General features: G+C 60.9%; 110 protein-coding genes, 2 tRNA genes and 8 pseudogenes (2 of these 120 running past the window's edge). 56 read left to right on the top strand and 64 right to left on the bottom strand.

Translation table 11 applies throughout. The features are described from left to right. Together AC0L39_RS11980 and AC0L39_RS11985 are read left to right on the top strand one after the other, a co-directional pair. A protein-coding gene (locus AC0L39_RS11980; protein ID WP_473258166.1) for a VOC family protein crosses the window boundary here: on the top strand, positions 1 to 229 show its 3' portion. 161 nt of this gene lie to the left of the window's left edge; the window shows 229 of its 390 coding nt (coding positions 162–390); the start codon falls outside the window, past its left edge; the stop codon is at positions 227 to 229. A gap of 188 nt (positions 230 to 417) precedes the next feature. After that, the gene (locus AC0L39_RS11985; protein ID WP_473258168.1) at positions 418 to 1,011 is read left to right on the top strand and encodes an extensin family protein; all 594 of its coding nucleotides are present in this window, start codon (positions 418 to 420) and stop codon (positions 1,009 to 1,011) included. Between the two features lie 129 nt (positions 1,012 to 1,140). On the opposite strand, the gene AC0L39_RS11990 is transcribed toward AC0L39_RS11985, so the two are convergent. The 7 genes and pseudogenes from AC0L39_RS11990 to AC0L39_RS12020 form a co-directional block, all read right to left on the bottom strand. Continuing rightward, positions 1,141 to 1,761 (bottom strand): response regulator transcription factor, encoded by a 621-nt coding sequence (locus AC0L39_RS11990; protein ID WP_473258170.1) that lies wholly within the window; start codon positions 1,759 to 1,761, stop codon positions 1,141 to 1,143. Positions 1,762 to 1,933: 172 nt separating this feature from the next. Further along, positions 1,934 to 2,684: pseudogene (locus AC0L39_RS11995) on the bottom strand (proteasome-type protease). A gap of 63 nt (positions 2,685 to 2,747) precedes the next feature. Continuing rightward, complete coding sequence (locus AC0L39_RS12000) at positions 2,748 to 3,569, bottom strand: transglutaminase family protein (protein WP_473258172.1); 822 nt, start codon at positions 3,567 to 3,569, stop codon at positions 2,748 to 2,750. Beyond that, on the bottom strand, positions 3,566 to 4,510 hold the full coding sequence (locus tag AC0L39_RS12005) for an alpha-E domain-containing protein (RefSeq protein ID WP_473258174.1): 945 nt from the start codon (positions 4,508 to 4,510) through the stop codon (positions 3,566 to 3,568). Before AC0L39_RS12005 ends, AC0L39_RS12000 begins: the two co-directional genes overlap by 4 nt. Next, entirely contained in the window at positions 4,510 to 5,949 is a 1,440-nt protein-coding gene (locus AC0L39_RS12010; protein WP_473258176.1) for a circularly permuted type 2 ATP-grasp protein, read from the bottom strand. The genes AC0L39_RS12005 and AC0L39_RS12010 overlap by 1 nt, the downstream gene beginning before the upstream one ends. Before the next feature lie 79 nt (positions 5,950 to 6,028). Beyond that, positions 6,029 to 6,811: an esterase/lipase family protein gene (locus tag AC0L39_RS12015; protein WP_473258178.1), complete on the bottom strand. Its 783-nt coding sequence runs from the start codon at positions 6,809 to 6,811 to the stop codon at positions 6,029 to 6,031. A gap of 86 nt (positions 6,812 to 6,897) precedes the next feature. Continuing rightward, positions 6,898 to 7,443: a DUF3617 domain-containing protein gene (locus tag AC0L39_RS12020; RefSeq protein WP_473258181.1), complete on the bottom strand. Its 546-nt coding sequence runs from the start codon at positions 7,441 to 7,443 to the stop codon at positions 6,898 to 6,900. Positions 7,444 to 7,587: 144 nt separating this feature from the next. On the opposite strand from AC0L39_RS12020, the gene uvrB reads away from it, so the two are divergent. Both uvrB and AC0L39_RS12030 read left to right on the top strand, forming a co-directional pair. Continuing rightward, a complete protein-coding gene (gene uvrB, locus AC0L39_RS12025) occupies positions 7,588 to 9,783 on the top strand; it encodes an excinuclease ABC subunit UvrB (protein WP_473262365.1) in 2,196 nt (731 codons plus the stop codon). Further along, complete coding sequence (locus tag AC0L39_RS12030) at positions 9,780 to 10,325, top strand: hypothetical protein (protein WP_473258184.1); 546 nt, start codon at positions 9,780 to 9,782, stop codon at positions 10,323 to 10,325. The genes uvrB and AC0L39_RS12030 overlap by 4 nt, the downstream gene beginning before the upstream one ends. Here the strand turns inward: AC0L39_RS12030 and AC0L39_RS12035 are convergent. Next, positions 10,246 to 12,348: a protein-disulfide reductase DsbD family protein gene (locus tag AC0L39_RS12035; protein ID WP_473258187.1), complete on the bottom strand. Its 2,103-nt coding sequence runs from the start codon at positions 12,346 to 12,348 to the stop codon at positions 10,246 to 10,248. The two genes, AC0L39_RS12030 and AC0L39_RS12035, sit on opposite strands and share 80 nt — an antisense overlap. A 79-nt stretch (positions 12,349 to 12,427) precedes the next feature. On the opposite strand from AC0L39_RS12035, the pseudogene AC0L39_RS12040 reads away from it, so the two are divergent. After that, positions 12,428 to 13,656, top strand: a pseudogene (locus tag AC0L39_RS12040) (FAD-dependent monooxygenase). Between the two features lie 6 nt (positions 13,657 to 13,662). On the opposite strand, the gene AC0L39_RS12045 reads toward AC0L39_RS12040, so the two are convergent. From AC0L39_RS12045 to hemC, 3 genes are read right to left on the bottom strand one after another with little or no spacing between them, the layout of a single operon-like run. Beyond that, entirely contained in the window at positions 13,663 to 14,601 is a 939-nt protein-coding gene (locus AC0L39_RS12045; RefSeq protein WP_473262367.1) for a hypothetical protein, read from the bottom strand. A gap of 57 nt (positions 14,602 to 14,658) precedes the next feature. Continuing rightward, the gene (locus AC0L39_RS12050) at positions 14,659 to 15,333 is read right to left on the bottom strand and encodes a uroporphyrinogen-III synthase (RefSeq protein ID WP_473258190.1); all 675 of its coding nucleotides are present in this window, start codon (positions 15,331 to 15,333) and stop codon (positions 14,659 to 14,661) included. Then, positions 15,330 to 16,220, bottom strand: coding sequence for a hydroxymethylbilane synthase (gene hemC / locus AC0L39_RS12055; RefSeq protein ID WP_473262369.1), 891 nt, complete (start codon positions 16,218 to 16,220; stop codon positions 15,330 to 15,332). Before hemC ends, AC0L39_RS12050 begins: the two co-directional genes overlap by 4 nt. Before the next feature lie 122 nt (positions 16,221 to 16,342). Between hemC and tsaD the strand changes: the two genes are divergently transcribed. The 11 genes and pseudogenes from tsaD (at position 16,343) to AC0L39_RS12110 (ending at position 29,912) form a co-directional block, all read left to right on the top strand. Continuing rightward, positions 16,343 to 17,389 carry a tRNA (adenosine(37)-N6)-threonylcarbamoyltransferase complex transferase subunit TsaD gene (gene tsaD / locus AC0L39_RS12060; protein ID WP_473258192.1) on the top strand — a complete coding sequence of 349 codons (1,047 nt, stop codon included), beginning with the start codon at positions 16,343 to 16,345 and terminating at the stop codon, positions 17,387 to 17,389. Further along, the gene (locus AC0L39_RS12065) at positions 17,386 to 18,381 is read left to right on the top strand and encodes an NAD(P)H-dependent glycerol-3-phosphate dehydrogenase (protein WP_473258194.1); all 996 of its coding nucleotides are present in this window, start codon (positions 17,386 to 17,388) and stop codon (positions 18,379 to 18,381) included. The genes tsaD and AC0L39_RS12065 overlap by 4 nt, the downstream gene beginning before the upstream one ends. Then, the gene (locus tag AC0L39_RS12070) at positions 18,378 to 19,925 is read left to right on the top strand and encodes a lipopolysaccharide biosynthesis protein (RefSeq protein WP_473258196.1); all 1,548 of its coding nucleotides are present in this window, start codon (positions 18,378 to 18,380) and stop codon (positions 19,923 to 19,925) included. Before AC0L39_RS12065 ends, AC0L39_RS12070 begins: the two co-directional genes overlap by 4 nt. Positions 19,926 to 20,040: 115 nt before the next feature. Continuing rightward, positions 20,041 to 21,696: a vWA domain-containing protein gene (locus AC0L39_RS12075; protein ID WP_473258197.1), complete on the top strand. Its 1,656-nt coding sequence runs from the start codon at positions 20,041 to 20,043 to the stop codon at positions 21,694 to 21,696. A 147-nt stretch (positions 21,697 to 21,843) separates the two neighbouring features. Further along, entirely contained in the window at positions 21,844 to 22,470 is a 627-nt protein-coding gene (locus tag AC0L39_RS12080) for a hypothetical protein (protein ID WP_473258199.1), read from the top strand. 77 nt (positions 22,471 to 22,547) lie between these two features. Beyond that, positions 22,548 to 22,904, top strand: coding sequence for a response regulator (locus AC0L39_RS12085; RefSeq protein WP_473258201.1), 357 nt, complete (start codon positions 22,548 to 22,550; stop codon positions 22,902 to 22,904). Between the two features lie 89 nt (positions 22,905 to 22,993). Next, entirely contained in the window at positions 22,994 to 24,931 is a 1,938-nt protein-coding gene (gene acs / locus AC0L39_RS12090) for an acetate--CoA ligase (protein WP_473258203.1), read from the top strand. Positions 24,932 to 24,950: 19 nt separating this feature from the next. Continuing rightward, the gene (locus AC0L39_RS12095; protein WP_473258204.1) at positions 24,951 to 26,894 is read left to right on the top strand and encodes a gamma-glutamyltransferase family protein; all 1,944 of its coding nucleotides are present in this window, start codon (positions 24,951 to 24,953) and stop codon (positions 26,892 to 26,894) included. Further along, positions 26,881 to 28,059: an acyl-CoA dehydrogenase gene (locus AC0L39_RS12100; protein ID WP_473258206.1), complete on the top strand. Its 1,179-nt coding sequence runs from the start codon at positions 26,881 to 26,883 to the stop codon at positions 28,057 to 28,059. Before AC0L39_RS12095 ends, AC0L39_RS12100 begins: the two co-directional genes overlap by 14 nt. A 179-nt stretch (positions 28,060 to 28,238) precedes the next feature. Continuing rightward, positions 28,239 to 28,874: a maleylacetoacetate isomerase gene (gene maiA / locus AC0L39_RS12105; RefSeq protein ID WP_473262371.1), complete on the top strand. Its 636-nt coding sequence runs from the start codon at positions 28,239 to 28,241 to the stop codon at positions 28,872 to 28,874. 26 nt (positions 28,875 to 28,900) lie between these two features. After that, positions 28,901 to 29,912 (top strand): annotated as a pseudogene (locus AC0L39_RS12110) (fumarylacetoacetate hydrolase family protein). On the opposite strand, the pseudogene AC0L39_RS12115 reads toward AC0L39_RS12110, so the two are convergent. Next, a pseudogene (locus AC0L39_RS12115) lies at positions 29,909 to 30,608 on the bottom strand (alternative oxidase). The pseudogenes AC0L39_RS12110 and AC0L39_RS12115 sit on opposite strands and share 4 nt — an antisense overlap. Positions 30,609 to 30,702: 94 nt before the next feature. Next, the gene (ald, locus tag AC0L39_RS12120) at positions 30,703 to 31,785 is read right to left on the bottom strand and encodes an alanine dehydrogenase (protein WP_473258208.1); all 1,083 of its coding nucleotides are present in this window, start codon (positions 31,783 to 31,785) and stop codon (positions 30,703 to 30,705) included. A 350-nt stretch (positions 31,786 to 32,135) separates the two neighbouring features. On the opposite strand from ald, the gene AC0L39_RS12125 reads away from it, so the two are divergent. After that, positions 32,136 to 33,536 carry an NAD-dependent succinate-semialdehyde dehydrogenase gene (locus tag AC0L39_RS12125; protein ID WP_473258209.1) on the top strand — a complete coding sequence of 467 codons (1,401 nt, stop codon included), beginning with the start codon at positions 32,136 to 32,138 and terminating at the stop codon, positions 33,534 to 33,536. A 6-nt stretch (positions 33,537 to 33,542) separates the two neighbouring features. Here AC0L39_RS12125 and AC0L39_RS12130 read toward each other — a convergent pair whose 3' ends face one another. The 4 genes from AC0L39_RS12130 to AC0L39_RS12145 form a co-directional block, all read right to left on the bottom strand. Then, positions 33,543 to 34,709 (bottom strand): alpha-hydroxy-acid oxidizing protein, encoded by a 1,167-nt coding sequence (locus tag AC0L39_RS12130; protein WP_473258211.1) that lies wholly within the window; start codon positions 34,707 to 34,709, stop codon positions 33,543 to 33,545. 79 nt (positions 34,710 to 34,788) lie between these two features. After that, positions 34,789 to 35,175 (bottom strand): thiol-disulfide oxidoreductase DCC family protein, encoded by a 387-nt coding sequence (locus tag AC0L39_RS12135; RefSeq protein WP_473258213.1) that lies wholly within the window; start codon positions 35,173 to 35,175, stop codon positions 34,789 to 34,791. Between the two features lie 93 nt (positions 35,176 to 35,268). Beyond that, positions 35,269 to 35,823 carry an asparagine synthase-related protein gene (locus tag AC0L39_RS12140; RefSeq protein ID WP_473258215.1) on the bottom strand — a complete coding sequence of 185 codons (555 nt, stop codon included), beginning with the start codon at positions 35,821 to 35,823 and terminating at the stop codon, positions 35,269 to 35,271. After that, positions 35,789 to 37,246 (bottom strand): asparagine synthetase B family protein, encoded by a 1,458-nt coding sequence (locus tag AC0L39_RS12145; protein ID WP_473258217.1) that lies wholly within the window; start codon positions 37,244 to 37,246, stop codon positions 35,789 to 35,791. The genes AC0L39_RS12140 and AC0L39_RS12145 overlap by 35 nt, the downstream gene beginning before the upstream one ends. A gap of 580 nt (positions 37,247 to 37,826) precedes the next feature. On the opposite strand from AC0L39_RS12145, the gene AC0L39_RS12150 reads away from it, so the two are divergent. Continuing rightward, positions 37,827 to 37,979: a hypothetical protein gene (locus AC0L39_RS12150; RefSeq protein ID WP_473258218.1), complete on the top strand. Its 153-nt coding sequence runs from the start codon at positions 37,827 to 37,829 to the stop codon at positions 37,977 to 37,979. Positions 37,980 to 38,094: 115 nt separating this feature from the next. On the opposite strand, the gene AC0L39_RS12155 is transcribed toward AC0L39_RS12150, so the two are convergent. The 3 genes from AC0L39_RS12155 to AC0L39_RS12165 are packed head-to-tail and all read right to left on the bottom strand — an operon-like array spanning position 38,095 to position 40,183. Beyond that, entirely contained in the window at positions 38,095 to 38,388 is a 294-nt protein-coding gene (locus AC0L39_RS12155; protein WP_473258220.1) for a PqqD family peptide modification chaperone, read from the bottom strand. 11 nt (positions 38,389 to 38,399) lie between these two features. Beyond that, positions 38,400 to 39,248 (bottom strand): sulfotransferase domain-containing protein, encoded by an 849-nt coding sequence (locus AC0L39_RS12160; protein ID WP_473258221.1) that lies wholly within the window; start codon positions 39,246 to 39,248, stop codon positions 38,400 to 38,402. Then, entirely contained in the window at positions 39,248 to 40,183 is a 936-nt protein-coding gene (locus AC0L39_RS12165; RefSeq protein WP_473258223.1) for a phosphoenolpyruvate carboxykinase (ATP), read from the bottom strand. Before AC0L39_RS12165 ends, AC0L39_RS12160 begins: the two co-directional genes overlap by 1 nt. Positions 40,184 to 40,318: 135 nt before the next feature. Here AC0L39_RS12165 and AC0L39_RS12170 point away from each other — a divergent pair, with 135 nt between their 5' ends. Next, positions 40,319 to 41,506, top strand: coding sequence for a nucleotidyltransferase family protein (locus tag AC0L39_RS12170; RefSeq protein WP_473258225.1), 1,188 nt, complete (start codon positions 40,319 to 40,321; stop codon positions 41,504 to 41,506). Between the two features lie 146 nt (positions 41,507 to 41,652). Here the strand turns inward: AC0L39_RS12170 and AC0L39_RS12175 are convergent, their stop codons facing one another. Next, positions 41,653 to 42,186 carry a hypothetical protein gene (locus AC0L39_RS12175; protein ID WP_473258227.1) on the bottom strand — a complete coding sequence of 178 codons (534 nt, stop codon included), beginning with the start codon at positions 42,184 to 42,186 and terminating at the stop codon, positions 41,653 to 41,655. A 172-nt stretch (positions 42,187 to 42,358) separates the two neighbouring features. Here AC0L39_RS12175 and AC0L39_RS12180 point away from each other — a divergent pair, with 172 nt between their 5' ends. Continuing rightward, positions 42,359 to 43,669, top strand: a complete 1,311-nt coding sequence (locus tag AC0L39_RS12180; protein WP_473258229.1) for a hypothetical protein — start codon at positions 42,359 to 42,361, stop codon at positions 43,667 to 43,669. Here the strand turns inward: AC0L39_RS12180 and AC0L39_RS12185 are convergent. Beyond that, complete coding sequence (locus AC0L39_RS12185; RefSeq protein WP_473258232.1) at positions 43,666 to 44,385, bottom strand: hypothetical protein; 720 nt, start codon at positions 44,383 to 44,385, stop codon at positions 43,666 to 43,668. The genes AC0L39_RS12180 and AC0L39_RS12185 overlap by 4 nt on opposite strands. Positions 44,386 to 44,968: 583 nt before the next feature. Here AC0L39_RS12185 and AC0L39_RS12190 point away from each other — a divergent pair. Beyond that, positions 44,969 to 45,649, top strand: coding sequence for a hypothetical protein (locus AC0L39_RS12190; RefSeq protein ID WP_473258233.1), 681 nt, complete (start codon positions 44,969 to 44,971; stop codon positions 45,647 to 45,649). A gap of 59 nt (positions 45,650 to 45,708) precedes the next feature. Here AC0L39_RS12190 and AC0L39_RS12195 read toward each other — a convergent pair. Further along, positions 45,709 to 45,798: transfer RNA gene (locus AC0L39_RS12195), tRNA-Ser, on the bottom strand. 183 nt (positions 45,799 to 45,981) lie between these two features. On the opposite strand from AC0L39_RS12195, the pseudogene hspQ reads away from it, so the two are divergent. After that, a pseudogene (hspQ, locus tag AC0L39_RS12200) lies at positions 45,982 to 46,363 on the top strand (heat shock protein HspQ). Positions 46,364 to 46,383: 20 nt separating this feature from the next. Here the strand turns inward: hspQ and AC0L39_RS12205 are convergent. Continuing rightward, positions 46,384 to 47,244 carry an ABC transporter permease gene (locus AC0L39_RS12205; protein WP_473262373.1) on the bottom strand — a complete coding sequence of 287 codons (861 nt, stop codon included), beginning with the start codon at positions 47,242 to 47,244 and terminating at the stop codon, positions 46,384 to 46,386. 115 nt (positions 47,245 to 47,359) lie between these two features. On the opposite strand from AC0L39_RS12205, the gene AC0L39_RS12210 reads away from it, so the two are divergent. From AC0L39_RS12210 to AC0L39_RS12220, 3 genes are read left to right on the top strand one after another with little or no spacing between them, the layout of a single operon-like run. Next, on the top strand, positions 47,360 to 48,121 hold the full coding sequence (locus tag AC0L39_RS12210) for a GcrA family cell cycle regulator (RefSeq protein WP_473258235.1): 762 nt from the start codon (positions 47,360 to 47,362) through the stop codon (positions 48,119 to 48,121). A 40-nt stretch (positions 48,122 to 48,161) separates the two neighbouring features. Continuing rightward, positions 48,162 to 48,686 (top strand): DUF1993 domain-containing protein, encoded by a 525-nt coding sequence (locus AC0L39_RS12215; RefSeq protein WP_473258236.1) that lies wholly within the window; start codon positions 48,162 to 48,164, stop codon positions 48,684 to 48,686. Position 48,687: 1 nt separating this feature from the next. Then, positions 48,688 to 49,647 (top strand): DUF481 domain-containing protein, encoded by a 960-nt coding sequence (locus tag AC0L39_RS12220; protein WP_473258238.1) that lies wholly within the window; start codon positions 48,688 to 48,690, stop codon positions 49,645 to 49,647. A gap of 22 nt (positions 49,648 to 49,669) precedes the next feature. Here AC0L39_RS12220 and AC0L39_RS12225 read toward each other — a convergent pair. The 6 genes and pseudogenes from AC0L39_RS12225 to AC0L39_RS12250 all read right to left on the bottom strand — a co-directional run bounded on the left by AC0L39_RS12225 (position 49,670) and on the right by AC0L39_RS12250 (position 56,945). Then, positions 49,670 to 50,355: pseudogene (locus AC0L39_RS12225) on the bottom strand (spermidine synthase family protein). 120 nt (positions 50,356 to 50,475) lie between these two features. Further along, the gene (locus AC0L39_RS12230; RefSeq protein ID WP_473258240.1) at positions 50,476 to 51,534 is read right to left on the bottom strand and encodes a class I SAM-dependent methyltransferase; all 1,059 of its coding nucleotides are present in this window, start codon (positions 51,532 to 51,534) and stop codon (positions 50,476 to 50,478) included. Between the two features lie 171 nt (positions 51,535 to 51,705). Further along, positions 51,706 to 53,992: pseudogene (pnp, locus tag AC0L39_RS12235) on the bottom strand (polyribonucleotide nucleotidyltransferase). A gap of 173 nt (positions 53,993 to 54,165) precedes the next feature. Next, positions 54,166 to 54,435 (bottom strand): 30S ribosomal protein S15, encoded by a 270-nt coding sequence (gene rpsO / locus AC0L39_RS12240; RefSeq protein ID WP_190786757.1) that lies wholly within the window; start codon positions 54,433 to 54,435, stop codon positions 54,166 to 54,168. 12 nt (positions 54,436 to 54,447) lie between these two features. Then, on the bottom strand, positions 54,448 to 55,449 hold the full coding sequence (gene truB / locus AC0L39_RS12245; protein WP_473258242.1) for a tRNA pseudouridine(55) synthase TruB: 1,002 nt from the start codon (positions 55,447 to 55,449) through the stop codon (positions 54,448 to 54,450). Continuing rightward, positions 55,446 to 56,945: an SLC5 family protein gene (locus AC0L39_RS12250; protein ID WP_473258244.1), complete on the bottom strand. Its 1,500-nt coding sequence runs from the start codon at positions 56,943 to 56,945 to the stop codon at positions 55,446 to 55,448. Before AC0L39_RS12250 ends, truB begins: the two co-directional genes overlap by 4 nt. An 82-nt stretch (positions 56,946 to 57,027) precedes the next feature. On the opposite strand from AC0L39_RS12250, the gene AC0L39_RS12255 reads away from it, so the two are divergent. Genes AC0L39_RS12255 through galK form a run of 3 tightly spaced genes read left to right on the top strand, consistent with a single transcriptional unit; the run spans position 57,028 to position 62,809 of the window. Next, the gene (locus AC0L39_RS12255) at positions 57,028 to 59,184 is read left to right on the top strand and encodes an alpha-galactosidase (protein WP_473258245.1); all 2,157 of its coding nucleotides are present in this window, start codon (positions 57,028 to 57,030) and stop codon (positions 59,182 to 59,184) included. Further along, positions 59,181 to 60,686 carry a glycerol-3-phosphate dehydrogenase gene (gene glpD / locus AC0L39_RS12260; protein ID WP_473258247.1) on the top strand — a complete coding sequence of 502 codons (1,506 nt, stop codon included), beginning with the start codon at positions 59,181 to 59,183 and terminating at the stop codon, positions 60,684 to 60,686. Before AC0L39_RS12255 ends, glpD begins: the two co-directional genes overlap by 4 nt. Further along, positions 60,683 to 62,809, top strand: coding sequence for a galactokinase (gene galK, locus AC0L39_RS12265; protein ID WP_473258249.1), 2,127 nt, complete (start codon positions 60,683 to 60,685; stop codon positions 62,807 to 62,809). The genes glpD and galK overlap by 4 nt, the downstream gene beginning before the upstream one ends. On the opposite strand, the gene AC0L39_RS12270 is transcribed toward galK, so the two are convergent. From AC0L39_RS12270 to AC0L39_RS12285, 4 genes are all read right to left on the bottom strand, one after another. Then, on the bottom strand, positions 62,806 to 62,970 hold the full coding sequence (locus tag AC0L39_RS12270; protein WP_473258252.1) for a hypothetical protein: 165 nt from the start codon (positions 62,968 to 62,970) through the stop codon (positions 62,806 to 62,808). The two genes, galK and AC0L39_RS12270, sit on opposite strands and share 4 nt — an antisense overlap. A gap of 17 nt (positions 62,971 to 62,987) precedes the next feature. Further along, positions 62,988 to 63,392 (bottom strand): site-2 protease family protein, encoded by a 405-nt coding sequence (locus tag AC0L39_RS12275; protein ID WP_473258254.1) that lies wholly within the window; start codon positions 63,390 to 63,392, stop codon positions 62,988 to 62,990. Positions 63,393 to 63,550: 158 nt separating this feature from the next. Then, on the bottom strand, positions 63,551 to 64,099 hold the full coding sequence (locus AC0L39_RS12280) for a GNAT family N-acetyltransferase (RefSeq protein ID WP_473258256.1): 549 nt from the start codon (positions 64,097 to 64,099) through the stop codon (positions 63,551 to 63,553). Then, on the bottom strand, positions 64,096 to 64,671 hold the full coding sequence (locus tag AC0L39_RS12285; protein WP_473258257.1) for a thymidine kinase: 576 nt from the start codon (positions 64,669 to 64,671) through the stop codon (positions 64,096 to 64,098). Before AC0L39_RS12285 ends, AC0L39_RS12280 begins: the two co-directional genes overlap by 4 nt. A gap of 151 nt (positions 64,672 to 64,822) precedes the next feature. Between AC0L39_RS12285 and AC0L39_RS12290 the strand changes: the two genes are divergently transcribed. Continuing rightward, positions 64,823 to 66,448: an AbgT family transporter gene (locus AC0L39_RS12290; RefSeq protein WP_473258259.1), complete on the top strand. Its 1,626-nt coding sequence runs from the start codon at positions 64,823 to 64,825 to the stop codon at positions 66,446 to 66,448. Between the two features lie 127 nt (positions 66,449 to 66,575). Next, complete coding sequence (locus tag AC0L39_RS12295) at positions 66,576 to 67,148, top strand: YceI family protein (protein ID WP_473258260.1); 573 nt, start codon at positions 66,576 to 66,578, stop codon at positions 67,146 to 67,148. Here AC0L39_RS12295 and rbfA read toward each other — a convergent pair. From rbfA to pspF, 11 genes and pseudogenes are all read right to left on the bottom strand, one after another. Then, positions 67,145 to 67,558 (bottom strand): 30S ribosome-binding factor RbfA, encoded by a 414-nt coding sequence (rbfA, locus tag AC0L39_RS12300; protein WP_473258263.1) that lies wholly within the window; start codon positions 67,556 to 67,558, stop codon positions 67,145 to 67,147. The genes AC0L39_RS12295 and rbfA overlap by 4 nt on opposite strands. Further along, the gene (locus AC0L39_RS12305; RefSeq protein ID WP_473258265.1) at positions 67,558 to 67,995 is read right to left on the bottom strand and encodes a PaaI family thioesterase; all 438 of its coding nucleotides are present in this window, start codon (positions 67,993 to 67,995) and stop codon (positions 67,558 to 67,560) included. The genes rbfA and AC0L39_RS12305 overlap by 1 nt, the downstream gene beginning before the upstream one ends. Positions 67,996 to 68,016: 21 nt before the next feature. Continuing rightward, positions 68,017 to 70,573, bottom strand: a pseudogene (gene infB / locus AC0L39_RS12310) (translation initiation factor IF-2). 17 nt (positions 70,574 to 70,590) lie between these two features. Beyond that, entirely contained in the window at positions 70,591 to 71,397 is an 807-nt protein-coding gene (locus AC0L39_RS12315; protein ID WP_473258267.1) for a DUF448 domain-containing protein, read from the bottom strand. Next, positions 71,378 to 73,033, bottom strand: coding sequence for a transcription termination factor NusA (gene nusA / locus AC0L39_RS12320; protein ID WP_473258269.1), 1,656 nt, complete (start codon positions 73,031 to 73,033; stop codon positions 71,378 to 71,380). The genes AC0L39_RS12315 and nusA overlap by 20 nt, the downstream gene beginning before the upstream one ends. Continuing rightward, positions 73,033 to 73,605 (bottom strand): ribosome maturation protein RimP, encoded by a 573-nt coding sequence (gene rimP / locus AC0L39_RS12325; RefSeq protein ID WP_473258271.1) that lies wholly within the window; start codon positions 73,603 to 73,605, stop codon positions 73,033 to 73,035. The genes nusA and rimP overlap by 1 nt, the downstream gene beginning before the upstream one ends. A gap of 184 nt (positions 73,606 to 73,789) precedes the next feature. Next, positions 73,790 to 74,335, bottom strand: coding sequence for a hypothetical protein (locus AC0L39_RS12330; protein ID WP_473258272.1), 546 nt, complete (start codon positions 74,333 to 74,335; stop codon positions 73,790 to 73,792). A 54-nt stretch (positions 74,336 to 74,389) separates the two neighbouring features. Then, positions 74,390 to 74,695, bottom strand: coding sequence for a hypothetical protein (locus AC0L39_RS12335; RefSeq protein ID WP_473258274.1), 306 nt, complete (start codon positions 74,693 to 74,695; stop codon positions 74,390 to 74,392). Positions 74,696 to 74,870: 175 nt separating this feature from the next. After that, positions 74,871 to 75,938 carry a S8 family serine peptidase gene (locus AC0L39_RS12340; protein ID WP_473258275.1) on the bottom strand — a complete coding sequence of 356 codons (1,068 nt, stop codon included), beginning with the start codon at positions 75,936 to 75,938 and terminating at the stop codon, positions 74,871 to 74,873. Positions 75,939 to 76,140: 202 nt separating this feature from the next. Then, positions 76,141 to 76,443 carry a hypothetical protein gene (locus AC0L39_RS12345; protein WP_473258277.1) on the bottom strand — a complete coding sequence of 101 codons (303 nt, stop codon included), beginning with the start codon at positions 76,441 to 76,443 and terminating at the stop codon, positions 76,141 to 76,143. Between the two features lie 69 nt (positions 76,444 to 76,512). Then, positions 76,513 to 77,568 carry a phage shock protein operon transcriptional activator gene (gene pspF / locus AC0L39_RS12350; protein WP_473258279.1) on the bottom strand — a complete coding sequence of 352 codons (1,056 nt, stop codon included), beginning with the start codon at positions 77,566 to 77,568 and terminating at the stop codon, positions 76,513 to 76,515. Positions 77,569 to 77,752: 184 nt separating this feature from the next. Here pspF and AC0L39_RS12355 point away from each other — a divergent pair, with 184 nt between their 5' ends. Genes AC0L39_RS12355 through AC0L39_RS12410 form a run of 12 tightly spaced genes read left to right on the top strand, consistent with a single transcriptional unit; the run spans position 77,753 to position 82,306 of the window. Next, positions 77,753 to 77,938: a hypothetical protein gene (locus AC0L39_RS12355; protein WP_473258280.1), complete on the top strand. Its 186-nt coding sequence runs from the start codon at positions 77,753 to 77,755 to the stop codon at positions 77,936 to 77,938. An 8-nt stretch (positions 77,939 to 77,946) separates the two neighbouring features. Then, positions 77,947 to 78,921 carry a phage shock protein PspA gene (pspA, locus tag AC0L39_RS12360; protein WP_473258282.1) on the top strand — a complete coding sequence of 325 codons (975 nt, stop codon included), beginning with the start codon at positions 77,947 to 77,949 and terminating at the stop codon, positions 78,919 to 78,921. Between the two features lie 3 nt (positions 78,922 to 78,924). Next, positions 78,925 to 79,230 (top strand): envelope stress response membrane protein PspB, encoded by a 306-nt coding sequence (gene pspB / locus AC0L39_RS12365; RefSeq protein ID WP_473258283.1) that lies wholly within the window; start codon positions 78,925 to 78,927, stop codon positions 79,228 to 79,230. Continuing rightward, positions 79,227 to 79,601, top strand: a complete 375-nt coding sequence (gene pspC / locus AC0L39_RS12370) for an envelope stress response membrane protein PspC (RefSeq protein ID WP_473258285.1) — start codon at positions 79,227 to 79,229, stop codon at positions 79,599 to 79,601. Before pspB ends, pspC begins: the two co-directional genes overlap by 4 nt. Before the next feature lie 28 nt (positions 79,602 to 79,629). Further along, positions 79,630 to 79,944 (top strand): hypothetical protein, encoded by a 315-nt coding sequence (locus tag AC0L39_RS12375; protein ID WP_473258287.1) that lies wholly within the window; start codon positions 79,630 to 79,632, stop codon positions 79,942 to 79,944. Further along, positions 79,941 to 80,306, top strand: coding sequence for a hypothetical protein (locus tag AC0L39_RS12380; RefSeq protein WP_473258289.1), 366 nt, complete (start codon positions 79,941 to 79,943; stop codon positions 80,304 to 80,306). Before AC0L39_RS12375 ends, AC0L39_RS12380 begins: the two co-directional genes overlap by 4 nt. Further along, positions 80,306 to 80,620, top strand: a complete 315-nt coding sequence (locus tag AC0L39_RS12385; protein ID WP_473258290.1) for a hypothetical protein — start codon at positions 80,306 to 80,308, stop codon at positions 80,618 to 80,620. Before AC0L39_RS12380 ends, AC0L39_RS12385 begins: the two co-directional genes overlap by 1 nt. Then, on the top strand, positions 80,620 to 80,892 hold the full coding sequence (locus AC0L39_RS12390; protein WP_473258292.1) for a hypothetical protein: 273 nt from the start codon (positions 80,620 to 80,622) through the stop codon (positions 80,890 to 80,892). Before AC0L39_RS12385 ends, AC0L39_RS12390 begins: the two co-directional genes overlap by 1 nt. Beyond that, positions 80,889 to 81,230, top strand: coding sequence for a hypothetical protein (locus AC0L39_RS12395; protein ID WP_473258294.1), 342 nt, complete (start codon positions 80,889 to 80,891; stop codon positions 81,228 to 81,230). Before AC0L39_RS12390 ends, AC0L39_RS12395 begins: the two co-directional genes overlap by 4 nt. Continuing rightward, positions 81,227 to 81,484 (top strand): hypothetical protein, encoded by a 258-nt coding sequence (locus AC0L39_RS12400; protein ID WP_473258296.1) that lies wholly within the window; start codon positions 81,227 to 81,229, stop codon positions 81,482 to 81,484. The genes AC0L39_RS12395 and AC0L39_RS12400 overlap by 4 nt, the downstream gene beginning before the upstream one ends. Before the next feature lie 54 nt (positions 81,485 to 81,538). Beyond that, on the top strand, positions 81,539 to 81,946 hold the full coding sequence (locus AC0L39_RS12405) for a SufE family protein (protein WP_473258298.1): 408 nt from the start codon (positions 81,539 to 81,541) through the stop codon (positions 81,944 to 81,946). A 12-nt stretch (positions 81,947 to 81,958) separates the two neighbouring features. Next, positions 81,959 to 82,306 (top strand): YbaN family protein, encoded by a 348-nt coding sequence (locus AC0L39_RS12410; RefSeq protein ID WP_473258300.1) that lies wholly within the window; start codon positions 81,959 to 81,961, stop codon positions 82,304 to 82,306. Between the two features lie 3 nt (positions 82,307 to 82,309). Here AC0L39_RS12410 and AC0L39_RS12415 read toward each other — a convergent pair whose 3' ends face one another. The 3 genes from AC0L39_RS12415 to AC0L39_RS12425 all read right to left on the bottom strand — a co-directional run bounded on the left by AC0L39_RS12415 (position 82,310) and on the right by AC0L39_RS12425 (position 84,098). Next, complete coding sequence (locus tag AC0L39_RS12415) at positions 82,310 to 82,810, bottom strand: sterol desaturase family protein (RefSeq protein ID WP_473258301.1); 501 nt, start codon at positions 82,808 to 82,810, stop codon at positions 82,310 to 82,312. Then, positions 82,807 to 83,592 carry a fatty acid desaturase gene (locus AC0L39_RS12420; protein ID WP_473258302.1) on the bottom strand — a complete coding sequence of 262 codons (786 nt, stop codon included), beginning with the start codon at positions 83,590 to 83,592 and terminating at the stop codon, positions 82,807 to 82,809. Before AC0L39_RS12420 ends, AC0L39_RS12415 begins: the two co-directional genes overlap by 4 nt. A 92-nt stretch (positions 83,593 to 83,684) precedes the next feature. Continuing rightward, on the bottom strand, positions 83,685 to 84,098 hold the full coding sequence (locus AC0L39_RS12425) for an acyl-CoA thioesterase (protein ID WP_473258304.1): 414 nt from the start codon (positions 84,096 to 84,098) through the stop codon (positions 83,685 to 83,687). A gap of 122 nt (positions 84,099 to 84,220) precedes the next feature. Between AC0L39_RS12425 and leuC the strand changes: the two genes are divergently transcribed. The 11 genes from leuC (at position 84,221) to AC0L39_RS12480 (ending at position 90,526) form a co-directional block, all read left to right on the top strand. Further along, entirely contained in the window at positions 84,221 to 85,651 is a 1,431-nt protein-coding gene (gene leuC, locus AC0L39_RS12430; RefSeq protein WP_473262374.1) for a 3-isopropylmalate dehydratase large subunit, read from the top strand. A gap of 69 nt (positions 85,652 to 85,720) precedes the next feature. Then, positions 85,721 to 85,927: an isopropylmalate isomerase gene (locus AC0L39_RS12435; RefSeq protein WP_473258306.1), complete on the top strand. Its 207-nt coding sequence runs from the start codon at positions 85,721 to 85,723 to the stop codon at positions 85,925 to 85,927. Positions 85,928 to 85,958: 31 nt separating this feature from the next. Further along, entirely contained in the window at positions 85,959 to 86,261 is a 303-nt protein-coding gene (locus AC0L39_RS12440) for a hypothetical protein (RefSeq protein WP_473258307.1), read from the top strand. Between the two features lie 23 nt (positions 86,262 to 86,284). Continuing rightward, positions 86,285 to 86,428, top strand: coding sequence for a hypothetical protein (locus AC0L39_RS12445; RefSeq protein ID WP_473262376.1), 144 nt, complete (start codon positions 86,285 to 86,287; stop codon positions 86,426 to 86,428). Next, positions 86,373 to 86,804, top strand: a complete 432-nt coding sequence (locus AC0L39_RS12450; protein WP_473258308.1) for an MBL fold metallo-hydrolase — start codon at positions 86,373 to 86,375, stop codon at positions 86,802 to 86,804. The genes AC0L39_RS12445 and AC0L39_RS12450 overlap by 56 nt, the downstream gene beginning before the upstream one ends. Further along, positions 86,804 to 87,403: a 3-isopropylmalate dehydratase small subunit gene (gene leuD / locus AC0L39_RS12455; protein ID WP_473258310.1), complete on the top strand. Its 600-nt coding sequence runs from the start codon at positions 86,804 to 86,806 to the stop codon at positions 87,401 to 87,403. The genes AC0L39_RS12450 and leuD overlap by 1 nt, the downstream gene beginning before the upstream one ends. A gap of 14 nt (positions 87,404 to 87,417) precedes the next feature. Then, positions 87,418 to 88,413, top strand: a complete 996-nt coding sequence (locus tag AC0L39_RS12460; RefSeq protein WP_473258312.1) for an NADPH:quinone oxidoreductase family protein — start codon at positions 87,418 to 87,420, stop codon at positions 88,411 to 88,413. 78 nt (positions 88,414 to 88,491) lie between these two features. Continuing rightward, entirely contained in the window at positions 88,492 to 88,815 is a 324-nt protein-coding gene (locus AC0L39_RS12465) for a DUF1476 domain-containing protein (protein WP_473258313.1), read from the top strand. Positions 88,816 to 88,818: 3 nt separating this feature from the next. After that, entirely contained in the window at positions 88,819 to 89,052 is a 234-nt protein-coding gene (locus AC0L39_RS12470) for a BolA/IbaG family iron-sulfur metabolism protein (protein ID WP_473258315.1), read from the top strand. Between the two features lie 40 nt (positions 89,053 to 89,092). Continuing rightward, positions 89,093 to 89,425 carry a Grx4 family monothiol glutaredoxin gene (gene grxD / locus AC0L39_RS12475; RefSeq protein ID WP_473258317.1) on the top strand — a complete coding sequence of 111 codons (333 nt, stop codon included), beginning with the start codon at positions 89,093 to 89,095 and terminating at the stop codon, positions 89,423 to 89,425. Positions 89,426 to 89,737: 312 nt separating this feature from the next. Beyond that, positions 89,738 to 90,526: an NUDIX hydrolase gene (locus AC0L39_RS12480; protein WP_473258320.1), complete on the top strand. Its 789-nt coding sequence runs from the start codon at positions 89,738 to 89,740 to the stop codon at positions 90,524 to 90,526. Between the two features lie 4 nt (positions 90,527 to 90,530). On the opposite strand, the gene AC0L39_RS12485 is transcribed toward AC0L39_RS12480, so the two are convergent. Together AC0L39_RS12485 and AC0L39_RS12490 are read right to left on the bottom strand one after the other, a co-directional pair. Continuing rightward, entirely contained in the window at positions 90,531 to 90,875 is a 345-nt protein-coding gene (locus AC0L39_RS12485; RefSeq protein ID WP_473258322.1) for a hypothetical protein, read from the bottom strand. A gap of 123 nt (positions 90,876 to 90,998) precedes the next feature. Beyond that, positions 90,999 to 91,075, bottom strand: a tRNA-Arg gene (locus AC0L39_RS12490). Positions 91,076 to 91,135: 60 nt separating this feature from the next. Between AC0L39_RS12490 and AC0L39_RS12495 the strand changes: the two genes are divergently transcribed. Further along, positions 91,136 to 91,999: a queuosine precursor transporter gene (locus tag AC0L39_RS12495; protein WP_473258324.1), complete on the top strand. Its 864-nt coding sequence runs from the start codon at positions 91,136 to 91,138 to the stop codon at positions 91,997 to 91,999. A gap of 3 nt (positions 92,000 to 92,002) precedes the next feature. On the opposite strand, the gene AC0L39_RS12500 is transcribed toward AC0L39_RS12495, so the two are convergent. From AC0L39_RS12500 to AC0L39_RS12550, 11 genes are all read right to left on the bottom strand, one after another. After that, positions 92,003 to 93,574, bottom strand: a complete 1,572-nt coding sequence (locus AC0L39_RS12500; protein WP_473258326.1) for a Ppx/GppA phosphatase family protein — start codon at positions 93,572 to 93,574, stop codon at positions 92,003 to 92,005. Further along, the gene (locus AC0L39_RS12505; RefSeq protein WP_473258327.1) at positions 93,571 to 95,778 is read right to left on the bottom strand and encodes an RNA degradosome polyphosphate kinase; all 2,208 of its coding nucleotides are present in this window, start codon (positions 95,776 to 95,778) and stop codon (positions 93,571 to 93,573) included. The genes AC0L39_RS12500 and AC0L39_RS12505 overlap by 4 nt, the downstream gene beginning before the upstream one ends. 142 nt (positions 95,779 to 95,920) lie before the next feature. Then, entirely contained in the window at positions 95,921 to 96,961 is a 1,041-nt protein-coding gene (gene virB11 / locus AC0L39_RS12510) for a P-type DNA transfer ATPase VirB11 (RefSeq protein WP_473258329.1), read from the bottom strand. A gap of 15 nt (positions 96,962 to 96,976) precedes the next feature. Beyond that, positions 96,977 to 98,107, bottom strand: coding sequence for a TrbI/VirB10 family protein (locus tag AC0L39_RS12515; RefSeq protein ID WP_473258331.1), 1,131 nt, complete (start codon positions 98,105 to 98,107; stop codon positions 96,977 to 96,979). Between the two features lie 37 nt (positions 98,108 to 98,144). Then, positions 98,145 to 99,026, bottom strand: coding sequence for a TrbG/VirB9 family P-type conjugative transfer protein (locus AC0L39_RS12520; protein ID WP_473258333.1), 882 nt, complete (start codon positions 99,024 to 99,026; stop codon positions 98,145 to 98,147). After that, the gene (locus tag AC0L39_RS12525; protein WP_473258335.1) at positions 98,956 to 100,143 is read right to left on the bottom strand and encodes a TrbL/VirB6 family protein; all 1,188 of its coding nucleotides are present in this window, start codon (positions 100,141 to 100,143) and stop codon (positions 98,956 to 98,958) included. The genes AC0L39_RS12520 and AC0L39_RS12525 overlap by 71 nt, the downstream gene beginning before the upstream one ends. Continuing rightward, on the bottom strand, positions 100,140 to 102,593 hold the full coding sequence (locus AC0L39_RS12530; RefSeq protein WP_473258337.1) for a VirB4 family type IV secretion/conjugal transfer ATPase: 2,454 nt from the start codon (positions 102,591 to 102,593) through the stop codon (positions 100,140 to 100,142). The genes AC0L39_RS12525 and AC0L39_RS12530 overlap by 4 nt, the downstream gene beginning before the upstream one ends. Before the next feature lie 42 nt (positions 102,594 to 102,635). Continuing rightward, positions 102,636 to 102,947, bottom strand: a complete 312-nt coding sequence (locus AC0L39_RS12535; protein WP_473258339.1) for a VirB3 family type IV secretion system protein — start codon at positions 102,945 to 102,947, stop codon at positions 102,636 to 102,638. Between the two features lie 10 nt (positions 102,948 to 102,957). Beyond that, entirely contained in the window at positions 102,958 to 103,269 is a 312-nt protein-coding gene (locus AC0L39_RS12540) for a TrbC/VirB2 family type IV secretion system protein (protein WP_473258341.1), read from the bottom strand. A 50-nt stretch (positions 103,270 to 103,319) separates the two neighbouring features. Next, positions 103,320 to 103,952 (bottom strand): lytic transglycosylase domain-containing protein, encoded by a 633-nt coding sequence (locus AC0L39_RS12545; RefSeq protein WP_473258343.1) that lies wholly within the window; start codon positions 103,950 to 103,952, stop codon positions 103,320 to 103,322. Between the two features lie 279 nt (positions 103,953 to 104,231). Next, positions 104,232 to 104,630 carry a tetratricopeptide repeat protein gene (locus tag AC0L39_RS12550; RefSeq protein ID WP_473258346.1) on the bottom strand — a complete coding sequence of 133 codons (399 nt, stop codon included), beginning with the start codon at positions 104,628 to 104,630 and terminating at the stop codon, positions 104,232 to 104,234. A gap of 327 nt (positions 104,631 to 104,957) precedes the next feature. On the opposite strand from AC0L39_RS12550, the gene AC0L39_RS12555 reads away from it, so the two are divergent. Further along, complete coding sequence (locus AC0L39_RS12555) at positions 104,958 to 106,517, top strand: hypothetical protein (RefSeq protein WP_473258348.1); 1,560 nt, start codon at positions 104,958 to 104,960, stop codon at positions 106,515 to 106,517. A gap of 253 nt (positions 106,518 to 106,770) precedes the next feature. Continuing rightward, on the top strand, positions 106,771 to 109,335 hold the full coding sequence (locus AC0L39_RS12560; protein ID WP_473258349.1) for a TonB-dependent receptor domain-containing protein: 2,565 nt from the start codon (positions 106,771 to 106,773) through the stop codon (positions 109,333 to 109,335). 49 nt (positions 109,336 to 109,384) lie between these two features. Here the strand turns inward: AC0L39_RS12560 and AC0L39_RS12565 are convergent, their stop codons facing one another. The 3 genes from AC0L39_RS12565 to AC0L39_RS12575 all read right to left on the bottom strand — a co-directional run. Beyond that, positions 109,385 to 110,410 (bottom strand): aldo/keto reductase, encoded by a 1,026-nt coding sequence (locus AC0L39_RS12565; protein ID WP_473258351.1) that lies wholly within the window; start codon positions 110,408 to 110,410, stop codon positions 109,385 to 109,387. 244 nt (positions 110,411 to 110,654) lie between these two features. Beyond that, positions 110,655 to 111,395 carry an SDR family NAD(P)-dependent oxidoreductase gene (locus AC0L39_RS12570; RefSeq protein ID WP_473258354.1) on the bottom strand — a complete coding sequence of 247 codons (741 nt, stop codon included), beginning with the start codon at positions 111,393 to 111,395 and terminating at the stop codon, positions 110,655 to 110,657. A 13-nt stretch (positions 111,396 to 111,408) separates the two neighbouring features. Then, positions 111,409 to 112,475, bottom strand: the 3' portion of a protein-coding gene (locus tag AC0L39_RS12575; RefSeq protein WP_473258356.1) for an acyl-CoA dehydrogenase family protein. It continues 76 nt past the right edge of the window; the window shows 1,067 of its 1,143 coding nt (coding positions 77–1,143); the start codon falls outside the window, past its right edge — the gene reads right to left on this strand; it ends in the stop codon at positions 111,409 to 111,411.

Genomic DNA, 112,475 nt, shown 5'->3' on the forward strand with positions numbered 1-112,475 from the left:
TTCGCTCATCAGCCATTTCGAGGACGACGAGTATATCAAGCCGGGAAAAGGCGGCTTCATGATCAATTTGCGCGTCCACGATCTCGACGGATTTTGCAAGGCGCTGAAAGCGAAGGGGGTCAAACTGCTCGGTTCAGCTGATGAAGGGTACGGCAAATTTGCCTGGATCCTCGATCCCAACGGCGTGAAGATCGAGCTGTGGGAACAGGTGGCTGAAGAGCTTCCCTGAATGCGGCTGCGCCCCGCGACCTTAGGCTTTCGTTAATCATGATCCGCCGATAGTCTGCAGCCATGATGCGCGTTGCCATCAACAGCTTGCCTTTTATGCGTCCCCTGGCCTTGCTCGCGGGTGCCTTGACGCTGGGAGCATGCGGCAGCCTCGTACCGCAAGGCGGCTCGCACAGGAGCACTGCCGATATGCCCGCTCAATCGCGGGTCTCTTCCGTGCCGCAGACCTTCACGCCTCGTGCCGGACAGACAGACTGTATTGCCGACCTCAATGCGGCGGGAGCGCGTTTCTCGGCTTTGCCCGACACCTACGCGGCGCCAGGCTGCAACAAGCTTGGCACGGTCCAGCTGTCCGCGCTGGCCGGGGACCGATCACGATTCGGCATCAGCAATATCGGACCTGTGCAGTGCCGCACCGCCGCCACGTTCAGCGCATGGGCGCGGTTCGGAATCGACCGCGCGGCGCGGCAGATTCTCGGCAGTCCGCTCGCCCGGATCGAGACGATGGGCAGCTATTCCTGCCGCAACATCTCCGGGTCAGAGCGCCGCTCTGCCCATGCGACTGCGGGAGCCATCGACGTCTCGGGCTTCGTGCTCGAGGACGGTCGCCGCATCACCCTGACTGCAGATTGGGACGGCGGCACTTCGGCTGAACGGCGGTTCCTGCGTGCCGTGCACCAGAGCGCCTGCAAGCGGTTCGGCACCGTACTCGGCCCCGATTACAACCGCGCGCACGAAGATCATTTTCATCTTGAGGGGACCGGCGCGAGGTTTTGCCGCTGACGTCGCCTGTCCTCGAAACCGATAAAGCGTAGCAGGCCGAAAAAAGCCGCCTCCGGCACGTGGGAGTGCCAGAGGCGTTAGGGTGGGCACCAGGTTAGCGACCATTCCGGACCCGTCAGTGAAGCCAGTTCAGGCGCGGATCCGCGGCTCCAGATTGGCTTCAAGCTTAAGGCGCACCGCCTCTGCGGCATGACTCGCACCCAGCTTGTTCATCATGTTGGCGCGGTGAATTTCGACCGTGCGCGGGCTGATGTCGAGTTCGCGCGCTATCACCTTGTTGCTGCTTCCCTCGGTGAGCCAGTCGAGCACTTCGCGCTCTCTGGCAGAAAGGTTCGAGATCCGGTCACGCGCTTCGATCATGCGGCGGCGCGCGGTGCCGAACACTTCGGCCTCCTTCTCGACCCGCGAAAGGCAGCGAGCGACCCGGTCAGCATCCAGCGGCAGCGACAGATAATCGAGCGCGCCTGCCTTGATCGCTTCGACGATGCGGCCCGGGCGGGGCTGGTCATCGACCGCAATGAGAGGCAGCCAGATACCAAGCCGGCTGAGGCGTTCGAGGATCATCGAGACGCCGCCTTCTTCCGGTGTATCGCGGGCGATGATAATCCCTTCGCGCGGCGGGTGGACGGCAAGCTCGGAGAGATCTCCGTACACCTCCGCGTGATGGCCAAGCGAGAACCCGACCCTCGACAGCTCGGCGCGGTGCCGGGACGAGGGATCGATGAAATGGAGAGAGGCTTTGCGTGACATGCGGATCGTGAAACCACGTATCCTTCGCTCATTCACGCCGGACATGAGCCATTTCGGACCAATTGCAAAGGGGGCGCAAAAGGAACCCCCTGAAACCGGGTAAAAATTCTCTCCGATATGAAGCTAAAAGTTAGTCAGGGCAGGGCAAGTTCTAGCCAGATCAACCGTTTACTTACTCCGAATTCGCATCAAAGCTGTAATTCGGCAGCGAGTGAAACGCTGATTTCAGCGCGTCGCCCCAGCTGGAGGAGATGGTCGAGAAGTACGGATCTTCAGCCGTTACGCGGTGCTGATGCGTGGGCGCAAACTCGTCCTTGCCGATCACCAGCAGGTCGAGCGGAAGGCCCACTGACAGATTCGCCTTGAGCGTCGAGATCGAACGATACCATCACCAGTTTGACGGCGTCCTCGAAACTCATGTCGCGGTCATACCCGCGAATGATGATCGGGCGCCCATACTTGGTCTCGCCAATCTGGAAGAATGGCGTGTCCCAGCTTGCCTCGATAAAATTGCCCTCGGGGTAGATCATGAACAGGCGTGGCTCCATGCCGTCGATCTGCCCCGCGACGATGATCGAGGCGGTGAAGCGCCCCTTCCCGCGGTCGCCATTGGCCTTCTGACGTTCCTCGATGGTTGCGCGCAGCAACTTGCCGATTTCGCTCACCACGCTGAACATGGTCGGACCGTTCAGCAGCGTCGTCTCGCGCTCGTCCGGTTCCTTGGTACGTTCCTCAAGCTTACTGACGACCGCCTGGGTTGTGGCGAGATTGCCCGCGGTCATGACCGCGATCATCCGCTCGCCCGGTACCTGCCAGTGGAACATCTTGCGAAATACCGAGATGTTGTCGACGCCCGAATTGGTGCGGGTATCGCTCATCAGGACAAGTCCCTTGTCGAGGATCATGCCGACACAATAAGTCATTTGCTTCTCTCCATAAGACAAGCCTCGCCTGCGGAATTCACACTCGCAGCGAGGCCGAATTCGTTATTGTTGCTGGTCTTGCTGCTGTTCGACCGAGATGTCGACCGTCAGACGGTCTTCGCTCGATCCAAAGCTGATGCCGGTGATCGGGGCTGCATCACGGTAATCGCGGCCCGTCGCGACGCGGACATAGCGCGGATCGGGGCTGATCCCGTTCGAGATATCGAACCCGACCCAGCCCAGCCCGTCGACATGCGCTTCGGCCCATGCATGGGAGGCTTCCTGATCGATCCGGTCGTTCATCATCAGATAGCCGCTGACATAGCGCGCCGGGATATCCGCCGCGCGCGCAGCCCCGATGAAGATATGCGCATGATCCTGACAGACGCCCTGCCCCGATCCGACCGATTCCTCCGCCGTGGTGGACACCTGCGTCGTGCCAGTCTGGTACGTGATCTGTTCGCGGATCCGGGCGGAAAGCGCGTGCAGGTAGTCGAGCTTCTGACCATCCACCGGCTCACCGAGATCGCGGATCAGCGCCTTGACCTTCGGCCCCGGTTTCGTGAGCCGGGTCTGGCCGAGGAAACTCCACAGCGGCAGATGGCCCGAATGCCGCCCGATGATGCCGCCTTCATCCTCTGTCTCGACAGTGCCGCTGCACGTGACGGTCACTTCGCTCACGCCCGGTTCGACCGAGACGAGCGTCACGGTGTTGAAATGCTGGTCGTCATATTCAAGCTCGGGATGAGCGTTTTCGTAGGTCATCTTCCAGTCGATGATCCGCTGTCCCTGCGTCTCCTTCGGAGTCAGCCTGAGCCGCTGGAGCGCGTGAACGACCGGCTCCCCGAACTGGTAGGTCGTGGTGTGACGGATCGATAGTTTCATGACTGGAACCGATAATCTTCGGCGATCGCCTGCGCGATTGCGGCGTTGTGCGCCATGTACTGGATGAGCGCTTCGTGCAGGCCCTGCTCGAGTATCTCGTCGACAGTGATGTCGTTGATATGCATGTCGGCGGCGCGCATCAGTTCGTTGCTGCTGCTTTCCTGGCCATGCAGCCGGGCAAGCGCCGCGAGGTGATCGCGCAGAGCGCTGCGGCAAAAAGTGAGGCTGCGCGGGAAACGTTCGTCGAGCACAAGAAACTCGACGATGCCGCGCGCGTCGATCTGGCCTGCATTCAGCCAGCTATAGGACTGCGCGCCCGCGACAGAGCGCAGCACCTGGTCCCACTGGCCCGAATCGAGGCTTGACCCGACATAGGAAAGCGAGGGCAACAGCAGGTAATATTTCATGTCGAGGATGCGCGCCGTGCTGTCGGCCCGCTCCACGAACGTGCCGGCACGGGCGAAGTGATACGCCTCCGACCGCAGCATCGACCCATCAAGGGCGCCGTGCACGCGCATCCCGGCGCGGCGGATAGTCCCCACCACATCGCCGATCGCACCCCGGCTGACCGGTCGCGACAATTGCTTGTCGAGCGTCATCCAGCTTTCGTTGACTGCTTCCCAGACATCGCTCGAAATCGTGGTCCGCGCGAGCCGTGCATTGGTGCGCACCTCTTCGAACATCTTATGGACGTTCGCCGGGTTCGACTTTTCGCGCAGCACGAAATTCCATGCCGTCATGCCATCATAGCTATCGTGCAAGGCCTCGTAATTGGCCTTCTGTCCGGTCGTGGAGATGACCGAGCGCCATTCCTCTTCGGCGGACTCGATGCCTTTGGTCAGCGACATGCGAAGGCCTGCATCGATCAGGCGCGCCGTGTTCTCGGCCCGCTCGAGATAGCGGAACATCCAGAACAATCCGTTTGCTGTGCGTCCTAACATCAGTCTTTCAGCACCCAGGTGTCCTTGGTGCCGCCCCCCTGGCTCGAATTGACGACCAGCGAGCCTTCTTTCAGCGCCACGCGGGTCAGCCCGCCCGGCGTGATGTCGATGCCGTCGGGCGAAACGAGCACGAACGGGCGCAGATCGACATGGCGCGGGGCAAGGCCCTTCTTGGTAAAGATCGGGCAGGTCGAAAGCGACAGCGTCGGCTGCGCGATGTAGTTTTCCGGATTATCCTCCAGCTTGGCGCGAAATTCCTTGAGTTCCTTCTTGGTCGCGGTTGGGCCGATCAGCATTCCGTAACCGCCCGAACCGTGCACTTCCTTGACCACCAGCTCTTCCAGATTGTCGAGCACGTGAGCAAGGCTGTCCGGATCGGCGCAGCGCCACGTCTCGACATTCGGCAGCAGCGGTTTCTCGCCGGTATAAAACTCGACGATTTCGGGCATGAAGGAATAGATCGCCTTGTCATCGCAAATCCCTGTGCCGGGCGCGTTGGCGATGGTGATCCCGCCTGAACGGTACACATCCATGATACCGGGCACGCCGAGCATACTGTCCGGATTGAAGCTGAGCGGATCGAGGAATTCGTCGTCGACCCGGCGATAGAGCACATCGAGCGGCTTGTACCCGCTGGTCGTGCGCATCTGCACGAGGCCGTTCACCACCCGCAAATCGCTGCCCTCGACAAGTTCCGCGCCCATCTGGTCGGCGAGGAATGCGTGCTCGAAATAGGCCGAGTTGTAGATGCCCGGCGTCAGCACCGCGACGGTCGGTTTCTTGCGCCCGCTTTCCTTGAAGGCAGGCGGCGCGCTCGCGGCGAGTGACCGGGCGAGGCGGCGCGGATAATTGGAAACACTTTCGACCTGGACCTGGCTGAACAGGTCGGGGAACATGCTCATCATCGTCTCGCGGTTCTCCAGCATGTAGGAGACACCGGACGGCGTGCGCGCATTGTCTTCCAGCACGAACCATTCATCGGGGCCGGTCCGCACGAGGTCGATCCCGACGATATGGGTGTAGATGCCGCCCGGCGGTGTGAAACCGACCATGTTGGGCAGCCACGCTTCGTTCTGGCGGAACAGCCGTTCGGGCACGCGGCCTGCTCGGATGATCTCCTGCCGGTGATAAAGGTCGTAAAGGAAGCTGTTGAGCGCCCGAACCCGCTGTTCGATCCCGCGGGTTAACCTGCGCCACTCGCCAGCGGTAATGATGCGCGGGACCATGTCGAACGGGATCAGGCGTTCCTCCGCCTCATCCTCGCCATAGACGTTGAAAGTGATGCCGGTGCGGCGGAAACTGTCATCGCAATCCGCGCTTTTCTGGCGCATCCACGCGGTTTCCTGTTCATCGTACCAGTCGCAATAACCGGTATAGGCAGCGCGCGTTTCTCCGCCTGCATCGAACATTTCGTCAAACTTATCGGATGGCGCGGCCATCGATCCCCCGGTCCGGTTGATGCGGTGGGAAGCAGCGTACCTGCTCCGGCGCAAAAAGAAAGCTCAGGAACCTAAAGGATCAGCAGCGTCGAAGTTCCGACAAAACCGCCTGAATTGCCTCGGGCGAGTAGGAAAAACCCATATGCGTGCACCGCAGAGCAATCGCGCGGTCGCGTTCGCCCGGATACCCCGCAGCGCTGCGCGGGGCGATGGCGCCGTCATTGGGGCTCCAGAGCGCAACGGTTTCGACCGGAGGCTTGGCCGCGACATCCGCTTCGATCGGCGGCTTGTCCACGCGGTGACCGGTCACGAACTGATAGAGCCGCCAGACATTGTTGGCGCGCGGAGAGCCGGAGAACGGCGTGCCCATCGTAATGACCTTGCTGACACAGTCGGGCCGCCGTTTGGCAAGCTCGCGCGCATACATCCCGCCAAGGCTCCACCCCAGCAGCACAACATCGCGGTCATAGCGCTCGCACACCTCGTCGAGCCGTTCGACCAGCCGGTCGAGCGTGGTGCTGCTCGGGCCCCAGTTCCAGCCCAGTTTCCAGCGCTTGGTCTTGTGGCCGGCGCGCTCGATCTGTTTCGCCATGTAGCGCATCTTGGACGCGCTAGTGGCAAAGCCGGGCAGGATCAGGACCGTTTGCGGATTATCGCACGGCTCCACGTCGATGCTGCGAAACGGGCGGCGCAGTGGCTCGGCGATATGCTGCAATTCGGCTGCCATGCGCCACAGCGTCGGGCGCGATACCGGTTCGGGATCAGGCTCTCGTGCGAGTTCGATCCGGCGCGCAAGCTCACTGTCGCCCAAGGGGAGCTTGGGCAATTTCGAAAAATCGGGAAATGGCGCGCGGGTTTGCATGGTTTTCCAATCCTACCTCACTGCTGTGAATGAGCAGTGAAGAAAGCGGTTCCGAGCGGCCCTGCGCGTCCCCGGTAACCGGACCTTCAGCCGTCGCATTCTCCGATGCGCTCCTGCACGAGGTTCATCTCGACGCGGGCATCGCCCAGGTCGCCCATCATGCCCTGCGAAACGACATTGAGCTTCGACTTGGTCGGGGATACCTCGCCGGTCATCGCGATATTCATTTCGCCCGAGCCCGCTTCGCTGCACGTCATTGCCATGTCGACATCGGTGCCGCTGATATCGAGCCGGCTGATCGTGCAGCTGTCATCCTGCCCTTCCTGAAGCGCCTCGCCAAAACCCTTGTCGGCCATCTCCGGCGTCAGGCAGAATTCGTAATTGTTGGTCATCGCAGAGCCCATCATTTCCTGCATCTGCGGAGGCGCGCCGGGGATGTCGGCACTCACGAAGGTCATCGACGCCTTGTACTTGCCCGGCAGCGGCTTGATCGTGTCGCCAGCCGCCGCAGCCGCCGCGCGCACTTCATCGCTGCTGACCGTGCCATCGCCATCGGTATCGGCATCGCCGCCAGGGCTCCCGCAACCGGCAAGGGCAAGCGCCGCAAGCGCGGGGGTAAATACGTGCTTCATCGAAAATCTCCGCGGAATGAAAGACCAACTGCGACCAATAATTGAACGCAACGCTACCCGCACACGGCAAGCCTCGCAATGGAGCTTCGCAATTAGCGCAGGCGCGCAATTGCGAAACGGCGCGTGCGGCCCCATATCACCGCCATGTCAGAACTCGTTATCCGCCGCGGGCTCGAAGAACCCGATACGACCGGCGATTTTACCCCGCACCGCCCCGACCGCCCGGAAAAATCGATGCCGGGCAAGAGGTTCGAGCTTGTCTCCGATTACAAACCGTCGGGCGACCAGCCCACCGCGATCAAGGAGCTGGTCGCGGGAGTGCGCGATGGCGAACAGACGCAGACGCTGCTCGGCGTAACCGGATCTGGCAAGACCTTCACGATGGCGAAGGTGATCGAGGAATTGCAGCGCCCTGCCCTCGTCCTTGCGCCCAACAAGATCCTCGCCGCGCAGCTTTATGGTGAGTTTAAGAGCTTCTTCCCGAAGAATGCGGTCGAGTATTTCGTATCCTACTACGATTACTACCAGCCCGAAGCGTACGTCCCGCGCTCCGATACCTATATCGAGAAGGAATCTTCCGTAAACGAGGCCATCGACCGGATGCGCCACTCGGCCACGCGCGCGCTGCTCGAACGCGATGACGTGATCATCGTCGCCTCTGTTTCGTGCCTTTACGGTATCGGATCGGTCGAGACCTATTCGGCGATGATCTTCGACATCAAGAAGGACCAGACCGTCGACCAGCGCGAGCTCATCCGCAAGCTGGTGGCGCTGCAATACAAACGCAATGACGCCGCCTTTGCGCGCGGCAATTTCCGGGTGCGCGGGGACAATCTGGAAATCTTCCCATCACACTATGAAGACATGGCGTGGCGCATCAGCTTCTTCGGCGACGAGATCGAGGAAATCAGCGAATTCGATCCGCTGACCGGCAAGAAAGGCGCCTCGCTGGAAACGGTGCGGGTGTATGCGAACTCGCACTATGTAACGCCCGGCCCGACCATGAAGCAGGCCACCGCCGCCATCAAGTTCGAGCTGGAAGAGCGGCTGAAGGAGCTGGAGGCCGAGGGCAAACTGCTCGAACACCAGCGGCTGGAACAGCGGACCAACTTCGATCTTGAAATGATCGCGGCAACCGGCTCTTGCGCGGGGATCGAGAATTATTCGCGCTTCCTGACAGGACGCCTGCCGGGTGAACCGCCGCCCACCCTGTTCGAATACCTGCCCGAAAACGCTCTGCTGTTCGTCGATGAAAGCCACCAGACCGTGCCGCAGATCGGTGCAATGTCGAAAGGCGACCACCGGCGCAAGATCACGCTCGCCGAATACGGTTTCCGCCTGCCTTCGTGCATCGACAACCGCCCGCTGCGGTTCAACGAATGGGATGCGATGCGCCCGCAAACCTTTGCCGTCAGCGCGACGCCCGGAAACTGGGAGATGGAACAAACCGGCGGCGTGTTTGCCGAGCAGGTCATCCGCCCCACCGGCCTGATCGACCCGCCCGTAGAAATTCGCCCGGTGGAGGATCAGGTGCAGGACTGCATCCAGGAATGCCTCGCCACCGCCAAGAAAGGCTACCGCACGCTTGTCACCACGCTGACCAAACGGATGGCGGAAGACCTCACCGAATTCATGCACGAAGCGGGCGTGAAAGTCCGCTACATGCACTCCGATGTCGAGACGCTCGAACGTATCGAGCTGATCCGCGACCTGCGCATGGGCGTTTACGATGTGCTGATCGGGATCAACCTCCTGCGCGAGGGCCTCGACATTCCCGAATGCGGGCTTGTGGCGATCCTCGATGCGGACAAGGAAGGCTTCCTGCGCTCCGAAACCTCGCTGGTCCAGACCATCGGACGCGCGGCCCGCAACGTCGATGGCAAGGTCATCCTCTACGCCGACCGGATCACCGGCAGCATGGAGCGCGCGATGGCCGAGACCGACCGCCGCCGCGAAAAGCAGAAGGCATACAACGAAGAACACGGCATCACGCCGACGACGATCAAGCGCGACATTGCCGACATCGTCGCGGACACAGCTTCGAAGGACGGCGTGACCGTCGACATCGGCGACGAGGAGGTCAACAACCTCGTCGGCCACAACCTGCGCGCCTATATCGAAGACCTCGAAAAACGGATGCGCGACGCCGCAGCGAACCTCGAATTCGAAGAAGCCGGACGCCTGCGCGACGAAATCCGTCGGCTTGAAAACGACGAGCTTGGCCTGCCTGACAGCGAGAAGAAAGCGCCCAAGGTCGGACGCTCCGACGCCGGCAGACCGGGCACACGCAAGACGCGCTATGGCAAGACACGATACAAGAAGATGGGCGGGAAGCCGTGAGGAAATTCGTTGTTCTTACGCTCCTCGCTCTCGCCGCGCGCAAACCGCCGCCGACCGATGCGCGGCTGGACCGGGAGAGGCCGGAGGCGGAGACTGCTTTTGCCTCCAAACCCTTACCGTCGCCCGATACCGAAGGTGCGGTGTGGGCTCGCTCATCGGAGGACGGGCGCATCATTTACGGTATTCCCGGAGAGCCCGCTCTTGTGGCGCTGCAATGCGCTCAGCGCGATGGCCTTTCCAATGCGCTGCGGATCACCCGGCTTGCCGCCGCCGATGAGGGCGCGGGCGCGCTGCTTGCGCTGATCGGCAATGGCGCAATCGGGCGGATCGCGGTCGATGCGACCGAGATTGGCGGTCGCAGCGTGTGGCAGGGCGAGCTTTCCGCCTCCGACACGGCGTGGGAGCCGCTTGCCGGGCCGCGTCAGATGACCGTGACCGTGCCGGGCGCGGGTATCGTCAGGATCAATTCGAGCGCGCTTCCGGGGCAGCTGCTTGACCGGTGTCGCTCGAATTCGCCCGCTGGATCAGCAAGTCCGGGGTGAGCACCTGCGGCAATTGCTCGGCCTCTGCGGCAGGGTCGTACCACAGGTAGAGCGGCACGCCCGCTGCGCCCTGCTCGGTCAGGAACATGGTGATTTCCTCGTCGCGCACGGTCCAGTCGCCAACCATCGTGATAATGCCCGCATCTTCGAATGCCTCGCGCACGGCCTCGCGCTCGATTGCGACGCTTTCATTGACCTTGCAGGTGACGCACCAATCGGCGGTGAACCACAGGAACACCGGCTTGCCCGAAGCGCGGGCCCCGGCGAGCGCTTCGTTGCTGAAGGCGACCGGCTGGTGGATCGATTCTGAAGGCTGCGATCCGGGCGCGCTATAGCTTGACGGGAGCGCGAATGCTCCGAAGATCAGGAACGGAGCGGCGACGAGGCCAAAGGCTGGCCACGCCATCTTGCCCGCCTTTTGCAGACGTCCGACTATCGCCAGCGCGAGCACGACGCCGAACAGCATCACCAGTGCAAACAGTCCAAATCCGCGCCCGCCGAGCTGCACGGTCAGCCACACCAGCACGAGCGCAGTCAGCCCCATCGGGATTGCCATGATCCGGCGAAACGTCTCCATCCACGGTCCCGGCCTGGGCAACTTGCTGCGAAGCGCGGGCACGAAGCCGATCAGGAGAAACGGCAAGGCCAGCCCTAGCCCCAGCATAGCGAACAGCAGCAGCGCAAGACCGGTGGGCAGCAGCAGCGCCGCTCCCAAGGCAGCCGCCATGAACGGACCGGTGCACGGCGTCGCGACAAAAGCGGCAAGCAGCCCCGTCGCAAACGCGCCGCCGGGCTTGCCAGCCCGCGTGATCGGCAGCGATGGCAGTTCGAACAGTCCTGCGAAATTCACCGTTATAATCGTCGCGAGCACGAGCAGGACTATCACGACACTCGGCTCCTGCAACTGGAACGCCCAGCCGACCTGCTCGCCCGCCGCGCGCAATGCCAGCATCAGCGCGCCGAGGCCAATACAGGCCAGCACCACGCCTGCGGTGTAGGCCAGCCCCTCTGATCGTGCCTGCGCTTCGCTCTCGCCAGCGCGCGCCAGTGAGAGCGCTTTCAGGCTCAGGATCGGGAACACGCACGGCATAATATTGAGGATCAGCCCGCCGACCAGCGCGCCGAGAATCAGCGTCCAAAGCGGCGGAGTGTCCGCGCCGATGGGTCCGGCGATCTTGATGCTGAGCTCGGGCACATCGCCGGGAGCAGCCTCGAACCGCACTCCTGCACCGTCGCCGAATGCGAGAATGCCTTCGAGCGCGCTCGCCTCTCCGGTGCCGAATTCATCGAGCGGGATTTCGGCGACGAGCATATCGCCCTCTCGCATGAAGGTCTGGACCGCGGCGTAGTCGACCAGCCGCTCGTTCGCGACAAAGACGTGCGGCTCGGACAGGTCCACCGCTTGCGGTAGCGGCACGGCGATGCGCAGGCGGCCACCGGTTATGTCAAACGTCCCGGGCGCATCCAGCAGCGGCGCGATCTCCGCTCGCCAGCGCGCGAAATCGCCGCCTTGTCCCGCGCGCAGCATCGCGTCCTGCGGCACGCACACACGGTCCGTGCAGGCGAGATATTCCACGAAGCCGCTCACATCGGGCAGGCCGTCCACCTCGGCATCAGCGGGCACCTGCACGGGTACCAGCACCGCGTAGACGCCTTCGTAAATGTGGTTCATCAGCCCGCTGATCAGCAGGCGGTCGGGCACCGGATACAGCGCCTCGCCCATCTCCCACCCATCGGGCAGGTCGAGCTTCAGCATCATGCCCTGCCCGGCATCACCCGGATTGGACCAGTATCCGTGCCATTCGGGCGCGCTGGGGGTAAAGCGCAGCGCGAGTATCCATTCCTCCCCCGCGACCGGCATGCCGTCGGCGACCAGCTGGACCGAGATATTGTCATCGCCGTAGCGCGCCTCGACCGGAATATCCTGTGCGGACGCCGGCACAGACAGAGGCACGGCAAGCAGCAGCATTGCAGCGCACGCAATACAGCGTGCAGCGAAAGTGCGCACCGCGAGTGGGAACATTCTTGCCTCGAACACGGCGAACCCTCTAGGCACTTGGATCAATCTTCGCAATTGGCGTGGCCATACGGATGCAAGCACGATGAACGACACTCGCGATCTCCTCATCCTCGGAGGAGGACTTGTCGGCATGACACTGGCGCTGGCGGCGGCGCGGCAGGGCATGTCCAGCCACGTGATCGACCGCGCCGACCCGGCGGACCTGACTGCCGAGGGCTTCGATGACCGCGCGACGGCGATCTCGACCGCCAGCTGGCACCTGTTCCGCAATATCGGCATCGCGCAGGGGCTGGAGGAATTCGCCTGCGACATTGCCCGTATTGCCGTGACCGACCAGAACCTGCCCGGGCGCCTCGATTTCCAGCCAGAACCGCACGAAGGCACGCTGGGGCGCATGTTCCCCAACCGCCGCCTGCGCCTCGCTTTGTTCGAGGCTGCAGCGGACGAGCCGCTCATCAACTGGGTGTCCAAGGCCGAGGTGATAGAGCGCCAGCGCAGCGAGTTTGGTACAGCGGCGGTTATCGCGCGCGATGGCGATGAGCCGGTAAAGCTCAAGGGTCGCCTGATGGTGGGCGCCGAAGGGCGCGGATCGCCTACCCGCGACGGCGCGGGCATCACAATCGCCAAATGGGATTACAAACACCGCGCGATCATCGCCGGGCTCACCCATTCCCGGTACCGCACGACAATGTCGCGTGGGAGATCTTTTACCCCGCCGGACCCTTCGCGCTCTTGCCGATGAACGACGATGCCGATGGCACGCACCGCTCCTCCCTGGTCTGGACCGTCTCGGACGAGGACGGGAAAGCCGTTACCAAGCTGGGCGACCGCGCATTCCTTGCCGAAGTGCAGAAACGCATGGGCGACGTGCTGGGCGAGGTCACCAGCGTCGGGGCGCGCTCGTCATGGCCGCTTGGCTTCCACCACACGGCCAAGATCACGGGCGAACGGCTCGCGCTGATCGGCGATGCGGCGCATGGCATTCACCCCATTGCAGGACAGGGGCTCAATCTCGGCCTGCGCGATGCGGCGGCTCTGGTCGAGGTGCTGGCTGACGGGGCGCGCATCGGGCTCGATCCGGGCGACGCGCAATTGCTCAAACGCTATGAGAACTGGCGCGGGCTCGACAGCTTCATGGTCGCGCTCGCCACCGACGGCCTGACGCGCCTGTTCGGAGTTCCGGGCAAGACTGCAAGCGCGGTGCGGCGGCTCGGCATGGCAGGCGTTCAGCGCAGCGGGGCGTTGAAGACGTTCTTCATGGACGAGGCGCGCGGTGTGTCGGGCGATTTGCCCGAATTGCTCAAAGCGTGACGCGGCCTATTCGCCGCCGGAGCTTCCCACGGGGCTTGGCTGGTTGATCAGGCTCCCGGTCCCGTCGCGCAGCCCGCCCTGATCGAGCACGGCGGCTGTCTCGATGTTTTCAAGCGCAGCCATCGCATCGCGAAACCTTTCGGCATCGGCGATCCAGCCCTCGGCCTTGTCCGCGCCAGGCATGTTGCGGATCTCGTCGATCGCGTTCTGGTAGCGGCCCTGTTCCAGCGCAAAACGTGCCCGCTCGAGCCGTCTTGCAGGCTGCGGGGACGGAGTGCTTTCGCGGCGGATCACGAACAGCTGGCTAAGCTCACGCTGCAAGGACGCCCATGACGGACCCTCCTCGCTTTCGGCCAGCTCCGGCGCGAGCCCTTCCAGCCGCGCCAGCAACGTATCGAGCCGGATCGGCGGATCGATGCGCGAGAAATTGATGATGGTGTTGACCGCATTGGGCCGTTCATCGCCGAACCGCAGTCGCAGCTGGTCGGCGAGATAGCCAAGCTCCGCACCGCGTTCGACCGCCCGGCGGGTGGCAAAGGCGATCAGCAGACCTTCAGCGCGGGCGGCATTGCCCGCAGCAGCCTGAGCCTGAAGGTCGAGCCGCGCAAGCCGCTGTTCGGCGGCGGCGAGGCGCTGATCGAGCCCGCCCTGCTGTTCGGCAAGTCCGGACACGGCCTCGACCGCTTCTTCGGCGTTCTCGGGTTCGATTGGCTCGGACAGCGGGGTTGGTGTCGGCGAGAGGAGCGGGCTGGGCGATGCCGTGGGGCTCTCAGCCACCAGAACGGGATCGCTGTCTGCGGCGTCGCCGAGCTCGCGCTGCTCGGTCGCATTATACCACACGACATAGCCGACCAGCAGGCCGCCCGCGACGAAAGATGCAATGCCAGCCAGCCACATCCCCTTCCCGGAGGATGGCTTTCGCCGGCTACCGTATTTCGATTCCATCACTTCCCAGTCTTTGACCCATGACGCGCCCCACCCGGCGCACGTGTCCCGTTCCCTTTACTGACACAATGCCTTCACCATTGCCAGCAGCGCCGCATCGCTGGGGCGCTCTGAAACGTGGATAGCGCTCCAATTCTTGCCCGCGGCTGAAGCAATGCGCGGCCCGAGCGCGGCGATTTCCAGTGTGCGAGGATCGACTCCCAACCGCTTGCATTCGCTCGTAAAATGAGTCGCCGCAGCTGCCGAGTGGAGCAGGATGATCCGCCGTTCACCGGCATTGCCCAGCAATGCCGGATCGAGCGTCATCGGGGCGCTTTCATAAGCGATAATCGTTTCAATTTGCACGCCTTTAGGCGCGGTGAGCGGCACGTGCTCCGCCCCTGCAATGCGCAGCAGGCGAGTCGGCGGCGGCAATTCGTCGAGCACATTCTGCAAACCGCCCGATCCCAGCGAAGCGATTGTAAAGCCAGCATGTTCAGCGGCTTTCGCGGTTGCGGCCCCGACAGCATGAACAGGCTTGCCTTGCAGCGCCTCCAAATTCTCGCCGCCGTGCAGGACCGCGTTGGCGCTCCCGATCAGCAGCGCGTCCACGGCGCCGGGATCGGGCGCATCCCAGGGCAAGGCACGGACTTCGAACAGCGGCGCGCCGACAATCGGCAGGCCAAGTTCGCGTCCCGCCGCGAGCGTGGAGGAAAGCCCCGGCTCGGGCCGGATGGCGATGATGCGCGTCACGAATTGCCGGAAAAATGCTGCGTGATGGCGGGAGAGGCGCGGCCTAGAAGGTCAGCGGCCAGAGCGCTGACCGGCGAATGATCGCCTGCGGTCAGGTCAGCTGTGCCCTCGACCCGCTCGCTGCCATCAGGACTGAACAGGGCCGCGCGCATGGTCAGCGACGCGCCGCCGCCTTCGTGTTCGCCTTCGCACAAGACAGCCACCGGGCTGTGGCACGTCCCGCCAAGCGCGGCGAGCAGCGCGCGTTCCGCTTCGAGTTCGGCGCGGGTCTGCGTGTGGTCGATCGCGGCAAGTGCAGCGGTCGCCTCGGCATTGCTTGCGAGGCATTCTAGCGCGATCACGCCCTGCGCCGCAGCGGGTATCCAGTCGCCGGTCTCCAGCGGATTGCCGACCTTGGACTGGCCGAGCCGCTCAAGGCCCGCCGCTGCGAGGAAAGTCACATCGGCCTCGCCCGCCTCAAGCTTGCCGAGCCGGGTCGCGACATTGCCTCTGAACGTGACCACCTTGCAATCGGGCCGCAGGTTGAGCAGCTGTGAGGCGCGGCGCGGCGCGCTCGTGCCCACCACAGCGCCCCGCGGGATCGCGGCAATGCTGTCCGCCCCGACCAGCGCATCGCGGCGGTCGGCGCGCGGCAGGAAAGCTGCAAAATGAAATTCGCCCGGACGGATCGTCTCGACATCCTTGGCCGAATGGACCGAGGCGTCGATCCGCCCTTCGCCAAGCCACGCATCGAGCTCCTTGGTCCACAGCGCCTTGCCGCCGATTTCGGCCAGCGGCCGGTCGAGCACCTTGTCCCCGCTGGCGAGCACCGGGACCAGTTCGACCTCGTCCTCCGCCCAGCCATGCGCAGCGCACAGCCGCGCCTTCGTTTCAACCGCCTGCGCCATCGCCAGCGGCGAATTGCGCGTCCCTAAGCGGATCTTGGGCCGCATCGTCTCGCCCCCTGATTGTGCATTACTATTCATCGGTATGCTTGCCCTAGCCCGCACAGTGATTAAGTGGAAGCGCGATGGGATCGACTGCGAAAATTGTCCTCGGTATTGAATCGAGCTGCGATGAAACCGCCGTGGCGCTGGTGACGGGCGACCGCACGATCCTTGCGCAGCGAATAGCATCGCAGGAAAAAGAGCACGCGCCCTATGGCGGTGTTGTCCCCGAAATCGCCGCGCGTGCCCATGCGGAACGGCTCGCCCCGATGCTTGCAGGCGTGATGGAGGATGCAGGGCTGGAACTGGCCGATGTCGATGCGATTGCCGCGACCGCCGGGCCGGGTCTGATCGGCGGAGTAATGGTCGGCCTTGTCAGCGCAAAGGCGCTGGCGATGGCGGCGGACAAACCGTTGCTGGCGATCAACCACCTTGAAGGGCGCGCTCTGTCGCCGCGACTGGCAGATGACGCGCTCGAGTTTCCCTACCTGCTCCTGCTCGTCTCCGGCGGGCATTGCCAGATCCTGAGCGTCGAGGGCGTTGGCGAATATCGCCGCCTTGCCACCACGATCGACGATGCGCTCGGCGAAGCATTCGACAAGACTGCGAAGATATTGGGCCTCGGCTATCCCGGCGGGCCTGCGGTCGAACAGCTTGCGCGCGCAGGCGATCCGATTGCGGTCCCCCTGCCCCGTCCGCTGAAAGGCAGCAAGGAGCCGCATTTCTCCTTTGCCGGGCTGAAAAGCGCGGTGCTGCGAGCGGCCCAGAGCGGCGAGCACGAACCGGCCGATATCGCCGCAAGTTTCCAGCAGGCGGCGGTCGATTGCCTGATCGACCGGCTCGAGCATGCGCTCGCCAAGATCGAGAAGATGCCCGCACTCGTCGTCGCTGGCGGTGTGGCGGCCAACCATACCGTTCGCGCGGCGCTCGAAAATCTCGCCGCGAGCCTTTCGATGCGCTTTGTCGCGCCGCCGCTGGCGCTGTGCACAGACAATGCCGCGATGATTGCGTGGGCGGGATGCGAGCGTTTGCCCCTGGGGACAAGCGCGCCGCTCGATTTCAAGGCTCGCCCGCGCTGGCCGCTAGATCCGGAAGCTGAAAGCGTGCGCGGTGCGGGGGTGAAGGCATGAGCGACCTAGAAACCATCGGCGTGATCGGCGCAGGCGCATGGGGCACGGCTTTGGCGCAAATGCTTTCCAGCGATGGGCGCGATGTCATCATCTGGGCATATGAGCCTGAGGTGGTCGAGGCGATCAACTCTGCACAACGCAATCCCGACTACCTGCCGAGCGCCGAGCTGTCCGCAAGCATTCGTGCGACGGGCGACTTAGCGCAGCTTGGCACACTCGATACCGTCTTGTGCGTTACTCCGGCGCAGGTCGTTGGCAATGTCCTCGCGCAGCTTCCGGCAAGCCCGCGCGACCTGGTGCTTTGCTCCAAGGGGATCGAAGCGGGAACCAAGCGTCTGATGAACGACGTCGCCCGCGCTGTGTGCCCGGACAGCGCCATCGCCGTGCTCTCCGGTCCGACTTTCGCGCATGAAGTCGCCGCCGGACTGCCCACCGCCATCACCCTCGCCTGCGAGGGCGGACACGAGCAGTGGGAGCGACTTTCACCTGCCATCGCACGGCCTACCTTCCGCCCGTATTACACTGACGATGTGACCGGCGCGGAGATAGGCGGGGCGATCAAGAACGTCCTCGCCATCGCCTGCGGCCTCGTCGACGGGCTGGAGCTGGGCCAGAACGCCCGCGCCGCGCTGATTGCGCGCGGCTATGCCGAAATGCTCCGCTTTGGCGAGGCGATGGGTGCGCGCGCCGAAACGCTGAGCGGCCTGTGCGGCCTTGGCGACCTCGTACTCACCTGCTCTTCTACATCGAGCCGCAATTTCTCGCTTGGCAAGGCATTGGGCGAAGGCCGAAGCGCCGCCGAACTGATGGCCGACCGCCGCACCGTCGCCGAAGGCGCGCATACCGCACCGGTGCTCGCCGAACTGGCGCAGGAGCGCGATATCGCCATGCCGATTGTCGCCTCGGTCGCTGCCATCCTTACCGGAGAAAACCCCCGCGAAGTGGTTGCCGGGCTGCTTGCTCGCCCGCTGAAGGCGGAACGCGGCGAATGAGCGAAACCGTAGCGCAGCCCGAGCCCGCCAAGGGCGGCGATGACATGGCGACGCTCGCCAAGGGCGGGCGCACCAATACGATGGGCTTCATCATCCGCGCGCTCGGCGGGATCCCGTTCCTGTTCATCGGCTACCGGCTTTACGGCGTCGAGGAAATGGGCCGCTTCGCCGCCGCCTTCGTCATCATCGAGATATTCGCGCTGATCTGTGCACTGGGCGAAAAGCGCGGGCTGGCCCAGCGCCTGACCGAGGGAGCGGAGGACCGCGAAGGCCCGCCCGCCAATCTCGTGTTCGACGGGATGCTGACCTCGCTCTTGTTTTCGCTCGCTGCGTGCGCGCTGCTGCTGGTCTTCCCGGTCATCATCTTCCCGAGCGGCACGAACAGCGAGTTCGACATCTGGATGATCGCGGCCATTCCTGCCTTCGCGCTGACGGAGATCCTGCTCGCCGCGCAAGCGTACCGCTATGACATCGCCACCACGGTGCGCGCGCGGGCGATTGTCGAACCGTGGACGAAATCCATCGCTGTTGGCGCGTTCTTCTTCATCCCGATGATCAGCCAGGGCGGTCTCGCGCTTGCCTATGTCACCTCGATCTATGCTGCGCTGTCGGTCGCGCTGTGGTCGTTCCTGCGGACTTACGGCCTGCCGAAAAGCTGGCGCCCGCGTCCGCGCTATCTCGGCAAGATGACCGCGCGCGCGTTGCCGCTGATCGGAGCAGACGTGATCGAGCGCGGCACGCGCCTGCTCGACGTGTTCCTGCTCGGCCAGTCGGCATCGGCCGGGGCGGTCGGCATCTACTTCTTTGCCAAGGAAGTCGTCAGCGTCCCGCAAAAGCTCAAGACCAGTTTCGAGCCGATCCTCTCGCCGGTCATCACCAAGAACCTCAAGAGCGGCAATTACGACGCCATCGCCAACCAGGTCCGGCAGGTCGGCTTCTGGATCATCGCCCTGCAACTCGGCATTGCGCTGGCGCTGGCGATCCCGGGCGAGGCGGTCATGGGCCTTGGCGGACCTGCCATCGTCGGCGGTACCGGTGCGCTAGCGATCCTGCTCGCTGCCGAGGTCGTCGCCTCGATGGCCGTCGTGTCCGAAAGCGTGCTCGTCTACATCGCCCGCAAGCGCAATCTCGCGATCTCAGTCGGGGTAATCACCCTGCAAGGCGTGCTCACCGTAGGCTTCATCCTGCTGGCCGAGAACCTGGGGCTGAGTGAAGGGTTCAAGGCGGCAGGCGCGGCGCTTGCGCTGTTCATCGCGCTGCTCGTCTCCAGCCTGGTAAAGGCGCTGGTGCTCAGGACGCTCTTGAAAGCACCGGTGAGCAATTGGCGCTGGGGCCTCGTGTGGGCGACCGGTCCGGCCGTGGCGGTCGGCTTTCTCTTCACGCTCCTGCCCGAATGGATGGAGTTGATTTTCGGTATCCCGGCAATTCTCGCGGTCTACCTTGCGATCATCTGGAAACGCGGCTTCGGACCGGAGGACCGGGTGCTGTTCAGCAAGAAAGTCGTGCCCGTCGATCCCGAAGTGGCATCCGAAAAAACCGCCTGATCGAGCCGTTTCCGCAGCTTCGAGACCCCAACATTTCATCGTCCTTACAGGGCGTTCAGTCGCTATTCACCGCCCGAATCCGACGCTTTACGCAGGGTAAAGTGGGGAGTGTGAAATGCGTAAATTCCAGCTTGCTAGCGTTGCCGTTCTTGGCGTGATGATCGCGGGGTGTGCCGCCCAGTACGATGGCGAGGTCGCCAGCACCGGCAAGTCCTCGGGCGATGTGGCCCAGGCGCCGCCCCCTCCGCCTCCTCCACCGCCGCGACCTGCCGCCCAGGCCGAGACAATCACCGTCACCGCGTCTCGCATGAGCGGATACGCAAACGACAGCGCCGCCTATATCGCTCCCGTTCAGACCGCGACCGATCCGGGCCGCGAGCGGTATGACGGCGAGGAAGTCTCACCGGTGAAACTGGTGATGAGCGAGCCGGTCTCCACCTTCTCCGTCGATGTCGACACCGGCGCCTATGCCAACACCCGCCGGTTCCTCTCGCAAGGGATGACCCCGCCAAAGGATGCCGTGCGAACCGAGGAAATGATCAATTATTTCCGCTACGATTACGAGCGGCCCACCGACCGGACACAGCCCTTCACCGTCACCACCGATGTCGCCCGGACGCCGTGGAACGACACATCCTATCTGATGCGGATCGGCCTGCGCGGTTACGATATTGCGAGGGATGAGCGTCCGCCCGCCAACCTCGTTTTCCTGATGGACGTATCAGGATCGATGAACAGCCCCGACAAACTGCCTTTGGTCAAGACCGCGCTTTCTGGTCTCGCCGGTGAACTTTCCGCGCAGGACCGCGTGTCAATCGTCGTTTATGCCGGCGCGGCAGGCCTCGTGCTCGAGCCGACCAATGACACCGCGAAAATCCGCCGCGCGCTCGATGAGCTTTCCGCAGGCGGATCGACCGCAGGCGGGGCGGGCCTCAAGCTGGCCTACAACATCGCTGCCGACAACTTCATCGAAGGCGGCGTGAACCGCGTGATCCTCGCCACGGATGGCGATTTCAATGTCGGCGTGTCGGACCGCGATGCGCTGGTCGAGATGATCGAAAAGAAGCGCGACAGCGGCATCACGCTCACCACGCTCGGTTTTGGCACGGGCAATTACAACGAAGCGATGATGGAGCAGATCGCCAATCACGGTAACGGCAATTACGCCTATATCGACAGCGCGCTCGAGGCGAAAAAGGTGCTCGGCGACGAAATGAGCTCGACCCTGTTCACCATCGCCAAGGATGTGAAGATCCAGGTCGAATTCAACCCCGCCGTGATCAGCCAATACCGGCTCGTCGGATATGAAAACCGCATCCTGCGCGAAGAGGATTTCGATAACGATGCGGTCGATGCAGGCGATATCGGTGCGGGCCACCAGGTCACTGCGATCTACGAAGTCGTACCGACGGGCCGCCGCGGCTGGATCCCGCCGCGCCGCTATGAAAACCCGATCTCCAGCGCCGCAACGAAAAAGATGGCCGAGGCCGCTCATGTGAAGCTGCGCTACAAGCTGCCCGATGGCGATAAGTCGAGGCTGATCGACTATGTCGTCACCAATGAGCAGATGCGCCGCGCCAAGGCACCGACCGGCGATTTCGCTTTCGCTGCCTCGGTCGCAGCCTTCGGCCAGCTGCTGCGCGGCGACGAGCTGATGAACGGCTTTGGCCATGAAGACATAGGCGCGCTCGCAGGCAGCCAGGACAATTACTGGCGGCAGGAATTCCTGCAGCTGAATGCCTTGGCCGCAGGCATGCAAAACGGCGGCTAAGCCAAACGCAACCCTGCGTAACTGGGGCCGGTATGTGCATCATGCGCATACCGGCCCTTTTTTCGCGCGCGCAGCTTTTGCTCTCGCGCACCGCGCTGCTAAAGGGCGGCGCAAGTTCTCGATTCATATCTTAGAAGGTACCGACCCATGTCGCCCATGCTTGCCGAAGCGCTTCCGTTCATCCTGATAGGCCTCGTCCTGCTGATCCTCGCCATCTGGCTGGTGATGCGCCTCAACACGAAAACCGACGTGATTGGCGAGACCAAAGGCGACGTGCTCGATGAAGGGGCAGAGCGCGCGGCCCGCAACCAGGCGCTGATCGACGCGCCGACATCGGTGTCACAGGATGTCGGGCAGATGTCGGCCAATGCCAATTCGGACAAGGTCGCCGCAGCAGGCGCCCTCGCCGATTCCGAAGCGGGCGTATCGGTCGCCCCGACCGTTGGCGATCCAGTGCCCGAGCCTGTGTCTGAACCAGTTTCCGAACCGGCGGCGCAGCCCGTTCCTGAGCCTGCCCCCGCTCCTTCGGGAGAGGCCGACGACCTGCGCCAGATCAAGGGCGTCGGGCCCAAGCTTGTCACCATGCTCGCAGAACTTGGCGTGACCCGCTTCGACCAGATCGCGGCATGGGACGCCGCCGAGATCGAACGGGTCGATGCAAAGCTGGGCCGGTTTCAGGGCCGGATCACCCGCGATCAGTGGGTCGAGCAGGCAAAATTTCTCGCCGCAGGCGACCAAACCGGCTTTTCTGAAAGATTTGGGCAGAATTCGTGATTCAGATAGGAACTTAATTGCTCTCCCTATGTTAACGTTCAAATGGGATCAGAACGTCAAGAGCAGGGAATACGCCAATGAGTCACCGAATTCTGGTCGCCGAAGATGAGCTGATTGTCGCATTCGACCTTTGCGATACCGTCGCAGAAGCAGGCTTCGAAATTGAGGGTCCGCGCGCCGGAATCTCCGATGCGATGCTCGCCTTCCAGAAAGAAAAACCCGATCTCGCGATCCTCGATATCGAGCTGGATGACGGCATCGTCTTTCCACTTGCGCAGAAGCTGGCGGACGAAAACGTACCGATCATCTTCCATTCGGGCCGGCATTCGCGCGAGGAAGTGCAGGAGCGCTTTCCCCATGCCAAGACCCTTGCCAAGCCATGCCCGCCAGCGGCCATGATCCAGGCAGTGAACCAGGTGCTCGAAGCGGCCTGATCCATGCCCGGTCCGGGCCGGTTCGATGATCCTTTTCTCGCGCCTCGCAAGCGCCTAGGCTCTCCTGCAAGACACACGGAGAGCGTAGCGTGAGCGAAGAGATTGTCCCCGTGCCCAGCGAATGGGCCGGGTCTGCCAAGATCACCAAGGCCGATTACACCGAACGCTATGCGCGCTCGCTGACCGATCCGGCTGGCTTCTGGGATGCCGAGAGCCAGCGGATCGACTGGATCGAGCCTTACCAGACGCTCAAGGATGTGAGCTTCGACGAGGCCGATTTTCGCATTGGCTGGTTTCTTGGCGCAAAGCTCAATATCTGCGCCAACGCGCTGGATCGCCACCTTGATGAGAGCGGCGATACGCCTGCGATTATCTGGGAGCCGGATCATCCCGATACGCCGGGCCGCGCGCTCACCTATGACGACCTGCACCTGCGCGTATGCAAGTTTGCCAATGCCCTCAAAGCGCGCGGCGTCGCGAAGGGTGACCGCGTCACGATCTACCTGCCAATGGTGCCCGAAGCCGCCATCGCGATGCTCGCCTGCGCGCGGATCGGTGCGGTGCATTCGGTAGTATTCGCAGGATTCAGCCCGGAGGCGCTCGCCGGACGGATCGAGGATTGCCAGTCGGACATCGTCATCACCGCCGATGAAGGCCTGCGCGGCGGCAAGCCGGTGCCGCTCAAGGCCAATGTCGATGCCGCGCTCGAAAAAGCGCCCGCGAAAACCGTAATCGTCTACCGCCACACCGGCTGCGAGATCCCCATGCGCGAAGGCCGCGACGAGTGGTGGCATGACGCCATGTCCGATGCCTCGCCCGATTGCCCGGCAGAGCCGATGGACGCCGAAGACCCGCTGTTCATCCTCTACACGAGCGGCTCCACCGGAAAGCCCAAGGGCGTGCTCCACACGACCGGCGGATACGCCGTGTGGACGAGTATGACGCACGAATACGTGTTCGATTACTCACCTGGTCAGATCTACTGGTGCGCAGCGGATGTCGGCTGGGTCACCGGTCACTCCTATGTTGTCTACGGACCGCTCATCAATGGCGCGACGCAGGTCATGTTCGAGGGAGTGCCCAACTACCCCGACTTCAGCCGCTTCTGGCAGGTGGTGGACAAGCACAAGGTCGAGATATTCTACGCCGCCCCCACGGCCCTGCGCGCGTTGATGCGCGAAGGCGACGAGTGGGTGACGAAAACCGACCGTTCCTCGCTCCGCCTGCTTGGCTCGGTCGGCGAGCCGATCAATCCCGAAGCGTGGGACTGGTATCACCGCGTCGTGGGCGAACGCCGCTGCCCCATCGTCGACACCTGGTGGCAGACCGAAACCGGCGGTGCGATGATCACTCCCCTGCCCGGCGCGACCGACCTCAAACCCGGCAGCGCCAGCGCGCCGATGTTCGGCATCAAGCCCGCCCTGGTCGACCCTGAGAAGGGCACCGTGCTGGAAGGAGCGGCCTCGGGCGCGCTTGTCATCACCGATAGCTGGCCGGGCCAGATGCGCACCGTCTACGGCGATCACGACCGCTTTTTCCAAACCTATTTCAGCCAGTATCCGGGGTACTATTTCACCGGCGATGGCTGCCGCCGCGATGAAGACGGCTATTACTGGATCACCGGGCGGATCGACGATGTGATCAACGTCTCCGGCCACCGCATGGGCACCGCCGAGGTCGAAAGTGCGCTGGTCGAACACCCGCTCGTCTCCGAAGCCGCTGTCGTCGGGATGCCGCACGATGTGAAAGGCCAGGGCATCTACGCCTATGTCACCACCAATGCCGGGGTGGAGGACAGCGACGATTTGCGCCGCGAGCTGGTGCAGTGGGTGCGCAAGGAAATCGGACCCATCGCCACGCCCGACGTGGTGCAGTTCGCACCCGGCCTGCCCAAGACCCGCAGCGGAAAAATCATGCGCCGCATCCTGCGCAAGATCGCCGAAAACGACACCGGCAATCTTGGCGATACATCGACACTGGCCGATCCGGGCGTGGTCGACGACCTGCTCGCCAATCGCCCGCGCTGATACGAACGAAGGACAACCCATGAAAAAGCTGCTTTTAACCTGCGCTGCCACGGCGCTGATTGCTCCATCGACGTCCGCGCAGGACGCTCCGGCAGGCACTGAGGAAGCGCGGCCCGTCAGTGAACAGATCGGCGCAGGCGGCAGGCCTGTCGGCGCAGCGTGGAGCCGCAGCCCGGTCCACGCCGAGAACGGGATGGCGGCAACGGCGCACCCGCTCGCGACTCAGGTGGCGCTCGATATCCTCAAAAGCGGTGGCAACGCGGTCGATGCAGCGATTGCGGCCAACGCGGCGCTCGGGCTGATGGAGCCGACCGGCAACGGGATCGGCGGCGATCTGTTTGCGATCATCTACGATCCGGCGACCGGCACACTGCACGGGATCAACGGATCGGGCCGCTCGTCCTCCGGGCAGACCCTTGACGAGCTAAGGGCAAAGCTTGGCGATGCAGACAGCATACCGCCGGTGGGCGCGCTTCCCGTGACCATTCCCGGCACCGTCGATGCGTGGTTCACCATGCACGAACGCTTTGGCTCGACACCGATGGCCGACATTCTCGCGCCCACGGTGAAGTACGCCCGCGAAGGCCACCCGGTCGCGCCGGTGATCGGCATGTATTTCAGCCGCGCGCTGAGGGCTTATGAGCGGCGGCAGCAAACGACGCCGTTCGAATTTGCCAATGCCCGCGCAACGTGGTTCGCCGATGGTCCGCCCAAGGCGGGCGAGATTTTTCGCAATCCCGATCTTGGCCTGACATTGGAGACGATCGGGCGCGAGGGCCGCGATGCCTTTTACGAAGGTGCGCTCGCGCGGGTCATGGTCGATTACCTCCAGCGCCAGGGCTCTGCCTATTCTCTCGAGGACTTTGCCAATCACACCAGCACCTGGGTCGATCCCGCCTGCGTTGCCTACCGCGGCGGATACGAGCTGTGCGAGCTGCCGCCCAACGGGCAGGGCTTTGCCGCGCTCCAGATGGTCAACATCCTCAAAAACGTGGACCTTGCCCAGTGGGAGCGGGGTTCGCCCGAAGTCATCCACTACATCACCGAGGCCAAGCGTCTCGCCCACGCCGATGTCGCGCGGTTCTATGCCGATCCCGATTTCTCGCCCTTTCCCATGCAGCTGCTTACCGACGAATATGGCAAGGCGCGGTTCGCGCTGATCGACCCGGCCCGCGCCACGCCTGAATTCGAGCCCGGCACGATCGAGATCGAGCCAAAGCTGGAGGGTGAAGGCGACACGACCTATCTCACCGTCGTCGATGGCGACGGGCTGATGGTCAGCCTGATCCAGTCGAATTATCGCGGCATGGGATCGGGCCTCACACCCGATGGTCTCGGCTTCATGTTTCAGGATCGCGGCGAGCTTTACAGCCTCGATCCCGCCCACCCCAATGCCTATGAACCCGGCAAGCGCCCGTTCCAGACGATCATTCCGGCGTTTGTGAAGAAGGATGGCAAGCCGTTCATGACGCTCGGCCTGATGGGCGGAGGAATGCAGCCGCAGGGGCACGTACAGGTCCTCATCAACATCGCCGATTACGGCATGAACCTGCAGGAGGCAGGCGATGCCGCGCGGATCAATCACGATGGCGGGCGCCAGCCGACCGAGCCGCTGACCGGCCCCGCTGCCGATCCGCTCGGCGCGCTGAATGTCGAAGCGGGCATTCCGGCGGAGACGGTAGAAGCATTGAAGGCGATGGGACACAACGTGCGCGTGGTCACCAACGGGATCATGTTCGGCGGATACCAGGCCATCGCCCGCGACCCCGAAACGGGCGTGCTGACCGGCGCAACCGAAATGCGCAAGGACGGGCAGGCGCAGGGTATTGAGCGCCGCGCAGGCAGCAGCGCTCACACCCACCCCGCTCTGCGCAGTCCAAGCTTGCCCCGCGCAGTCCAAGCTGCGAAAGAGCCGAATAAACTAGTTTCAGGAGTAACTTGTGGCCGGAATGGTGCCGTTTAATTGGGAAGACCCCTTCGATCTCGAAAGCCAGCTGACCGAAGACGAGCGGATGATCCGCGACACCGCAAACGCATTTGCCCAGAGCGAATTGCAGCCGCGCGTGATCGAGGCGTATCGCAACGAGACGTCCGCACCTGAACTGTTCCCGCTGATGGGACAGGCGGGCCTGCTTGGCGCAACGATCCCCGAAGAATATGGCGGCGTCGGCGCGTCCTATGTCGCATACGGCCTGATCGCGCGCGAGATCGAGCGGGTGGACAGTGGATACCGTTCGATGGCGAGCGTGCAGTCGAGCCTCGTCATGCATCCGATCCACGCTTACGGTTCCGAAGAACAACGCCGCAAATATCTCCCCGGCCTGTCCTCGGGCGAACTGATCGGCTGTTTCGGCCTGACCGAACCCGATGCCGGTTCCGACCCTGCGGGCATGAAAACGCACGCGAAGCAAGACGGTGATGGCTACGTCATCAGCGGCGAAAAGACGTGGATTTCCAATTCGCCTTTCGCGGACGTCTTCGTCGTCTGGGCCAAGTCCGAAGAACATGGCGGCGGCATTCGCGGCTTCGTCCTCGAAAAGGGCATGAAGGGGCTTTCCGCGCCCAAGATCGAAGGCAAGATTTCACTGCGCGCCTCGACTACGGGCGGGATCGTGATGGAAGACGTCAAGCTTCCCGCCGATGCGCTGCTGCCCGATGTTCAGGGCCTGAAAGGTCCGTTCGGCTGCCTCAACCGCGCACGATATGGCATTTCGTGGGGCGCGATGGGGGCGGCGGAATTCTGTATGCGCGCCGCGCGCCAATACGGACTCGACCGCAAGCAGTTCGGTCGCCCGCTCGCCGCGACGCAGCTTTACCAGAAAAAGCTTGCCGACATGATGAGCGACATCGCGCTGAGCCTGCAGGCTTCCCTGCGCGTCGGACGCCTGATGGACGAAGGCCGGTTCGCGCCCGACATGATCTCCATCGTGAAACGCAACAATGTCGGCAAGGCGCTCGATATCGCCCGTCAGGCGCGCGACATGCACGGCGGAAATGGCATTTCCGAGGAATACCAGGTGATCCGCCACGCGGTGAACCTCGAGACGGTGAACACGTATGAAGGCGCGCACGATGTCCATGCCTTGATCCTGGGCCGCGCGATCACCGGGATCGCGGCGTTTGGGTGAACGTGCCTCTTCGCTGCACTCCGCGCGCTGTCCTACATGCGTGACGGCGGCTATAGCGATGGTATGAGAGTGATACTGCCCGCCGAAACGACTGCGCCAGAGCGCGGCATCGGGAGAGCGGGTTTTTGGGTCCTGGACACTGTCTCATGTGTCTCATGGAAGGAGAGGGTTCGATGACGATGAGGCTCTATGGCTATTACCGCTCATCGACCTCGTACCGGCTGCGGATTGCGCTTGAACTCAAGGGGCTGGAGTATGAACAGGACCCGGTGAACCTGCTGGAACGGGTGCAAAAGGGCGAGGCTTTCACCAGCCGCAACCCGTTTGCGAGTGTGCCCATGCTTGAGGCGAATGGCCGCGACCGTGCGCAGTCGATGGCGATGCTGGAATGGCTGGACGAGGCCTATCCCGACAACCCGTTGCTGCCCGCCGATATCGAGGACCGCTACACCGTGCGCGAACTGGCCTATGCTATCGCGACAGAACTACACGCGCCGCTCAACCTGCCGGTGCTCAAATACCTGAAAGACCCGCTCGGCCATTCACAGCGGGTCGTGGACCACTGGTATCGCCACTGGCTCAAACGCGCGCTGATGCCGGTGGAGACGCGGCTGGAGCAGCTCGGCGCGGGCGACTTCCTGCTGGATAAGCCGGGCATGTTCGAAACTGTGCTGATCCCCCAGATCTACAATGCTCGCCGGTTCCATTACGACCTGTCGGAAAGCCCGCATATCTGCCGGATCGAGACCGCCTGCCTTGCCCTGCCCGCGTTTCAGCGCGCGCATCCGAACAACCAACCCGACAACCCCGCTTAACTGACCGACAGAAAGGCAAAAGCCTCATGAAACTCGCAACGCTCAAGGATGGAACCCGCGACGGCAAGCTCGTCGTCGTGTCGAAGGACCTCACCCGCTGCTGCGCCGCCGGCTACATCGCGCCGACGATGCAGCGCGCACTCGATAACTGGGAGCGCGTCGCGCCTGAGCTGGAACTGCTCGCAACCGACGTCGAACATGAGGCGGTGCCGTGCGAACGGTTTCACGAACGCGAGGCTCATTCGCCGCTTCCCCGCGCCTATCAGTGGGCGGACGGCTCCGCCTACATCAACCACGTCGAACTGGTGCGCAAAGCGCGCGATGCCGAGGTGCCCGACAGCTTCTACCACGATCCGCTGATGTACCAGGGCGGCAGCGACGGCTTCCTGCCCCCGCGCGCCGACATCCCGCTGGGCGATCCGGCATGGGGCTGCGACATGGAGGGCGAGGTTGCGGTCGTGGTCGACGATGTGCCGATGGGCGTGACCGCCGAAGACGCAGCGAAGCACATCAAGCTGGTCATGCTGGTTAACGATGTGAGCCTGCGCGGCCTGATCCCCGGTGAACTTGCCAAGGGTTTCGGCTTCTTCCAGTCCAAGCCTGCCAGCGCGTTCTCCCCCGTCGCGGTCACGCCGGACGAGCTGGGCGAAGCGTGGAAGGACAGCCTCATCCACCTGCCACTGATGGTCAACTACAATGGCGAACCGTTCGAGCCGCGCCGAAGTGGGCGAGGATGCGACCTTCAACCTCGCGCAGCTGGTCGCCCATGCGGCAAAGACCCGCTCGCTGTGCGCAGGATCGATCATCGGGTCGGGCACCATCTCGAACAAGGGCGAAGATGGCGGTCCGGGCAAGCCGGTGGCGGAGGGCGGCCTGGGCTATTCGTGCATCGCGGAGATTCGCATGATCGAGACGATCCGCGACGGCGAACCAAGTACCCGGTTCATGCGCGCAGGCGACACGGTGAAGGTCGAGATGCGCGATGCAGACAACCACTCGATCTTCGGCAGTATCGAGCAGACGGTGGTCGCAGCCTAACCCTTTTCGAGCGAGCGGCGCCGAGCGATATTGCCTTCGCGGCGCTCGTCGATCTTGTTCACGAAGCAGTGGTTCACGTCGCGGTGCTCAGCCTCATCCGCGCGCACGGCGATGATGACATCGCGCAGGCGCGCGTCGCTCGGCAGCTGCCAGTAATCGATGGCAATTTGCGGTGCGGGTATGTTTTCATGACGTCCCGCATCGACCTCGGCGAGATACTGGGTGTAGCTGAAAACGGCCTCTTCCTCGAAGTATCCGACCACGCGGTGCGCAGTGCGCGGCGCGAGCAGGTAGAGGAAGAAGTAGAAGTTGTAGAACACCATCTGCACGGCAATGATGAGCGCGCGTTCGAACCGGTTCGGCTGAGCAACCTCGATAAAGGTCATCAGGTGCATCCGCTCGTTCTCCGCCTCATCAAGCAGTGTGCAGAATCCAGCCATCGTCATCGCGCATGTTGCGCAGCGCGCGCAGGTGCTGCCACAGCCCGCCGACCATGCCGGGGACAGCGGCGACCGTTTCAAGCACGACGGCGCGGTGGCCATAGCGCTGCGAGAAGAACGCATCGGCAAAAAAACGCAGCAGCTTCACGAAGGCAAAGGCAATCCGGTCGCTCGCCGATTGCGGCGCGACATGCGTGTCTAGCTCGGCATCCCAGTTGACCTGCCGAACCAGTGGACGGGTATCGAATTGTTGCATGGCGGGGCTCTCCATTGATTGCCCGATATCTAGTGCCTGAGCGCCTCGAAATCCCGCGAAACGCTCACACCAGGTGTTCTAATTCATGCAACAATCAGAAACCTAAGCTCTCCGCGACTGCAGAATTTACAATCTTGCCCTTATGCACATTCAGCCCGAGAGCGAGGTGCGGATCGTCCTCGCGCGCCGCAATACCCTTGTTCGCAAGCGCGAGGCCGAAGGGTAATGTTGCATTGTTCAGCGCATAGCTTGAGGTGTGCGGAACAGCGCCCGGCATGTTGGCGACGCAGTAGTGAATGATGTCGTCGACAAGGTAGGTCGGGTTTTCATGCGTCGTCGGTTTGGACGTCTCAAAGCAGCCGCCCTGGTCGATCGCGACGTCCACCATCACCGCGCGGTGCTTCATCAGCGGCAGCATGTCGCGGCTAATCAGGCGCGGCGCGCTGGCACCGGGGACGAGCACGGCGCCGATCACGACGTCGGCTTCGGTTATGGCGTCCTCGATCGTGCCCGCGTTGGAATAGCGCGTGGTGGCGCGGCCCTGAAACATGTCGTCCAGCTCGCGGATACGCGGCAAGGAGCGGTCCAGGATCTCGACATTTGCGCCGAGTCCCACCGCCATGCGCGCGGCCTGAGTGCCGACGACGCCGCCGCCGATCACCACGACCTTGGCCGGCAGAACTCCGGGAACGCCGCCCATCAGAATGCCGCGCCCGCCATTGTTCTTGTGGCTTGCCTGGGCGCTTGCCTCGATCGAGAGACGCCCGGCAACTTCGCTCATCGGGGCAAGAAGGGGCAGCGATCCGTCGGGCGCGGTCACGGTTTCGTACGCGACCGCCGACACACCCGATTCCATCAGGCCGCGTGCCTGCTCGGGATCGGGGGCGAGATGCAGGTACGTGAACAGGATCTGCCCTTCGCGCAGCTGCGTCCATTCGTTCGGCTGCGGCTCCTTGACCTTGACCACCATGTCCGCGCGGGCGAACACTTCGCCAGCCGTATCGACGATGGTTGCGCCGATCTTCTCGTAATCCTCATCGGTCTTGCTGATCCCGAGCCCGGCGCCGCTTTCAACGATGACGCCGTGGCCCTTGGTCACATATTCACGCGCAGCCTCGGGGGTGAGACCGACCCGGTATTCGTGATTCTTGATCTCTTTGGGAACGCCGATGAGCATTGTATTCTCCTACGGGACTCGGGCGGCTAGGCGCTAGCCGGTGCGCAAGAATGTTACAATCTTGAGCAAACTTTGTCGATCCGGCAAATGGGGTTTTGAGCCCGCGGGGCTTTCCTACTACGCCGTTTTCATGACAAGGCGATGCTACGCCGAATGGAGATTACGATTGCCAATGTTGGAGAAGTGTCAAGCGTATCCAACAAGCCTATAATTTCTATTTTTCAGTGCTTTGATCGTAAATCATACGGGTGACACATTGTCCAGCATGTCATCCGTATCATACAAGAGGAACGCCCGAATGACTGCCTATCCCACCCTCAAGATGCTGATCGGCGGCGAATGGATCTCCGATGGCGGCGCAGGCACCATGCCGGTCGCGAGATCCGGCGACCGAAGCAAAGCTGGGCGATTGCCCCAAGGTTTCTGCCGAGCAGCTCGATGCAGCCGTCGCGGCAGCGGATGAGGCTTTTCCGAAATGGGCCGCGACACCGGGCGCGGAGCGTCACAAGATCCTGCGCCGCGCCGCCCAATTGCTACGCGAACGCGCGCCCGACATTGCGCGGGTGGTGACGCTGGAGGTCGGGAAACCGCGCGCACAGGCGCTCGGGGAAACGACCGGCGCGGCGGACCTGATCGATTTTCTGGGAGAGGAGGCGAAGCGGCAGGGCGGCAGGCTCGTGCCGGTGCGCGGCCCCAACCTGCTCCAGCAGCGCGTGACGCAGGAGCCGATTGGTCCCGCCGCGCTCTTCACGCCGTGGAATTTCCCGATCAATCTGCCCGCAAAAAAGCTCGCAGGCGCACTCGCGGCGGGGTGCTCTTGCATTCTCAAACCTGCGGAAACGACTCCGGGCTCGGCGCAATTGCTGGTCCAGTGCTTCACCGATGCAGGCGTGCCCAGCGGCGCGATCAACCTGGTCTTTGGCGATCCGGCGATGATCTCCGAGCACCTCATCACAGCGCCCGCAATGCGCAAGATCAGCTTCACCGGCTCGACTGCGGTAGGCAAGCAGCTTGGCGCGCTGGCCGCGCAGGGCCTTAAGCGCTTCACTGCGGAGCTGGGCGGACATGCGCCGGTCGTGATCGGCGAAAGCGCGGATTTCGAGCGCACTGTGGCGGCCTGCGCCGCAACCAAGTTTCGCAATGCCGGGCAGGTCTGCGTCTCCCCCACGCGCTTCCTTGTCGCGCGCGGGATCTATGACCGCTTTGTGAGCGAGTTTGCTGCGCGCTCGCAGGCACTCAAGATCGGCGATGCGAGCGCGGATGACAGCGTCGAGATGGGGCCGCTCGCCCATGCGGGACGCGTGGCGGCAATGGAGAATCTGATGGGTTCGATGGGCGGCAACAAGGGTGAGATCGTCGCGGGCGGCTCTGCCCTAGACGGCGCGGGACACTTTTTTCAGCCCACCGTTGTCGCGGGGCCATCAGCCGACAGCCGCCTTATGACAGAAGAACCGTTCGGACCAGTCGCGGGGATCGTGCCCTATGACTCTATCGAAGACGCAGTTCGGACCGCGAACTCGCTGCGCTACGGGCTTGCGGCCTACGCCTTCACCGCCGACCTCGATGAAAGCCACTATCTTGGCAATTCGCTGCGTGCGGGCATGGTCGCGATCAACCACTTCGCGGTCGGCTCGCCCGAAACCCCGTTCGGCGGCGTTGGCGATAGCGGCTTTGGATCGGAAAGCGGGGTCGAGGGCTATCTTGGCTACACCGAAACCAAGCTCGTCACCGTTGCAAAATCCGGCGGTTGATCCGGGTCAGCGATCGGTGCGGTACGCTCCGGCGGCCCTCACGTCGTCCAGCGTCGGGTAGCCGTTGACTGCCATCAGCAGGTCTGCCTCGGCCAGCATGGAGCGCAGCACCCATGCCGTACCCTCGGCCCCGCCAATCGCGAGGCCATAGGTGTAGGGCCTGCCAACGCCGACCGCCCTTGCGCCGAGCGCGATGGCCTTGATCGCATCGGACCCCGACCGGATGCCGCTGTCGAACAGGACCGGCACGTCGCCAGCGGCTTTTACAATGTCCTCGAGGAGGTCGATCGTCGCAATACCGCCATTGGCCTGTCGTCCGCCGTGATTGGAGCAGTAAATCGCATCGGCCCCGGTATCGACCGCGCGGCGCGCGTCGTCGGGATGGCAGATGCCCTTGAGCACGATCGGCATCTTGGTGACGGACTTGAACCATTTCATGTCCTCCCAGGTCAGCACCTGGCCAAAGACTTGCGCGAACATCCCGATAGCCGCTGCCGGATCTTCTTCGGGCGGCTTGTCCAGCAACGAACGGAAGATCGGATCGCAGAAATAGTTGGTGAGAACCTTGCCGCGCAGCTGCGGGAAATTGGAGGCGTTGAGATCGCGCGGCCGCCAGCCAGTCACCCACGTATCGAGCGTGACGACGAGCGCGGAATAGCCCGCATTCTCGGCGCGCCCGATCAGGCTCTCTGCAAATTCTCGGTTGCGCGGAGTGTAGAGCTGGAAGAAGGCAGGCGTATCGCCGCAAGCTTTCTTTACGTCCTCCAGCGGGTCGTTGGACAGCGTCGAGGCGCAGAACGGAACGCCGGTCATGGCTGACGCTTTGGCCGCCGCCATGTCGCCGTGCTGGTCCTGCGTAGCCTCTCCGTTGAGGCCGATGGGCGCCATGAACAGCGGCGCGTCGAAGGTCTGCCCGAACAGTTCGACCGAGAGGTCTCGCTCGGCGCAGTCGACCATCATGCGCGGGACCATGCCCCAATGATGGAAAGCGGAGGCGTTGGTGTCCTGCGTGTGCTCATCGCCGCACCCGCCTGCGACGTAATTGGTGAGCATCGGTCCAAGCGCTTCGTGAGCGCGCATTTCCAGCGTCGCAAAATCGACCGGAAAGCGCGGCAGTTGTCCGCTCAGTCCGGCATTGTAGATCTCGTTCTGCATCCCGCCGAAATTGCGCATCTGGTGTTCTCTCCCGAAGAAATCGTTGCAGCGAGAGTGAACCAGAACGGCGGCGATGGGCAAGCGGTTTATCGGGCGCCTAACCCAGTCGCCGCGCAAGCCGCTGCAAACGCGGTCGGACGCGCAAGTGCCATACATAAAGCCGCTCAAGGACACGCAGCACCAGCCCATTGCGCGCAATCAGTCCGAGCGGGCGCAGCGCCGGGATCGCCCGCCACATCGCCCCGAACGCCGCCGCGCCGTCCAGTATTGTCCCGTTTTCACGGGCGTGAAACCGTTCAAGCAGCATTCCCTGATCGATCGGACAATTCGGATCGCCATTTTCGGCGACGTCGATGAAATGAATGGCGTCCTTCCGATCGAGCTTGCGCATCAGCGATATTTCACGCTGGCAAAGCGGGCGCGCACCATCGAACCAAACGGTCACGCGGCTATCGCTGGTAGGATCGGAGGATGTGGCAGTCATGGGGAAGATGTGCGCCTCGAGTGCACAAATTCAAGTGCGGACGGATGGTGGAGCCTGGGCTTCAACTCCAAACTCATCGCCCTTCGCACCGGATCAGTTGCGCCCTTCGACCTGGTTTATGAACCGTGCGACGGCCAAGGCGCGGCTTACACCGTAGCGTGCGAGATCGTAATCGGGATATTCCGAGACCGATACCGGCGTGGCATCGGGCGAACGCTCGATCACCTGCTTGATCCGGTCGATATCGAGCCTTTGGGCGATTTCCGGGATATCACCGAGCCGGTCGATTTCGGCAAGCATCCGGTCTTCATCACGCTTGCGGCGCGTATGCCAGTCGGAAACCTGCTCACCCCGCTTTGCCCCCAGCACTTCGGGCGGGAGCTTGCCGCGCATCATGCGCTTGATGAGACGGCGATCGACGCCGTTCTTGTAAAACTGGTCGTCCGGGATGGCGTAGCAGAATTGCATGAGCTTGCGGTCAACGAAGGGCGTGACCAGTTCCACCCCGTGCATCATCCTGTTCGCCTCGATCAGCCCGCCGGCATCGTGGCGCGCGCCGCGCCGCATCATGATGCGCATCATCTGACGCCGATCCGGACGGCGGCGGTAGCGGTCATCCCAGTCCAGCGCCTCGAGCCGCTCGCCCACCTTCATGTCGCGCGCATATTCCGGTCGGATCGCCGAAAATGCCGTGAATCCCGTCGCTGCGTCGTGACCGCGAAACCGCATATACAGAATCGTACATCGCATCCGGCATGTTCGTGAGCAGAGCTTGAAAGGCGACACTCGAAACCTTCGTATTCGGACGAAGCGCGGAAAACTGACGGATCTCGCGAGCAAATTTCACCCAGTTGCCAGACCTGAGCCACTGCGCGAACAGAATGTGCGATGCGGCGAAACTAAGATTTGCATTGCCATCCGAACCGCTAACCATCAGCGACACACGGTCCTGCTGGGCACGGTGCTGGATCGCGCTGCTCCACGCGCTCGAGCCAGCACCTCGCAAAGGCATATCCGCGTAGGACTGAACCATATCGAGCCCCTGATCGAAAGCGAGGTGCTCGCCGCTTTCAAAGTGCGCGTCGATCTCGGGATACAAGTCAGCAAGGGCGCGCACGGGGCCGCTTTCATCGCCGAGCCGGGCCTTGCGCGTGCGCTGGTCCCACGACTTTTCCGGCACTGCCGTATAGGCCTTGAGTATGCCGGGCGCTGCTGTCCCGTCCCGCCGCATATGCTCAATCATCGCGACCGCGAGGCTTGTGGAATCGAGTCCTGCGCTCAGGCTGATCGCGGGCAAGGACGGAGTCCGAAATGCGCTCTCAAGCGATTTGCCAAGCAGGTCGCGTGCCTGTTCGACATAGTCGTCATCATTGGCCAAACGGATCGGATTGACGTTTTCGAATAAGTCGTGGGTGGCAAGGCTCGGCGCGCCGGCCCCCGTGACCGTCAAAGTCTGTCCGAGACCGACAACAGAAACGCCCTTGAAGACGGACCGGCTAAAGTCCTCGTGATTGAGGACCAGCATGTCCGCAATCTTGACGTCGTCGAGCTGTCTGGGAATTTCCGGATCGCTGAATATCGCCTTGGTGCTGGTCGATACGATGATCCGGTCAGCATCGGCGTAATAGTAGATATGCTGAGACCGTTCGAAACCGCGCATGACCGTGAAGCGGTTTTCCTGAGTATCGCACACGATCATTCCGTAGCCGCCAAACAGGTGGTCCCGGCATTCCTCCCGCCATTTCATCCACGCTGCAAGGGCAAGGTCGCAATCGGGGGTGCGAGCAAGCATCGCTGCATCGAGACCGATTTTCTCGGCCAGTTCGGAGCGGTGATTGAGCCGTCCGAGAAACAGCAGATGCCAGCGCTCCGCCGCTGCGGCAGGCTGGCGCTCGAACTTGTCCTGAGGCGTGAAGCCGGCGCTTTGCACCCAGCTCAGCGCGAACGGGCCAGCCGCTTCAGCCGCCTGCCGGTCCGACCCGAAGATACGCAAGGCGCTCGTCATGCGCCTGGCGTTTTCGAGAGGCGCACCGCGTCCATCGCGCCAGAATTCGATTGCAAATCCGCTCATGGCGACAAGCCTTTAGGGCGTGGCCGGAGCTTTATCTACGGCTTCTTGCCTCGTTCCATGGATTCCCGGTCAAGCCGGATCAGATCTGTTGAAAAGACCCGGGGCTGATTTCTCAATAGGTCGATGAGGTCACACCTGACACGGAGCGCGGCCAAGATTGTTTTACCCAGTTAAAGGCAACAGCTTACGTGCTGCGGAGACGATCTAAACTTCAGAATACACTGCGCCTTTTTGGCAACGCCTCTGCGCTGTGAGCGTTTCGTCGTTTCTCAAATGCGGTGAATTGGTAGTTGGTGCAAATTTCGCATCCAGACCATAAGGTGCTGTTTTTCCGTGCAATTAATGCAAACCCAGAAAACTGGAGCGCCGATGGCATCGGCAAGCGGAGCTTTTCCGAAGCTTTCGCTGGGATCCGCGAAATCCAGAATTTCTCAGTTTAACTGAATGTTACGGAAGCCCGACATACGCGTATTTGTACTTGCCCCGGCATTCAGAGTTCGGCATTAGCGCTTGCAGTTTGCGGCGAAACTCCGTAATTCTTGGGCAAGCTAATTCTTACATCATCTACAGGGCAGAAAAAATGACGAAACAGATCGATACCACCAACGCACCTAAGGCTCAGTGGGAAGCTCCTGAAGTGGTGGGCCTCGACATGGACCTGGTCGATGTAAAATCGCTGTTCGCAGCGGGTACCGACGGTCTTCTTCCAGGCGGCACTCAGTCTGATAGCTAATTTTCGTGCGCGGATGCGATTGATTCGCGCTTTTCAGTCAGGGCATCGCCCGCTGATGTGATTTTACGGGCCTCTCTTTGCGGAGAGGCCCGTTTTCTATGCAAGCCGTTCGCGATCAATCCCTGACTTCGATCAGCCCTTGGTCGCTCAGCCCTTGTAGAAATGCGATCGTCTGATGCTCGCATGTCGAGGCATCGACTTCGAATTCCTCCTGCAGCGAACTGCAAATGCCCGAAACCTTTTGAGGCGTTTCGAGCATCGCCCAAATCCGCAATCCAGTCGATTTGAGCGAGGAAAAGTTACCTTCATCGAGGTGCATAAGGATCGTCTCGCCATCGACCTGGCTTTCGACGAAATTGTCCGACTTCGATACCGTGTGATCGAGCGTGACGGGTGTTGGTTTGCTCATCTGAAAATCCCTTATAGATACCCAAGTTCCTGCATCACCGCGGTGTGACGCGAGGTCAATTCCTGTTGGAGCTGCGGCGAAAGTTTCTCTTTGCCCTCGCCCGACCTGCCAGACCGAAAAAACCGTTCCGATTTCAGCGGTCGCTCGTTGAAGCCCTTCTCCGCTTCGATCTTCTGCAACCTTTCAAACCGGGAGGCTTCTGCTGCCTGCTCGTATGACATTGCAAATTTGGAATCATCCAGACCCGCGAATTCTGCGATCTGCTGCAGCTTTCCTGCGGTATCGGCTTGCAGGTCCTCATATCTCACGACCAGAACCGGCACTTCGGACTGGCTCGTCCAGCTGCGATAATGCTGCGACCAGTCACCGAGCAATTGATGCAGCTGTTCGCGGTTATTGCCGCCGATCTCCATGTTCGGATCGCTCATCGACCTCACGGTCTTCTCGAAAGAGGAATCGCCGCGATGATGCGAATAGGAAACCGCAACGTCGAGCGGGTTCCGCACGATGTAAACTGCCCCGCGAGAGCAATCGCCCGGGAATATCGGCTCGCCGTCCGAATTAACCTGAAAGCTGTCATGGGCCTTCATGAAGACGACATCCCCGGCCTGGGCCGAAATGCCGCGATAGACATCGGGCCGCGACCGGTCGATCTCGTCCTTGCTCAATTCGTAGGTGTTCGCGCCCAGCAGGTGGTCGAAGGGCCAGCGCGCACTCGCGATACCTGGCAGTGCATTGAAATCCTGTGATGCGGCATCGTCATCATCCGCCAGGTTGAGCAAATTGCCCAGCAGCAACCTTACCCAGGTGTTGCCAGACTTCGGATAGCTGGCAAGCCAGACAATATTCCCCGCCACCATCACTCAGTCGGCTGATGTTCTGAGCCCAGGGCAGAAGCGATGAAATCAAGTGCCGGTTCGTAGTTGTCGTCAGCGAATACCCGCGTGAATTCATAGACCTCGACAGCTTCGAACAATCCCTTGAGCGCGGTGAACAGGCTCTTGCGGCCCATCAGCGGCTCGGCATAGTGCGGGCGAAAGAGGTTGCGGCGTATCACCTGAAGCGCCTCTGCTCCGGCCAACCGCTCCAGGACGTTGTCCTGTGTGGCATCGCTGCGGCCTCTTCTGAGCACGATCAGCTTCTTGAGCGGTGCGGCGGTCAAGGAACTGCGCACAGGCGGCTTGGCAAAATGCTTGTCCAGTTTCACGCGCTCGCGCACCGGGTGCAGTACCTCCGCGCCGGTCGCCTGCACGGCATCACCCCAAAGCTTCAACTGCTTTTGTCCGGCGTGACAAAACGCCCCGCCCGAGCTGTCGGCAGGGTCGTAAATCAGCGTGTCATCGGTGAAGAAGGGATAACCCCGTTTGGCCAGGTTGGCCGCCAATGTCGATTTACCAGCGCCCGAATGACCGGTGTAGCCAACGATCGATCCATCGACGATGTTGGCGCTCGCATGGATCGGGATCAGCCCTCGCTGATAGCACAAGGCACCCCATGCCGACCCGAGTATGAACAGGATGATATCTCGCGCGCCCGTTTGAGGTCCGCGGCGGTAAGTGATCGTCTGGCCGTCTTTCACATGGAGCCGGCTTCCGTCCGGGACCCTGATGAGAAATTCGCCTTGCTTCAGCTGATAAGCGGTTCCTTGCTCGCTCGCATCATCGACCGATGAAGGGACATCGCCCTCACGGATAACCACATCAGCGCCGTGCTCGACCATCGGTGCAGCCACCCGCGCGCCAAGATCAATGTCGGTGGAAATTGAGAACGGAAACGGCACTGCGGGTCTAGACAAAGGAAAATCCGAACTGATCACTGGCTCTTGAAGGCTGGGCCTTGGGAAAATGGCTTTTGGCGCAATATGTCCGCTCTAATACGGCTTGTTTGCATTGCGGCAAGAGGATTGCGCGCCTAGTCCCGCTTTTTGAAGATGCAATGGTCCCTCGCCCCGAAAGAAGCGGAAATACCGCTAGAGTTACAAGTTCTCGCGGCGTGCTGCGACCATCCCTGCGATGCGGATACTGCTTCGCGGGTCGAGGCGCTTGCCAGCCGGATCGACAATTGGGACGCGTTCGATCTGGCTTCGCGGCGTCACAATCTTCAGGGCTTTGTCCATGATCGGTTGAGGGATTTTCCCGCCCTGCCCGAACACCTGAAATCGCGCTGGTCGGCGGAAGCGAAGAGGCGGGCTCTATACAACCTCGCCCAGGCAAGAGCTACAGGCCGCATTCACGGCGTCCTGAACGATGGCGGGATTTCCAACCTAGTGCTCAAGGGCTTACCGCTGGCCATCACGCTTTACAGCTCGCTCACCATGAAACGCAGCACGGATATCGATTTGCTGGTCTCCCCGCAGGACGCGTGGAGTGCCATCGAACGGCTCGCCGATGCAGGGTTCAAAGAATATGGCAGCGGCACCATCCTGACCCGCCGCCAGTTCGAGGCCGTCCAGCGCCACTTCAAGGAAATAACCCTGAAGAGCCGCGAGAATATCGTGGTCGATCTGCATTGGAAATTGGTTGGCAGCCGTGATTTGCTGAAAGGAATCAAGCCGTTCCAGAACGCGCGCTCTGTCGCGGTCGAGAATATCGGCGACATCGCAACCTTAGGTGAAGGCGACGAGTTCGCGTATCTCTGCGCCCACGGGGCCCTTTCCGACTGGAGCCGCTTGAAGTGGCTCTGCGACGTCAACGCGATCCTCAATTCGAAGTCGCCGGATGAGATTGCCGCGCTCCACGATCACGCCGACAGCATCGGTGCGGGGGTTTGCGTGCTTCAGGCCTTGGGATTGCGAGAGCGATTGTGGGGTCGATCGATGCCTCTGTCACTGCGCAAGAGGCTGGACGCTCTGGCGCGCCCCCAATTGTTCGCCTATCCGATTGAACGCATGGTCGAGCCCTACAGACCCGCATCGTCGCTCGAAACGCTCAAACGCATTGCGCGCCAGGCCCGGATACGCAGTATTCTTTATGAAGATCGGAGTCTTGCCGCATCCGAGCTTCGCTCACACTTGCATGCGCTGCCGGATGTCCTCGCTGCGCCTCTACCGCGAAGGCTCGACTGGCTTTACGTTCCGATGCGGCCCCTGATGTGGGCAGGACGCAAATTGCGACGTTAGCAAATTGCGGCCAGAACGGCAGCTGGTGCGGTCTGAGCGAGAGCAGCCAGTGCTTGTCGAATAAATCGCGCTTGGCTACTCAATTGGGCGAGGCAACCAATCGAGGCCGCCGAGAAGGGGAACACCCGATCGCTTCGCAGGCCAAATCACATTCTGGCCCGGTCAGTGCGCCGGCACTGCCTTCGCCATTGCTGGCTATCGGGGTAACCGGTCATCGAAGCTCGCACCCGGCATTTCCGGACGACGCTGCTTCGCTGGAAGCAGCCATGCGCAACCTGCTCGACGCACTGCGAGACGCAGCCCTGCGGGCGGAAATCCACGGTGCAGAAGGGAAAGAGCGACAATTCAGGTTGATCACCTTGCTCGCCGATGGTGCCGATCACATGGCCGCGCGTGCCGCGCTTGAGCGTGAATGGCCTGTGGTCGCGCCTCTGCCATTCGGTGTTCGCCTTAACACCGCAATCAATGCCGAGCCCCAGAGCGAAGCCGACGCGCGGGCGATCCTTTCGGGGCAATCGCTCGAAAACGGCGATGTGTATGCTCGAGCCCAGGCGATCGAGGAGCTCGCCGAGGCAGCGCAGGTTTTCGAACTGGCGGACGAGGATGACGTTGTCGAGCGGGCGTATCTGGCGGCTTGCGGCGTTCCCGACCATCCCGCCGCCATCAGCACCTTTGCTCATCTCGGATCACGCCGCGCCAGTCTTGCCGGACGCATCCTGATAGAACAGTCCGACATCCTGATTGCCGTCTGGGACGGCGCAAGCACTGACAATCCCGGAGGAACAGGTCACACCACGCTGCAGGCGCTTGAAGCAGGAGTGCCCGTGGTCTGGATCGACCCGGCACGGCTAGATGGACTGGTGCATCCTGCACTCTCCGGAGCAGTTGGCAGACTTGGGGACCTGTCCCACGCTCGACAGGGACGCGGAGAACCGCAGCGCCGCTCTCGATCATCTCGTCGCCGAAAGCATCGGCCTTCCCGCACCGGACGAGGATGGTGCGCACACCGGACTTTCTGCGCTCGATCAGAGCGTGTGGCGCGACCGGAGTTCGATCACCAGTCATGGCTATCGCCGCATCGAAGCCTTGTTCGGCGAGGACAGCTGGCGACGAAAGCTCGGCTCGGTTCGCCAGCATTTCGAGCGGCCCGAACGCATCGCCGATGGAAGCGCAAAGCCGCTTGTGGACAGCCTCTCCAAACTGTCTGGCGAGAACACGGCTCTGATGGACGGCGTCAAACACGAGCTGCTGCCCCGGCTCGCCTGGGCTAACGAGATCGGCGCGCGCCTCTCCAATCTTTACCGCTCCGGCATGGTCACGAACTTCACTCTTGGCGCGATGGCGATCATCGCAGGCGTGCTTTACCTGCCGCTGGTCGAAACGTCCCAGAAGTGGATATTTGCTGGGATAGAGCTGGCGCTGTTGCTAGCAATCCTGGTCAACACCGTGACCGGCCAAAAGGCAAGGTTGCATGGGCGCTGGCTCGAAACGCGGCGAGCCGCCGAATATCTGCGCCACGCGCCGGCGCTGCTCGCGCTAGGAATTGCCCGGCCTGCAGGCTCCTGGCCTGCCGGGCTACGCAGCGCCTGGCCAGAATGGTATGCCAAGCGCATAGTCAGGCAGATGGGCCTGCCCCCGGCCCGGATCGACAAGGCCTATTTGCGAAAAGTCGCGTCTGTCCTGCAAGAACATTTCATCGTCTCGCAGCGCGATTATCACATTGCGAAGTCGGCAAGGCTCCATGCAGCCCATAGCGCGATAGAGCGCCTGGCCGAGCGTCTGTTCGTTCTCGCCGTGATAGTCGTCGCCCTTTACCTTGCCGCATTCGGCGCTTCACGCTTGGGCTTGATCGAACCGGCTGCGGTAACCGGGGTCGCGAAATGGTTCACGGTTATCGCCGTGGCGCTCCCGACAATTTCCGGCGCGCTCGCAGCGATCGCTTATTTCGGTGATTTCGACCGTTTCGCTGATGTCTCCCGCATGACGGCGCAAAAGCTCGACGGAATTGCAGATCGGGTTGCGCGCTATATCGCGCTGCCAGACGAGAGCCTCACCTATTCGCGGCTGGCTGATCTGGCGCGCCTCACCGACGAGACGACCTTCGCCGAGATCCAGGCATGGCAGGCGGTGTTCAGCGGAAAGCGAACCACCGTTCCGGCCTAGGCGCTGGAGACAGTCTTTCCCTGCACCTTGGGCTTGGTCTGGATTGTGAAATAAATGATGAGGCTCACCCCGACAAGGCTCGGTCCAGCCCAGATCAGGGGATTGAAGACCTGCTCAGGAATCCAGCGGATCAGACCGACCGAGAGGAAAGCGGTGTAGGCCGAAATGCCCATGCCGAGCAGGGCGCGGAAATGCTCACCAATATAGCTCTTGGGATGAACCTCTGCTCGCCAGATGAAGACCTGCTGAAGCGTCATCGCGACGATCCCGACCACAGCCACGAGCACCATCAACGGATGCCCTACACGCAGGCCATAATACCCACACCACAGGCCGGAGATGACCACCGCCAATATGACCGCCTGATACCTCGGAGAGCGCAGCAACATCCTGTCACGCGAATGCCGGATGACTGCCAGGCCATAATCGACGAAACCGATGGTCAGCGTGCCAAGATACAGCATCATCCATCCGAACAGGCCTGCAAACAGGTCCCGATCGGTGACTGAAGGTATCCGCTCTTCGGGACCGTATAGCGACAGCAGCGCCATGGCGATCGCAAGCGCACCTGCGCCGACAAAACCATAGCGCGCAATCCGGCCCCACTTGCGATGGATCGCAGCCCCTTTTTTCGTGGCAATCGGCACCCAGAAGGCGATCAGACCAATGGTCCCGGCTGCCACGTGTATCCAGATGAGGACTTCGAACAAATGCATGAGGCAAACCTGTACATTTTGGCGCAGCGGCGCAAGCCTCGGCAATTGTCCCTAAAGGGGGTGTCAGGCTTTCGACACGAGCCAGGCGCAATGACGCGATCAACGTCTGGTTAAAACCGGTTTACCCTTTTCGCCAACCAGATTTTACAAGTGAGCGTGCAGTTTTGGCTCAATGCCGAAGTTGCATACCTCGAAACGCGCCCTGCGCGGCGGGCTGGCGGGCGCAGCCCTCGCTTGGGGGCGAAATGAGCGCGCTCGACCGCAACATTGCTTGCATATGACCAGCTTCCGAAAATGGTTCCAACCTCGTATACCTTATCAAATAACTATATTTAAAGCATTGAAGTTACGGATTTTTTCCCGTTCGAAGTGCGTCGGGTCAGAATTCTTCACAGGCAAGTGTCTGCAGAATCGCAACACTCTCACTCGCTCTCACGGCGCGCCCGCAACATCCTGATTTTCAATAAACTCTCGAGTCGCAAGCCCGCAATTGCGGGTCAATTTGGCCGCTGCGATTGGCAAATGTGTTGTTTCAGCACCGTGAGCCACGTAGGATTGGCGCGAGGACAGTGGGGGGTATCGGGTGCAAGACGCCGAGAGTTCTTCGACAATTTTTTCGAGTGAATGGCTGCTGGGCCTGTACCTCGTCGTCATCATCTTGCTTCTCGCCGCCGGGACCTCGCTTCCCTACTGGCTTGACCGGTCGGAGCACTCAATTGTCATCTCAGATCTTGGTGCAGATAACGTAATCGGTCCGGCTGGTCAGACAGCCGGCGAAGATGCCAGCATCGCTGCAACCTTACCGGCGGATCAGGCTTTCGCTAATCTTCCACCGGAGAGCGATGTAGGCGGCACGGACGCGGCGATGAGGGTAGCCGAGCTAGACGTTCGGGCGGCACCCGGCACTCTCTCGGATACAACCGATGACACGTTCGCCTCTCTAGGGGAGGTCGATTTCGACCTTGGTGAGCGGACTTCGGTTACGCCTGATGCGAGGCTCGCCGGAGGAAACCGGATCGAAGTGCAAAAGACGCTGTTCGCACAAGGTGCCCCGCTGGGCTCGCTGACTGTGACAGTCGATCAGAACGCACGGCTTTTCCTGCGCGGCGCGCAACTGAATGAATTACTCAAGAGCTCGGCAATATCGCTTGGAGCGTCAGCAAAGATCGCATCCAATGAGCTGATATCATTCCAGAGGCTACGCGAAGACGGGATCAACCTTCGATACGACCCAATGGACGACCGAATTATCCTGCAGCCCTAGTCAGGGCGCCGCGAGGCTTTCGAACAGTAGGCAAATGGACCGTCTGATTGACCGGAAGGTGGCGGAGAGACAGGGATTCGAACCCTGGGTACCCGTAAGGGCACAGTAGTTTTCGAGACTACCCCGTTCGACCACTCCGGCATCTCTCCGCGTCCCCGAGGGAGCTTCAATAACACCTGGAAGGTACTGAAGCTGGTCAAAGGGAGCGCGCCCGTTAGCGCAGCCTTGGCTCCTTGCCAAGGCCTATTGGCCCACAAAAATGGGGCATATCTCCAAGTCCGCCGCTACCTGGCGCTTGTTTTGCAGTTGCGAAGGTCCATATTCCTTGGACTATGGAACGCTCAGAGTTCTTTTCGACCCAGGCAGGGCGCACAATCAACGCGCCGCGCCAGACCCGTACGCGGTTTGGTATCGGCGACGTCGTGCGCCATCGCATGTTCGATTTTCGCGGGGTCGTTTTCGATATCGATCCTGTCTTCGCTAACAGCGAGGAATGGTACCAGTCGATTCCCGAAGACATTCGTCCGCCTCGCGACCAGCCGTTCTACCATCTCCTCGCCGAGAATGAGGAAGAGAATTACGTCGCCTATGTCAGTCAGGGCAATTTGCTTGCAGATGCCGAGCATGGTCCGGTGGACCACCCGACCGTCTCCGAGCTGTTCGAACAGTTCAAGGACGAGCCGCTATCGGATGCGCCGCTCGCTGACTCACTGATTGGCCGCAAGGGCTGCCGTTCAGCTCTTGAGCTTCCAGCCCGACCGCAGCACGAAATAAACAGCGACTGCGATCAGGGCATTGAAGATGCCTATGCCGATTGCGGCAGCCATGACGTCACCCGATCCCCCGATATCGCTTTCTCCGAGGAAGCCGTAACGAAAGCCGGAAATCACGTAAAAAAACGGATTGGCCCTGCTCACCGCCTGGAAGGCCGGCGCGAGGTTGTCGATGATGTAGAACGTGCCCGACAGCAGCGACAGCGGCGCAATGATGAAATTGGTAATCGCCGCGTTGTGATCGAACTTTTCAGCCCAGATCGATGTGGCAAGGCCCAGCAGGGCCAGCATGACCGAGCCCATTAGCCCAAACCAGACGATCGCCCATGCGTGTTCGACCGTTAGGCTCACGCCAGGCCAAAGCGCCATGGCCAGCGCAACCGCGCAGCCGACGGCGATTGCCCTTGTGACCGCAGCCAGCACGATCCCGCTCATCAACTCTCCCGGCGAAAGCGGCGGCATCAGCAGGTCGATGATCGTGCCCTGGATCTTGCCGGAGAGGAGCGAAAAAGAGGAATTGGCAAAGGCATTTTGCATCATGCCCATCACAATCAGGCCCGGCGCCACGAAGCTTGCGAATGGCGCGCCCAGCACTTCACGCCCGCCGCGCCCCAGGGCGACGGTGAAAATGACGAGAAACAGCAATGTCGTGACAGCAGGAGCCCATATCGTTTGCGTCTGCACCTTGAGAAACCGGCGCACCTCCTTCATATAGAGGGCGAACAGACCTGTGCGGTTTATCCCGGTGATCACCGGCTGGCCGCGCGGCGGAAACCGGGTGCTCCCCCCGGTCGCAACTTCATCGGGGGCGGCGTCCGACATCGGGCCTGCGGCGGAATCTCGTGAAGCTTGCTTTTGCATGGCTTCGCCGCCTAGGGCCTTGGTCAGAAACTGACAAGCCGGGCGCTTGAACAGAATTGAGAACGGATAGACATCTATGAGCTGGACTGACGAGCGTATCGGAACGCTCAAGAAGATGTGGGAAGGCGGATCAACCGCCAGCCAGATCGCAGAAGAACTGGGCGGCGTGAGCCGCAATGCCGTGATTGGCAAGGCGCACCGCCTTGGCCTCAAGTCGCGTCCTTCTCCGGTGAAAGCCAATGAGAAGAAGAAGGCAGCCAAGAAGACGGCGACGAAGACGGCGGCGACCACGAAGAAGGCTGCGGCCAGCACCGCAAAAGCTGCATCGGCGAAGCCTGCGGCAAAGCCAGCAGCAGCGTCGGCAGCCTCCGCAGCTGAAAAAGCCGACGCGCCGGCCAAGAATGATGGTTCGCCCTCACAGCCTGTTCCCAATCCTACGCCCGACCTGCCGAAGATCGTTTCGGTCGGCCCCGGCGGGTTTTTGCGGCAGGGTCCGGGCGATCAGCAGCCTCCGATCCCGCCTGCTCCGCCGCGCCGCCTTGTCCCGGCCAAGCCGAGCCCCGAGATTGCCGACAAGACCAGCCTGCTCGATCTTTCCGACAAGGTTTGCCGCTGGCCAATGGGGCATCCCGGCGAACCGGATTTTCATTTCTGCGGCGTGGCCGTGAACCCGGGCTTCCCGTATTGTGTCGAGCATTGCGGTACGGGCCTATCAGGCACAATTGCCGCGCGGCGCGCGCCGTCCGCCTCCGCCCCTGCCTTTCGGCGGCCCGCGAGTGCGCTAAGGCCATTATTTGAATATCCGAGGCCCGCCGATTGCTTTCGGCGGGCCTTTTGATTTTACCATCCAGTCCATCAGCATCCGATCGGAGAGCACAATGCCGCTTTCGCTTCACACCGCTTATGTCCCGAGCGCCCTACAAATGCTTGGCACCGCCGACCATCTGATGAACACAGCAGAGAAATGGTGCGCGGAACGCGAGTGCGATCACTCCGCGATCATCGGCGCGCGGCTGATCGATGACATGTTGCCGTTCTCGTATCAGATCAAAAGCGTCGCCGAGCACACTGCCGGTTCGATCGAGGCCGTGCGCAAAGGCGTCTACAGCCCAGACCTCAACCCGCCGCCAGCCACATTCGATGATTTGCGCGCAAAGATTGCGGATGCGCGCGAGGTCATGAACGCCCTTGGCGAAGACGAGATGGAGGGATGGATCGGTCGCGACATGCGGTTTGAATTCAAGCAGCGGGGCATGGATTTCACTGTCGAGGATTTCCTGCTCAGTTTCAGCCAACCCAACTTCTACTTCCATGCAAGCGCCGCATACTCGATCGCCCGGATGCTGGGCGTGCCGATTGGCAAAATGGATTTCATGGGCGCTGTGCGCGTGAAGAGAAGTTGATATGCTGGGCTCGAAGTTTCTGATCCGGGCCGCCGGAGGCGCGTTGGCCCTGCTGACGCCGACAGCGGCGTTCGCCGACATTCCGGGTCCGGTCCGCGCCATGATCGACGCCGCCCTGGCCTCGGGCGACGAGGCCAAGATCCGGACCGTCATCGAGCTGGCGCGTGAGACCAATCCTGATGAATCTGACGAGCTCGACGCAATTCTCGGCGATTACGAAGTCCAGCTGGCTGCCCAAGCTGAAACTGAGGCTGCTGCGGAAAAGCAGGCAATCCGCAATGCCGGCGTCTTCGAAAACTGGTCCGGCAAGGGTGAACTTGGCGCATTCCGCGCCACTGGCAACTCATCGAACACAGGGATCACCGCCAGTATCTCGCTGAAACGCGAAGGCATCGACTGGACGCACAAATTGCGCGGACGCGCCGATTACCAGCGCAACAACGGGGTGACGTCGCGCGAGCAATATTCAGCGACCTACGAGCCAAATTACAACATTTCGGACCGGCTCTTTGCCTACGCCCTTGCCCAGTACGAGCGGGACAGGTTTCAGGGCTTTTCTGCGCGCTATTCGGTGTCAAGCGGCCTTGGTTACCAGATCATCGATCGGCCCGACCTCACGCTCTCTGCGAAAGCCGGTCCGGCCTACCGCGTCACCGAATTTGTGACCGGCGAAAGCGAAAGCCGATTGGCTGGCCTGATCGGTGTCGATTTCGACTGGAGCATCACCGACCGGCTGACGCTCACCCATGACACGAACGCCCTGGCAGAGACGGGCGGATCAGCGACGGTCATTATCGATGGGAACAACACCAGCCTCGACCTGGTGACGGGCCTCAATGCCAAGATCAGCGACAGCCTGACAGCGCGGTTTTCCTATGCCGTCGAATATGACAGCAACCCACCTCCGAGCGCAGTCGGCACCGACACGCTGAGCCGGGTGACGCTCATTTACGGCTTCTGAGGCAGCGGATCAGCTATGAGAGCTATGTTTTGCGCGCGAACCAGATCGTGTGGCGCGGGCCCTTGTTGTTCGGTAGCGTGCGCGCACTTCGCGCATGTCCACGCTGAAGCCCGCATCCATCAGCCGTTTCGTGAACTTATGATCAGGCGCTGCCGACCAAATCGACAGGATCCCGCCAGGCCTGAGAGCTTCGCGCGCCTTGGCCAGTCCGGTGCGGGTGTATAGCCGGTCATTTGGATCGCGAACGATCCCGTCCGGTCCATTATCGACGTCCAGCAGGATCGCATCGTACTTATCGCAGGTTCCATCATTCGCGTCGTCGATCAGCGCACCGACATCGCACAGGACAATATCTCCGCGCGGATCCTTGAGCGTGTCCCCTGTCAGTTCAGCCAGAGGTCCTTCGGCCCATTCGAGTATCTCGGGGACGATCTCGGCAACGCGTATCTCGGCATTCTGCGGCAACGCCTCCAGAGCCGCGCGGTAGGTGAAGCCCATCCCGTAGCCGCCGATGAGAATACGCGGCGTATTGGCGGATAGCTCAGCGATTGTCAGTACCGCGAGTTGCTCTTCGGAGAACTGCATGCGGGTGCCCATCAGCTCGTCCCGGTCGAGCATGATCACGAAGTCACGCCCGTGGCTGACGAGCGTCAGGGTCTCCTCCCCTCCGGGAATGGCCGCATTGGCAATCTGGATACGTTCAAGCATCGCGCGGGCCTAGCCGCACTTCGGCCTAAAAGCACCACAAACTCGCACATTGCAGAGCCCTGCCAATCTGCTGGTTCGCAAGTGAATGTGTCTGCTCCGCCTCTCCCTCGGAAAGCGACTTTATTTTGTGATCTCAAGGACCATGTTTGTAGGCGTCTCTGCCGCGCACTTCACATGACTGAAGCCCGCTTCGCTCAGCACCTCGGTAAGACGTTTCTGCCCGGCCTGAGCGCCCAGCCCATATCCCACGTCCTGCGCGAGCGAAGCAGGCGTGCAGGCGGTCGTTGAGAAGCCATAATATATCTGGCCGAGAGGATGCATATTGTCGGACAGGCAATCCCCCGCCATCGGTTCGACGATCATGAATGTGCCATCGTCCTTGAGCGTCTCGCGGACACGCTTGGCCGCTCCGACAGGATCGCCCATGTCGTGCAAGGCATCGAACATGCAGGCAAAGTCGAAATCCGCACCGTCGAAATCCTGCGCTGCCGCGACCTGAAACTCGGCGTTTTTCAGGCCCTCTTCCGCTGCATTCTGCCGAGCCTGATCTATGGAAGGTCCATGAAAGTCGATCCCGACAAAGTGCGAGTTGGGATAAGCCTTCGCCATCATGACAACGGACGATCCGTGCCCGCAGCCAATGTCCGCGACTTTCGCCCCTTTCTCGAGCCGATCGTGCACCCCTTCGAGAGACGGAATCCATTCAGAGAGCAAATGCGCTTGGTATCCTGGCCGGAAAAAGCGGTCGGTCGCGCAGAAGCAGCAAGGTGATTGTTCGCTCCAAGGACGTCCCTTACCTGATTTGAAGGTGTCGACCGCTTTGACGTGCTCTTCATACTGAGAGACGATCGCCTGGAAAAAGCCCTGCATGCAGGCCGGCTGTCCTTCACGCGTGAATATCAGTGCCTGCTCTTCACTCAGATGGTAGGTCTCGTCATCGGGATTGTATGACACGTAGCCGCCCGCCGTGACCGATCCCAACCATTCTCGAAGGTATTTGGGGTTCATCCCGGTCTTTTCGGCAAGACCATCTATGGTGACAGGTCCGGCCTTGTCGATTGCGGCGAAGACCCCTGCCTGATCGCCCAGATAGCACATGAATACGCCCATGGCCCCGGCTACATCACCGACAACCTTGCCAGCGAGCTCTTCAAGCCTTGCCTCGTTAACTTCGCTCATCACACGTTCTCCCGTTGAAAGACGTGCGACCCGTGCCGGTGTTAGATTTGCGCAGTCCGACTCGCTGCTGAACGGCACTGTATCACGCGGTGAGTTGCAAATCCTGCAAGAAAGACAGGGGCCGCCCGGATTATCTCCGAGCGGCCCCAAATCACTTTAGATCGAAAGAGCTTAGTCTTTCAGAAAGTCCGGCATCTGGGCGGGACCATCATTGCCGCCCTTGTCACCGCCGCGATCATTGCGCGGGCCACGGCCGCCGCGTCCGCCGCGGCGATCGCCGCCACGGCCACCGCCTCGGCCGCCCTTGTCACCGCGCGGTTCGCGCGGCGGGCGGGTGTCTTCCAGCTCCTCGCCGGTTTCCTGATCGACGACACGCATCGACAGGCGGACCTTGCCGCGCTGGTCGATTTCGAGAACCTTGACCTTAACTTCCTGCCCTTCAGAGACGACGTCGGTCGGTTTCTCGACACGCTCGTTCTTCATCTCGGACACGTGGACGAGACCGTCCTTGCCGCCCATGAAGTTCACGAAGGCACCGAAATCGACGATATTGACGACCTTGCCTTCGTAGATCTTGCCAACTTCGGCTTCTTCGGTGATGCCTTCGATCCACTTGCGAGCTGCAGCGATTTCGTCAGCGTTCGAAGACGAAATCTTGATCGTACCTTCGTCGTCGATATCGACCTTCGCACCGGTTTCGGCGACGATTTCACGAATGACTTTGCCGCCCGTGCCGATAACGTCGCGGATCTTCGACTTGTCGATCTGCATCGTTTCGATACGCGGAGCGTGCTTGGACACTTCACCGCGCGAACTGCTGAGGGCTTCGGTCATCTTGCCGAGGATATGCGCGCGGTCGGCTTTCGCCTGCTCGAGCGCCTGGGTCATGATTTCCTGCGTGATGCCGGCAACCTTGATGTCCATCTGGAGCGAGGTGATGCCTTCTTCCGAACCTGCGACCTTGAAGTCCATGTCGCCAAGGTGATCTTCGTCACCGAGAATGTCGGACAGGACGGTGAATTCTTCACCTTCAAGGATGAGGCCCATCGCGATGCCCGAAACCGGACGCTTCAGCGGTACGCCTGCATCCATCATCGAGAGGCTGCCACCGCAGACCGTCGCCATCGAGGACGAGCCGTTGGACTCGGTGATGTCGGACAGAACGCGGATCGTGTACGGGAATTCTTCCGTATCGGGCAGAACCGGGCGCAGCGCGCGGAATGCGAGCTTGCCATGGCCGGTTTCGCGGCGGCTGGTGAAGCCGAAGCGGCCAACTTCGCCGACCGAATAGGGCGGGAAGTTATAGTGCAGCATGAAGTTGCTGTACGAGAGGCCTTCCAGCCCGTCGATCATCTGCTCGGCATCTTTCGTGCCCAAAGTGGTGGTGCAGATTGCCTGCGTTTCACCGCGGGTGAACAGCGCCGAACCGTGGGTGCGCGGCAGCAGTCCGACCATCGCCTCGATCGGGCGAACTTCGTCGGTCTTGCGTCCGTCGATACGCTGACCATCCTTGATGATCGCCTTGCGAACGATGTCGCTTTCCAGCTTCTTAACGAGCTTGAGACGGCCCATGTATTCGGCTGGGTCGCTCTCGGCGAGGTCGGCATAGTGATTGCGCGCCTTTTCACGGGCGGCGTTCACGGCGTCCTGACGTGCCGATTTGTCGGTGATCTTGTAGGCTGCTGCCAGATCGTCACCGATGACACCGCGGAGATCATCAAGAGCGGCAGTCTTGTCTTCAACCGGATCAAGCTCCCACGGATCTTTCGCAGCTTGCTCAGCGAGATCGATGATCGCGCCGATGACCTTGCGGCTTTCCTCGTGAGCGAACATCACCGCGCCGAGCATCTGCTCTTCGGTAAGTTCCTTCGCTTCGGATTCGACCATCATCACGGCGTCTTGGGTCGCAGCGACGACGAGGTCGAGATTGCCGTCTTCACCCAGCGCGTCGGCGACGGTCGGGTTGAGAACGTATTCGCCGTTGTTGTCGAAGCCGACGCGTGCAGCGCCGATCGGGCCCATGAACGGCAGACCGGAAATGGTGAGCGCAGCCGATGCCGCGATCATGGCAACGATATCCGGCTCGGTCTCACCGTCATACGACAGAACCTGACAGATGACGTTGATTTCGTTGTAGAAGCCTTCCGGGAACAGCGGGCGGCACGGACGGTCGATCAGACGCGAAGTCAGCGTCTCTTTTTCGGTCGCGCGGCCTTCACGCTTGAAGAAGCCACCCGGGATACGGTACGGCTGCGGAGAATTTTTCCTGATAGTGAACGGTGAGCGGGAAAAAGTCCTGCCCTTCCTTCACGGATTTGGCGGCAGTAACTGCGCACAGCACCACGGTTTCGCCATAAGTGGCCAGAACGGCGCCGTCTGCCTGACGGGCGATCTGTCCGGTTTCGAGGGTGAGGGTCTTTCCGCCCCACTCCAGCGATACGGTTTTCTTGTCGAACATGTATTTTCCTTTTGAACCCGCATGCCACATTGCAGTGCGGGGCCTACTTTTTCCGAGTGTGCCGGCTCGGTCCGGTGCGGAGCGTCTGTCTGCCCCAAGGCTTGCAAACCGGATGTTCGCGAGCCCAAATGCGAAAAAGGCGGCCCGTTGGAGCCGCCTTGATCACGAAACTCTTATTTACGCAGACCCAGCTTCTGGATCAGTGCGTTGTAACGCTCCACGTCTTTCTTTTTCAGATAGGCGAGCAGGTTACGGCGCTTGTTGACCATCATCAGAAGGCCGCGGCGCGAATGGTTATCTTTATGATTGCCTTTGAAGTGATCGGTCAGGTTGCGGATGCGCTGGGTCAGGATGGCTACCTGTACTTCCGGGCTTCCGGTGTCGCCTTTACCCTGGGCGTGGTCCTTGATGATCTTGGCTTTTTCTTCGGCGGTTACCGACATGGTATTCTCTTTCTACTCAGCGACATCGGGAAGGTTAAAACCCCTCACGACCTTGGCCGTGCCATCCATGATTTCCACCAGCGCCACCGGAACATTGTCCAGCATCGCACAATAGAGCCCGGATGGTTGGGGCAGTTCAGACAGGACCCGGCCCTGGCGGACCGCCTGCGCGTCTGTCTGATTGAGGTTGAGGGCCGGGATGTCGTCCAGCCCCGCCTCTAACGGCAGGAGGAGGTCTTCAAGGCTCGCGCCCTTACCGATTCCGTTCAGATTGTCCAGTGAAATCGCTTGGGTCTGAAAGAAAGGACCAGCCTTGGTACGTCGTAAATAGGTAACATGACCGCAGGTTCCAAGGGCGCGGGCGATGTCCCGTGCAAGAGAGCGGATATATGTGCCCTTCGAAACATGCGCGATGAGCGTCACGCTTGATGCGACGACAAGCGGTGCAGTTGGATCGTAGGGATCAGGGCGGCCTTCAGAATCGGCGAAGGACGAGCCCAGCTCTTCGGAACCGGTATAGCTCGATGCCAGTTCGAGCGAATGGACCGTAACATTCCTGCTCTTGAGCGCCACGTCCTCGCCTTTACGGGCAAGGTCATAGGCGCGCTCGCCATCGACCTTCAGTGCGGAATAGGCTGGCGGGACCTGCTCGATCTCACCGGTGAAATGGCTGAGGACCGCGGCAATCGCAGCCATCGGAGGAATACGGTCCGACCGGCGGATCACCTCCCCCTCGGTATCGAGCGTGTCGGTTTCCTCACCGAATTGAATGGTGAATTCGTAGACTTTGCTAGCATCGAGCATACGCCCGGCAAGCTTGGTCGCTTCGCCCAAGGCAATCGGGAGCACACCTTCGGCCAGCGGATCAAGCGTGCCGCCATGACCGACCTTGGTCTTCGAATAGCCTCCCTCGCGCAAATTGCGCTTTACCGCCGCGACGGCCTGCGTCGAGCCGAGGCCTCTGGGTTTGTCGAGGATCAACCAGCCGTGCGGTGGGGCTTTCTTTTCGTTCATGTCTCAGCCGGGCGCGCCGAGCGGTCAAGGAACACGAGCCGCGCGCGATTGCCGAAGACCATCAGATTGGTCAGCAAGGCCACGAGTACGGAACTGAAGAGCACGAAGAGCATCACATCGATATAATGAACCCAAGGAAGGCCGATGGTCGCGTACCATGTCACTCCTCCGAAATTTGCCGGATCGTAGAGGTAGAAGGTGTGGAAAGCGTAGAGCAAAAATCCCCAGACCAAGCCGGCAACAGCAGCGCGCGCATCCATGTTGCGAAACAGGAGAGCCGCAATGAACGCCGACAGGATCGGCATCGAGAGCAACCCGTTGAGTTCCTGAAGAAGATTGATGATGCTGTCGGCTCCGGCATAGACCGGAACCAGCACGATTGAAATCGCCATTGCCACGATCCCGACAATTCGGTTGAGCCTTTTCACATCGACTTCAGGGTTGAGGAAACGGCGATGGAAATCGACCGACCACAGCGTGATGGTCGCGTTCATCACTGCCGAATAGGTCGTAAGGACTGCTGCAGCAATCATCGCCGCGAACATGCCGCTGGTCCAGTCGGGTAGCACTTCGCCCACGACCATCGCGTAGGCTCGGTCGCCGACATCGCCGAACAATTTGTATGCCACGATACCGGGCAGAACCACGATCGGAGGGACAATGAGCACCCTTATGATCGCTGCGGCAATCACGCCCTTTTGGGCCTCTTTGGCGTTAGGCGCGGCAAGCGCCTTCTGCGTGATGTTCTGGTTCGTCGACCAGTAGAAGATCTGGATAAACAGCATCCCGGTGAACAGGGTATGGATCGGGATCGGACTGTCGAGCGATCCTATCATGCTGAGCCGGTCTTCAGGCACCCCAGTCGTGATATCCCAGCCGACAGCCTGCATCGCCAGGAACACTACGACCAGAGCCAGCGCCAGAATGCCAACACCCGCATAGGTGTCGAGCACCGCGACCGCCCGCAGCCCTCCAAGGATCGCATAGGCCGCTCCGACAAAAGCGAATATCGCCGCAATCGCAACGACGGGCGCATCCACACCGAACAGCGTCTGCATGAACAGCGCGCCGGAATAGATGACAGCTGGAAGGTAAATGAAGAAATTGCCGAACAGGAACAGGCCGGAAATGACAGTGCGAATGCTAGCTCCGTCATAACGCTGCTCGAGCAATTGCGTGATCGTGGTGCAATTGTTGCGGTAGTAGATCGGCACGAATACGAAGGCGAGCAGCATCAACCCGACAAACCCTGCCAGCTCCCACCATGCGAGCAGCAGCATCTGGTTGCCGTTCATCCCGACGAGCTGGTCGGTCGAAAGATTGGTGAGCGTGATCGCGCCGGCAACGAATACCCAGCTCAATCCTCCTCCCGCCAGGAAGATTTCACGGTCTGCCGAAGCGTGGCTTTCGGCCCGTGCTGCCGCGACCTTGCGCCATGTGAGAATGGCGAGGATCGCCATCAGCGCGAGGAACACCGCGACCTGAATCACACTCATGAACTACCCTTTTCCCTGAACCCCGCATCTTACGGCGGATTTTCGTTGTCCTAACCGAACGGGTGCCGCATGGCGATGGGCAATGATCGAGCGTGACCCAGCCCTCCCCCGCTATGTCGAACTGCGCGCTGGCGGTACGTTTGTGGCTTTGGACGCGAACGCAGGTTCGCGTCCCATCCTTCTGTTTTCAGGGCCCGACATTCCCTCAGCGGATGCGGCGGAGCTGGCGCTGCTGGCAACGCGCCAGCACGCACCGGGCAGCGCGGCGGTTCCGGTGCGTGGTTCGCTTCTCGCCGAAATAGGTTCTGGCACAGCAGCCCCCTCGGGACTGCTTGCACATCGCGCAGGTCATGACTGGGCCATCGACCTGCAGGTCGTGCGGGTAGATCAAACCGAGGGCAACGCCGTTGCGATCTCGTGCGAAGACACAGATGCGCAAATTGCTGTCCGTCACGATCTAGCGCTGCAGCCAGACACCGGGATGCTCGTGTCGAGCACGGTCATCGAAAATCTCGGCGATAGCGAGCTGGAAGTCGAATGGTGCGCGGCGCTCTGCCTGCCATTCGACCCTCGCCTTTCGCGCTTCCTCAGTTTCACTGGGAAATGGGCGGGCGAATTTGCCATTGAGGAAGCGCCCGCCTTTCAAGGCAGCAACGTCCGCGAAAACAGGTCAGGTCGCACCGGTCACAACGTCTTCCCTGGCGGTATTCTGGCCGCGCCTCAAACGACGGAGAACGCAGGATCTGCGATGGGCTTTCACCTTGCCTGGAGCGGAAATCACCGATTGCGGATCGACCGGGGCAGCGACAATCAAGCGCAGGTCCAGCTCGGCGAGCTGCTCTTTCCGGGCGAAATCCGGCTCTTGAAAGGCGAATGCTACCGCACACCCGAATTGCTTACCGCGTGGTCGGATCATGGCCTGAATGGCGTCAGCCAGGCTTTTCATACGCATCTGACCAACGCGGTCTCGGATCCTCGCATCCGCTCAAAACCGCGCCCGGTGCATTACAACACATGGGAAGTGATATATTTCAATCACGATGAGCAGGCTCTGCTCGATCTTGCTTCACGCGCCGCAGATGTGGGCGCGGAACGCTTCGTGCTAGATGATGGATGGTTCGGATCGCGCCGCCACGACCGCGCGGGCCTCGGCGATTGGTGGGTGTCCAAGGACGTATACCCCGAAGGGCTGCACGCCTTGGTCGAGCATGTCCGCGATCTTGAAATGGAATTCGGGCTTTGGTTCGAGCCGGAGATGGTCAATCCCGACAGCGATCTTTACCGCGCGCATCCCGATTGGGTGCTTGGCATCGATGGTGTCGAGCCGATCCCATCTCGCAACCAGTTGACGCTCGATCTTACTAAACCGGAAGTTCGGGAATACCTTTTCGACCGCATTAGCGCGCTCGTGGCGGAATACGGTATCGATTACATCAAGTGGGACATGAATCGCGACACCCACTTTCCCGGCAGCGCTGGCAGGGCCGTGATGCACCGGCAGACACGCGCGGTTTATGCTCTGATGCAAAGCTTGCGCAGTGCCCATCCGGACCTCGAAATTGAAAGCTGTTCCTCGGGCGGAGCGCGAGCGGATTTCGGTGTCATGCGCCATTGCGCCAGGATCTGGACTTCGGACAATAACGATGCGCGCCAGCGTCAACAGATCATGCGCGGGGCCAGCCATTTCTTCCCGTTATGGGTGCTCGGCAACCATGTCGGGCCACGGCGATGTCACATCACCGGAAGACGCTTCGACATGGCATTCCGGGCGGGCAGCGCGATGCTTGGCCACATGGGGATGGAGCTGGACCTGCGCGCAGAGAGCGAAGCCGAACTCCAGGTCCTCAAAGCGGGCATCGCGCTGCACAAGCGCCATAGGCAGTTGATCCACCAGGGCCGCTTTGTCCGGCTTCAGTCCCCCGATCATACCAATCTCGTCGGCTGCGTGGCCGAGGATTGCAGCGAAGCCCTCTATTCCTATACGATCCTGGATACCGAATTATCGACCTTGCCGCAGCGGATCGTCTTTGGCGGCCTCGATCCGGCACAGCTTTACCGCGTCAGGCTTGTGTGGCCGCAGCACAATCCGTCGATTAGCGCACCGTCTATTGTCGATGCCGCAGACCTCATGAATGGCGGCCACGTCTTTTCAGGTGCAGCCCTTATACGGCATGGTATGCAACCGCCTCTCACCTTGCCAGACACGTGTCTGATCTATCACCTAGAAGCCTGCGAATGACAGAGCCCCATCCCGAGAATTACGACCTTCTGGTGGTCGGCGGAGGTATCAACGGTGCCGGGATCGCGCGCGATGCTGCGGGACGCGGCCTGAAAGTCCTTCTAGTCGAAAAGGACGATCTGGCCAGCCACACGTCGAGCGCCTCGACAAAGCTCGTGCATGGGGGCCTGCGTTACCTCGAACACCTTGAAGTGCGACTTGTGCGTGAAAGCCTGATCGAGCGGGAGCGGCTGCTCAACATCGCGCCTCACATTATCTGGCCGCTGAGATTTGTCCTGCCCCATGACAAGGGTCTTCGTCCAAGCTGGATGCTGCGTCTTGGGCTGTTCCTCTACGATCACCTTGGCGGGCGGAAACTGCTTCCGCCGACGCGCACAGTGAACCTGCGCGAGCCGCCACACGCATCGGTGCTTGAACACCGGCTGACCAAGGGCTTCGAATATTCGGACTGCTGGGTGGAGGATTCGCGCCTTGTCGTGCTCAATTGCCTGGATGCGAGGGAACACGGTGCTGTCATACGGACACGAACCGAATGCGCGCAGCTTGAGCGTGACGGGGACAGATGGACTGCCACGATTCGCAGCGGCGACAGCGAGGAGACTGTCTCCGCTCGCATGGTCGTGAACGCCGCTGGACCGTGGGTCGACGAAGTCCTGACCCGCGCCATTCCAGGCGCACATCATGAAAACCTTCGGCTGGTAAAGGGGAGCCATCTGATCTTTCCTCGCCTGTTCGAGGGAGAGCATTGCTACATTTTTCAGAACAGGGACGACCGCATCATCTTTGCGATTCCCTACGAACGCGATTTCACACTCGTCGGGACGACGGACCAGAGTTTCGAGGGCGATCCGACAGGGATCGACATTTCGCCCGAAGAGGCCGCCTATATCTGCGATGCAGCAAACGAATATCTGCGCGTCGATGTCTCGCCCGAGCAGGCCGTTTCGAGCTATGCCGGCGTGCGCCCCCTATACGATGACAAGTCGGCTTCCAATTCGACCGTCACGCGCGATTACGTTTTCGAGCTCGACAGGGGTGCCGACGGAACGGCGCCCGCGCTTCTCTCGATCTTCGGCGGCAAGATCACGACCTACCGTAAGCTTGCGGAACACGCGCTTGAAAAACTGGGTGTTTCCGGAGCTTCATGGACGGCAGCCAAAGATTTGCCCGGCGGTGATATCGACCCCGAGCGCTTCGATGAATTCGTCGCGCAAACCTCACAGCGTTTTTCGTGGCTCGCGAACAGCGCGGTCATTCGTATGACGCGTGCCTATGGGACGCGCATCGATGATATGCTTGGCGAAGCCGAAGGCTTGAACGATCTCGGCCCGCATATGGGCGGCGACCTGTATGCGCGGGAGCTTGAATACCTTGTGAGGGAGGAATTCGCGCATAGCGCAGACGATGTGCTGTGGAGGCGCAGCAAGCTTCGTTTGCACCTCGACAAGGATGCGCAGGCACGGGTGGCGGACTGGTTCGCCAGACAAGCGATCCCGGCGTGATCCAACCTGGTGAATTGAAGCGGTCTCTGGGCGGAAAAGCGGTGTTCCGCCGGGATCATCGCAAGGCCGATGGGCGCATGCTCCATCTTTACGGTCGCAATCCCCATACCTTGCCGCTCGAATCCGAAACCGCAGATGACATCGCGCAAGGCGGCGAGCTACGTTACCACCCACTGCGCGATGAATGGAATGTCTATGCCGCGCACCGGCAAAACCGCACCTTCAAGCCATCTGCAGCTCAAGACCCTCTTGCTCCGACCCTGAGAGATGGCCCCGAGACCGAGATCCCTTTCGCGGATTTCGAGCTCGCGATTTTTGAGAACAAGTTCGCTGCCTTTCACCCAAGCGCTTCCGATGCCGCCAGCTTGCCGGGTGTTGCGGCTGAGCCTGCCAAGGGAGCGTGCGATGTCGTGGTGTACGGGCCGGAGAGCAGCGGCAGCCTTCACACCATTGGTGCAGATCGTCGGCAGGTCCTGATCGCAGCGCTAATCGACCGCTATGAGACGATGTTTGCAAGCGGGTGCAATTACGTTCTGCCATTTGAAAATCGCGGTGATGAGGTGGGCGTGACCCTGCATCACCCCCACGCCCAGATTTACGGGTTCAAACGCGTTCCGCTGGTTCAGAAACGCGCGGCAGACGCGTTCGCGAACGGCTACGACTTGGCCAGCGAGATAGAGGCCGCAATGCCCGATTACGGACTCGGCGATCGCGGCGGCATAGCCGCGTTCGTCCCGCCTTTTGCGAGGTTCCCGTACGAAGTCTGGCTTGCTCCCCGCATCCGCCGCGAAGGACCGTGGGATTGCGCCGACGGCGAGCTTGAAGCTCTGGCCGAGTGGCTTGGCGAGATGACGCGGCGCTATGATGCGCTGTTCCAGCAGCCGTACCGCTACGATGATGGCATTTCATGCTTCCCCGGCTGGCGGATCGGCGAATTATCACTTCACGGTGCAGTTCTATCCGCTGCTTCGCGCTCCGGGGCGGATGAAATATCTTGCTTCTGTGGAGCAGCACACCGGCACCTATACAGTCGACGTCATGCCCGAGGCAGCAGCACAGGCGCTGAGGGGCCTATGACCACCGGTGAAGCCGCAGCCGCCCGCACGCCGGGCCGGGTCAACCTCATTGGCGAGCACACGGATTACAATGGCGGCATGGTCCTCCCGGCGGCGCTCTCTGTCGGTCTCGAAGTGACGCTTTTGCCGCGAGATGACACCGTGGTGGCTGTCAGTTCGAACGGATATGACGCACCTGCCATCCGCGACCTCGCCGACGATGCCGTGGGCGAGTGGGCAGACCCCTGCGTCGGCGCAGTGCGCGAGGCTAATGCGCTCGGACTGCTCGATGGCGGTGCAACGATCGACATCGTCTCGACTATCCCCGAAGGGTCTGGCCTGTCTTCCTCCGCTGCCTTGATCGTGGCTGTGCTGAAAGCGGCCCGTGCCGTGAAAGGCGAGGGGCTAAGGGATATCGATCTCGCGATCGCGGCACGCCGGGTCGAAAACCAGTATATGGGCGTGCCTTGCGGGATCATGGACCAGATGGCTGTTGCCCTGGCTTCTCCGGGAACGGCAATGGCGCTCGATACGAAAAGGCTCGAATATCGGCTGATTCCGCTGCCTCGAACCCATGACATGGTGGTGGTGCACTCCGGCGTGACGCGCAAGCTCACCGATGGGCGCTACGCTGCGCGCAAACGAGAATGCGACGCGGCCAAGCGCTATTTCGAAACTGAGGACTTGTGCCTGCTGGACCTCGACACGGTCGCAAGCTCCAAACTGGAAGAAACGCCGAAGAAGCGCGCGCTGCATTGCATCACAGAAAATGCACGGGTTCACGTAGCAATTGCAGCGCTCGACGCTGGCAACATCGATGCATTTGGCCAGGTCATGAACGAAAGCCACGCATCGATGCGCGAGATGTTCGAAATGTCGCTCCCAAAAATCGATGCACTGGTCGAAAGCGCGGTCGATCTTGGTGCCACAGGCGCGCGGCTGACCGGCGGCGGCTTTGGCGGCTGTATCGTGGCCTGCATTGAAACGCGCGCCCGCGCCGATTGGCTTGATGCCTTGCTGCAACGCCACCCGCAGGCGCGACTTATCGACGCGGTGAGCGGCGCCTAATTGCCGCTCACAAATTGCGCGACAGCAAGGTACTGGCCCATCACCCATTCGACCCGCGGCATGATAAACTGCGAGATCCAGCCAGTCCCAAAAGCCCAGCTTGCCGCAATCAAAGCGATCAGCAGGAACATGCCGACCTGCTGCAATTTTTCCCACTGCATCCGCATCGCGCGCGGCATTAATCCGCCGACGATATGCGATCCATCGAAGGGGGGATCGGAAGCAGGTTGAAGAGCCCCAGGAACACATTGATGAGGATCGAATAGAACAGCATCGTGGTGAGCGGTCGAAAATTGCCGTCCGCATCGGTGAGCAGCATCGAAGACGTTTCGCTTGTGCCGAATTGCACCTCGGCTGGAGCAAACACGCCGAACAGGATTGCAGCGACCAATGCGATGACAAAATTCGTCCCCGGACCCGCTGCGGCGACCGCCATCATTCCAAACCGCGGATTATCGAGCCGGCGCTGGTTGACCGGAACCGGCTTTGCCCAGCCGAAAATCGGGCCACCGAACAGCGCCATGACGCCCGGTACCAGTAGCGTCCCGATCGGATCGACATGCGGGATGGGATTCAGCGTCAATCTGACCGCGCTCGCTTGCGGTGTTATCGCCGAGCAGCTTTGCCATGTATCCGTGCGCAACTTCGTGAAACACGATTGCGACGACGAGGCACGGGATCAGGACCAGAGCCAGTGTTAGAGTTTGCAGCATGACAGCTACGTAGGGACCGTGAGGTCAATCAACCAGCCCATTCGTCCCTCAACAGCCCAAACACCGCCGTATCGCGCCTGTAACCGGTCCACGTCACGCGGTTCTGCCGCAGCACCCCTTCCTGCTGCGCCCCTAGTTTCAGGACAGCCGCCATGGAGCGCGTGTTGCGAGTATCGACCCGAAATTCGATTTTCGTGAAGCCGCAGGCCCACGCGTGTTCGATCATCAGCTTTTTCATTACCGCATTGAAGCCGATCCCTCGCACACGCGGGCTGATATAGGTCCCGCCAATCTCGACGACGCCGAACGGGTCGGGATTGATATAATTGCTCATGCCGACGAGGCCGCCATTGGATGCGTCAATCACAGCAAATCGGACCCAGCTTTCGAGAGAATGGAAGGCGGCCATAGCCTCGTCGAAATCCTCGCCCAGCATGTTGACCGGATAGATTTGCCAGATTTCCCGGTCTTCGGAGCAAGCCGCTCTCAATGGTTCGACATGGTGCGCGGCGAATGGCTCGATCCGGACACGGTCACTCTCAAGTACCCGAGACAAAGCGGATGGATCGGGTTTCATTCGCCAAGCGCCTCGCTGAAGTGTTTGCGGCAAAGCGCAAGATACCGGTCATTCCCGCCGATTTCGGTCTGCGCGCCTTCGGCCACGGGCTTGCCCGCTTCATCGACGCGGAGGTTCATGCTCGCCTTGCGTCCGCAGTGACAGACCGCCTTCAATTCGACCAGCGCATCGGCAATGCCGAGCAGCGCTGCCGAACCGGGAAACAATTCTCCCTGAAAATCGGTGCGAATGCCGTAGCAGAGGACAGGGATGCCCGCTTCGTCGGCGAGCCTTGCGAGCTGCCACACCTGATCTTTTGTGAGGAATTGCGCTTCGTCGATCAGGACGCAATCAACCGGCGCCTTCTCATGTGCGGCGTTGATGGCCGACCATAGATCTGTCGTCGGCGCATAAAGCTTTGCTTGTGCCTCAAGGCCGATGCGGCTGCGGACCATCCCCTCAGACCGCGTATCGAGTTCCGCAGTCCAGAGCATCGTCTTCATCCCGCGCTCGCGGTAATTGAAGTCGGCTTGCAGCAGCGTTGTCGATTTGCCTGCATTCATGCTCGAATAATAGAAATAGAGTTTGGCCATGCGGGCGAGATTACAGCGCAAGCTGCCTTCGACAAGCACGAAGGGGTCAGCGTACTCAAACCATCAACATCTGACACCATTCAGAGGGCAGACAGGCGCTGCGCGCAATGCTAGCCCCCAAAGATCGTGACCAAGCAACAGGGATACAAACATGGCGACTGCAGCTACGGCTGAAAGCAACCGGGAGGGCATGTCAGGCGTTCTCGGCTGGATCGAGCGAAGCGGCAACAAGCTGCCTGATCCGGTGTTTCTGTTCTTCGGACTGATCTTCGCCCTTATCGTAATCTCGATAATCGCAAGCCTCACCGGCTTGTCGGCGATCCATCCGACGCAGGTCGATCCCGACACAGGCGCTGCACAAATCATCACCGCGACCAGCCTTCTCTCAGCTGAAAACATTGCGAAGCTTTGGGTCGACATGCCGACCACGTTCACGCACTTCCATCCTCTCGGATACGTGCTGGTGGTGATGCTGGGAGCGGGCGTCGCCGAACGCTCTGGCCTGTTTGGCACAGCGATGCGCGCTGGCGTGCGCGATGCACCAAAGTTCCTGCTGACCCCGATTGTCGTTCTAGTCGGAATGCTGGGCAACCTTGCTGCAGACGCAGCTTACGTGGTTCTGATCCCCCTTGCCGGCATCATTTTCCACGCCGCCGGACGCAATCCAGTTGCCGGTATCGCGGCAGCGTTTGCGGGTGTCTCGGGCGGTTTCTCGGCCAATTTGTTGCCCGGTCAGCTCGACGCGCTGCTATTTGGCATCACCGAAGCGAGCGTAGGCACCGTCTTCTCCGGTTACACGGCAAACATCGTCGGCAACTGGTATTTCATAATGGCGATGACCTTTGTTTTCCTGCCGGTCATCTGGTTCGTCACTGACAAGATCATCGAGCCTCGCCTCGGTGCATTCGAGCCCTCGCGCGCCTCTGTGGTTGAAGATGAAGACACAGACCGGCCCCTGACAGACAAGGAGCGTAAGGGCCTCGGCTATGCCGGTCTTGCGGTCCTGTTCGTGGTGCTGCTCTGGCTCGGCTTTACCTACGGTCCGGGCACGCCCCTGATCGACGAAACGGCCAGCGCCGAAGCGCAGATGAACCCGTTCTACAAGAGCCTTGTGGCCGGGTTTTTCCTGCTCTTCCTGCTCGCTGGCTGGGCCTATGGAAAAGGCGCAGGCACAATCGGTGACCACCGCGACCTGGTAAAGATGATGACCGGCGCGATGGAGGACCTCGCATATTACCTCGTGCTTGCTTTCGCCGCAGCGCATTTCGTGGCGATGTTCGCATGGTCCAACCTCGGCCTTATCCTCGCAGTCCACGGAGCCGCCTTCCTGGGGAGCACCGAAATGCCCCCTTGGCTGCTCCTCACTTCGATCATCCTCGTGTCCGCGCTGCTGAACCTGTTTGTCGGCTCTGCCAGTGCGAAATGGGCGCTGATTTCGCCAGTGATGGTCCCGATGCTCATCCTGCTCGGGATTTCGCCGGAAATGGCAACTGCGGCCTACCGCGTCGGTGACAGCGCGACTAACATCATCACGCCGCTGATGGTCTATTTCCCGCTGATCCTGATTTTCTGTCAGCGCTGGGACAAGGAGTTTGGCCTCGGCTCCCTCGCGGCGGTCATGCTGCCGTTCTCAATCGGCCTCATGGTGTCAGGATTGCTGCTGACGATCGGCTGGGTCGTTCTCGACTTGCCGCTTGGCCCCGGTGCCAATGTTTGCATCGAAGTGCCCGGCGCCGATACCATCATCGAAGGGGCGTTTCCGGCGCGGGCTTGCTAAAGGAGCCGGCAACTGGACGGGCGGGCTGTGGCTTGCCCCGTCAGGCACTCGGTTCGCGGCAAGGGTCGATTAAGGTGGCGCCTTTTAATCTCAATGGCCGTAGTAAGAGGCGCAAGGAGCCGAATTGATGCTGAGACGCCGCCTGACGATCCTGCCATTGCTGGCGCTCGCCGTGCTGGCCAATTCCAGCGCGCCGCGCGACTATGTGCTCGATGCAGGCGGCAGCGAAGTGACGGCAAAGGTGCCGTTCTTTGGCCTGTCCAGCAAATCGATGAAGTTCCCGAAGATGTCTGGCGAAGTCAGGATCGTGCCCGGCTCACCCGAGCAGGCGACGATCGACGTCACATTCGATGCAACGGCGCTAGAGGCTCCTGACGAAACCACATTGAAGCGGCTTCGCGGCGAAAGATTCTTCTGGGTGGAGAAATACCCGACCGTGCGCTTTGTGGGGAAATCGCTGAAGCTGAAATCGCCTACCCAGGGGACAGTCGCCGGAGACCTGACGGCGCGCGGTGTTACACGCCCCCAAGTGCTGGACGTTACTTTCGACACCGATCCGGTGGCATCCGCTCCTGGAACACCGGTCCGCTTCACCGCGACGACGACCATTGACCGGCGCGAATACGGAATGAAGAGCTATCAGCTTATCGTCGGGAACAAGGTCGATATCACCATGCGCGCCCGGATGATGCCAAACTAGGCTTCCGGTTCGTCGCCATCCTCCAGATCGCGTGCGACCTTGGGGTCGCGCAGCAATTCTTCGATCCGGTCCGCTTCGGCGAAGCTCTCATCCTTGCGGAATTTGAGCTTAGGCGCGAATTTCAGTCCGAGCCGCTTGGCAACCTCCCGCTGGAGAAATGCGGTATTCTGGCGAAGCGCATGGACAATGTCATCCTCGCCCGCACCCAGAAGAGGTTTCACGTAGGCAGTCGCGTTCCTGAGGTCCGGCGTCATGCGGACTTCGGTCACGGCGATATTGGCGGCGCTCACCACGTCATCGTGAACTTCCTGTCTCGCGAGCAGCTCGGACAGGATATGGCGCACACGCTCGCCAACTTTCAGCACGCGGACCGATTGTTGTTCGGCAGTGTAAGGGTCTTTGCGCGCCATCAGCTCATTCCGGTTTCTGTCGGCGACGGGCGCGGAGTGGGCAGCGCGGTAGAGGTTGCGCGCGCCATGATCGTGCCGTCCTCGGTCAGCAGCTCGCCTTCGAGGAAGACCACGCGCCGCCCGGCTTTCACCACCCTGCCCTTGCCGATAAGCGGGCCTTCCGGGATCAGGCGAATGAGCGTCATCGAAAGCTCGAGATTGAGAGGTGCCATCTCGCCGCTGGTTGCCGCGACAAAGGCATAGCCCATCACATCGTCAAGATAGCCCGCAACCAGACCGCCCTGGACGCCGCCGCGCCAGGTGGTCATCTCACGCTTCACGGTGAAGCGCATGGTCGCAGTCTGCGTCGCCTCGTCGAACGAAACGAATTCCGAGCCCAGCAGCGATGAATGCGGCGATTGGTCGGAATCCTGCGCGAAGTGGTCGGACGTGTTCATCAACCTTTCCAAATCGCTGCGTTAGACTTCCAGAGTCCGCTCACGCTCCTCGACTTCGAAGACTTCAAGCTGATCGCCCGGCTTGATGTCGTTCGTGTCTTCCAGAACCACGCCGCATTCGAGGCCAGATCGCACCTCGTCCACGTCGTCCTTGAACCGCCGCAGCGAAGCGATGGTCGTCGCCGAAACGATGACGTCTTCGCGGGTAAGACGCGCGAACAGGCCTTTGCGGATAACACCGTCTTCCACGAGCAGGCCTGCCGCCTTGTCCTTCTTGCCGGACTTGAAGACTTCTTTGACCTCGGCGCGGCCCACGACGGTTTCGATCCGCTCCGGTCCAAGCTCGCCTGCCATCTCCTTGGCGACTTCTTCGGTGAGGTGATAGATCACGTCGTAATACATCATCCGCGCGCCGTCGCGCTTCACCAGTTCGCGCGCCTTGGCATTGGGACGAACGTTGAAGCCGATAATTGGGGCCTCCGAAGCTGCTGCAAGCGTAACATCGCTCTCGGTGATCGCGCCGACGCCCGCATGGAGCGCGCGAACCTTGATATCTTCGGTCGAGATGTTGTGCAGCGCGCTGACAATGGCTTCGACAGAACCCTGCACGTCGGCCTTCACGAGGACAGGCCATTCGATAACGTCCGATGCGAGGTTGTTGAACATCGTATCGAAACTGGTCGGAGCCAGGGCAGTGCGCTTTTCGGTCGCCTTTTCGCGGCGATACTCTGCCACTTCGCGAGCGCGCTGTTCGTTTTCGACAACGGTCAGCTGATCGCCAGCCGACGGCACGCCGCCAAGGCCAAGGACTTCGACAGGCATCGAAGGCCCGGCTTCCTTGATCTGCTTGCCCTCGTCATTGACGATTGCACGCACACGGTACGCTCTCGGTACCGACGACGAAAGTGTCGCCGCGTTTGAGCGTGCCGCGCGTGATCAACACGGTCGCAACCGGGCCGCGGCCCTTGTCAAGCTGTGCTTCGATCACGGTAGCGTTGGCTTCGCGATCCGGGCGTGCCTTGAGCTCAAGAAGTTCGGCCTGCAGCTGGATTTTCTCGAGCAGTTCATCGAGCCCTGTGCCCTTGGTCGCCGAGATTTCGACGTCCTGCACGTCGCCTGACATTTCTTCGACAATCACTTCATGCTCAAGCAGGCGGCTGCGAATGTTGTTCGCATCGGCTTCCGGTTTGTCCATCTTGTTGATCGCGACGATCATCGGAACGCCCGCCGCCTTGGTGTGATTGATGGCCTCGATCGTCTGCGGCATGATGCCGTCATCCGCCGCCACGACCAGCACCACGATATCGGTGACGTTTGCACCGCGCTGACGCATTTCCGAGAATGCAGCATGGCCCGGCGTGTCGAGGAACGTGATCTTCGCACCCTTCTCGCCCTTTTTCGCGCCCTTTGTCGTGATCTGGTAACTGCCGATGTGCTGGGTGATGCCGCCGGCCTCGCCCTTGGTCACATCCGTCCCGCGCAGTGCGTCGAGCAGCGAAGTCTTGCCGTGATCGACATGACCCATGATCGTGACGACCGGCGGACGCGGTTTCAGGGTCTCTTCTGGATCGACGTCCTCTTCGGTCGAGATATCGACGTCGGCCTCGGAGACCTTCTCGATATTGTGCCCGAATTGCTCAACGAGCAGTTCTGCGGTCTCTTGATCAATCGTCTGGTTGACGGTGACCATCATGTCGAGATTGAACAGTTCCTTCACGAGGTCAGCACCCTTCTCACCCATCCGCTTGGCGAGTTCGCCGACGGTGATGGCCTCGGGCACGATGACATCGCGGACCTGCTTTTCGCGCGGCTTGGCTGGGCCGCCCTGCGCACGGCGCTCCTTCTCACGCGCACGCTTAAGCGCGGCGAGGCTGCGCGCTCGGCGTCCTTCGTCCTCGTTCAGCGCCTTGGTAACGGTGAGCTTGCCCGAGCGGCGCTTGTCCTTGCCGCCCCCAGTGTCCTTGGCGGTGCGCTTGTCTTCTTTCTTCTTCTTTTCAGGACGCTTTGGCTCGGGACGAGCGATAGGTGTGAATTTGCGCGCAGCGGGCGCCGAAGTGTCGGCGTCTGCTACGGCGCTTGCGTCTGCTTTGGCAGTCTCTTCCTGAGCTTCAGCTTCGGCGGCAGCTTTGACCTCTTCAGCGGCCTGCTTTTCAGCTTCCTTTTCTGCCTTGCGATTATCTTCGCGCTGCTGAGCCTCTTCCTTGTCCCGCTTGCGAGCCTGTTCTTCTTCCCGCTTGCGATCCTGCGCAAGCTGGTCGAGGCGCTGCTCTTCCGCTTCACGCTGAAGCCGCTTTACACGCTCCTGCGGCGTCTCGCTGGCAGGCGCTTTCTTGGCAGGTTTCGCCGCAGCCGGCTTCTTGGCTGCGGGAGCCGGGGCGGGCTCTGGCGCAGGTTCGGGCGCCGGCGCCGGTTCAGGCGCGGGCGTTTCGCCCGGCTTCAAGAGCTTGCGGCGGCGCTTGACCTCAACCGCAACCTTGTTCGTACGGCCGTGGCTGAAGGTCTGCTTGACCTCGCCAGCATCGACCGCCCTTTTCAGGCCAAGCGGTTTGCGGGTGCGTTTTTCTTTATCGTCGCTCATTCTAGCTCAATAGTCCTTCACGAATTAATTCTGTCGCCGCCGGATGTTCCGGCTGGCGCTTGGCCGGCTTCATCATCTACCGACCGATCACAAGAGGCTGAAATGCCACTCACAAAGCTCGTAAGGCGGCTCGCCGCCTGCGCAACTCGGGAAGCTGCGCGTTTCTGGCTTGGCGCGCTCGCGTCGCCCGGCCGCCCCGAAACGCCCAAATGGACGACATTCTCGCGGCCCAATGCCACAGACAGCGTGTCGCGGTCCAGTGGCAAGACCTGTCCGCGCTCGCCGGACCCTTCAATTTCGGCGCCGACACGCCAGGCCTGATCGAGCTTTTTGCGCCCATCGGCGCTGCTATCACTTGAATGAAGCAGCAGCCCGATACGGCCTTGCCGCGCTTGCTCCTCTATCCGGCTGGAACCAAGCACAATGTTGCCAGCGCGAAGTTCGAGACCCAATCGGTCGGTGAAATGCCGGGTCAGCGCCATTTCGATCTGCTGCGGCAATTCGTCCGAGTAGGAAAGGGTGACGCCGTTCGGCCCGCCCTTGAAGGCGCGCATCAGGGCTCTCTTGAAATGGCCATCCGTAATCGCTGCTTCAAGTGCGCTACGATCGGGGGCGATCCACGCACCGCGCCCTGGCGCCTTGGCGCCGGGGTCGGGCAGGACCACGCCGTCAGGAGATACAGCCAACCGCACTAGCGTAGCGCGCGGACCGCTTTTCCCTGAAAGGATGCAGCGCCGCTCGCTCCCGGAAGCGTCGGCAGCTTCCGGGGAGCGGGGCGTTTCAGCGATGTCAGAACTTACGCGCTCATTGGGTGGAGTCCGCATCGGCGGCCTCCTGAGTGTCAGGCTCAGCGGAAGCCTGAGCAGGCTCCTCGTCTTCGAACCAGTGCGCGCGGGCCGCCATGATGATCTCGTTGCCCTGCTCTTCCGATAGGCCGTATTCGCCGAGAACGCCGCCCTTGTCCTGCTCACGCTGCGGGCGCCGCATCGGCGGGCCATCGGCATTGTTGCGGCGGCGCGGTGCTTCACGCTTCTTGGCGATCAACTCGTCGGTCGCAAGATCGGCGAGATCATCCAGATTCTTGATCCCGGCCTTGCCGAGCGTGACAAGCATCGCTTCGGAAAGGTGCGGCATTTCAGCAAGGTCGTCTTCGACGCCCAGTTCGCGGCGGGCGGCGCGGTGCACCTCTTCCTGCCGCTCGAGCGCTTCAATAGCGCGGCTCTGCAATTCTTCGGCGAGTTCCTCGTCGAAGCCTTCGATCGCAGCGAGCTCGGCCTTGTCGACATAGGCGACTTCTTCGAGCATCGCGAAACCTTCGGCCACGAGCAGCTGCGAGAGCGTTTCGTCGACGTCGAGTTCTTCCTCGAACATTTTCGAACGCTCTGCGAATTCCTTGGAGCGCTTCTCGGAAGCCTCTTCCTCGGTCATGATGTCGATCTGGTGTCCGGTCAGCTGACTGGCGAGACGCACGTTCTGGCCGCGGCGGTCGATAGCCAGCGAAAGCTGGTCATCAGGAACGACGACTTCGATGCGGCCTTCTTCCTCGTCAAGGACAACGCGGGCCACGGTTGCAGGCTGAAGCGCGTTCACGACAAAGGTCGCGGTGTCTTCCGACCACGGAATGATATCGATCTTTTCGCCCTGCAACTCCTGCACGACGGCCTGGACACGGCTGCCCTTCATTCCGACGCAGGCGCCGACAGGGTCGATCGAGCTGTCATGGCTGATAACGCCGATCTTGGCGCGCGAACCCGGATCGCGGGCGGCGGCCTTGATCTCGATGATACCATCGTAAATTTCCGGCACTTCCTGTGCGAACAGCTTGCGCATGAAATCAGGCGCAGCGCGGCTCAGGAAGATCTGCGGACCGCGATTGTTGCGCTCCACCTTGGTGATGAGCGCGCGGACGCGCTCGCCAACACGGGCAGCTTCGCGAGGGATTTGCTGATCGCGGCGGATGACACCCTCGGCGCGGCCCAGATTGACAATCACATGGCCGAATTCGACCGACTTGATCACGCCGGTGATGACTTCGCCTGCGCGATCCTTGAACTCTTCGAACTGACGCTCGCGTTCTGCATCGCGGACCTTCTGGAAGATCACCTGCTTGGCGCTTTGCGCGTCGATACGGCCCAGATCGACCGGCGGGAGTGGATCGACGAGGAAGTCACCCACTGCAGCATCTTCCTTCAGCTTGGCAGCCTGTTTCAGGTCGACCTGCTTGAAGTAGTCTTCGACTTCCTCGACCACCTCGACGACTCGCCAAAGCGTAAGGTCGCCGGTCTGGGGATCGAGCTTGGCGCGAATATCGTTTTCCGCACCATAGCGGTTGCGCGCGCTTTTCTGGATCGCCTCTTCCATTGCTTCGATGACGATCGATTTGTCGATCATCTTTTCGGACGCAACCGAGTTTGCAATTGCGAGGAGTTCTGCCTTGTTGGCGGAAATGGCACTGGCCATCAATCGTCTGCCTTTTCTACTTCTTCGATTTCGTCGGCACCGCTCGTATCAAGCGGCTTTGTTGCAGCGATAAGCGCGTCTGTCAGGACGAGTTTCGCCGTATGTATCTGTTCGCGCGGCAATTCGACCGCGCCATTTTTCTTATCGGTCAGTCGCACCATGCCGGCCTCAATGCCAACAAGGTCGCCCTTGAAGACGCGCTGGCCCTTGTCATCGCCCGACCAACCCTTGGTCATGACGATGCGAGCTTCGTGACCGGCCCATTCGGAGAAATCCTTCTCGCGGGTGAGAGGACGGTCAATTCCGGGCGAAGACACTTCGAGGTGATACGCACCTTCAATTAACGCTTCGCCCGCTTCTTCATGGGCGTCCATCATGTCGGAGACACGGCGCGAAAGCTCTGCGCATTGTTCGATCACGAGCTGACCCGTCGCCGGATCCTCAGCCATTATCTGGAGCGCTTCGCCGCCATCACCGGCTTCCGACGGCATCATCTTCACGCGCACAAGCTCGAAACCCAAAGCTTTTGCTTCGGGTTCGATCAATTGTGTCAGGCGTTCAATGTCGCTCATCGGGTCTCCGTCTAACCGAGCAATATGACAAAGGCGATTGGGGCCGGCCCCTCTCGGCGCCAGCATCCAAACCTTGTATCGACAATGTCGGGATGAGACGCAAATAGTCAGGCATCGCCGCGATTGCAACGAAAAAGGGCCCGGTATCCACCGGACCCTTCTCGCCAATGCAGGTTTCGCGCGATCAATGGTGGTGATCATCTCCGTGGCCGCCATCGTAATTCTCTGGTGCCCAAGTCACGTGGGTCACAAACTTGACCCCGCCGGAATCTTTTTCGAACCGGAACGGTTTGCCATTGGGCAGAAATGCGGTGGGACGTCCCCAATTCGCAGGCGTGTTGCCGACTGCCGGAAGCGCGACGCGGCTCTTGTTCTTGCCCTTGCCGCCGCCCTTCCCATCAGGCTTGCCACCGCCATTGCCGCCACCTTTGCCCTTGCCGCCTCCGCCGTCACTGTCGTCAGGGCCGCCCGAGCCGCCCCCATACATCCGGGCAAGCTCCTCAAAATCATGAGCATCGGGGCTTTCATTGCCATCCGGCTGGCGAGTGTATTCCATGCAGGATGTCGTAAGGTCGACGCTGAAATCCTCGTTCTGGTGACCAAGGCCGTCATCCTGCCCGATCTCCTGACAGGTGACCAACTGCCGCCAGCTGTATGTGTTGTAGGCGTCTCGTTCGAAGAAATTGTCGTTCAGTTTGGTTGAGCCGGCTGTGATCTGGTCGTTAGACAAAGCGATTGTTGCAAGGCCCAGCCAGCCAACGTCGCCATAATCGTCGTTGCAGACCTAGATAGTGCCGGTGACCATCACGCAGCTCGAATTGTTGCCATATTCCATCGGAGACTGAATGGACTGCGACGAGTTCCAGTCACCCATGGCGCGATCGACATGTGCGGTCCAGCGTGCGTCGGTGTTGTCGACCACGGTCGCGGCAACCGGATTCACCCCATCAGAAGCCCATGCGTAGGAGCCCCATTGGTGATGCGCCATCAGCGGCCCTGCACAAATCGCTGCGCCAACACCGGCTGCACCCATACCGACTGCCAGCAGGGCAGCTGTAGCCCTCCGGCGGCGCGAGATTGCATGTGTCATTTTGTCTTCCCGTCCGGCCCATCGAAATAAGAACCGAAATCTGAACGGGAACAGCTTCCAGCGACTGAAAGAAGATGACTGACGATTAAGCCTAACCGATATTCACCGATTTGCTTTGGGCCAAAAAAAGAGCCCGGCGCGAACCGGGCTCTTCATCTTCTTACGGTGCGTTCGTTTACTGAACGACGCGGATCACGTCGGCATTGCCATCCGGATCGCCGCTGACCGTGCCATCATTGGCCGAGGCGCCTTGCAGCAAGATGCCCGCGAAATGCGGTGCCGCCATCGAAGTGCCGGAGATCGTGTTGTAGCCGCCGCTCTTCCATGTCGACTTAACAGCTACACCAGGCGATGCGTAATCGACCGGCGGGTTGCCAAAGTTCGAAAAACTGGCGAACCGGTCACCCTGCGAGAACGCCGAGATGGTGTAGATGTTGTTGCCGTTTGCTCGCGCAGGCGAACTTTGATTGGCATCACGACTTTCATTTCCCGCTGCGAGAACAAACTTCACGCCGGTTTGCGACGCCGAGATCACTGCCTGGTCAAGCGAGGTGCTGACCCCGCCGCCAAGGCTCATGTTCGCGACATCACCTGCGCTGCCATTGGCTGCAACGTAATCTACGCCGGCAATCACGCCGGAAGTCGAACCCGAGCCGCGGCGATCAAGCACACGACCCGACACGACCGGCGCTCCCGGAGCGACGCCGACGACACCAATCGCATTGTCGATCGCGGCAATAGTGCCGGCAACATGTGTGCCGTGGCCGTTCTGGCCATCGGCATCACGCCCGACTGCGTTGAAAGACCGCGACCTGTCGACGTTCAGATCGGGATGGTCGAGGTCGATCCCGCTATCAATGACCCATGCGGTTGCGAAAGTGCCTGCTCCGCCGCCATCTTTCGGCGGTTTCTTGCCGCGTTGGGTGGTCGTGACGACCTGATCCTGATCGCAATAGGCGATGTTGGGCGAAAGGCGCTGCATCCGCTCGACCGCGGTGGCGCTCATATTGGTTGAGAACCCGCGGATCGTGTTTCGGTAAACCCGCTTCAGCTGGCCGCCATTGGCATTGCTGAGCCGAGCGGCTTCTGCACGGACATTGCCGCGCGCCACATCCTGCGTGTTGAAGACGCAAATAAAACTGTTCGGAATCTTATCGCCTGCGCGAGGGCCGTTTCCCTGACCCTGTGCTGGCGATGAAAGGGCGATCCCCATGCCCCCGAGTGCGACCCCAAGTGCAAGCATTGATTTTGTATTCAGTCCCAAGACTCTACTCCTCCACAAAAGAGGCCGCAGCTGATCCCCCAGCATCCGGCCTCCGGCGGTCATTCGCCGAACGTTTTGTCCAACCAACACCCGACAAAGCACAAGGCGAGAAGGTAATTTGTGAAGGAAATCTTGCAGGTTGCGATGAAGTGAGGTCGAAAATTGCCCGAATTCGATCGGATTAGTTGCCGCTACCCCAACCACCGACATCCTCGTCGGACCCGTTGCTGGTGCGACCAGCTCCGCTCTCGGCGCGTTCATAGCCCCACCCGCCTTCGGCGAGTTGCTCACTGCGACGTTCTTCCTGCTTGGCTGCGATTGCGCTTTCACGCGTACGTTCGGCACTCGCGGCAGCCTCAGTAGCGAAAACAGTTGTTCCATACGTTATGAAAAGGCCGAACAGGGTTATCGCCCCGAATCCAAGAGCGAATATCAGCCGGATACTACCGAAAATGGTGTCGATCACGTCGCTTACGATGCGCATGGAGCCTCCTTCAAGCCGCCGCAACATACGCATACGATGTAAAGGATGGGTTAGCGCGCCGGCGAGGCCCTAGTCATCGGTTTCCTGCATCAGCGCATGCTTCTTGATGGCGTGGCGCAGCTGGTCATAGCTCAGCCCCAGGGCCTTGGCGGTCTGGCGCTGGTTCCAGCGATGCTTGCCCAATGCGTGTTCGACAATCGATCTCTCATGCGCATCCACGGCTGCGCGCAGGTCATCGATATTTTCGAAATCGACGCCCATCGTGACGCCGCCCTCCGGTGATGCCGAGGCCGGAGCTGGCAAGCGAACATCGGATGCACCCGATTTGCGGTGCGGCGGGGCCTCCGGCTTCCACGGACTGTCGAACGGATCGAACTGGACATGCGCGATCGGGGATTCAGGATCATCCCAGCGGTAGACAGCACGTTCGACCACGTTGCGCAGCTCGCGCACGTTGCCGGGCCAGGCATACTCCTCGAGGCTTTTCATGACATGGGACGCAAATCCCGGCCAATGGTGCCAATCGAGCTCGGCCGCCATGCGCCGTGCAAAATATTCTGCCAGCACGCCGACATCCCCTTCGCGTACGCGCAGCGGCGGCAGCGTAATGACCTCGAAGCTCAACCGGTCCAGCAAATCGGCACGAAAATCTCCGCTCTTTGCTAGAGCCGGAAGGTCGTCATTTGTGGCCGCGACAATCCGCACGTCGACCCGCACCGGCCTCGAAGATCCGATCCGCGTGACCTCGCCATATTCTACCGCCCTCAGCAGCCGCTCTTGCGCGCCCATCGACAGAGTGCCCAGTTCGTCGAGGAATAAAGTACCCTTGTCGGCTTCCTCGAATCTTCCGGTGCGAGCTTTGGTAGCACCAGTGAAGGCTCCGGCTTCGTGACCGAACAATTCGGCCTCGATCAAGGTTTCAGGGAGCGCCGCGCAATTCATGGTGACAAGCGGCTCATCCCAGCGTGTCGACAGACGGTGAAGCCGCTCGGCTATGAGTTCCTTACCGGTTCCGCGCTCTCCAATAACGAGCACAGGCCGGCTCATGGGGGCAGCGCGCGAGGCGCGCTCCACCGCATCGAGGAATGCGCCGGACTGGCCGATGAATTGATTATCCCGCTCCACAACCAACCTATAGTGAAATTTCCCAATGCTTGGCAACAGAAACCAACATGAGGTATTTGAATTCGATCAAGAGCCGCAGAATTTCGGGGTTTTTCGGTTTTGGCACGCAGGTTGCAGATACGTGGGTAAGAATGGCGACACACCGGCACGGGGCCGGGCTTCGCAACGCCGGGAGAAACCCACGATGTACAAGAGCCTGTTTTTAGCAAAGAGCTTCTGGTCCAGCAAACTTGGCCAGGCCGCGCTTGCCAGCATCACCGCGATGACCGCCATGGTCGTCTTCACCACTCAGTTCGACGCGAGCGAAGCGCACGCAGCAACTCTCGCCCATCCGCATGCTAGTTCGGTCATGCTGGTCGAGATCGCTTGAGCATCCTCGTGAGCAAGAACGAATCCAATCCGCTTGGGCCGGAGCGAGCAAAGTCCCCCGCTAAGCCTGCATCTGGCTCGGGCAAATCTGCGCTAGGCCTTGATAGCAGCACCGCTCCGGCCCGCCCTGCGGGTTCGCTTCAACGCCAGGGCAAGCTTTCCCGGCTCGATGCCGAAATCGAAGCCTTGCGCCGCAGCCCCACCCCGACGCAATCTCAAGAGCGCAAGCGCGAAAACGATTCGAAGCAGAGCGCAACCAACCCATTTCTAGACGGAGTAGCCTTCATGGGTATTTTCAGCCGCACGCGCGACATCGTCGCCGCCAATTTCAACGACATGCTCGACAAGGCGGATGATCCGTCGAAGATGATCCGCATGATCATCCTCGAGATGGAGGAGACATTGGTCGAAGTGCGGGCAAGTGCGGCACGCACGATTGCCGACCAGAAAGAAATGCACCGCCATGTCGTCAAACTGGACCGGCTGCAGAATGACTGGGCCGAGAAGGCGCAGCTCGCATTGTCGAAAGATCGCGAAGATCTTGCCCGTGCAGCGCTGGTCGAAAAGAAGAAAGCTGTCAGCATGGCCGACCAGCTGAAGGCCGAGATTGCAGTGCTCGACGATGCTCTTCGCGCTTACGAGGACGATATCCAGAAGCTGCAGCATCGCCTGCGCGAAGCGCGCAGCCGCCAGACTGCCATCGCGGCACGCCTCGAAAGCGCGGAAAACCGCGTCAAGCTGCGTACACTGATGAGCACCGAGCGGACCGACGAAGCGCTGTCGCGTTTCGACCAGCTCGAACGCCGTGTCGATTACGCAGAAGGCCGCGCCGACGCGCTGTCCATCGCCGAAGAGGGCCAGCCGTCGCTCTCGGACGAGATCGCCGCACTCGAAGGTGCTGATGCGATCGACGACGAGCTTGCAGAAATGAAGAAGGCGCTCGGCAAGGACAGCGCCCAGAGCAAACAGAGCAAAGGGGAATAAATCGTGGACGCTGACCTTGTAATAATTTTGCCCGTTCTGTTCATCGCTCTGCCGTGGATCATTCTTCACTATGTGACGAAGTGGAAGACCGCCGCGACCATCACCAGCGATGACGAGGTCCTGCTCGAGGAGCTCTACAACCTCGCCAAACGGCTCGATGAGCGCATGGACACAGTCGAACGCCTCGTCGCATCCGATGACCCATCGTTCTCTCCGGTAAGGCGTCTCATGGCGGACCAAGAGAGTGACAATCAGCAGCTGCGAGAACTCGAACAGCTGATGGCCGAAAAGAAAGGAACCAACCAATGAATTCGCCCCGCACCACAATCTATCGCGACAAGGCCAACGGCAAATTGATGGGCGTGTGTTCCGGGATTGCCGAGTACACTGGCATCAATGTGCTCTGGATCCGGCTTGGCCTGATTGCTCTGACAATCGGTTTGGGCTGGCCAATCCTCGCCTACTTCGCCGCCGGCTTCCTCATGAGCAAAAAGCCGCCGCACCTTTACCGCGATGAAGGCGAACAGAAGTACTGGCAGCGCGTCCGGCAGAGCCCCAAGCGCACGGCTCGCGAAATTCGCGCCAATTTCCGCGACATCGATCGCCGGCTTGCCGCTGTCGAGACGCACTATGTCAGCAGCAATCCACGCCTGACCGCCGAAATCGAGCGCCTGCGCTAAGGCAGACAACACTTACCGGGAGGCTTACGTGCCAGGGGAACTCATACCAATCATCGCAATCATATTCGGTTGCGGCATCCCGATCACCGCAATCTGGGCAAAGCATAAGCAGAAGATCGCCGAAATGCAGGTCGACACGACTGCGCGAGCGACAGCTGAGAAAGCCGCGCAATATACTAGCCAGATCGCAAAACTCGAGGACCGCGTTCAAGTACTCGAACGCATCGTAACGGATCGCGGGTACGACATCGCCACTCAAATCGAAGCGCTACGCGACACTCGCGAGGTCGAGCAAAGCGGCAGCGGTGTCCCGCTCGACATCAGCGAAAGGGAAAAGGCATGAGCATCGACGCAGCAGCGACGCTGGCTCCGCACCTTCCGTGGATAATCGGGGGCGGACTGGCCTTGGGAGCCGCAGGTATCGCAGGGTGGATCCATACCACTCGCTTGCGGATCAAACATGGCTACCCGCTCGAGGGGACATGGGGACAAGCGCTCAAGCCAGCAACCGACAACGAGGCCAAACAGCGCGTCACCCTGCTCACGCAAGAGAACGCCGAGCTGCGCGCTGAACTTTCGTCGGTGAAAGATCGACTCAACAATGTCGAACGCATTGTCACCGATAGCGGCTATCAGCTCGGTAATGAGATCGACCAATTGCGCGAGCGCTCGCTGGAGCACCGCGCCGACGAGGGGAGTGCGTAATGCCCGAGATCGCAATCATCTTTTCGAGCGTCATAGTGCTTGTCCTGATCCTCGGCATCAGCATCAACGGGATCGTGTCCAAGGTTCTCGATTACAAGCGCTCTCAAGCCGGGATCGGTTCTGCGAACCGCGCGAACGGACCGCAGGTCAACGAAATCGCTGAGAGGACCGAAATGATCGAAGACCGGCTGCGCGCGCTTGAGCGCCTCGCCACAGATCGCGGCCAATTACTTTCGGACGAAATCGAGGCGCTGCGAGACGATATCGACGCGCGAAAAGCGATCTCCAGCCAACGCAATGCGGAGCAAGCCTGATGTTTGGTGCAGACACCCCCCTTGTCATGGACGCCTTGCAGATTGCTGCCCTTGCGGCTTTCGCAGCCGGCGGCGCCATCTACCTGCTCCTTCGCCGCTTTCGTAAAGCTTCATCCTCGCCGACTCCTGGCAGCATGAAGCCTGATCTCGAAAAACGGGTACAGGTTCTTGAACGGATCGCAACCGACCGGTCAGCGGATCTTGCCGAAGAAATCGAGGCTCTGCGCGAACCATCTGCGGCTTCTCGGGAACTGGAGAATAGCCGACCATGAACTGGCTCACCGTCGCCTTGATCGTGTTTGTCCTGCTGTGGATCTACGAGCGCGGCCGCAGCACTCGGCTACGCCGCGAAAACCGGCAGATGATGGACCGGGACGCCCAAGGAGGCACAGTCCCGCAGCAGAAGGCTAAACAGAGTGCAACTTCGGACGAGGTCGATGCGGCGGAACTCGCAGAGCTGCGCGAGCGCGTTCAGGTGCTCGAGCGGATAGCGACCGAAGAAAACAGCTCCGAGGCGCGCAAGGCGCAGCGAATTGCCCGTGAGATTGAAAGCCTGCGCGGTGACATCGCGCGGCGTTCCTCAAAGACGACGGAGGAATTGAACGAATGATGGACCCGATTTTCGTTATCGCAGCCACCTGTCTGGTCGGCATCAGCGTGGTCGCCTTTGCCTTGCTGAGGGCGTGGCAGGGCTGGCTTGAATTGAAGCGCGAAGAGCTCGACCGGCGGGCCCGTTCCGGCGGAAATGTAAGCGAACCGGAAATCGAGGGCGGCGCGGGAGTGGGCGCGGCTCGCATCGAAATGGCCGACCTCAAGGAACGCATCAAGAAGCTCGAGGCCATCGCCAGCGGTGTGGAACTCTAGAGCGTTACGGCCATCCGGAGTGGACTTGAGCAAAAGCGCTCCTAAATAGCGCGCATGCGAACGCTCCCTGACATTCTCGAAGAATACGAATTTCTCGAAGGCGACGAACGGTATCGCCTGCTGATCGAACTCTACCGCGAGCTTGAGGATATGCCCGACGCGCTGAAAACCGATGCGACCCTCGTCAGGGGCTGTTCGGCGGCGGTCTGGGTCTACCCAACGGAGCAAACCGAAAAGTTGCATTTCCTTGCCGACAGCAACGCTGCTATCACCAAAGGTATCGTCGCGCTCGTGATCGCCGCCGTGCAGGACAAGCCTGCCGAGGAAGTGGCACAAATGGATGTGAAATCTGCGCTCGAGCCCTTCGATCTGAAGAACCAGCTTTCGTCCAATCGCACGCAAGGCGTCCCCAACATGATTGCCCTGGTTCAAGAGCACGCGGCTCGGCTGGCTGCGGCCTAGAGGCGGGCCAGGATGCGTCCGCTATATACGGCAGGAGGCATCGTCGCGGTTGCTTTGGCCGGGATCGGCGCGGTGCTGCCCATCATGCCGACTGTGCCGTTCCTGCTGCTGGCCGCGTTCTGCTTTGCTCGCAGCAATCCGGAATGGGAAAAGCGGATTGTCGAGCACCCGAAATGGGGGCCGCAGCTGCGCGACTGGCGCGAACGGCGCGCCATCAGCCGTCCCGCCAAGCTTGCAGCCATAGGCGCAATGAGCATCGGCGCGGTTCTTACATGGCTGACGTTGGGCGCGCCCTATGTCTGGATTTCGCTCACCATCCTGGTCGTCGCCGGCAGCTGGATCGCAACCCGTAACGAATAGGGATCAGGCCCCGGCGCTCTCGCGAACGACGGCCTGTCCGGCCTCTTTCTGTTCGCGCAGCTCAGCCTTCAGTTTCTGAGGATCGCGTGCGATCACGAAACCGAAGCTTACCCCGCCCTCTTTGCCGATTGTCGCGTGGTGCAATTTGTGGGCCTGGACCAGCCGCTTCGCATAGCCCTTTTTCGGGACCCAGCGGAAAAAGCGCTGATGGACCAGCCCGTCATGGATGAAAGCGTAGATCACGCCGTACAGGTTCACGCCAAGGGCTGCCCACCAAAGCGCGTCCCAATACAGCGCCCCGAAGATGTACATGGCGGCATTGATTGTGCCGAAAACAACTGCGAACAGGTCGTTCTTCTCGAACATGTTGTCATGCGGCTCGTGATGATCGCGGTGCCATCCCCACCCCCAGCCATGCATGATGTATTTGTGCGCGTACCAAGCGAACAGCTCCATACCGACCAGCGCGGCAAGGGTGACCGAAATGGCTTCGAGCCAGCTCATGCGGTGATCTCCTTTGCTGCCTGTTTCGATCCGATCCCGGCGCGCCGGGCTCGGGGAAGCGCCCACCACGGCACGTCGGGCCGCCGGTGATGCTCAAGATGATAGCCGAAATGAAAACAGGTTGCGAGACTGGTCAAGGTACCAAATTCATCGCTCCGCGTGTTGTGGTTGTCGACAAAGGCCGCGTCCACCTCGGGCTCGCTATGCCGATGCGGGCGGAAGGTGCCGAAGTAGAATAGCTGCAACGAGGACAGGAGAGCGGGCGCACCGTAGAGCACCACGATCTGCGCCATCGGGATCCCGATTACCAGCCAGTAGATGCCAACGACCGTGTGCACATAGAGCAGCGATTGCCAGCCGAAATAGCGTTTGAAGAAACTCGCATACCAGCGCGCGAAAGCGGTTGGGTTATGCTCGTCGAAGTCGGGATCGCCTGCCTTTCCGGCAAGCTTGTGATGTGTGAAATGGGCATTGCGCAATTTGCGCCAGCCAAAGCCCGCATAGAGAAACAGCAAAACGGTTCCAATCAACGAGTTCGCTCGCGGGCTGCCCGGCACGAGGCTGCCATGCATCGCGTCATGGCAAACGATGAAGACACCGACCGAAAGCCAGACTTGCACCGCTGCCAATGCCAGTGCGACCGGCAGGCTTGCCCATGTCAGTTCGAATACGAACATCCCGTAGGCGTGAATTCCCAGCCAACCACCGGCAATCAGCGCGGCAAGCGCAAGGCCGATCGCACCCTGAGAGTTGCGGCCCGGAAGGGTGAAACGCTGGTGCATCTTAAACAAATACGCGCGGACGGCTCATTCGGGTGCGTATAGAGGTTTGAAACCGCGGTGCAAATTGCGAAGCGCCGAATGCGTGTTGCGGCTCAGTCGTCTTTGGAGAAGAACAGCTCGCGCATATGCTCGCCGATCCGGGCCGGGCGCAGCGTCTCGGCATCGATGCAGCACCAGCTCGATTTGACCTCTGCAAGCACGTCTTCTCCGCGCCGGATGACTGTGTGGTAAAATGCCCTCGCCCCCTTGAAGTGCTCAAGCACCGTGCTCGCGATCACGTCATCTTCGAGGAAAGCCGGTTTGCGGTACGTGATCTCGTGCTTGAGCGCGACCCACGCCTTGGTCGCGACCTCATCTACCGGAGCCAGCTTTTCCCAGTGTGCGAGCACCGCATCCTGCACCCAGTTGAGATACCGCGCATTGTTCACATGGCCCATGAAATCGATATCCTCAGGCAGGACCTTGATCGGAAAGGCAAATGGTGAGGAAGGCGCGGTTGCTGACATGGATGTTAGTTAGGCATGGAATGCTTTCAATACCATGACGAAATGCCGCTGGTACAATCAGTAGCTTGCCAGTGTTGCGTTATCGCCGCTAATCGCAGCACTGAAACACATTGGAACCCATGATGGCCACCAAACCGCGCACGCTTTACGAAAAGATCTGGGACGACCATGTGGTCGAAACGCGCGACGATGGCACTGCGATAATCTATATCGACCGTCACCTCGTGCACGAAGTGACCAGCCCGCAGGCATTCGAGGCGCTCAGACTCGCCGGACGGCCCGTCAGGAGGCCCGAACTCACCCTCGCCGTGCCTGATCACAACCTCCCGACAACTCCGCGGCGCGATGCGAGCGGCGCGAAGGTGCCGATCGCCGACCCGCAAAGCGCAGCCCAGCTCGAGGCGCTCGAGAAAAACGCGCCCGAATTCGGGATTCGCTATATCGGCGATGCCGATGACCAACAGGGCATCGTCCACGTAGTCGGGCCGGAACAGGGGTTTTCGCTGCCGGGGACTACCATTGTCTGCGGCGATTCCCACACGGCCAGTCATGGCGGGCTCGGCGCTCTTGCGTTCGGGATCGGTACCAGCGAAGTCGAGCACGTGCTCGCGACACAAACCCTGCTGTTGCAGCGCTCCAAGGCGATGGAAGTGCGAGTGGAAGGTGACCTTCCCCCCGGTGTAACTGCCAAGGACCTGATCATGCACATCATCGGCGTCATCGGTGCGGCAGGAGGGTCGGGCCATGTCATCGAATATCGCGGGCCGGTCTTCGAAAAAATGAGCGTCGAGCAGCGCCTAACCGTGTGCAATATGAGCATCGAAGCCGGGGCGAGAGCCGGATTGATTGCACCGGACGAAACCGTGTTCGATTACCTCAGGGGCAAGCCAATGGCTCCGATAGGAGACAATTGGGACGCAGCAATCGCATATTGGCGCACGCTCAAGAGCGACCCGGAAGCGCAGTTCGATAAATCTGTTGTGATCCAGGCGGGCGATGTGCAACCAACCGTGACATGGGGCACCAGCCCGGAAGATGTCGTTGCCATCGGGGGCGAGGTCCCCTCACCCGACAGCTTCGCCGACGAGAGCAAGCGAGCGGCTGCGCAAAAGAGCCTTGAGTATATGGGGCTCACACCGGGTACGAAAATGACCGATGTGCCGGTTGAAAACGTCTTTATCGGATCATGCACGAACAGCAGGATCGAAGACCTGCGCGCCGCTGCGAGCATTTTGAAGGGCCGCAAGAAAGCGGCTAATGTGCGCTGGGCCATCGTCGTGCCCGGTTCAGGTCTCGTCAAACGGCAGGCCGAGGAAGAAGGTCTCGACCGCATCTTTCTCGACGCAGGCTTCGAATGGCGCGAGCCGGGCTGTTCGGCCTGTCTCGGCATGAATCCGGACAAGGTTCCACCGGGCGAGCGCTGCGCATCTACATCGAACCGCAATTTTGTAGGGCGCCAGGGACCAGGTGCGCGCACGCACCTGCTTTCACCCGCAATGGCCGCTGCAGCGGCGGTCACTGGTAAGCTGGCGGATGTACGGGATTTTGATTGATCAACCATCGAGGTCATGTGAACCTCGTTCTGCTTGCCCCTGTCCCTGACCCCAGCCATAAAGATAAACATGACCAAGAAACCCCCCGAAGATTCCGCGAAAAACAAATCTGCGCGTAATGCCGCAATAGGCGCCGCTGCGACAATCGGATCCGCTGCAATTGCTGCAGCCCTGCTTTATGCCGGGAAGCGATTTCGGAAGACGCCCGAAGGCAGCGCGACCGGATCGGACCCGTCCGGCAAGATACCGTCAGGCGAACCGCCAGAAACCGACTGAACCACAGGGCGTATTTGCGGGAGAGGCACGGATGAGACTTTTGCTTGCGACACTCGGCGCGACCGCGCTGACATCACCGCTGTCGGCGCAAGGTGCGCAGCAGGAACCCGATCTTGAGATGTGGCGCCTCGATTGCGGCCAGATCGACCTGAGCGATGCAGCCCCATTTTCAGACGCCCACCTGTATGACGGTGAACCGCGCACACTGGTCGTCAGCTGCTATCTCATTCGCAATGGCAGCGACTACCTGCTGTGGGATGCCGGCCTGACAAAGACCTTGTGGGTGAGAGTTTCACTCAAGGTGTCTTCACGCTGTCAGTGCAGCAATCGATAGTGAGCCAGCTTGAACAGATCGGCGTGTCGGCAAGCGACGTTACTTACGCAGGTGTAAGCCACTACCATTTCGATCACGTGAGCCAGCTGCCAGACTTCGCAGATCTCGACCTTGCTGATCGGAGCCAAGGACTGGGAAGTGGTCAAGGCGACGGTCACGCCCAATGAACTCGTCGATCCGCGTCCGTTCTCACCGTGGCTGGGCGACGATGCGGGCGAAGTGACGGCTATCGCCCATGACCACGATGTTTTCGGAGACGGCTCCGTGCTGGTGAAAGCCATGCCGGGACACACTCCCGGTCATGCAAGCCTGCTTGTCAGGATGCCGGAAATGGGCGACGTCCTGCTGACCGGCGATCTCTTCCATTTCGAAGAGCAGGTCACCAATCGCGGTGTGCCCGAATTCAACACCGATCGCGCCGACACTCTGGCATCGTTCGAACGCTTCAATGCGATTGCGGAATCGCTCGATGCGACTGTGATCATCCAGCATGATTCGCGCCACTTGGGGCGGCTGCCCGCTTTCCCGGCATCGGCTAAGTAATGGAACAGCTCAAAAGCGTCGAAGGCCGCGCCATTCCCTTCGGCGCAAAGAATGTCGATACCGACATAATCATCCCGGCCAAATGGCTGAAAACCATCACCCGCGAGGGCCTTGGCGAAGGCGCCTTTGAATCGCTTCGCGCCGAGCCCGGTAACGTCTTCGACGATCCGGCCAATGCAGGGGCGCCGATCCTGATCGCGGGCGACAATTTCGGTTGCGGATCGAGCCGCGAACACGCCGCCTGGGCAATTCTCGACCTCGGCATTCGCGCGGTTATCGCACCGTCCTATTCCGACATTTTTTCCGGAAACGCCGTCAAGAACGGCATACTTCCCGTCGTCTTGCCGCAGGACGCGGTCGACCGCTTGCTCGAAGTCGCCCGCGAAGGGCACGAGATAACTGTCGATCTCGAAACGCAGACAGTCACGACGCCGTTTCAGGACCGTTTCGCTTTCGACATCGATCCATTCCGCAAACACTGCCTGCTGAACGGCCTTGACGAAGTCGCGCTGACACTTGAACGGCAGGGCGCAATCGGAAGGTTCGAGAGCCAGCGCGCGGGAGCGCAGGACTGGCTCACCAAAGGCACCCAGATTTAATGGAGAGACCCACGATGAAAGCCATGCGCAGCCACGAGACTGGTGGACCGGAAACGCTTAAACTCGATGAAATCGAAACGCCTTCCCCCGGAAAGGGCGAAGTGCTGGTGGCGGTGAAGGCGTGCGCGATCAATTACCCAGACACGCTCATCATCCGCGATCTCTATCAATTCAAACCCGAACGCCCTTTCGCACCCGGCGGCGAGCTTGCTGGAGTGATCGAAGCGGTCGGCGAAGGCGTTGAAGGCTATGCGGTGGGCGACCGCGTGATGGCCGGTATCGGCAATGGCGGACTGGCGGAAAAAGTCGTGGTTCCGGCCGGACGGATGTTCCCCATCCCCGACGGCGTGCCCTTCGAGAAAGCGGCATCGCTGCTGATGACTTACGGCACAACGATCCACGGCCTGAAAGATCGCGGGCACATCAAAGAGGGCGATACCGTCCTCATTCTGGGTGCAGCCGGCGGCGTCGGGCTTTCTGCGGTCGAGCTGGCCAAGGCGTTCGGCGCGCGCGTTGTCGCTGCCGTATCAAGCGCGGCGAAGGGCGAAGTCGCCAAGCAGGCCGGCGCAGATGAGGTCGTGATCTATCCGCGCGAGGAAATGGACAAGGCCGCCTCCAAAGAGCTTTCAAACGCGTTCAAGGCCGCTTGCGGTCCCGGCGGCGCGAATATCGTCTATGACATTGTCGGCGGACAATATTCTGAACCGGCCCTGCGCTCGATTGCTTGGGAGGGACGCTTCCTTGTGGTCGGCTTCCCTGCGGGGATCGCAAAGATGCCGCTCAACCTCACACTGCTCAAATCGTGTGATATCTGCGGGGTATTCTGGGGCGCATTCACCGCGCGGGAGCCCGAGAAATTCGTAGCCCAGGTCAAGGAGCTCTTCGACCTCATGAAGGCGGGCAAGATCGATCCGCTGGTGTCGGAAACCTTCCCGCTTGAACGCGCAGGCGAAGCAATAGCCAAGCTCGAAAACCGCGAGGCTGTCGGAAAACTCGTCGTCACGATGTAAAAAGAAGCCGGGCGCGGCGCTTGTGACGCGCGCAGCGCGCACCTATTTCAGAACAGACACAATGCAGGAGGGACATTCATGACCGATTTCAAGGACCGTGAACGCGCGGAAGAAGCCAAATTCGCAATGGATGAAGAAACCGCTTTCAAGCTTGCAGCACGGCGAAACCGACTGCTTGGCGAATGGGCAGCTGGCCTGATGAACCTCACTGAAGAAGAAACCGACGCTTACAAGAAAGCTGTCGTGCAGGCCGATTTCGAGGAAGCGGGCGATGAGGACGTCATCCGCAAGCTGCTCGGCGATCTGACCGCTGCCGATTGCGAGGTCAGCGAAGCCGACATCCGCGCAAAGCTTGAAGAAATGACCATCCAGGCCAAGCGCCAGTTGATGGGCGACAGCTAAACCATGCCAATGTCCCGTTCCGCCATCGAGACCGCAATCGCCGCGGCCCTTCCCGGCGCGAAGGTCGATTTGACCGACCTCGCAGGGGACGATGACCATTGGGCCGTAACGGTGGAGGCGCCGCAATTTGCCGGTAAGAGCCGTGTCCAGCAGCATAAGCTGGTCTATGCCGCGCTCGGCGGACGCATGGGCGGCGAACTGCATGCCTTGCAAGTGACCACCGTTGTCCCCACGTAAACTCGCATCAGACACATATTACCAGAGGCCGCATATCATCATGGCTGATACCAACACCCGCATCTCATCCCTTGTCGGCGACAACGATGTCGTCCTGTTCATGAAGGGCACTCCGCTTTTCCCGCAATGCGGCTTTTCCAGCCGCGCGGTTGCGATCCTCGATCACTGCGGGGTCGCCTACGAAAGTGTCGATGTGCTGCAGGACATGGAAATCCGCCAGGGGATCAAGAGCTATTCGGATTGGCCGACCATTCCGCAGCTCTACGTCAAAGGCGAGTTTATCGGCGGAAGCGACATCATGATGGAAATGTTTGAAGCAGGAGAGCTGAAGCAGCTGCTTGACGAACAGGGCGTCGCCAAAGCGGAAAGCTGAACCCCAGCTCGATTTGCCCCGCGCACAAAAAGAAACCGCCTTGCTGACCAAAGCAAGGCGGTTCTTTTTTAACGGGGAGATCGGACCTAGAGACCAGAAAAGGTCGATCTCGTTTCGAAGACCACTTGGGCTGCCCTATACCATGCATCGGCCGTGCCAAACTCGATTGGCGGCTCGAATGCGCGGCTTACGGTGGTAAACGCAATCTTTACAGAGCCGCATCTGTAAAGTTTCTCGACACTGTAGATGCTGCTTTTCGCGATTTCCGCCGCACCCTTGGCAAGAGCGGCTGGACGCGCCATCACACAACGCATGTCTGAGACTTCCAGCCCTGAGGGCATCCCCGCAGCGACGATCGTCATCTTCCGCAAGGCCGCAGACGGCGGCCCGCCCGAGTTGCTGATGACGGTGCGCTCACGCAATATGACCTTCGCCGGCGGGATGGCAGTGTTTCCGGGCGGGCGCGTCGATCCGGCAGATTATGAGCTGGCGCAGGAAACCGCGAGCAGCGGCGACATTTCGATCCCAGTCGATGAAGCCGCGCATCAGATCGCGGCCATTCGCGAAACGCTTGAGGAAACCGGACTCGCACTGGGACTTTCAGGGGACATCACAGCCGAAAGAGCTGCGGACGCTCGGGCAATGCTCGAAACCGGCGGGGAACTGGCTCCGGTGCTTGAAGCGTTCGGCTGGACGCTCGATTTTGCCCAGATCGTCCCCTTCGCACGCTGGTTCCCGCAGAATGAGAAGCTGAGCCGGGTCTATGACACCCGGTTCTATCTGGCAGATCTCGGTACCGGTGAGGTCGATGTGTCGATCGACCATGCCGAAAACACGCACCTGTTCTGGGTAAGCGCACAAGGCGCGCTGGACGCCGCCGAGCGCGGCGAAATCAAGCTTATCTTCCCTACCCGCCGCAACCTGGAGCGGCTCGCCCTGTTCGGCAGCTTCGAGGATGCGCGCGCTCAGGCTGAAGCGATCCCGGTGAAGACCATCATTCCCAAGGTCGATGAAAATGGCGGCAAGCCGGTGCTCACGATCCTCGAAGACGCAGGCTATCCGGTAACGTCAGAGCTGCTGCAAAGCGTAGCTCGGGGATAGGAATTCAACGCCGCGAAACGTGAAACCGGTCTTCGCGAAAATCGGCCACGCGGTAACCGCGCTCGCGCATTTCCTTGCGATAATCATAGCGGGCATCGGCAATTTCGCGCCGGTATTCCTCGTACGCGTCTCGGCGATCCTCTTCATCGGTCGCCCGCTGCAGATCGCTTGCAAGCTCGCGTTTCGCCTCACTGATATCGGTCTTGTAATCGAGCCAGTATGAATTGCTGTCATTGTTTGGCGCATGCGGAAGACCGCGATCGCGCTCGACGATTATCGGGTGGGCAGCAGCCGACGCCGGAGCGGCGAGAACGGCAATAGCAAGAGTGCACTTGAACAGTCTGTTCATTGAACTTCTCCTTGGCAAGACGGGGAGCCGGACACTCCAATACTGCACCTGAACCTCGCGCGAATCGTCTAGGCTTGCGGCGGGATGGCCGCACGAACAGTTGCTTTGGCAGGATGAGATGATTGGCGCGCCCGGCAGGACTCGAACCTGCTGCCTCAAGATTAGAAGTCTCGCGCTCTATCCAGATGAGCTACGGGCGCGCACGCACGTCCCAATAGCGTGCTTTGCCAGCCTTTCAAATCGCGCTAGGGCCGCGGCATATGGATAAACCCGATCCCGCAGCCGAATTCGACGACGATCCGAGCGACGGGATCGTGGCGACCAGCAATGCACCGGTGGCATTCCGGTATTACGATTTCGTCATGGCGGCGTTCGTCGCGATCCTGCTGCTGTCCAACATTATCGGCGCGGCCAAGCTTACCTTTGTCGAGGTGAATTGGTGGCCGCAAGGGTGGTGGCCAGCCGCCGACGGCGTTTTCATCTACGGCGCCGGCATCCTGTTTTTTCCGCTGGGGTACGTGATCGGCGATATTCTCACCGAGATTTACGGCTTCGCCCGCGCGCGCAGGGTCATCTGGACCGGCTTTGCAGCGATGATCTTCCTCGCTTTCATGAGCTACATAGTCGTCAGCCTACCGGCGTTCGCCCAGTGGACCTGCTCCGCTTCCGATAGCCTCACTTTCAAGACTGGCACAGAAACGGTTCCGGGGTCGATCTGCCAGGAAACCTACAATTCGGTCTTTGGCAGCACATGGCGGATCGTGGTTGCATCGATCACCGCGTTCTGGGCAGGCGAGTTCGTGAATTCGTACGTCATGGCCAAAATGAAGGTCTGGACCAAGGGCAAGGCTCTCTGGACGCGCACCATAGGATCAACAATCGTAGGACAGGGCGTGGACAGCCTCATATTCTACCCGATCGCATTTTACGGCATCTGGACCACCGAAGCCGTACTGACGGTGATGGTCACAAACTGGTTGCTCAAGGTCTTGTGGGAGGCCGCTCTAACCCCTGTCACCTATGCCGTCGTCGCGCGGCTCAAGAAGGCGGAAGGGGTCGACCTGTTCGACACTGACACGGATTTCTCGCCCTTTTCCGGGAAAGAGCATCGCGCCGAGGCCTAGCCGCTATTTCGCTGCGATTTCCGTCAAATCATCTGCTTCTGTGTGCAATTCTCCATCGGCCACGGTTTCGACAGTCCATTCCATCCCGAGCCTTCCGGCGAGGAGCTTCAGATCCTTTTCGGTCGGAATGCCGCACAAGGCCGCGTGGCTTTCTTCGAGCCGAAGTACGAGATCATCGCCGCGCACTATCAGGCGGCTGACTTGCAATGATCGGCGTGACTTTGCGCCCAGCCTGCGCGCCAGACGCACCGCGAGGCCCCAGCATATTGCTTCTTCGAGCGCCTCGCTGCTCGCAAGCTCTGTCACCTGTGATGGAAGATCGAGATTGTTACCATTTGCCGCGATCGCCGCTGCAAGCATGGCGCGGCCTTCGCTGGAAATGGCAATCCACCGTTTGTGCAGCGCCCATTCGACGGCTTGGGGATGCCTGATATTCGGCTCGATCTGCATCGAGGCGAGCGCGAGCATCGTTGCGGCGAGGCGCAGGCGCTCGCTGCCATGCTTGCGCGACGGCGCAGCGTCCACGGTCCAACCGGCGATCTGCGCCGCCAGCGTCGGCGGAGCCCCGCGCTGCGCTGCGAAGACGCCCACGCCGGCAAGCAAGGGATCTTGCGCCTTCCCATGCGATGGCAAGCGATCGTAGAGCAGACCCTCACGCAGACCCCATGACGAGAAAACGAGGCCGCTCGGTTCGATCCGTGACAGGAGCGCTTGGAGCAGCACCGCAGCATCTGGAAGCTTTCCGGCTCGCATGGAGGAAATCCGGTCTCTATCCTTCAAGCTGTCGGAGGTCTCCGAAGCGAGCGCCTTGGCAAGGCTCTGCGCGCCCTTCTCGTCAAGTTCGAACCCGTGCGGGTCGGACAGGGGATGGCCCTCCTCCTGCATGGCGTAGACCGCCATGCAGCGCCATGTCCCGCCGACGAGGTAGAGCGGCTGCCCCTTGCCGATGGTCTTGCCAAAGTCGCCTGCGCCTTTCTTCAGCGCTTTTTCCAGGGCTTTGCGCATGGCGGCTTCACCGGACTTTTCGTCGCGATAATCGGGCAGGCGCAATGTGCCTAGCGGGAGCGATATCGCTTCGCCAGCCTCTCCGTCTTCGATGGCGACAAGTTCGAGACTTCCGCCTCCGAGGTCTGCAACCGTCCCGCTTGCTCCGGGAAACGCGCCTGCCACACCGTTGGCGCTGAGGCAGGCCTCCTCCTCTCCGGAAATAACGCGGGGTTCGAAGCCGAGCGCGCGCAGGCTCTCGACAAACTCGCCGCCATTGCTTGCATCGCGCACCGCCGCCGTGGCGACCGTTTCAACGTCGTCGATCGCGAGGTCATCCAGAAGCAGCGCAAATCGGCGCAGTCCGCGCATCGCGAGATCAATCGCCTCATCAGCGAGCAGCCCTTTGCTGGCAATATCGCGCCCGAGCTGCGCGGTGACCTTCTCGTTCAGCAAAACCGTGGGCGCGCGCATCGAGCCGCCATAGACGACCAACCTGACGGTGTTGGACCCTATGTCTAGGATCGCCCTCGTGGGTATCCTGCCGGAAAATGCACCTTCGCGCTCTGCACGCTTCTTGCGATAGCTCATCGTGCACGGCCTTTGCGCAGCGACAATTTGGGCACTGCACCCGCCTCCAGCGCGCCGCCGCGCCCTGACAGTGACGGGTTGGTCATGAAATAGCGGTGGCAGTTGAACGCCTTACCGTCGGTCTCGACGCGCGAATAACTGCCATCTGCATTGAGCCACCAGCTTTGGTCGGTATCGAGCATGTTGGCGAGAAGGACCTGCTGCAGCACCTGATCGTGCACGGTCCGGTTCAGGATCGGGATCAGGCTTTCCACTCGCCGATCAAGGTTCCGTCCCATCAGGTCGGTCGAGGAAATGAAAACCGCCGCATTTGGCCCCGGCATGGCCTGTCCATTTGCAAACGCATAGATACGGCTGTGCTCAAGGAAGCGGCCAATGATCGACTTTACCCGGATGTTCTCGCTCATTCCGGGTACGCCGGGTCGCAGGCAGCAAATGCCGCGCACTACAAGTTCGACCTGCACGCCTGCATCGCTGGCGACATAGAGTCGGTCGATCATGCCTTGATCAGTGATCTGGTTGCATTTCATCCAGATAGCCGCAGGCTTTCCCTTCCCGGCATTGGCAATTTCTGTATCGATCCGCCGATAGAGTTCTTCGCGCAGGTCGAGCGGCGCAATTGAGATCAATTCCAGCGCATTGGGTTCGACATATCCCGTGACGAAATTCATCATCTTGGCTGCATCGCGGCACAGCTTTGGATCGGCTGTGAAGAACGACAGATCAGTGTAAATTTTGGCTGTAATCGGGTGATAGTTTCCCGTCCCGAAATGACAGTAAGTCCGAAAGCCATCATCCTCGCGCCGGACGACCATCGCGACCTTGGCGTGGGTTTTCCAGTCGGTGAAGCCGTAGATGACCTGCACGCCGGCTCTTTCGAGCTTGGTTGCCCATGTCAGGTTTTGCTCTTCGTCGAAGCGGGCCTTCAATTCGACCACTGCTGTCACCGACTTCCCCCGCTCGGCGGCATCGATCAAGGCATTGATTACCGCCGATTGAGAACCTGCGCGGTAAAGGGTCTGCTTGATCGCGACGACATCGGGGTCTTCGGCGGCCTGCCGGATGAAATCGACCACCACTTCAAAGCTTTCATAAGGGTGGTGAATGATGATGTCTTTTTCGCGGATCGCCGAGAAGGCATCGCCGTCATGCTCGCGGATGCGTTCTGGATACCGCGGCGAGTAGGCGTCGAATTTCAGGTCGGGCCGGTCCTCGTTGACGATTTCCGAAAGCCCGTCGATCCCAATCATGCCGTCGGTCTTGATGACAGCCGCCTCGTGGACGCCAAGTTGTTCGAGCAGGATGGCTTCACCCTTGGGGTCGAAATCATCTTCGAGCTCAAGCTGGATGACCTGGCCGCGCCTCCTGCGCTGTATCGCGCTACGGAAGGTCCGCACGAGATCTTCGGCCTCTTCCTCGATCTCGATATCGCTGTCGCGCAAGACGCGGAACAAGCCGTCGCCCTCTATCGTGAAGCCGGGAAACAGGTTGTGCGCATAGCGCTGGATGAGGCTCGCGATCGAGATGTAGATGGCCTCGCCTTCATCGCCGCGCTCATTGGGGACGCGGACAAATCGCGGCAGCGCGCTCGGTATCAGGATCATCTCGATGATCTGGTCCTGATCGGCGTCGCGGGTCAGCGTGAAGAGCAGCCCCATCCCCTCGTTTTGGACGAATGGAAACGGGTGGGCGGGATCGAGCGCCTGCGGCGTGATGACCGGAAGGATTTCTTCTAGAAAGAAGGACTTGAGCCATTCATGCGCCGCCGGGTTGACCCGCTGTTCATCAGCGACATGGATGTCCGCTTCGGCGAGCCGGTCGTGAAGGTCGCGCCAGATGTCCTGCTGCCAATCGGTCAGCATCGCCAGCTTTTCGCGAATCGCGGAAAGCTGCTGGGTCGGGGTCCTGCCATCGATCGAAGGTTTGTCGATGCCACGCTGCGCCTGCCCGACCAGACCGGCTACGCGGATCATCATGAATTCGTCGAGATTGCTGCCCGAGATCGAGAGGAACCGCAGGCGTTCAAGCAGCGGATAACGGACATTGTGAGCCTCGGCGAGGACACGCTCATTGAACGACAGCCACGACAGTTCGCGATTGAAGTACGCACCCTCCTGTTCAGCCGCCAGATCGGGTTTCGGCGGCCATGCGGGCGGTGTCGAGATCGGCTTTGCGGCCTTGTTGATGATCGGCGTACTGCTCATGACTACAGCTGCTGGCCCTTATCCGATGCAATTCCTCACGCGCACAGGCTGCGCATCCTAGCATTGCCGCGCGGTGTAAATCACGCAGCGCGCCTTGTCACATCTTTGTCACCATTGAACGACCAAGCGAGCCGCGATATGGTCAGATGAGTGAACGGCTATCAGCGATCTGCGTGATACCGCGCTTGCCGTTGGCATCGCGGCCTAGCTGCACAATCACGTCGATCACGCTCGCCGAATAGGCAATCGTATCGGTGCGCGTCAGCCCGATCCCCGTCTGCATCACCATCAGGGAGAGCTGCTCGAGCGCGCCTCGCAGCGAGTTTGCGTGGATCGTCGAGAAGCTGCCGGGATGTCCGGTGTTGATGGCGCGCAGGAACGAAACGCTTTCCGCGCCGCGAAGTTCGCCCAGTACGATGCGATCAGGTCGAAGGCGCAGGGCCGCCTGAAGCAATTCGTTGGCGGTAACCTTGGCTTCGCCGAGTTCCCCCTTCACCGCGACGAGACCGACGGAATTTTCGCCGGGGAATTTCAGTTCCGGGGTATCTTCGACCAGAACCACGCGCTCCTGCCGGGGGATCTCACCCAGCATCGCGTTGAGGAAAGTCGTCTTGCCAGTGCTGGTGCCGCCCGAAATGAGGATGGTGCGGCGGTTGCGGATTGCCTCGCGCAGATAGGCGATCGGCTCCATCTGTGCATCCGGCATCACGACTTCGGTCTCGCCCTTGAGCGGGCCGCTGTCATAGGCATCGAGCGGAAGGTCAAGCCGCCTGTGTCGGCGGATCGCCATGACCCAGTGCTTGCGGCTTGCCGGCGGGCCGCAAAACTGGATACGTGCGCCATCGGGCAAAGTCGCGCCCAGCAATGGATGCTCGCGGTTGATCCCTTGATGCGAAACACGAGCGACCTGCTCAGCCAGACGTTGCACCAGGCGGTCATCGATTTCGGGCGTCGCAATGCGTTTTATGCCGGGGTCCGAGGCGTCTTCGATCCAGACCTCACCAGGCTGGTTGACCATGATCTCCGTCACTGTGTCCCGGTCGAGCCAGCGCTTGAAAGGCTCCAGATAGGCATCGAGATAGACGCTGCGCTCGCTCATGGAGATCAGGCTGTCCCGCTTTGCAGCATCTTCCGTGTCGGAGCTGTCGCCGCCGGAAGACAAGGGATGGATATCGGCGCTCATGAGATCGCAGCTGCCTCAGGATCCCGATACGGTTGTGAAATCGAGGTCGCGCGCTGCAAATACACGGATCGGCTCGCCAGGACGCACGCGGATCGTCGGTCCGATATCGCCATCCTGTTGCAGCGCCGTACTTGCCGCGCTTGACCCGCCGCCAACCACGAGCGAGGCTCCGCCCGATGCAACCGCCGCGATACCGTCGATCGCCGAAAGCAGAAGAGCCGAACCGAAGCGCTTGAAGAAATGATTGTCGACATCGCCTTCAAGGCCAGTCGTTCCATCGAAAGCGACGGCGGGCGAAGCAATATTGACTGAGGCTCCGTCAGGCCGGATCAGGCGCTGCCAGATGACATAAGCGCGTTTTTGGCCATTCTGGACGCCCGATTGGTACTGACCGATGAGCCGCGACGAACGCGGCACCAGAACCCGCGTTCCATCGAAACTGCGTACGTCCTGGCTGACCACTGCCCTGACATAACCCGGCACATCGGTGTTGATCGCCGTTTCAAGGATCGCAGGAATCAAAGTGCCCTGTGTGACCGTGGTCGATGGGTTGGTCATGGCGCGGGCCTGAGCCGGAGCGCCGCCAACGCCGCCAATCCGGCTCGCAAACGCCGCTGCGGCACCTTCGCCGCCGCTATCGCCGGTGCTAGGACCGGTGAGCGCTTCCGCGCCTGCGGGGGCTTCTGCAAGGCGATTGGCCTGCGCAGCGGTGCTCGCATCGTAAATCATCGTCGGGCTGGCATAGGGATTGGTTGCAGGCGCCAATGATTGGTTCGGATTGTTGGACAGTATCGGCGCAGGCGCAGGATCAGGCATCGGCATGACCTCTTGCGGCGGCGGCGCAACCACAGGCGCGGGAACCGCAACCTGCTGCGGCGGAGCGATATTTGCGTTACCGACCGGCTGCTGATCGGGGACCTGTGCGGATTGCATGGCCCAAAACGTCGTGGCCCCAAGCAGACAAACTATGGCAACGCCAGCTGCGAGGCCAAGCCCGTCGGACTTCGCTTTGCGGTCGGCAATGGCAGGAAAGCCGTTGCGGCTTGCAAGATCGATGATCTCGGCCGATTCAAGCTCTCGCGGATCGTTCTCATTCGCTTCTGAGCCATCGCCGCTCTTGGGCGGCAGTCGCATCGCCAGACGCATCACTTAATCTCCATCGCAAAATGCCTGAGGCGGACGATCATGATCCCTTGCCCCTGCTGCCAACCTTGTCGCCACTACGTGCGCTTGTCCGGACGGGTCCGGTATTGGTCAAGGTGGCAGAATCGCCGCCCGAACGCAGGATGACCTGCGCTGGAACTGCATCGACCACGACGGTCTCGCCGCGCACCGTGAAATTGACCGGACCTTCTTCGCCGTCATCGTTCGTCACGAGGATAGCAGGGATCGGCGTCCCCTCTGGCCAGGTGAGGAACAGGGCCTCGCCATTGTCGTAAGCGCGCGCCGGGATCAGGTCGCTGTCACCCTTTGCCGCCCATTCGAAATTGAGCGTCGACGGATCGGCCACTGCGTAGGGATCGGTGGCTGCCGCCATTTCGCTCGGATTCGCAGCGGCTCGCGCTGCTTCGGCTTCGGCAGCCAGCCGTGCGGCCTCCCGGGCTTTCTCAAGCTCGGGGTAACGGAACTGCAAGACATAGAGCGGCGCATTGCGAGGACTCGCCACTAAGTCGAACAGATATGTCCGCTTGTTTGTGACGACGGTCATGTTGGTCCGCGCATTGCGTGCAAGCGGCTTCACGAACAACAGCGACTGCGCCTTGTTCGGTTGCACCTGCCAAGCCTGGCTGTCGCCGATAGCGACATTCTCGATCGCTTCATCAGGAGCGAACTTGATCGTCGTTTGAACCTTTACCTTGCCGTTGATTTCAACAACGGTACCGCTGCATCGTAAACGAGCGTGCGCAAGCGCGTATCTTGCGCGGCCAACGGGCTCGCAATGACGAGCGCGAGTGCGCAGATCACGGGAAGCCGAGTAATGTCGGCGCGGGTCATCATGTATTCTCCGAATTGCTTGCGGCGCCTGGTTTGCCGCGCTGCGGTGCCGAACGAAACCGGTTGCCAATTCCGCGCGTGCGTGAGTTGGCGGGGTTAAGCGGCGCAGTCTGACCGCTTCCTGAAGTTGTCGCAAAAACCTTGGTCTCGCGAACATTTGTCGCGGGGCCCATGCCCGTGTCATTGGCGGCTACAACGGACGTTTGCGGTGCCACGCCGGTCCTGCGCTGGCCAGCCTGCACTGCTGCCGGAGCGACCTGAGCCGCGCGCGGTTGAACCGGAGCGGGTGCGAGGGCGGCGGGCGCTGCGCGCGGACTGTCGATGCGGTCTTCCCTGGACGGTACAAGACCGAAGATCTGCCAGTTCGATACCATCGTGCCGGCAACCTTGAGTGCCATCAGCATCAGCGCAACATGTACCGATCCCACGAGGAAGAACGCCATCGCAGCCTGCTGATCGATCTGCCCCGGCACCGCGACGAGAGAGGCGAGGATCGGCACAGCCATCTCCAGCATGATCGAGCCGCCGAGCACCGCGAAAAGCGGCGCCAGCGCCAGCATGGTCACGCCCTTCAGCCAACCGGTAAAAAGCCCGCGCGTGCCATTGAACAGTGCGAGCACCACGAAGATCGGACCAATAGCAAGCAACAGTGCCAAGCCAATCCGGGCGGTCACCAGCAAGCCGACCGTTCCCAGCAGCAGGAGCATCGCCCCCAGCCACATCATTCCTTCCGGTGAAAATGCGCTGATATCGGTTGTATCTCCGCTCGCCTCCTGCACGGCGAGGAAGACGATATCGAGCTTCGTTGCAAAGGTAGCGGTCGCCGACCCGTCCGTGCCGGTCAGTATCCGCGCAATCTGATCGGGTCCGCCGATGAAGATATTGTAGAAGATCGACGAAAACGCCGCAAAGCTGGTGGCAAAGGTCAGCACGAGGCCCAGCGTCATGAGTTTCGGGACTAGAGCCCTGACCGAAAGGTTCGACCGCCCAAGCATCAAGCTGATGCCGAAGAACGCGACATAAAGCACCAGCATCAAAGTCAGCGCGAATGCCAGCTGCCCATCAGTCCCGAAAAGCCGGCCAAAAGCCTGCTCGCTGACCTGCGAGGCTATGCAATCGACCGCAGCCAGCGCGGCTGCAACGCCTGTGCCCATGTCTTGGGCAGCGAGGTCACACGTCGTCGTCATTCCGCCGCCTGCCATACCGGTAACGGAATTCCATTCTCATCCACTTCGCCCGTGCCATCGGGCCATGCACTGCCGGTGAGCGCGGGATACCACTGCGACGGCTCGTCACCGACCGCTTCGCGCAGCAGGTCAAGCCTGCGCACAGAAGCCTCGCGGCCAGAGAGAATGGTCAGCACCTCGGGCGCTCCTGACAGGTCGAGCCTGACCACGACGCTGGCATCGGGCTGGCGCACCAGGAAGCAGCGCGAATGCGCCGGCAATGTGCGGATCAGCGCAAGCTCGTGGTCAGTGAGACCAAACCCATCGCAGTAATCCTCCGGCCGCGCCCGGCTGTTGGGCATGAACACCATGGTCGCAGTCTGCTCGACCAATGCGGTCGAAATGCGGCTTTCCAGCGCGTCGCGGGCTGATTGCGTCGCAAACCCGACAAGCGCGTTGCGTTTCCGCAAGGTTTTCAGCCAGTCGCGAATGCGCGCGGCAAAGACCTCGTCATCGAGCGCTTTCCAGCCCTCATCAATGAGAATGATGGTGGGTTTGCCATCCAGCCGTTCATCAATGCGGTGGAACAGGTACATCATGACCGGCGTGCGCAGGCGCGGATTTTCAAGCAGCGCGGTCATGTCGAACCCGAGGACGCGCTGATCGAGATCGAGCGCATCGTGCTCATTATCGAACAGCCATGCGTGTTCGCCGCCATCGCCTCTCGCATTACCGATCCATGCACCCAATCGGTCGGCCAGGTCGCCCGGCTCTGGCCGCTTTGCCCCAGCAAGCAATTCCTTGAAATGGCGCAGGCGGCGAAGGCTTGCATCGTTCTGATACGCAGCATCGACCGCCGAGCTGATCAGCGCAAATTCCTCCGGACCGTCCGCATTCAGCAACACGCCGAGCCAATCGCGCAGGAACGCCTTATTCGAAGGGGTGTCGGGCAGAGCAAGCGGATTGAAACCGGTCGGTTCGCCCGGGCTTATCCGGTCATACCGGCCGCCGATCCCGCGGATGAACAACTCGCCCCCGCGATCCTTGTCGAACAGGATGGTGCGGGGCGAGAACTTCTGCGCCTGCGCCGCGAGGAAATTCATGACCACGGTCTTACCCGAGCCCGAAGGTCCGATGACCGAGAAATTGCCAAGGTCGCCGTGGTGAAAATTGAAGAAGAACGGCGTCGCACTGGTCGTCTCGAGCAGGGTTACCGCATCGCCCCAGTGATTTCCGCCCGCCTGTCCCAGCGCGAACCCGTGAAAGCTGCCAAAGCTCGACATGTTCGCTGAGGAAATAAGTGCCCGGCGGACAATATATTCCTCGTTGCCAGGAAACTGCGCCCAGAAGGACGGTTCAAGATTGGTGTCTTCGCGCACCGCAATTGCGCCAGCGTCAGCGAGCGCGGCAGAACAGGCAGCCGTCGCATCGTCGAGCCGGTCGAGCGTGCGCTCCCGCACGAGCACGGTCAGATGGTGATCGCCAAAGCCAACCGCACCGTTACCCAAAGCGTCCCGCGCAGCCATCATGTCGGCGCGCTCTGCGGCGGCCTCTTCGTCGACCGACCGCAAGCGCCGCAGCGCAAGGTCGATCCGCTCGCGCGCGGTCGTCCGCTCGTTGGGCGCGTAGCTTTCGGTGACGATCATTTCGTAAGGCAGCCGCAAGAGCGGGTCGAGTAAGCCGGGGGACGTGGCCTCCGGATAATCCTTGAGGCCAAGGATCGCGGAAAACTCCGGATCGCCTGACCCGCGAAGCTCCATCGCATCGAGGCCAAAGCTTGCTCTGCGATAGGGCAGCATCTGGCCAATATCCGTGCCGTCCTGCGGACGGCGGACCGGGCGCATTTCGCCATTGTAGATCGCCGAAAGCAATTCGAGCATTTCCGAATTGGTGCCGATGCCTGATCCCGCTGTGGCATAATCGGCAAGCACGCTCGCACCATAGGCCGATAGCGACGCAACGAGCCCGGTGGCTGCCGCCTTGAGGCTGCGCAAGTCCTTTGGATCGGCCTGCAATTCGTCCCTGCCGCGGCGCTTCAAGAATTTGCCCATGCGCTCGGGAAGGCCGGTCTTGCCCCTCGCCGGACGGCGAATGAGCGTTATGAACTGGTCGTTGATGAACAGCGAGCCGCCTGCCAGACGCTCTCTCCAGCGCGCATCGATATGGCGCGAGAGAGGGTCGTCGAATTCGGCATCCAGTTCCACTTCGACGCGGCGCCGGATCACGTGATGATACAGCACAAACCGGGCATCGAGCGCCGAACGCAGCATCACCTCACGCGTTGCAGCATGGGCGCTGAGCGCGTCGGAATCCTCGGTTTCGAACAGCAGGCCCGGCACCTGGATCGCGGTCATCACCGATCCATCGCGCAGCAACACGGTGCTTTCATCGATCAGCCGCTCGTACGGCAGGCGATCTCCGGCGCGCGCTTCCTTAGCGCTCCATGCCGCAGGTCCGATCCATTTCTTCATTTCGAACGGCCCTCCTTTCAGGCGGCCATCTATACATCAAAATCAGGGGGCGTAGCTGTTGCAGCCCCACCTTTTGTAATTGGGCGCGCGCGGGCACTTCGATACCTTGGTGATCCAGAGGTCGAAAATACGCGGTTCGCGCAGCGAAGCAAAGTATCCGATCACATGCATGACCACCGGCACGAGCAGGAACGCCACAATCAGCGCGGCGTTGGCGATCAACAAATCCTTCAGGATCAAAAATGCGATTGTCGTCACCATCATGTTGATGACGAAGAAATTCAGCGTGACGCCCGCAAACATCTGCGGACGGGTAAGGGCGCGGTGGACCGGGTGACGGGAAAGATCGCTCATCGCCCGGTTCCTATCCTGCCGCAGCCTGAATGCCGGCGACGATCGTGGTCGCGCCGAACAGGATGAACACGCCGATTATCACGGTCGCGCCAAAGCGCCAGTTCATCCGGCCTGTAAGCATCATGAAGCCGATTGCAGCGACCGCCATGACCGCTACGGTCGTGGCCACTGTCCCCAGCAAGGTGCCCTGCAGCCAGAGCAGCGCGTTGTTGATCGGTCCGGACCCCGCCGGATCCACGCCTTGGGCAAAAGCCGCACTCGGCATCAGCATCGCCGTAACAAATGCGGCCACGCGTGCAGGCAGATTGAAAAGCGAATTCATCAAGTTGTCCATTATCCTCAAAGTCTTATCTAGTGCCGGCCCAATCACGCTTACCGTGCATCAGGCCGCGAATGGTTTGCGAGACGGCCCATAATGGCAGCAACATATTGCTTCGTCTCACGAATATTCGGGATACCCCCAGCCCTTATAACACGGCCCGGGCCTGCATTATAAGCGGCAAGCGCCATTTCCAGGTCGCCGTCGAACCGGTCGAGTTGTTCGCGAAGGTACCGTGCACCGCCCTCCAGGTTCTGGTGAGGATCGTCGGGGTCGACGCCGAGATACGCGGCAGTACCCGGCATCAATTGGGCCAGGCCTCGCGCGCCAGCGTGAGAGACGGCGTTTTCGCGCCAGCGGCTTTCTTGCCATACAAGCGCCTCCAGCAGGCTGGGACTAAGATCGTAGCGCTGCGACAGTTCGTGCACCTTTGCTGCGTAGATCGCAGGCACACCTTTCGTGTGCATGACCGGATCAGCCGCGATCCCATCGGATATGACCACGGCATTGAGATCGACGCGCGCATTGTCCATCGGCGCGCTCGCACTGGGCAGCGCCATGACAAGATCGCCGGCAACCCACCGGGCGCCGTCGCCATCGATTTCCAATACATCGGCCTGCGCATGTGCTGCACCCAATGCAAATAAAGCACCGATGCAGTATTTGCCCGCCCGCGCGAGAATCATTCAGAGCCCTCCAGCAACTCTTCTTTGTCTATCGTAAATGACAGGCAGGTGACAGTTCCGTGTGTTCAGGGGAGGCATAGACCAGCCGGACGGGGTCAACCTCTCTACTGCACCTCGACATTACGAGGCCCATTCAATTACGCGCGCCGGTTGCGGGCACGAGAGTAAACCGAAGCTGAACAGCGTGATTTCCGTCGAGATCAAAGGTGTGGATGACAGAAAAGCAAAGGGGCGATTTCACACCCGTGAAACCGCCCCAAGCATCAGACATGATTGGATTTACTGGCGAAGCGCCGTCCGGCTCGCAATGCGCAGGTCTCCGGCATCGAGCATCCGCAGCGCCTTTCGCGCAAGACGGCGAGAATCGGTCAGGTCGCCGCTGGCGGTTTCCAGCTCGATAGGCTCCGGACTTTTCAATGCCGCATTGAAGAGGGCCCGCGCCTTAACATCGTCGCCGCGATGCGCATGAGCGATGCCGAGGTTGATCAGCACTGCCGGATCATGCGGGTTTTCGTTCAGTTCGCCCTCCAGCATCCGCATTGCCTCAACGCCTTTACCTTCAGCCAAGGAAGCTGCGCCCAGCTTGGCATCGGGTTCAGCAGAAAGCTGCGCGTCGATCGGTGCGCCTGGCATCGGGTTGGCTGCGGCGATCGCGAGAGCGATGGCAGTAAGTGTCATTTCATGTCTCCAATCTCGTGTGCGAGTAATGTGAAACATGTTTCATAAAAATGCAATATTACTGAAACATTGTCATCTGAGCGCCATTTTGTGGCGTAACCTATTGATATGAAAGTGCAATGTAATGCCCTCATATCTCCGGAGCAGAGCCTATGCATGACTTTTTTTCGTAATATATGTCACATTTGAGTCACATACCGGAAAAGTGACCGATTCTGACTTCGCCCCGTAATGCTGCAAGAATTCTGTCACGCACGCACCTTAGCGCGGCCCCTGCGAACTTTATCGCGTCTATCGATTCTCGGTTTTTTGAGGGGACCGCTCGCTGTGAAAAACATTCAACGTACACTCGTCCTTGGCGCCAGCATCATTGCGCTTGCTGGCTGCGGCGCGGACGAAATCGTCTCGCCCGGTACCAGTGGTGATATCATCATCAACAACCCGGCCCCGTCGCCGACACCGACCCCGACATCGACTTCGACCCCGACCGTCACACCGGCATCAGGCTGCCCTACAATCAACACGGCAGGAGGACTGACCGATGCGGGCACGATCAGCGGACCAACTGGTGAATATCGTGTGTGCCAGCTCCCATCCACCTTCAACGTGGATGACAATCTGCCGTTCGTGAACGGCCTGCTCTACCAGATCCAGGGACGCGTGAACGTCGGCACGGATCAGGGCTTCGGCAGCACCGGTACCGATGTGACACTGTCGATCGAACCGGGCGTTATTCTTTTCGCTCAGGCCGAATCATTCTTCGTCGTGAACCGGGGCAACACTCTCGAAGCCGATGGCACCGCGATGATGCCGATCGTCTGGACGAGCCGCGATAACGTGCTGGGCCTCAGCAATGATAACAGCCAGGCACAATGGGGCGGCGTCGTCCTTCTTGGCCGCGCGCCCGTGTCCGATTGCTCGGACCAGACCTTCAACACTGCGTCCAGTCCCAACGCCAACCCGCAATGCGAACAGCAGCTCGAAGGCACGGTCGTTGCGACGCCGTTCGGTGGTACCAATAGCTCCGATAGCTCAGGCTCGTTCACTTACAACCAGATCCGCTTCTCCGGCTTTGAGCTCCAGCAGTCGAACGAGCTCCAGTCGCTCACGACCGGCGGCACCGGCTCGGGCACGGTCATCGAGAACTTGCTGTCGTTCAACAGCTCGGACGATGGCCTCGAATTCTTCGGTGGATCGGTCAATGCGCGCAACATCGCTGTCATCGGTGCGTCGGACGATTCGCTGGACGTGGATAGCGGCGCTCAGGCGAACCTCGAGACAGTCGTGGTCGTTCAACGCACTGGCACCGGTGACAGCCTCATTGAATTCGATTCGCCGGACGATCTCGCCGACGGTACTCCGGGCAATGCCCTGCCGCAGTCGACCCTGCAGGTGAACAACTTCACATTCGTCCAGCGCTCGTCCAATTCAAGTCAGGCGATCCGCGCGCGCGGCGGTCCTGCGCTTGGCCTGACGAACGGCGTGATCGATGTCGACAGCGCCGATGATGTCTGCATTCGTATCGATGAACAGATCACGCTCAATGCGATCATTGGTTTCGATTCGGTAGTCTGTGACGGGGCGAACCGCCCGGTGCGCGGTGATGCCGGTGTCTCCGATGCCGAAGTGCAAGCCGTCGTCGATGCGGGTACCAATAACGACTTTACCTTCACGCTGTCGCTCACGAATACCTTCGTGAACGGTGCGAACGAGAATGGTCATCCGGTCTTCGACGCGACGGCGCGCTCGTCCTTCTTCAACGCATCGACCTTTATCGGTGCCGAGGATGACAACGTATCCGATGTCTTCGGCGACTGGACCTGCAACTCGTCCACGATGAACTTCGGAAGCGCCACCGGCGATTGCACCTCGCTGCCGGTCTACTGATCGCGCCTAATCTGTTTACGGGGAGGCGCTGCGCATTCGCGGTGCCTCCCCCGATCATTTTTACCGGGCCAATCAGGGCTCGCCATGTTTCAGGACCTATAAATGAAGGGGTCTAAGGTTATGTCGACTGGCAAGCGTCTTGCAGGACTGCTGCTTCTCACTACTTCGCTCACGTTTCCATCCGCTCTTTACGCGCAATCGACTGACGAAGCCGATCCGCAGCAAGCGGAAGACGAGCTGATCGAAGACGTTGATGGTGTCCAGGAAGAGGACGTACAGGAACAACCCGACGTATCCGTACCCGGCGGCGGTATCATCGTCACCGAGCCGGCGCAATCGCAATCCGGAACGCTCCTCGACACAGGTTCTCAACGTCCTTTCCGAAGCCGACATTGCTCGGACTGGCGAGAGCGACATTGCAGGTGCGCTTGGCCGCGTCACCGGTCTGTCGGTCGTTGGCGATGGCCGCGTGTTCGTGCGCGGTCTCGGCGATCGCTATTCGCTTGCCCTGCTGAACGGCTTGCCGCTGCCAAGCCCGGAACCTCTCAGCCGCGTGGTGCCACTCGACATTTTCCCGACCAACGTGATCGCATCTTCGCTCGTGCAAAAGACCTATTCGGCGAACTATCCCGGCGAATTCGGCGGCGGCGTGATCAACCTGACGACCAAGGCTGTGCCGGTCGAGGATTTCCTCAGCCTCAGCTTCTCGGTCAGCGGCGACACCGAGACGACATTCGAAAACGGCCTCACCTATTTCGGTTCTGACTGGGATTACTTCGGGTTCGACAATGGCAACCGCGATATCCCTTCCAATCTGCAGGCTTTCCTCGACAGCGGTGAGCGTATTGGTTCGGTGCCTATCGACGTGAGCGAGGGGATTGCGGGGCAGCTGCTTCCGACCAATCTCGTCACGCTTCAGAAAGACAACTCGCAGCGCCCGAACTTCTCGGGTTCTGTCACCGGCGGCGCGTCTTTCGAATTAGGCGGCGATACCTATCTCGGGTTGATTGCGACCGCATCGCTCAAGAACAGCCTGCGCAACCGCACTGTCATCAGCCAGGGCGGCAGCTCGGACCTGTCCGAGCTGTTTCAGGATTTCCGCACCTTCATCACCGATGAAAACGTGCTGTTCAACGCCCTCGTATCCTTCGGTCTGGATACCGGCCCGCACACGATCCGCTGGACCAACCTCTACATTCGCGACACGCTGAAGACCGCTCGCCTCGAAGAAGGCACGGATATCCTGCCCGGCTTTGACGGCTTCGATTTCCAGAACCAGCAGACTGCATGGTTCGAACGCCAGCTGATCGACACCCAGCTTGTTGCCGAGCTCGATTTCGACAGCATCGATGTCGACCTGCGCGGCGGCTATGCCCGCACCGACCGCGAGGCGCCGTTCAACACATCGGTCAGCTACACCCGGACCAACATTCCCGGCGATCCGTTCGGCGACCTTTTCGTCGCCTACTTCAACCAGCTTTCGGATGCCGGCATCACCACCGTCGCTTTCGACGACCTGCAGGAAGAGCTGTGGTTCGGCGGCGCCGACCTTTCCTATGAGCTTGCCGACAACTTCGAGGTCACCGTCGGCGGTGCGTATTCCGATACGACCCGCCGGTCTTCCAGCCGCGAATTCCGTCCTTTCATTTCGGGCGACGTTCTCGGTGACGAGATTGTGCCTGCGCTTGGCCTGCGCCGTCCCGGTGACATCATCAACGGAGCGACCCTCGCTGGTTTCAACGTCACCCTGACCGAAGCCTCCCCCTTCCCGGTGTTCGACGCCGGGATCGAAATCATGGCAGGCTACGGCCTGTTCCGCTGGCTTCCGACCGACACCCTCACGTTCGAGGCCGGGGTGCGCTACGAAGATGCATCGCAGTTCGTTGCGCTCGACCAGTCGATCTTCAACACGCCGATTGGCGGGGCCACACCGACCAATCTCGACAACGATTATTTCCTGCCCGGCGCAACGATCACCTGGGAGCCGGTCGATGATCTGCAACTGCGCCTCTCGGCTTCGCAGACCATTGCCAGGCCGCAGTTTCGCGAGCTTGTCGAGCAGACCTATTTCGATCCCGAATCCAACCGCCGTTTCCGCGGCAATCCGCTGCTCGAAGACAGCGAGCTCATCAATGTCGAAGCCCGCGCCGAATATTATCTCGGCGGGCCCAACCGTGTCAGCCTCGCGGGCTTCTACAAGGAAATCGACAACCCGATCGAGAACACGCTGATCTCCGCATCGGGCCAGGTCCTGACCAGCTTTGCCAACGCCCCTTCCGCACAATTGTACGGCGCGGAGTTCGATTTCGTTTACGGCATCGACCTCTACGGACTTGGCGGCACGTTCTTCGAGACCAAGCAGCTCCTCCTTCTCGCCAATTACACCTACTCCCAGTCTGAAATCTCCGTCGGACCCGGTGACATTTCTCCGACCACTTCGAACCCGAACCAGCTTTCCAGCCTGATCTTCGACGATGGCGCGCCGCTGGTCGGCCAGTCCGATCATGTCGCCAACGTCTCATTCGGCATCGAGGATACGGAGAAGACCCAGCAGCTCACCCTGCTCGTCAACTACGCCAGTGAACGCGTGACCCTGCGCGGCGGCGCGCTGCCCGATGTGGTCGAGGATCCGGGCGTGACCTTCGACGTGGTCGCGCGCTCGGAGCTCGGCGCATTCGGCGTTCCGCTGGAGCTGTCGTTCGAAGTGCGCAACATCTTCGAGCCGCGACAATTTCGAGTTCCAGCAGCTCGGCGACAACCGGATCGAGATCAACACTTACGAGGTGGGAACCTCCTTCTCTCTCGGTATCAAGGCTGAATTCTGATCGGAACGGGGCGGCGCATGGGTCCAAGGCCTGCGCGCCGCCTCATCCATCTTTCACTGAAACCTGATCCATCGCCGGCATCTGCATAGCCATGCCGGTCGGCCATTTGGGCCGATAAGGCGCCTCAAGCGCGGCCAGCTCTTCATCGCTCAACGTAATGTCGAGCGCGGCGACCGCGTCCTCTATATGATGCGGTTTCGTCGCTCCGATGATCGGCGCAGCCACCGCCGGGCGGGTAAAATGCCACGCCAGCGCAAGGCTCGCCATTTTCTCACCGCGCGCATTGGCGAGATCGGCCAGCGCGGAGATAATCGCACGGTCGGCAGCGTCATCCTGCTTGTAGAGCATCTTGCCCACGCCATCTGTTTCGCTGCGCACTGTCTCCTCGCCCACGGGCCGCGCCAGCCTGCCGCGCGCCAGCGGGCTCCACGGGATCACGCCCACGCCCTCCTCCTGGCATAACGGAAGCATTTCGCGTTCTTCCTCGCGATAGAGCAGGTTGAGCTGGTTCTGCATCGACACAAAACGTGTCCAGCCATTTGCGCGTGCCGTCTCCTGTGCCTTGGCAAACTGCCATGCATACATCGAGGATGCCCCGACATAGCGCGCCTTGCCCGCCTTCACGATGTCGTGCAGCGCCTCCATCGTTTCCGCAATCGGCGTCTCGTCATCCCAGCGGTGGATCTGGAACAGGTCGACATAGTCCATTTCCAGCCGCGCCAGACTGTCATCGACAGCCTGCATCAGGCTCTTTCGCGACAGCCCTCCGGCATTGGGCGCGCTGCGCCACGGACCGTAGGCCTTGGTCGCAACCACAATCTCGTCGCGCTGCGCCATTTCCTTCAGCAGCTTGCCGGTGATTTCCTCCGACGTGCCGCCCGAATAGATATTCGCGGTGTCGAAGAAATTGATCCCCGCCTCCAGCGCGGCGCGAAAGAACGGTCGGCTCTCATCCTCGCCCAGCAGCCAGTCACCATGCCACCCCTTGGACGTATCGCCATAGCTCATGCAGCCCAGACAAAGCTGCGAGACCATCAGGCCGCTCGGGCCAAGCCGGGTGAATTTCATCTCAATCTCCTGCGCAATGTCCGGCCATGACCGGGCGGTAAAGCTTTGCAAAAGTTTCCAACGCTGCTTGACACTTTTTCCAACATGTCACCCGTTCAAATCCGCCCAATTCCCTGTTTTTCATGGACAAACCCGTGTTGGATACGCATGACAACTCTCCAACTTCGTTTGCAATGCTCGCCGGCCCGATTTCAGCTGCTGCGTTGGCACATCCGGGGCCATGTAGGAAAGGCGGATGCCGCGTTTACGACAGCGTCAGGCCGCCATCGACGATCAGCGTCTGCCCGGTGATGTAGGACGCTAGCGGCGAGGCGAGGAAGAGCGCCGCGCCCGCCATGTCTTCCGGCGTTCCCATCCGGCGCAGCGGAATGGACTGGAGCGCACCTTCGCGCCGGTCAGGATGCTCTGTGGTGACAGCGGTGAGCTTGGTCGGGACAAGGCCGGGGGCAATACCGTTCACGCGGATCCCGTCCCTTGCCCATGCCTCGCCAAGCGTCTTCACAAGGCTCACCGCCCCCGCTTTCGAGGCTGCATAGGCAGGCGTACCGATGGTCGATTTGAACGCCGCGACCGACGACACGACGATCATCGCTCCATCGTTGTCGGCCAGCCCTGTGTGAAAGGCGCGCGCGACGTCCATTACCGAATTGAGGTTCACGTCGACTACCGCGTCCCAGCCCTCGCGGCCAAACTCCTGCCGCTTGTAGCGCACTACGCCCTGGCTTTGGACCAGCACGTCCACCGCGCCGATTTCACGCGCCAAGGCTTCCGCAGCATCGCGGTCGGTGACGTCGAGCCGGTGGTATGCCAGCCCGCGAAAATCGCTGTCTTCGGCTTCGAGATAATCGCCCGCATCGGGCCGCGTGCCGGTGACAATGACCTCGGCCCCGCACGCGCGAAAGCCCTGCGCGATGCCATTGCCAATCCCGCTCGACCCGCCAATGACGAGCACGCGCATACCGGAAAAGTCGAGGGGATCGGTCATCGGCAAGGACTCCTCAGATCGAACGGCTCACGACTTCCTTCATGATCTCGCTCGTGCCGCCATAGATGCGCTGCACGCGCGCATCGCGCCACAATCTCGCTATGGCATATTCGTTCATGTAGCCTGCGCCGCCATGCAGCTGGAGCGCAGCGTCGACGCATTCCCACTGCATTTCGGTGTGCCACAGCTTGGCCGCGCTGGCTTCGTCCGTGGTCAGTTCGCCGCGCAGGTGGCGGGCGATGGCCCAGTCGAGATGAGCCCAGCCGACCTGCAGCTTCGCCTTGAGATCGGCGAGTGTGAACTTGGTGTTCTGAAACTCGAACACGGTGCGCCCGAAGGCCTTGCGGTCTTTCGTGAACTTCACCGCTTCGTCGAACGCGCGCTGCGCGCCGCCCTGTGCAGACACGGCAATGCTGAGGCGCTCCTGCGGCAGCTCTTCCATCAGGTGCACGAACCCGCGCCCTTCGCCGCCTAGGATGTTGGTCTTGGGCACGCGCACATCCTGAAAGAACAATTCGGAAGTGTCGGCGGAGTGCTGACCGATCTTGTCGAGATTGCGACCCTTTTCAAAGCCGGGCGTACCGGCATCGACCAGCACCAGCGACGTGCCTTTTGCCCCCTGCGATGGATCGGTCTTGGCGACGACGATCACGACATCGGCGTTCTGGCCGTTGGTGATGTACGTTTTCGAACCGTTGATCACGAGGTGGTTGCCGTCTGCCACCGCCGTGGTGCGCACGCCCTGAAGGTCGCTGCCGGCACCCGGCTCGGTCATGGCGATCGCTGTGATGACATCGCCGGAGATCATGCCCGGCAGGTATTTCTCTTTCTGCTCGTCGCTGCCGAGACGCTCGAAATAATTGACCGTGATGTCGTTTTGGAGGGTGAAACCGGCGGAGGTGCCAAGGTAGCTCAGCTCTTCGGCTAGCACGCAGTTGAAGCCGAAATCGAGGCCCAGCCCGCCATGTTCCTCGGCGACGGTCGGGCACAGCATCCCCGCCTCGCCCAGCGCCTTCCACGCCTTGCGCGGGACAACACCCTCTTCCTCGTGCTGGTCGAGAAACGGCTCCATATGCTCGG

It is taken from the genome of Erythrobacter sp. K21-9 (assembly GCF_055808355.1).

Bases quoted from the DNA above. Each gene is read 5' to 3' on its own strand.
- AC0L39_RS11985 (WP_473258168.1), top strand. From the start codon at position 418: ATGCCCGCTCAATCGCGGGTCTCTTCCGTGCCGCAGACCTTCACGCCT.
- AC0L39_RS11990 (WP_473258170.1), bottom strand. From the start codon at position 1,761: ATGTCACGCAAAGCCTCTCTCCATTTCATCGATCCCTCGTCCCGGCAC.
- AC0L39_RS12000 (WP_473258172.1), bottom strand. From the start codon at position 3,569: ATGAAACTATCGATCCGTCACACCACGACCTACCAGTTCGGGGAGCCG.
- AC0L39_RS12005 (WP_473258174.1), bottom strand. From the start codon at position 4,510: ATGTTAGGACGCACAGCAAACGGATTGTTCTGGATGTTCCGCTATCTC.
- AC0L39_RS12010 (WP_473258176.1), bottom strand. From the start codon at position 5,949: ATGGCCGCGCCATCCGATAAGTTTGACGAAATGTTCGATGCAGGCGGA.
- AC0L39_RS12015 (WP_473258178.1), bottom strand. From the start codon at position 6,811: ATGCAAACCCGCGCGCCATTTCCCGATTTTTCGAAATTGCCCAAGCTC.
- AC0L39_RS12020 (WP_473258181.1), bottom strand. From the start codon at position 7,443: ATGAAGCACGTATTTACCCCCGCGCTTGCGGCGCTTGCCCTTGCCGGT.
- uvrB (WP_473262365.1), top strand. From the start codon at position 7,588: ATGTCAGAACTCGTTATCCGCCGCGGGCTCGAAGAACCCGATACGACC.
- AC0L39_RS12035 (WP_473258187.1), bottom strand. From the start codon at position 12,348: ATGTTCCCACTCGCGGTGCGCACTTTCGCTGCACGCTGTATTGCGTGC.
- AC0L39_RS12045 (WP_473262367.1), bottom strand. From the start codon at position 14,601: ATGGAATCGAAATACGGTAGCCGGCGAAAGCCATCCTCCGGGAAGGGG.
- hemC (WP_473262369.1), bottom strand. From the start codon at position 16,220: ATGGCGCAGGCGGTTGAAACGAAGGCGCGGCTGTGCGCTGCGCATGGC.
- tsaD (WP_473258192.1), top strand. From the start codon at position 16,343: ATGGGATCGACTGCGAAAATTGTCCTCGGTATTGAATCGAGCTGCGAT.
- AC0L39_RS12065 (WP_473258194.1), top strand. From the start codon at position 17,386: ATGAGCGACCTAGAAACCATCGGCGTGATCGGCGCAGGCGCATGGGGC.
- AC0L39_RS12070 (WP_473258196.1), top strand. From the start codon at position 18,378: ATGAGCGAAACCGTAGCGCAGCCCGAGCCCGCCAAGGGCGGCGATGAC.
- AC0L39_RS12075 (WP_473258197.1), top strand. From the start codon at position 20,041: ATGCGTAAATTCCAGCTTGCTAGCGTTGCCGTTCTTGGCGTGATGATC.
- AC0L39_RS12080 (WP_473258199.1), top strand. From the start codon at position 21,844: ATGTCGCCCATGCTTGCCGAAGCGCTTCCGTTCATCCTGATAGGCCTC.
- AC0L39_RS12085 (WP_473258201.1), top strand. From the start codon at position 22,548: ATGAGTCACCGAATTCTGGTCGCCGAAGATGAGCTGATTGTCGCATTC.
- AC0L39_RS12095 (WP_473258204.1), top strand. From the start codon at position 24,951: ATGAAAAAGCTGCTTTTAACCTGCGCTGCCACGGCGCTGATTGCTCCA.
- AC0L39_RS12100 (WP_473258206.1), top strand. From the start codon at position 26,881: ATGGTGCCGTTTAATTGGGAAGACCCCTTCGATCTCGAAAGCCAGCTG.
- maiA (WP_473262371.1), top strand. From the start codon at position 28,239: ATGAGGCTCTATGGCTATTACCGCTCATCGACCTCGTACCGGCTGCGG.
- ald (WP_473258208.1), bottom strand. From the start codon at position 31,785: ATGCTCATCGGCGTTCCCAAAGAGATCAAGAATCACGAATACCGGGTC.
- AC0L39_RS12125 (WP_473258209.1), top strand. From the start codon at position 32,136: ATGGCGGCGCAGGCACCATGCCGGTCGCGAGATCCGGCGACCGAAGCA.
- AC0L39_RS12130 (WP_473258211.1), bottom strand. From the start codon at position 34,709: ATGCGCAATTTCGGCGGGATGCAGAACGAGATCTACAATGCCGGACTG.
- AC0L39_RS12135 (WP_473258213.1), bottom strand. From the start codon at position 35,175: ATGACTGCCACATCCTCCGATCCTACCAGCGATAGCCGCGTGACCGTT.
- AC0L39_RS12145 (WP_473258217.1), bottom strand. From the start codon at position 37,246: ATGAGCGGATTTGCAATCGAATTCTGGCGCGATGGACGCGGTGCGCCT.
- AC0L39_RS12150 (WP_473258218.1), top strand. From the start codon at position 37,827: ATGACGAAACAGATCGATACCACCAACGCACCTAAGGCTCAGTGGGAA.
- AC0L39_RS12155 (WP_473258220.1), bottom strand. From the start codon at position 38,388: ATGAGCAAACCAACACCCGTCACGCTCGATCACACGGTATCGAAGTCG.
- AC0L39_RS12160 (WP_473258221.1), bottom strand. From the start codon at position 39,248: ATGGTGGCGGGGAATATTGTCTGGCTTGCCAGCTATCCGAAGTCTGGC.
- AC0L39_RS12170 (WP_473258225.1), top strand. From the start codon at position 40,319: ATGCAATGGTCCCTCGCCCCGAAAGAAGCGGAAATACCGCTAGAGTTA.
- AC0L39_RS12175 (WP_473258227.1), bottom strand. From the start codon at position 42,186: ATGAGCAAAGGTGCTGATGGCGGCGGGATGGTCGGGAACGCCGCAAGC.
- AC0L39_RS12180 (WP_473258229.1), top strand. From the start codon at position 42,359: ATGGACTGGTGCATCCTGCACTCTCCGGAGCAGTTGGCAGACTTGGGG.
- AC0L39_RS12185 (WP_473258232.1), bottom strand. From the start codon at position 44,385: ATGCATTTGTTCGAAGTCCTCATCTGGATACACGTGGCAGCCGGGACC.
- AC0L39_RS12205 (WP_473262373.1), bottom strand. From the start codon at position 47,244: ATGTCGGACGCCGCCCCCGATGAAGTTGCGACCGGGGGGAGCACCCGG.
- AC0L39_RS12210 (WP_473258235.1), top strand. From the start codon at position 47,360: ATGAGCTGGACTGACGAGCGTATCGGAACGCTCAAGAAGATGTGGGAA.
- AC0L39_RS12215 (WP_473258236.1), top strand. From the start codon at position 48,162: ATGCCGCTTTCGCTTCACACCGCTTATGTCCCGAGCGCCCTACAAATG.
- AC0L39_RS12220 (WP_473258238.1), top strand. From the start codon at position 48,688: ATGCTGGGCTCGAAGTTTCTGATCCGGGCCGCCGGAGGCGCGTTGGCC.
- AC0L39_RS12230 (WP_473258240.1), bottom strand. From the start codon at position 51,534: ATGAGCGAAGTTAACGAGGCAAGGCTTGAAGAGCTCGCTGGCAAGGTT.
- rpsO (WP_190786757.1), bottom strand. From the start codon at position 54,435: ATGTCGGTAACCGCCGAAGAAAAAGCCAAGATCATCAAGGACCACGCC.
- truB (WP_473258242.1), bottom strand. From the start codon at position 55,449: ATGAACGAAAAGAAAGCCCCACCGCACGGCTGGTTGATCCTCGACAAA.
- AC0L39_RS12250 (WP_473258244.1), bottom strand. From the start codon at position 56,945: ATGAGTGTGATTCAGGTCGCGGTGTTCCTCGCGCTGATGGCGATCCTC.
- AC0L39_RS12255 (WP_473258245.1), top strand. From the start codon at position 57,028: ATGATCGAGCGTGACCCAGCCCTCCCCCGCTATGTCGAACTGCGCGCT.
- glpD (WP_473258247.1), top strand. From the start codon at position 59,181: ATGACAGAGCCCCATCCCGAGAATTACGACCTTCTGGTGGTCGGCGGA.
- AC0L39_RS12270 (WP_473258252.1), bottom strand. From the start codon at position 62,970: ATGCAGTGGGAAAAATTGCAGCAGGTCGGCATGTTCCTGCTGATCGCT.
- AC0L39_RS12280 (WP_473258256.1), bottom strand. From the start codon at position 64,099: ATGAAACCCGATCCATCCGCTTTGTCTCGGGTACTTGAGAGTGACCGT.
- AC0L39_RS12285 (WP_473258257.1), bottom strand. From the start codon at position 64,671: ATGGCCAAACTCTATTTCTATTATTCGAGCATGAATGCAGGCAAATCG.
- AC0L39_RS12290 (WP_473258259.1), top strand. From the start codon at position 64,823: ATGGCGACTGCAGCTACGGCTGAAAGCAACCGGGAGGGCATGTCAGGC.
- AC0L39_RS12295 (WP_473258260.1), top strand. From the start codon at position 66,576: ATGCTGAGACGCCGCCTGACGATCCTGCCATTGCTGGCGCTCGCCGTG.
- rbfA (WP_473258263.1), bottom strand. From the start codon at position 67,558: ATGGCGCGCAAAGACCCTTACACTGCCGAACAACAATCGGTCCGCGTG.
- AC0L39_RS12305 (WP_473258265.1), bottom strand. From the start codon at position 67,995: ATGAACACGTCCGACCACTTCGCGCAGGATTCCGACCAATCGCCGCAT.
- AC0L39_RS12315 (WP_473258267.1), bottom strand. From the start codon at position 71,397: ATGCGGACTCCACCCAATGAGCGCGTAAGTTCTGACATCGCTGAAACG.
- nusA (WP_473258269.1), bottom strand. From the start codon at position 73,033: ATGGCCAGTGCCATTTCCGCCAACAAGGCAGAACTCCTCGCAATTGCA.
- rimP (WP_473258271.1), bottom strand. From the start codon at position 73,605: ATGAGCGACATTGAACGCCTGACACAATTGATCGAACCCGAAGCAAAA.
- AC0L39_RS12335 (WP_473258274.1), bottom strand. From the start codon at position 74,695: ATGACACATGCAATCTCGCGCCGCCGGAGGGCTACAGCTGCCCTGCTG.
- AC0L39_RS12340 (WP_473258275.1), bottom strand. From the start codon at position 75,938: ATGCTTGCACTTGGGGTCGCACTCGGGGGCATGGGGATCGCCCTTTCA.
- AC0L39_RS12345 (WP_473258277.1), bottom strand. From the start codon at position 76,443: ATGCGCATCGTAAGCGACGTGATCGACACCATTTTCGGTAGTATCCGG.
- AC0L39_RS12355 (WP_473258280.1), top strand. From the start codon at position 77,753: ATGTACAAGAGCCTGTTTTTAGCAAAGAGCTTCTGGTCCAGCAAACTT.
- pspC (WP_473258285.1), top strand. From the start codon at position 79,227: ATGAATTCGCCCCGCACCACAATCTATCGCGACAAGGCCAACGGCAAA.
- AC0L39_RS12380 (WP_473258289.1), top strand. From the start codon at position 79,941: ATGAGCATCGACGCAGCAGCGACGCTGGCTCCGCACCTTCCGTGGATA.
- AC0L39_RS12385 (WP_473258290.1), top strand. From the start codon at position 80,306: ATGCCCGAGATCGCAATCATCTTTTCGAGCGTCATAGTGCTTGTCCTG.
- AC0L39_RS12390 (WP_473258292.1), top strand. From the start codon at position 80,620: ATGTTTGGTGCAGACACCCCCCTTGTCATGGACGCCTTGCAGATTGCT.
- AC0L39_RS12395 (WP_473258294.1), top strand. From the start codon at position 80,889: ATGAACTGGCTCACCGTCGCCTTGATCGTGTTTGTCCTGCTGTGGATC.
- AC0L39_RS12400 (WP_473258296.1), top strand. From the start codon at position 81,227: ATGATGGACCCGATTTTCGTTATCGCAGCCACCTGTCTGGTCGGCATC.
- AC0L39_RS12405 (WP_473258298.1), top strand. From the start codon at position 81,539: ATGCGAACGCTCCCTGACATTCTCGAAGAATACGAATTTCTCGAAGGC.
- AC0L39_RS12410 (WP_473258300.1), top strand. From the start codon at position 81,959: ATGCGTCCGCTATATACGGCAGGAGGCATCGTCGCGGTTGCTTTGGCC.
- AC0L39_RS12415 (WP_473258301.1), bottom strand. From the start codon at position 82,810: ATGAGCTGGCTCGAAGCCATTTCGGTCACCCTTGCCGCGCTGGTCGGT.
- AC0L39_RS12420 (WP_473258302.1), bottom strand. From the start codon at position 83,592: ATGCACCAGCGTTTCACCCTTCCGGGCCGCAACTCTCAGGGTGCGATC.
- AC0L39_RS12425 (WP_473258304.1), bottom strand. From the start codon at position 84,098: ATGTCAGCAACCGCGCCTTCCTCACCATTTGCCTTTCCGATCAAGGTC.
- leuC (WP_473262374.1), top strand. From the start codon at position 84,221: ATGGCCACCAAACCGCGCACGCTTTACGAAAAGATCTGGGACGACCAT.
- AC0L39_RS12435 (WP_473258306.1), top strand. From the start codon at position 85,721: ATGACCAAGAAACCCCCCGAAGATTCCGCGAAAAACAAATCTGCGCGT.
- AC0L39_RS12440 (WP_473258307.1), top strand. From the start codon at position 85,959: ATGAGACTTTTGCTTGCGACACTCGGCGCGACCGCGCTGACATCACCG.
- leuD (WP_473258310.1), top strand. From the start codon at position 86,804: ATGGAACAGCTCAAAAGCGTCGAAGGCCGCGCCATTCCCTTCGGCGCA.
- AC0L39_RS12460 (WP_473258312.1), top strand. From the start codon at position 87,418: ATGAAAGCCATGCGCAGCCACGAGACTGGTGGACCGGAAACGCTTAAA.
- AC0L39_RS12465 (WP_473258313.1), top strand. From the start codon at position 88,492: ATGACCGATTTCAAGGACCGTGAACGCGCGGAAGAAGCCAAATTCGCA.
- AC0L39_RS12470 (WP_473258315.1), top strand. From the start codon at position 88,819: ATGCCAATGTCCCGTTCCGCCATCGAGACCGCAATCGCCGCGGCCCTT.
- grxD (WP_473258317.1), top strand. From the start codon at position 89,093: ATGGCTGATACCAACACCCGCATCTCATCCCTTGTCGGCGACAACGAT.
- AC0L39_RS12480 (WP_473258320.1), top strand. From the start codon at position 89,738: ATGTCTGAGACTTCCAGCCCTGAGGGCATCCCCGCAGCGACGATCGTC.
- AC0L39_RS12485 (WP_473258322.1), bottom strand. From the start codon at position 90,875: ATGAACAGACTGTTCAAGTGCACTCTTGCTATTGCCGTTCTCGCCGCT.
- AC0L39_RS12495 (WP_473258324.1), top strand. From the start codon at position 91,136: ATGGATAAACCCGATCCCGCAGCCGAATTCGACGACGATCCGAGCGAC.
- AC0L39_RS12500 (WP_473258326.1), bottom strand. From the start codon at position 93,574: ATGAGCTATCGCAAGAAGCGTGCAGAGCGCGAAGGTGCATTTTCCGGC.
- AC0L39_RS12505 (WP_473258327.1), bottom strand. From the start codon at position 95,778: ATGAGCAGTACGCCGATCATCAACAAGGCCGCAAAGCCGATCTCGACA.
- virB11 (WP_473258329.1), bottom strand. From the start codon at position 96,961: ATGAGCGCCGATATCCATCCCTTGTCTTCCGGCGGCGACAGCTCCGAC.
- AC0L39_RS12515 (WP_473258331.1), bottom strand. From the start codon at position 98,107: ATGCGTCTGGCGATGCGACTGCCGCCCAAGAGCGGCGATGGCTCAGAA.
- AC0L39_RS12525 (WP_473258335.1), bottom strand. From the start codon at position 100,143: ATGACGACGACGTGTGACCTCGCTGCCCAAGACATGGGCACAGGCGTT.
- AC0L39_RS12530 (WP_473258337.1), bottom strand. From the start codon at position 102,593: ATGAAGAAATGGATCGGACCTGCGGCATGGAGCGCTAAGGAAGCGCGC.
- AC0L39_RS12535 (WP_473258339.1), bottom strand. From the start codon at position 102,947: ATGAGCGATCTTTCCCGTCACCCGGTCCACCGCGCCCTTACCCGTCCG.
- AC0L39_RS12540 (WP_473258341.1), bottom strand. From the start codon at position 103,269: ATGAATTCGCTTTTCAATCTGCCTGCACGCGTGGCCGCATTTGTTACG.
- AC0L39_RS12545 (WP_473258343.1), bottom strand. From the start codon at position 103,952: ATGATTCTCGCGCGGGCGGGCAAATACTGCATCGGTGCTTTATTTGCA.
- AC0L39_RS12550 (WP_473258346.1), bottom strand. From the start codon at position 104,630: ATGACACTTACTGCCATCGCTCTCGCGATCGCCGCAGCCAACCCGATG.
- AC0L39_RS12560 (WP_473258349.1), top strand. From the start codon at position 106,771: ATGGTGTCCAGGAAGAGGACGTACAGGAACAACCCGACGTATCCGTAC.
- AC0L39_RS12565 (WP_473258351.1), bottom strand. From the start codon at position 110,410: ATGAAATTCACCCGGCTTGGCCCGAGCGGCCTGATGGTCTCGCAGCTT.
- AC0L39_RS12570 (WP_473258354.1), bottom strand. From the start codon at position 111,395: ATGACCGATCCCCTCGACTTTTCCGGTATGCGCGTGCTCGTCATTGGC.